We start from the raw sequence: 115,343 nt of genomic DNA, 5'->3' as shown, positions 1-115,343 counted from the left end.
CTTGAGGCCCACTATTCTCCGCGCCCCGGCGTGCGCTGGGACAAGACCTCGGCGATCCAGGCCCATGATGCCCAGGTTGTCACGTCAGGCATCACCACGGTCTTCGATTGCCTGCGCATGGGATCGGATGAAGACGGCGGTTTCGACAAGGGCGAGATGCGCGACATGGCGGACGCCATCCAGGCCGCCGAAAAGGATGACCGCCTGCGCGCCGATCACCTGATCCACCTGCGCTGCGAGGTCGCCTCGAACAATGTGCTGGACCACTTCGCCGATTTCGAAACCGACCCGCATGTCCGCCTCGTCTCGCTGATGGACCATTCTCCAGGCCAGCGGCAGTTCCAGACGATGGACCAGTACACGCTCTACTATAAGACCAAGCGTGGCCTCTCCGACGTGGACTTTACCCGCTTCGTCGAAAACCGGCTGGCGCTGTCGGAGCAGTATTCCAGCATCCACCGAGACACTCTGGCTCGGATCTGTGCCGAGCGCGGCATCACGGTTGCCAGCCACGACGATGCGACGCTTGCCCATGTCGAGGAGGCCAAGGGTCATGGGGTGAAACTCGCCGAATTCCCGACCAGCCTGGAGGCTGCAGAAGCCTCCCACAAGGCCGGCATGAGCGTGCTGATGGGGGCACCGAACGTGGTGCGCGGCAAGTCGCACTCCGGCAATATCGCGGCACGTGATCTCGCCAAGCTCGGCGTGCTCGACGTGCTGTCTTCCGATTATGTTCCGCTCAGCCTGCTGCATGCGGCCTTCGTGCTCGCCGACGATATCGACGGCATCGACCTGCCGGTAGCACTCGCCATGGTTACCGCGACGCCGGCCCGCACCGTCGGCCTTGAAGATCGCGGCCGGATTGCTCCCGGCCTGCGCGCCGATCTCGTCCATGTTCGCCGCTCCGAGGGTGTGCCGGTGGTCAAGGCCGTCTGGCGCCAGGGACGACGGGTGGCGTGATGACGGCCTTGCCGGAAACCCCTGCCCCATCCCGATCGGGTATCCTCGTCGCCGTCGTTGGCCCGAGCGGTGTAGGCAAGGATAGCCTGATCGCTGGGGCAAGGTCCGCGCTTGCCGACGCGCCCGATGTACGTTTTGCCCGACGCATGATCACCCGGCCTGCGGATGAGGCCGGTGAAAACCACATGCCGGTTTCAGCGGGGGACTTTGGCCAGCTGGAGAAAGCCGGCGCCTTTGCCGTGAGCTGGGAAGCCCATGGGTTGAAATACGGCGTGCCGGCGTCCGTGCTGGATGATCTCGATGCTGGCCGCATCGTCGTCGTCAACGGCTCGCGCTCGGCGCTCGATCGCTTCCAGGCCGTCTTTCCGCGCCTTGTCGTCGTCAATGTGACGGCGCGCCCCGACGTTCTGGCCGTGCGTCTTGCTGCCCGTGGTCGGGAAAGCGCGCAGGAGATCGAGGCGAGACTGGCCCGGGCGGTCGAGCCGCTGCCGGACAGCTTCGAAACCGTCACCATCGACAACAGCGGGGCACTGGAGACGGCGACCCGGCAGCTGGTATCTCTTCTTGAGGATCTGCAGCGAAAATAGGCGCTGTCTGCAGAGCAAACGCTGTCATCCGAGCAGGTAGATAATCCGCCAGCTCAGAGTGCTCAAAATCAGTCCAGCTAAAGCGCCAAGCGGAACGAACATCAACACCCCAATTGGGCCGGCAAGATCATAGCCAAACCAGCCGCCAAGGATCAATCCTATGGTGCTGACAATGACTGTGACTGTCCTGTGCAAGGTCTCCATGCCACATAATCTAGTTTTCAGTTGCCTCAAATTCAACGGTAGAATGGCAGAACAATTCTTCCCCGTCCGAATACGGAACGGAAATCTCCGCCTCCGCCAAGGTCAGCTTGCCGGGCCGAGAGGCAAATAACCAACCCCTGCCGCCTCGGCCGCTTCCACAGCCGCGTCATATCCTGCATCGGCATATCGGATAATACCAAGCGACGTGTCATTCGTCAGTGCATGCGACAGCCGTTCGGCCCCCGCATCCGTTCCGTCGGCTACGATGGTGACGCCGGCACTGGTCATGTAGCCTGCATACCCCCCACCGCCTGAGTGTATAACGACGAGATCGGCCATGGAGGCGCACAGGGTCATGGCATTGATCAGCGGCCAGTCGGCGATCGCGTCCGAACCATCCTTCATGTTCTCCGTCATGATGTTCGGGTGGGCCATGGCGCCGGCATCGAGATGATCACGCGAAAAGGCGATCGGGCCTTTGAGTTCGCCAGACGCAACCAGTTCGTTGACCGCAACGGCAAGTCGGGAGCGTTCGCCGTGTCCAAGCCAGGCGATGCGGGCCGGAAGGCCTTCGAACGGCACATATTGCCGCGCCAGCGCAATCCAGTTGGTAACGATGAAATTGTCGGGAAAGAGTTCGAGCACGAGGTCGTCGATCCGGGCGATATCGCTTTCCTCGCCCGACAGCGCCATCCAGCGGAACGGGCCGATCGCCTTGCAGAACAGCGGGCGCAAATAGGCCTCGGTGAAGATCGGAATGTCGAAGGCGTTTGTCACGCCGCCTTCCCTCGCCTGGGTGCGGATCAGATTGCCGTTGTCGAAAACTTCGGAACCCTTTTTCTGGAAGGCGAGCATGGCGCGGACATGGTCGACGATCGAGGCACGGCTCGCCGCCATCAGCTGGGCAGGCCCCTCCTCGCGCAGACGACGAACTTCGTCGAGGCTCATGCCCTTGGGGACATAACCGTAGACGAGATCATGCGCGGAGGTCTGGTCGGTGACGATGTCGGGGACCACGCCCCGCGCCTCGATCTTCGGATAGATGTCGGCGGCATTCCCGACCAAACCGACGGAGACGGCACGCTTTTCCGCAACCGCCTCATCGATCAGGCGCAGCGCCGTATCGAGATCCGGCGCGATCACGTCGAGGAAGCCGATCGCCCGGCGCTTTTCGGCCCGTTCCGGATCGATGTCGACCACGAGGATGGCGGCTCCCGCCATACGGCCAGCCAGCGGCTGCGCCCCGCCCATGCCGCCGAGACCCGCCGTCAGGATGAAACGACCGGCAAGCGAGCCGTCGAAGCGCCGCTCGGCAATGCGCATGAATATCTCGTAGGTCCCCTGGATGACGCCCTGCGAGCCGATATATTGCCAGGCACCGGCCGTCAGTCCGCCCCAGCAGATCAGTCCCTTCCTCTCAAGGTCATAGAAGACCTCGGCCTTCGCCCATTGGCCGACGATATTGCAATTGGCCATGATGACCAGCGGTGCCTTGGCATGGGTCTTCAACAAGCCGACCGGCTTGCCGGACTGGATGATCAGCGTCTGGTCCTCGTCCATCGACAGCAGCGTCTCGACGATCTTGGCATGGGCGGGCCAGTTGCGCGCCGCCTTGCCGAGAGCGGCATAGACGATCAGACGATCCGGATCTTCTCCGACCGAGAGTACGTTTTCCAGCAGTCGCAGAAGCGCCTCCTGGCGCCAGCCTTTTGCGCGCAGTTCAGGACCGCCGGGAATGGGAAAACCGGGATGGCGCGGATTGGGTTTCGGCATGGCACGTCTCCTTCAGCGTTCGGTCAGTCTGCCAGGGCGTAATCGGCGATACGGATGCCGAGCGCCCTTTCGACCGGCGGGTAGACGGCGGGATCCTTCACGCCTGCAGACAGGGGGATCACCGTTTTCGGGACATGCAGGATGAAGATCGGCATGCCCTCATGCAGCTGTCCGACGCTGAGCGGTTCGCCCTCGGTCGATAGCGTGGTGATGACATCCGGGAAGGTGGCGAGACGTTTGCCCCCTGCGTCATCGACGGCCATGTATTCGTTCATGATGTGCAGCGTCATGGCCGTATCATCAGAGCCGACCGTGACCGTGCCGACATCGAAGGCCTCGTTGGTGTAGACGACGGCTTTCTTCGTCACGATGCCTTCCTTCAGTATTGTACCCGAGGTTGCCTTGACGATGGCGTCGATGACGGCACTCGCCCCCTTCGCTTCAGCTGCAATGATCGCCTCGCCGAGCGCCAGCGCCAGCGAGATTCCGCCAAGGGCTGCATTGCGCCTGACGTAGGACGCCCGCAAGGGATTGCGGCAGGATGCGATGAAGCCGCCGGACTGATCGGCGGCCGTGCGCAGGATCGGCGAGATCTTGGCCGTGGCGCCGCGGACCACCAGTTCGATGTAGCGGTTTTCCGACCGGTTGCCGCCGACAGCCGTCTGGATCATCTGTTCCGGCGAGCCCGCCATTCCGATCGCGCCCATGTCGCCGGTCGGATGGGCGCGGATATCGCCGACCGCATCAACGACCTTTGTGCCGAGAATGGCGGAGGGCAACCAGCCGTTTAGCGTGGAGGATTTGCCGTTCTGGCCGATGATCAGGCCTGACAGTTTCTCGCCGAGCGCCTCCTGCAGAAGCTGTACGGCCTTCACATAATCCACGCCCTGCATTTCCCAGGGGGTCGTCGAAGCGGGTGCGCCGATGGCCGCAGCCGTCGCCACCCAGTCGTTATCCGCCAGTTCCTCGATCGAGACCAGTTCCGGCTTGCCGATGCTGACGGCCGCGTAGCCGAGCATGCGGCCATGATCGGCCCAGCCACCGCCGCCAGCGGCATAGACCGAGCCGCCCTTGACGGCCGCCTCGACATCCTTCTCAGTCAGTATGCGTCCCATCTTCGGTCTCCTTCAATTCGTCGTCCAGTCTCAGAATTGCATCGAGCAGAACGGCCGCCCCGAGCGTGATATCGGCGTTGTCAGCCCATTCTTTCGGTGCATGGCTGCGCCCTCCCGCGCAGGGGATGAAGACCATGCCGGCCGGGCAGATCCGCGCCATGAAGGCGGCATCATGCCCGGCCCCGGAGGCCATCCGGCGATGGCTGGCGCCCGTCGCATGGCAGGCCGCCTCCAGGGCGTTGATCGCCAGAGAATGCATCGGGGTCGCGGGATTGTCGGAGAGCACCTTGGGGGCAGCGATCGCCGCGCCGGTCTCTCGCTTGACCTCTTCGATGGCCTTCGCCAGAAGCGCGTGGAAACAATCGAGGTCTTCTCTCAGTTCCGCCCTGACATCGAGCAGCATCCTCACCCGCGAGGGTACGACATTGGCGGCATTCGGCTCGATCTCGAACTCACCGACGGTCGCTGCGAAATGCCCTGGGGTTGCTGCGAGCTCCTTCCCGAGCCGCTCGATCGCCAGCACCAGCCGGGCAGCGGCCGACAGTGCATCGAGGCGCCCCGTCATCGGCGTTGTCCCGGCATGATCGGCCCGGCCTGAGACGATCACCTCGATCCGGGTGATACCGGCAATAGCCGTGACCACGCCGATATCGAGACGGGCCTCCTCCAGCACCGGTCCCTGCTCGATATGGAGTTCCAGGAAAGCGCGTATATCCGTCCTAGCGGCAGACACGGACGGGTCGCCGCCGACCATGACAAGCCCTTCCTCAAGGCTGAGGTCGCCGGCTTGGCGGCCCAGCCACTCAGGCGGCATGACGCCGGCCATGCCACGACTGCCGATGCAGGAGACGCCGAAGATCGAGACTTCCTCGGCGAGGAAATCGACGATCTCCAGGTCATGACTGAGGGTGATGCCGCGATCGGCGATGGTGCGCGCGACCTCAAGTGCGGCCACCACGCCGGCAATGCCGTCGAAGCGCCCGCCTTCAGGAACCGTGTCCGAATGGGAGCCGAGCATGAGGGTGCCGCGACCCGGCTCGGTTCCGGCTCGCCGGCCAATCAGATTGCCGCTCCCATCGATCCGGGTTTCAAGGCCTGCGCTTCGAAAGCGATCCTCCAGATAGCGGCGCCCTTCAAGAAAGAGCGGCGTAAAAGCCCGGCGCGTATAGGGGCGATCCGGTTCGGTGATGGCGGCCAGCGCATCGATATCGGCGGCGGTCCTGCTCGCATCCACCAGCAGATTGCGCTTCATGACCTGAGCCCCCGAAGGGCAAGGCTTGCCGGCGGTCGCACGAAGCTGCCGGTTCCGGGCTCCGCTAACATGCGGCTACCATCGAAAGCGAGCTTGCCACGCAGATAGGTCGCCGCCACGCGATATGGCAGCCTGATGCCATTATACGGCGACCAACTGACGACGTTATGGCCGCTTGCCGATGCATCATAGACATGGTTGCTCGGTGTCATCACGGCGATGTCGGCATCTTTGCCGACCTCCAGCGCCCCCTTCACGTGATCGATGCGGAAATGCCGTGCCGGGTTCTCAGCCATCAGCCGTGCGGCCCAGGTGAGCGGAATGCCGCGCTCAAGCGCACCCTTCACGAAGAGCGGAAGCATGACCTCGAGCCCCGGCACGCCGGAGGAATTGGCGAGCATGTCGGGGTTGCTCTTGCGCTGCTCCGACCAGCTGACATGGTCGGTCGAGACAAGCGTGACATTACCGGCCGCGACATGACGCCAGAGCTTCTCGACCTCGGCGCGCGGGCGGATCGGCGGGTTGATCTTGGCCTTGCCACCGAGCCGTCGGACATCGTTTTCCTCGTCGAGCACGAGATAATGGATGCAGGCTTCGATGGTGGCGACATGTCCCTGGGCGCGGTAACCGCCAGCGATCTCGTAACCACGTCCAAGCGAACAATGCACGACATGGGCGGGGCAGCCGGTCGCGGCACCTGTCTCGTAGATCTGGTGCATGGCGAGCAGTTCAGTGAGCGGCGGGCGCGACAGGCCATGGGCGCGGTAGTCGGTGATGCCGGCCGCCTTCACCGCCTCGATCGCCGCGCGGACAAATTCGTCATCCTCGTTGTGCACGCCAGCCGCCAGACCTGTCGGTGCGATGGCCTGAAAGCACGATTGCAGAAGAGCGGCCGGAATGCGGGGAAAACGTTTCGGATCGGTGCCGAAGGTGGAGAACTTGAAGGCGGCGACCCCGGCCTCGACCTGCTCAGGGATCCGGGCTGGCCCCTCCTCCGGGTCGATCGTGCCGTAAAGCGCAAAATCGACGCGCGCCTGGGAGGACGCATGCGCCACCTTGCGTTTGACGGCAGCGCCCGAGCAGATCAGGTCACCCTCGTCATAGGGCATGTCAACGATCGTGGTCACACCGCCGGCTGCCGCCGAGCGGGTCGACCAGATGAAATCCTCCTGGCCCTTCTGGCTCAGCGAATGCACCTGTGCATCAATGGCGCCAGGAAGGATCAGCGCCTCGCCCAGATCGTGGCGCGCGCGGGCAGAGGGCGCAGCGCCCTGTCCGATTGTGGCGATCAGGCCGTCACGAACAGCAACATAGCCGGAGGGTATGATCCCGTCCGGCAACACCAGAGTTCCCTTGAGTACCAGATCGAAGTCCGTCATGACCTTCTCCCTCTGCGGCGCCGAAACTTACGGTCGTGCCGTGGAGTGTATTGCTTTATTCCCGACCTGGGATATCCCATATGTTGAACAGGGGATGCGTCCTCCCAAGCCATCCCGCGCTCAGAGGCCCCATGGATACGTTCACGCTGATTGCCGCTCATACGGTCCTCACATGCGGAGGGCTGCGGCAGGCAGCGCGCGCCTTGGCCCGCCCCGCTGCAAGCGTCTCCGCCGCACTGATCCGGCTGGAAAAGGCGCTGGCGACACCCCTCATGATCAAGACAAGGGCGACGATTGCGCCGACCCTGGAGGCCCAGCGTTTGCGGCCGGATCTCGAAACGGCGGCCGACATTTCCCAGCAGCTGCACAGCCTCCTCGGTTCAGCCGGACAGGGAAATCCTCCCGTTCGGACGGTAAGCCTTCTGGCGCTGCAGCGTTATTGTGACGTTGTGCGCGCCGGCAGCATCCGACGTGCCGCAAGAGACCTCCAAATGGGCCAACCGCAACTCTCTCGGCAGATTGCCGGGCTCGAAACACTGGCTGGGCAGCCACTTCTGGAGCGAACCGTCGGCGGCGCGCTGCCCACCGCAATCGGCCGCGAACTTCTGGCGCATGCCGAAGCGCTCGATGCCGTCTGGCAGGGCATGACGCGGCAGGCGGACCGCGATTTTCGCCGGACCATATCGACCTTCCGGCTCGGCACCATCATCCCACTGGGGCATGAGAGCGAAACCGCGCGTCAATTGGCAGCGCTGGCCGCCCGCTGGTTGTCGGAGCGACCGAAGACCCCCCTGTTCATCTCCAGCACGACGGCTGAGGATCTTCTGAGCGGATTGCAGTCTGGCCAATTCGATCTGGCGTTGCTGGACACGGATCTCGTGCCAGCACATCTGGAACGCAAGGTTGTGGCGAACCTGAGCCTTGCGATTGTCGGGCGTCCGCCATCGTTGTCAGACGGAGCCCCGGATCTACCGAGCCTGATCTGCAGCCGGCCGATCGCCGTGCCAAGCAAGCGAAGCGGCTTGCGTCAAATGTTCACGGCCTATCTGGCCTCCCATTTGACCGAGGCCGAACGGGACGGCCTCACGCTGCTCGAAATCGATTCTTTGCCGATCCTGGTCAATCTTGTGCTGGAACATGGATTCCTCGCCGTCTTGCCGGAGGCTTCGTTTGCCAAGATGGACGGGCCGCTCGATGCCGTCAGGCTCGAACCGGATTATGACCTGAAACTCACCCTCGCCTGGCCCCCGAGCTTCGCCGCGCGGCGACTTGCCGATCTGGTGCTGAAGTCGCTTTGGGTGCAACCGACCACCCTGGGATGAATGGAGTGGCCAATCACACTGCCGCACCGGGCGAGCCTCAAATGATGCCCCATGCCCGAAATCGCCCCCTGCCGGTCATCTCTCTCAAGCCCAGCTCCAAGACAATCCGCCGTGCCGCCTGCGGCGTCACGCCGAGGGTCTTGGCGACCATGCCGGCCGAGACAAGCGGCCTCGCAAGGACCAGGTCCACGAGTTCCGGTAGTTTTGACGAGGTCCGCCGCCCCTCCAGCTTCCGCTCCATCATTTTTCGCGCCAGCGCCAGCCGATCGTGCTCCTTCAGCCCGAGCTCAGCAGCCGCGATCAGCCCTTCGGCAATGGCGACCAGCCGGGTCTCGCGATGGCGATGCCGGCGCCGGTCGATGGAAATTGTTTTCAGTCCGATGTTGATGGCCGCGAGATGGGTGCCGGTCGTCACGCCTGCTTGGCGCAGGATCGAGGCGACCAACAGTCGTCCAAGCCAGGGCGCATGCTGGAGCACCGCCAGCTCATCCCACGCATCCAGGGCAACGATCCCCCGCAGCACCGCCGGCAGATCCTCCACCTGCCGCAAGACCTCGTTCCATTCCGCCAACCGTTGGTCCTCGTCCCAGTCGAGATCATAGACCAGCGGATCCCTTTCCGGCGTGCTCGCGCTTTCGACGGGGCGCTTTGCCTGTTCGATGGCGGCATCCGATCGGGCGAGCAGAGCGTCGATGGCGGCGAATTCGGCATCGAGCAGGCCGGAGCCGTCATCGCTTTCTTCCGCCTCCCATCCTTCCACGACATCGCCAGTGAGAGGCCCGCTCTCCGCGCTTGCCGCAACGCGGTCCGGCACCGGTGCCGCCATCTGTCCTCGCAAGCTTCGCAGGCCTTCGGCCGATAGCGCCCAGCCGGGCAATTGCGACGCAATGCGCCGTCGGGTTTTCAACACGTCCCGGGCGATGGTAAGTTCGTGAGTGGGGGCGCGAATGTCTCTAAGGGCGTCGTGGAGCACTAGGTCTTCAATATGGACGAGCTCGCCGTCGAGCCACAAGGATGCGCATGCATCGGAAAATTGCATGCGTTCGATCCAGCCGGCGCCGACCGGCGAGCGGGCAACGCGCTCATCCAGCCGGGCAAGCGCAACGCCTGCGTCGAAAGCGGGGCGCACCACGTCCGTAAAGCTCAACTTGGTGGGATCATAAGCCATTGAAATCGTGGTAAACGATTTCCGAACCGAACTCTATATCCGCCTTAATATTCAACTTGGGAAACGGTTGTCGATGGATCATCTGACTTTCGGTGAGCGCAATTCCTGACAGCCGGTAGTTTAACGCAGGCCATAATGCCCGTATCACCGGGATTTCGGGCTAACTAACGACACCGCGCGTCACCGCGACCTGCGCTGGCTTCACGCCACGGCTGGAATGCATCCAGCGCAGACAGTTTAAAGAAAAAGCGGAGTTCCCGCTTATGTTTCGACATAGCCGCTGCACCGACTTTAGGTCCTGCCTAAAGGGCATCCAAAGCGGCACAGCCGTCTTGCAATCTGAAGACCTAGTTTAACCGGTGATGAAGCCGTCCGATTCAAGGCGCATGCAGACGGCGCGGGGCTCGGTGTAAGCATGCACGACTTCCGTTCCGAATTCCCGTCCAAGGCCCGACAGTTTCACCCCGCCAAAGGGCATGGATGTATCTAGGACGTTGTGCGTGTTGATCCAGACCGTACCAGCGTCGATCTCGGCAGCCAGAAGATGCGCTTTGTTCAAATCACGGGTCCAGATGCTGGCGCCGAGCCCGAATTCGGTATCGTTTGCAAGAGACTTGATCTGCCGAAGGTCATTGATCGGCATCGCAATGACGACCGGCCCAAACACTTCTTCCCGCGCAATCCGCATACCAGCACGTCCACCGGTCAGCACGGTCGGCTGATAGAAATAGCCCTTTTGGCCGTTACGTGCCGCGCCGCAAAGAGGTACGGCGCCCTCATCGAGGCCGCTGGCGACAAGTGCAGAAACCCGCTCTATCTGGCGCGCGGAAATCAGCGGCCCAAGCTGGGTATCCGGATCAAAGCCGCTGCCCAGTCGAAGCTCGCTGGCGATCCGGGCGACACCCGCACTCACCTCGTCGAAAACCGAGGCTTCAATAAAAAGCCGGGAGCCTGCGGTACAGACCTGCCCGGAGTTGGGGAAAATGGCATTCGCCGCACCGGGGATCGCCTTGTCGAGGTCTGCATCGGCAAGGATGATGGTCGGGGATTTGCCGCCAAGCTCGAGCGTTACGCGCTTCATATGGCGTGCTGAAGCTTGGAGAATGCGCTGGCCCGTCGCCGTGGATCCGGTGAATGCAATCTTACGCACTTTGGGATGATCAACGAGCGCCTGCCCTGCTTCCTGGCCGTAGCCAGTGACGATATTGACTGCGCCGTCCGGTAATCCTGCTTCAAGGATAAGCTCGCCAAGACGAAGCGTGGTAAGCGAAGCCTCTTCCGATGGTTTGAGGACAATCGTGCAGCCGAAGGCGATTGCAGGCGCGATCTTCTGGATCGCTTGTCCAAGCGGGAAATTCCAGGGCGTTATCCCACCGACAACACCGACAGGCCTGCGGTCGGTATAGGCGCGATAAGTGCCGCCATCATCGAAGAGCGGCGAAAGCGTGATGTACTCCCCGTTGACCTTTGATGCCCAACCGCCGTAGTAGCGCAAAGCGTCGATCGCGAACTGCATATCGACATTCCTGGAGACGAAATAGGGCTTGCCGTTGTCCAGAGTCTCCAGGCGTGCGAGTTCATCGGCGTCGCGCTCGATGAGGATGGCCAGCTTCTCAAGCAACCGGCCGCGGTCAATCGGACGCATCTTCTGCCACAAGGTGCTTTCGAAGCAGCGCTGTGCCGCATCAACTGCCCGGCCGATGTCATCCGCAGATCCGGCGGCAATCTCGGCGATCTTGTCTTCCGTCGCTGGGTCGTAGACGGTGATAGTTCGACCATCGGCAGCCTCACACCATTTGCCGTCGATCAACATACGCCCCGCCGGAATCCGCACTGGCGCGCCCCCGGCCCTCTCGATCATCGCTAGCATTTAAAGACACTCCAACTTAATGCGGATCATGGTGCTGCCGAGCGATCAGCTGGGTCTCGAAGATCGGCTGGTCGCGTGGCGCCTCTCAGCATTCAATGGCGTGAAAATGACAACCTTGCGTCGCCAAGGTCCAATAGTATTGGAGAACTGGATCAATCGCGATCTGTTATCGCTGAAGCCTTCTGACGCATCTTTTTGCTCTTGATCAGGCGCTTAGGAAGGTCAGGAACCGCTGCAGCGCCGGTAAGGCATGTTGGGCGCGATGAACGAGTGCGAGATTGAGCCCGACATCCAGGCCGTTTACCAAAACAAGTTCAACCCCGTTGGGCTTGCGCCATTTCTGGCATTCGTTGACCAGGGCATTACCCAGTCCCGTTGTGACCAGCGCCAGCATCTCAGCTTCGTTCTCGGCTTCATGCACAACGCTGACTGCGACGCCTGACTGAAACAGGGCACGGTGCAGTTCATCATGAAAGGCAGGACTTGCGCGTCGATGAAACTGGATCATCGGCAGACCGGCAAGCTCCGAAATATCAAGGGATTTCCGCCGTGCAAAAGGGGACGCCGACGGTACGGCGAGCATCACGTGATGGCGAGCAATGTGATGGACGGCCAAAAGCGGATCCTGGGGCGGGTTATAGAGAAATCCCGCATCGATCCGGCCGTCATAAATGCCCTCAACCTGATCTAAACTTCTCATGGAGTTGAGGACCAGCGTCACATTCGGGTTATCCCTCCGAAATGCCATGATGGTCTCGGGGATGACACCGTTCCAGGCTGCCACTTCGATAAAGCCCAGCTTCAGCATTCCAGACTCACCACGCGATACCGCCTGCGTTTCGCTAACCGCATGGCTCAGATCAACGAGGATCTTTCTGCAGTGATCACGAAACGTCACTCCAGCTGCAGACAGTTTTACGCCACGTGGGAGACGCTCGAAAAGAGTGACCCCGAGTTCTCCCTCCAGAAGTTGAATCTGCCTGCTGAGCGCTGGTTGAGCGATGTGGATGCGCTCGGAGGCACGGCCGAAATGCTCGTCCTCGGCAACGGCGATGAAATATCGAATTTGTCTCAGATCCATACAGACTGATAGCAATTCGCTATGATCGATGACAAGCGATAATATTGGACCGATCCCGCCGCAGCCGCCTATCCATTCGGAAGACAAAGATCCGGTTTCTGTCATGGATAGAAACAGGACGCATGAGGGATCGGGTATGAACACTCCATTTACCGCGTTCGAGGCTCAGGCCAATGATCACCCGCAAGCACCAATGCTCATCATACCGGCGAGCGCCGGCCTGAGCTATGCGCCGAACGGGCTTCGCAAGTCCTATAGTGAGGTTCAGAGTGAAGTGCGTGCCATCGCAAGCCGCTTTGCCGAAGCTGGTTATGGCGCGGGATCCCGGGTCGCGCTGCTTCTGGAGAACCGGCCCGAATTCTTTACCGTCTGGCTTGCACTGAACGGACTGGGCGTCTCGATCCTGCCAATCAATCCGGATCTTCGCGCCACCGAACTCGATTACCAGCTTGCTGTCGCCGATGTTGATCTACTGGTAACCTATTCAAAGCAGGCGCCCACCCTGTTGCATCTGCAAGAAGGGCCGGTCCGGGTGATCGAAACGTCTGATCCGATCCCGCCGGCAGGGACCAGGGCCGCGCGCCAGACAGGGGCTGCGGAAGACGAATGCGCGTTGCTTTTCACCTCGGGGAGCACCGGCAAGCCAAAGGGATGCATGCTTTCCAACGCGTACTTCATGAACCTCGCCGACTGGTACATAAACCAGGGCGGGATCGCGGCGATCGAACGCGGCCAGGAGGTGGCGCTGACACCCTTGCCGATGTTCCATATGAATGCTCTCGGCTGCACGGCGCTTGGCATGATCATTTGCGGTGGGGCGATCGTCCCGCTGGACCGGTTCCATGCCAGCCGCTGGTGGCAATCGATCAGCGAGTCCGGCGCGACCATCATCCATTGCCTTGGTGTCATCCCGGCGATCCTGCTGCGGTTGCCGTCATCGCGCTTCGATCGTGATCACCGCGTGAAATTTGCCTTTGGTCCAGGTGTCGATGCGCAGCACAAGATTGAGTTCGAAGCGCGCTACGGGATCCCTCTCGTCGAGGCCTGGGCGATGACGGAAACGGGCGGTCGCGCAACAACGACCACCGCCTGCGATGACTACGCCCCAGGACTGCGCTGTGTCGGTCGTCCCCGCCAGGGCATGGACTACCGCATCATAGACGATTTCGGCAACGACGTTGCGCTTGGCACACCAGGTGAACTGATCGTGCGTGCAGCAGGTTGCGATCCGCGCAGCGGCTTCTTCAGCGGGTATCTCAAGGATGAAGAGGCCACCGAAGCTGCATGGGCCGGCGGCTGGTTCCACACTGGCGATGTTCTCTACGAGGACGATAAGGGCCTGCTTTATTTCTTTGATCGGAAAAAAAGCATCGTGCGCCGCAGCGGCGAGAACATTGCGGTCCTTGAAGTCGAAACGGCCCTGCAAGGCAACACGATGATCAAGGCCGTTGCGGTGACGCCCGTACCGGACGAGCTGCGTGGTGAGGAAGTTTTCGCATTTTTCGTTGATGGCACTCATCAGAACCATGGCACCAGAAGGCAGCTGGCAGAGGACGTCGTGCGAGCCGGCGCCCAGCACCTCGCGTATCACAAGCTTCCCGGCTATGTCGCCTTCATCGATGCCCTGCCGCTGAGCTCAACACAAAAACTGCAGCGCGGCGAGATCAAGACCATGGCTGCCGAGTTGGTAAAAGGAGGCCAGGTTATCGACCTGCGTGATCTCAAGGCAAGCCTGCGCCGGAAAGCGGAGCAGGCTTGATGGCGGCTGGGACAGCGCGAAAGTCTTACGATGGAATTGTCGCCGCGGTGCCGGTCACCGTGCCTTACGAACGCTTTTCGATCCATCCCGCGCAATGGTGGCTCGGGCGGGCATTGAGGGCGTTGGTTGATGCTTCTGGTATCAGTCACCGAGATTTCGACGGGTTTGCAATGGCGAGTTTCTCGACCGCTCCCGATACAGCCATCGGGCTTACCCAACATTTCGGCTTGTCGCCGCGCTGGCTCGATCACGTCCCCATGGGCGGTGTCGCGGGCGTCATCTCCCTCCGCCGAGCGGCCAGAGCAGTGCAGGCTGGCGATGCCGATATCGTCGCCTGCGTGGGCGGAGACACCAATCATGTGGATAGTTTCCGGAAAACCCAGGCCAATTTTTCTCGCTTTGCCCAGGACGCGTCCTATCCTTACGGAGCCGGCGGCGCCAATGCGAGCTTTGCGCTGATCGCTCGAAACTACATGAACTGCTTCGGAGCCAGGCGCGAGGATTTCGGCAAGCTTTGCGTTGCCCAACGTGAGAATGCGCTAAAAAACCCCAATGCGCTGATGAAGAAGCCGCTCACGCTCGACCAGTACATGACCGCCCGTGCCATCGCCGACCCGATCCATCTCTTCGACTGCGTCATGCCCTGCGCCGGCGCCGAAGCGTTTCTGGTTATGCGGGAAGAGACGGCGAAATCACTGGGACTGGCATATGCACATATCCTGTCGACGATAGAGCGTCATCATGCGTTTGCCGACGACGACGTGCAATATCGGGGCGGCTGGGTCCGCGATATCGAGGAACTCTATGCCATGGCGGGAGTCACGCCGGACATGATCGACGTGTTGCAGACCTATGACGACTACCCGGTCATTTCGATGATGCAGTTCGAAGACCTTGGCTTCTGCAAGAAGGGTGAGGGACCGGACTTTGTGCGCAGCCACACGTTCGAGATCGAGGGCAGTTTCCCTCACAACACGAGTGGCGGGCAGCTTTCCGTCGGGCAGGCCGGTGCCGCTGGCGGCCATCTCGGTATCGTTGAGGCACTGCGCCAGGTCATGGGTACCGCTGGCCCGACCCAGGTTATCGGCGCGCATATGGGCCTGGCATCCGGCTTCGGAATGATCAACTACGACCGCGGCCTGGCATCCGGCGCCGTCATTCTTGCGGGATCCAAGACGTGACAGACCCGATCGCACCCCCGAAGCGCAAGAACCCACTGATGAGAACGCGGCGGGCCCTGCTGCCGCCATCTGCCCGCAGTCGCACCGCTCAGGGTTTGACATGGGCAGCGGCTGAGGGCCGGTTTGCGCTACAGACCTGCCAGGAATGCCATCGCTTTGCGTATCCGCCGCGTGACGTCTGTCCGGATTGCCTGTCGAGCCACCTGACCTTTGTCGATGCCCCGGCAGGCGGGATGCTGGTCACGGCAACGACGATCCGCATGACAAGCGATCCCTACTTCCGTGAACGCATGCCGTGGCGTCAGGGCATCGTGACGTCCGATTGCGGTCCCAGGATCATCGCCAATCTGCATCGCGGCTGTTTGGATGGCGAACGGGTGCGGCTGACACTTCAACTCGACAAATCAGGCAATGCGGCAGTTTTTGCGTGGCCCGACAAGGACGAACCTCACATGGATGACGATCCTGCACTCCGCGAAATGACCGCTAATCCGAAATTTCGACGGGCATTGGTTACCGACGGAAGAAACCCGGTCGGCCAAGCCATGGCAAAAGCCCTTTCGAGGGCTGGCGCCACGCAAATCTTTGTCGGGATCGCACAACCGTGGAAGCCTCTTGCCGAAGAGGAAGCCTTGCTCGCGATCAACGGCGTGGAACTGGTTACGCTGGATCTGAACAATGAGAAGTCGGTGGTGGAGCTCGCAGCAGATATCGGCGCCAAAGTCGATATTCTGATCAACACAGCCGATCATACCCGGCCGGTTCATCTCTTCGAGGAAGGCGGCTCCCGTAAGCTCTTCGACGCCATAAATGCCACCGTGCTGGGCTCGATGCGCCTAGCGCATGCCTTCGGACCAGTGATGGTCAGCCGTGGTGCCGATGGGGTCAACTCCGCTGCGGCGTGGGTCAACGTGCTCTCAGCCTACGCTCTGGCCAACCTGCCGGAGTACGGGGTGCTTTCGGTGTCACATGCGGCCAGCCTGTCGCTGTCACATTGGCTGCGATCGGAATTGCGCAATGGCGGCGTCAAGCTGATGAATGCCTTTGTTGGGCCTCTGGACACCGAATGGTTCCAGACCGTCCCGCCGCCAAAAGTTGCGCCGGCGCAACTGGCAGAGGCGGTTGTCGATGGCCTGCGTCTGGGACTTGAAGAAATCTATGTCGGCGACGTGGCCAAAGACATCCGCGCACGCCTCGCAGCAAATCCGAAAGCACTGGAGCGGGAGATCGGCAAATGAACTTGGACGCAGTGACACCTCAATCGACACTTGCCTCGCTCGCCTTAGAGATCGCCACAGGCGCCATCGACGTGATCGACCTGACGCAGACGCTCTCCTCGGATTTCCCGACGATCGTCCTGCCACCAGAGTTCGGCCAGACCGCACCTTTCCGCATGGAGCGCATTTCCTGCTACGACAGCAGGGGGCCGGGTTGGTACTGGAACAACATCTCGTTCGGCGAGCACACTGGCACCCATTTCGACGCGCCGATCCACTGGTATACTGGGAAGGATCTACCCCTTAACACCGTCGATACCCTGCCGATGCCCGACATGGTGGCTCCTGCAGTTGTCATCGACTGCTCGGCTCAGGCGGACGCAGACGCGGACTATCTTCTGGGAAAAGCGGATGTCCTGGCTTGGGAAGAGCGGTTTGGGCACATTCCCGCGCGCAGCTGGGTTCTCATGCGGACCGACTGGTCGAAGAAGTCTGGCCGCGAATATGCCAATCTGAAGGAAGATGGTGCCCATACGCCGGGGCCGGACGCGGAGGTCATCCGCTGGCTGGTCGAAGAGCGAAATATTCTCGGATTTGGAACGGAAACAATTGGTACGGATGCCGGGCAAGCCGGACATCTTTCGCCGCCGCACCCCGCTCACCACTATCTTCACGGAGCGGGGCGATACGGGCTGCAATGCCTGGCCAATCTCGACCGTCTACCGCCGACCGGTGCCGTAATAATTACAACGCCGCTGAAGATCCAGAATGGGTCGGGCAGCCCGCTTCGCGTGGTTGCACTCGTGGCTGTCTGAGCCAGGCCCACAAGAGGGAAGTCTCCAAGCCCAATTGCCGTCTCCGTTTCGCCGTTGAGGGCGCGGCCCGGGACGGCAAGCAGGGTCCGCGTCGTATCGCGTGGTCGACGTCGGTCGACGTCCACCGATTCAATCCTGATAAATATTCTAGACGTTACGCCGCAGCCGCGCACATGAAAATAGTTTTGGCTGCGCGAGACCGGGGGCGTCGGCACGCATAGTGCAGCAGCCACACCCAAAGTTCCGGAAGAGTTTGCGTCATATGCCCGGCATGGCGCTAGGCTTGGGGATTGCCTTTCGCGGCGACCACCAGTTCTTTGGTGTATGGGTGCTGCGGGTTGTCGAAGACCTCGTCTACCGGACCCTGTTCGACAATCTCGCCCTTGCACATGACGAGCGCGCGGTCGCAGATGTGGCGGACGACCGCAAGGTCGTGCGAAATCAACAGCAGCGAGAACGAGGCATCGTCGCGAAGGCCACGTAGCAGTTCGAGGATTTGCGCCTGCACCGAAACATCCAGGCCCGAGACGATCTCGTCGGCGATCAGGAGGCGCGGATTCGAACAGAGTGCTCGTGCAATGTTGACGCGCTGCTTCTGCCCGCCCGAGAGCTGATCAGGAAAGCGTCCGATCGCATCGGGTGGCAGCATGACCTTTGCTAACAGGTCGCGGGCCAGATTGTTTCGCTCCTCGGAAGAAGGCGCGTTGTGGCGACATTCCAGGCCTTGGGTCACAAGGCTGCCGATGCGCCGACGGGGGTTGAGCGCGGATTGCGGATCCTGAAAAACAAGCTGAACCTGATCAAAAAACCTGTCGCGGGGCGTCGTACTGCGATCCAGTCCGACGACCTCGAGCGCACCGTCGGTAACATCCTCCAAGCCGACAATCAGCTTCGTCAATGTGCTCTTGCCCGAACCGCTTTCGCCGACGATGCCGACAAATTCGCGTTCGCGCACCTCGAAGTTCAGCCCGCGCAGGGCCTCGACCTGTTGCACCCGTCCGAGCCAATCTCGTTGCCGGTATGTCTTGCCAAGTGCGCTAGCCCGGAGCACGAATTTATCACCGAGCTCCGCGGCAGCCCGACCTGTCATCAACGGCGGGGGGGCAATGAGTGCGGTCTGTTCTGGCCGATGGCAGGCGGACCAATGGCCGGGTGAGACGGTATGCGGCAAAGGACTGATGGTTATGCAAACCTCATCTGCAATGGGGCAGCGCGGCGCAAATTCACAGCCCTTCATCACCGTCCTCTCGATGGCGCTGGGCATCGATTTCGGGAGAGTGCGCAGCCGCGTCATCGGTCCGGAGAGGTTCGGCATCGCCAGATTGAGGCAGCGGGAATAGGGGTGCTTGGGCTCTTTTATGATCTCCCGCGCGTCGCCTCGTTCGACTACTCGGCCGGCATAGAGAACTGCCACGTCATCGCAGATATCGGCTGCCAACTGGAGGTCGTGGGTAATGAAGAGCATGGAGGTGTTGTGAGCCCCCCGCATCCTTGCAATCAGCTCAACGACTTTCCGTTGGCTCGTGACGTCAAGCGCGGTCGTCGGCTCGTCCGCAATGACAAGACGGGGATTGGAAGCAAAGGCCATCGCGATCAGGACCCGCTGCAACATGCCTCCCGACAGCTGATGCGGATAGCTCTTCAGCAGGTCCAACGGCCGGTCCAAACCCACTTCCGTGAAGAGCTCGATCGCACGCTCCTGGCGCTTTCGCGCCGTGCCGAAACCCACTCTCGCCAGATGACGGCCGATCTGCTGGCCAATGGTCAATGTCGGGTTGAGTGCCGTCATCGGCTCCTGCGGGATGAAGCCGATATCCCGACCGAGGAGGTCTCTGCGGGTCTTCCGGTTCATGTCTGTGAGCGTCAGACCGTCAAAATCGATCGAACCGCCTGATATCCGCAGCCCGTTTGGCAACGTATCAGCAATCGCGCTGCCGATCATCGACTTGCCGGCGCCAGATTCCCCGATAATGCCAAGAATTTCTCCCGGACGCACCGCAAGATCGACATTGTGCAGGATTTGCTCGCCCGTTCTCAGGCAAATCTCAAGATTCTTGATGTGTAGGATATGGTGTTCCATCATGGCTCAACCGTTCCGCTGTGCGATTTCACGAGGGTCGAGAACCCGGCGGAGCCCATCTCCCAACACGTTGAAACTCAGCACGGTTACAAAGATCGCCAGGATCGGCAGTGCCAAGCCCCACGGTGCGTCAAACATGTCGATGCGCGCGTCCGCAATCATCTGGCCCCAAGCCGGAACATCGGACGGTACTCCCATAGCGACGAAGGAAAGGATGGCCTCAACCACGACCGAAATTCCCATTTGCAGGCTTAGCAGCGTGATGAGCATGGGAAGCGTGGCGGGAAAGATCTCCCGAAGGATGACGCGCGGATGAGAAAAGCCGACAAGGCGGGCGAAGGATACGTAGTCCTTCCCGCTGACAACCTGCACTTCGCTGCGCAGTACGCGGCAAAACCGGGTCCAGTCGACAAGGATGATCGCCAGGATGACCTTGTCCGTTCCAACGCCGAGGCTGATGATAAGCAGCATGGAAAGGACGACCGGCGGGAACGAGAGCCAGATCTCGACGACGCGGCTGATCAGCCAATCGACCCATCCCCCGAAATAGCCGGCCAGATGGGCGAAAACGGCACCAAGGATCATCGCCCCGAAGGATGCTGCCGTGGCAACGACCATCGCAGTGCGCGCGCCGTAGATAAGTCGCGAGAGCGTGTCACGGCCGAGGCTATCGGTTCCCAGCAGATGGTCAGCGGCACCGTCCGGCATCCAGAAGGGCGGGGCCAGGACATAGAGAAGGTCCTGGTCATTCGGATGGTAAGGTGCCAGCCACGGCGCGAAAATTCCGCAGAAGAGCACCAACAGAGCAATAGAGCCGCCCACTAGGATGTTAAGGTCGTACAGCCAGGGAGACTTGCCCATTACTTGCTCCTCAGCTTCGGATTCAGGAGATATGCCGCCGCATCCGCAAGAGAATTGAAAAGGAGCGTGGTGGCGCAATAGATCAGTGCAATCGCCATGATGACCGAAAGGTCCGCCGTCTGCATTGCCTTAACCATGAGATTTCCAAGACCAGGAAACGAGAAGATCATCTCGACCAGCAATGTGCCACCGAACAGACCACCGAACTGTGTTCCGACCAGGATCACCACCGGGAGGATCGCATTCTTCAAAGCCTGCCCGAACAGAATCTCGCGGTCGCTCAGGCCCCGCAGGCGGGCCTGCCGGATGTAGCTTTCCTGGTAGGTATTGAGAAGGCTGGAATGCAGCACCCTGATAATCGTCGGTGAAAAGGCAAGTCCCAGCGCGATGACTGGCAGCGCGAAATGATGCAGGACGCTTGCAAAGATGGAAAGATCGCCGGTGAGGAGTGAATCGATGAGCAGAAAGCCCGTATGCGTCGGCACCTGCATGCCGGGATCGAGTCGACCGTTGACCGGGAAAATCGGTATGAGCATGCCAAAAATGAGGATGAACAGAAGGGCGAGTAGAAAATCCGGCAGAGCCATAATGACCGACGTGATGACCATTCCGGCGGATTCAAAGATCGTGCCTCGGACCGAGAAGATCACGATGCCGCCGGCAACCCCGACGATGATCGCGAACATCAGCGCCGACAACGCAAGCTCGATCGTTGCGGGCAGGCGTTCAAGCACAATGGAGGAGGTCGGCATTCGGTATTGCGCCGAATCTCCAAGGTCGCCCACAATGGTACGCTGAAACCACAACGAGTATTGCTGCCATATGGGCTTGTTCAGCCCCATCTCTTCACGCTTTGCTTCCACCTGCGCGATCGTCGCTGAAGGGGGCAGCGACATCTGCGCGGGATCCACGGGCAGAATACGCAAAGTCACGAAAACCAGAATCGTAACGATCATGAAGACAGGGACGACTGAAATTAACCGCCGGCCCAGCACCCGAAAGATTGACTTGATCAAAACCACACCTCCAAGCCGTCAGCACCTCGGAACCCACACCATTTGTCAATTCCGAGGTTGGACTTTTACCCGACTATGCCGATGTGATACCGGCCGGTCGGATAAGTCCATTGGCTGAGGGCGTCAGCTTGATGTTCTTTGTGTAGCCAATGGTCTGGATGGCCTGTAGTAACGGAATAATCGCTCCCTCGTTGACGAGAAACTTGTTGAGCGCTTCATACCCCTGGATGCGCTTTTCATAGTTTGGCTCCTTGAGGAGCGACTTGACCATGGCTGTGATTTCCTTGGTTCTGTAGGTCGAAAAGGGCAGATCTTCATCAAACATGTTTCCGGCGAACAGTTCCGGATCACCGGTACCGTTCTCCCAGACGAAGAGGGATGCGTCCGGCAGTTTCCCCGCAGCGTTCAGATCATACCATTGCGCTTCCGTGATCACGGTCAAATTGGTCTTGATTCCGACTTTTTCCCACATCGTCACAATTGCGCGGGAAATGTCATAGTCGCCTGGAAACTGGCCATTCGTGGTGGCAAAGTTCAGGGTCAGTGGCCTGTTTTCGCCATAGCCCGATTCCGCCAGGAGCGCCTTGGCCTTTTCCGGATCGTAAGCGAAGTGGAAGTCAGGCGGAAAGCTCGGCATGCCCGGAATGGTCGGCACGTCGATCGTAACGGCATCGCCACCGAAGAACGCCTTGGACAACAGCTTCTTGTCAATCGCATGATGGGCCGCCAGGCGGACATTGCGATCGGCGAAGGTCCCGTCGGCACGCACGGTCACGTAGATGATACGGGCAATGGGGTTGGCAATTGCATTCAGGTTCTCGCTCTTCTGCAACCGCTTGACGTCGCGCACCGAAAGTTCCATGGCGATATCGACCGTTCCAGATTCCAGGGCGGCCAGGCGAGCGGTCGGATCAGGAATGATCTCGAACGTCAACTGCTTGATCGAGGGACGCTCACCCCAGTAGTCGTCGCGTCTGGCCAGAACAATACGGCTGTCGCGCTTGTACTCGACTAGCTTGTAAGGCCCGGACCCCATGGGGGAAGTCTGCAGGCCCTGCGCTCCCACTCTTTCAGCATAAGCCTTCGAGATGATGTAGCTGGCACTGAAGCCGAGCCATTGCGGCGCAGTGGGAAATGGCTTGGAGAAGCGCATGATGGCTTCCGTGGGAGAGATCACTTCAATGTCGGAGACCGCGCCGAAGCCGACAATCAAGTCGATCTTGTCACCATTTACAAAACGCTCGTGGAAGGTGTAGCGGAAGTCCGCCGCCGTCAGCGGGGTTCCGTCGGAGAACTTCACGTCGTCGCGCAGCTTCACCCGAAGGCTCATGGCATCATCAGCGAGAACCCATTCGGTGAACACACTAGGCACGAGCTTCAGTTCAGGTGTGTAGTCGATCGGCTGGTCAAAGACCGCCTTGAGGATCGACTGTGGGTCCGGCGCCTGCCGCTGATTGGGGTCCCATGTGACAGGATCGGTCATCCATGCGATCGAGATATTGTCGATTTCGCCCGCGAAGGCAAAGTCTGGACGAGCAAGCAATGCACAGCCGGCTGCACCGGCAAGTTTCATGAACAGGCGTCTGTCGAGATCATTCATGCGGAACCCCTTATTTGTTTATTCTGGTTCTTGGTGGCCGCCCGGACTGCGGCTTGATGATGCCTGAAGATCGGTTCGTTCGCGATGGCGCTCGCCGCTGCAGAAAACCTCTCGTTGGGCCTCGCTATTTTATCTGTTGCTGAGACACTACGTTGCGGCTACCGTAGCGTCTATATCATTTCGGGCCGATATTTTTGCATTTCAGGCCATATTGAGACTTTGACTGGCCTCTAATGACGATTTGCGAAACAATAATTCCGCATTATTTTATATATAAAATAATTCTGCGCGCTGGAGGAGCAAATGACTAATATCAAGGCACGCGTTACCACCGTCTCCGCTCCACGCGGCAAGGCGACGGCAAGCGATGAGGCGACCGTGAGGCGTTTCTTCCTCGATCTGATCGTCAACGAGATGCCACCTGACAACCCGGAATGTCGTCGCGTCCTTGCCAAGTTCAAGGTCACCGCCGGCAAGGCGGTCAGCCCCTATTCGACTTACCCCCTGAAGTCCTTTGTCGCCTTTGCCGAAGAGGTTGCTCAAATCCTTGGCCGCCCCTATCTCGGGCTGGAACTCGGGCAAGGCTTTCGCATATGGGAAATTGGGCCTGTCTATCCGCTTTTAGCAACAGCCCCCACCTTGCGCGATGCACTCGATGTATTTTCGCGCTTTCAGGCCAGCTGGCAAAGTCACACCACGCTGGCAGTCACTCGGGAATTTGACGAAACCAGATACGGATATCTGATCGACAACCTGGAAATCTGGCCCCGCATTCAGGATTCGGAAAATGCCATCAGTGGGTTGTGCGCGCTAATCCGGCAAATGCTGTCGGATCGCTGGAGCCCGGCAGAGGTCACTTTCGAGCATGACGTGTCGCAAAGAAGTGAAGTTCTCTCGCGGTTTTTTCGTTGCCCTATCAGAGGCAACGCGAGCTCGAACATGATTGTGGTCCGGGACGCTGACCTAGACAAGCCTCTGCATGCCTGGATCAACTCCAACGCGCCTGCAAGAGCGATCGTCGAGCGGCATTTGTTCGATTTGCTTCGCCCGCCGGAAGATCCCTTTCGTCCCCTCCCCGAAAGACTGGCACAGTTGATCGACCAGCGCCTCGGTCGGGAGGGCGTTGATCTGGAGTCTCTTGCCGAGAAATTGGGACTGGCCCCACGGACTCTTCGCCGTCAGCTCAGCACATTCGGAACGAGCTTCAGCGAGGTCCTCAACCAGGAGCGCCGAAAAAAGGGAGAGATGTTGCTCAGTACAGGAACAATCAAGCTTAGCCAGCTTGCGACCCACCTCGGCTATGCAAACCAGTCAGCGTTCTCGAGAGCCTTTCGTGACTGGGCGGGTGAGCCGCCGAGTGCCGCATTGCGACGTGCGCGTCGTCCCGAGGTTGCGTCCGAGCCGGCGGACAATGAAACCGAGGAGTAGAGCGAAGAGCATGCGAAGCGGCGGCAGCATAGCCGCTTCGCATGCAAGATACTCTAGCCGGCGAATCGACCTGACAGCAAAGCGCCGAAGCCCGGAATGCGAGGCTCGAGGCCGAGTTTGGTCAGCATCTGATAGGTCGTTGCCACGGAGGCAGACAGAACCGGAATACCGCATTCATCCTCGACCCTCTGGATCGCCGACAAGGACGGCATCTGGACACAGGCAGAGAGGACGAGCGCATCAATGTTCTGCAGGTCAAGCCGTTTGTAGATCTCCAGCAGATTTGCCGGGTCCTGCGCGGCCACCTCGAGATTGTCAGGGATTTCGAGGGCCACGAAGTCTGCAACCTCGACGCCTTCCTCCTCGATATAATCCGCAACCAATTTGGTCAGCGGCTTCATATAGGGCGCCACAATCGAGATCCGTTTTGCGCCCATGACATGGAGACTGTCGACGAGAGCACCGGCGGAGCTGACAACGGGAGCGGGATGGCCATTGTCAACCGTTACTCTGTGCAGACGCTCCTGGCTTTCCCGATGGTAGCCTTTGCCCATTGCCATGATGGCGACAAGGCAGGCATAGCCCATGACGTCTACATCCGCGTCGGAAAGCTCAAGCGCGCAACGATCACTGTCGCGGTCCATGGTCTTCAGCTCCTCAGGGGTAACTTTCTTCATGCGCATCCGCGAGGAATGGAAGGAGAAGGTCTCCGGCAAATGCACTTCACGAGTGCGTAGCATTGCCGGAATTTCCCGTTCCATCGTGAGGTTCGACGAGGGAACGATCTGGCCGATCTTGTAGGATTTGCTCATAGTCATTCTCCGATCTTCACGACTGGATTGCGCAGCACGCCGATCCCATCGACGCCGCATTCGATCACATCACCCGGCCACATCCATTCTTGCGGATCACGCCCCGCGCCAACGCCAGCAGGCGTGCCGGTGGCGATGATGTCGCCCGGCTCCAGCGAAATGCCAGACGAGATATCGGCAATGAGCGTCGGGATGTTGAAGAGCAGGTGCTTTGTGTTGGAGCGCTGCTTTTCCTCGCCGTTTTTCTTGAGCCAGAGGGTGAGATTATGCGGATCCGGTATCTCGTCGGCCGTGACGATGGCCGGGCCGAAGGGGCAATAGCTGTCTTGTCCCTTGGAGAAGATCCACTGACCCGCGCGGCGGTTGTCGCGGGCCGACACGTCGTTGATGACCGAATAGCCGAAGACGTGGCTCATTGCGTCTTCCACACGAATGCGTGTTGCCCGCTTGCCGATGATGACGGCAAGTTCGACTTCCCAGTCGAGCTGCTGCGTCATCGCCGCATTGTGCTGGATCGGCTCGCCATCCGCGATGATTGAAGTCGTCGGCTTTGAAAAGACCACCGGCTTCGTCGGCAGGTCCTTGGACGTGTCGAGCGTGCGGGCGGATTCCGCGACATGCTCGACATAATTCAGCCCGATACCGAAGATGTTCTTGCGCGGACGCGGGATGGGCGCCAGCATCCGGGCGTTTTCGACAGGCACGGCAATTCCCGGCGCGCGTTTGCCGTCGGTTTCCTTCAGCGCCCGGTCAAGGGCCGCCAACGCGTCCGGCCCCTGGTCGATGAGGTCGAGCATGGTTGCGGGAAAGCGCGTGCCGGTCGTCGCGCCGAGCTTTTCGACATCAATGACAAGGCCGCCATGTACGATGCCGAGGCGTCCTTCGGATGCCGCCGTCAGACGATATGTGACAAGTCTCATGAGTATTATCTCGATCAGTTGGACGAAAGAATCTGGTGACCGTCGTTGTCGACCAAGGCCTGCTCGGCATAGAAGCCAAGCTTGCGCATGGTCGGCAGGTCGTTGAAAGAAAACAGGCATGCGTCGTCGCCGACCTGCGTGTTGCAGTGCTCGTGCCACATCCAGGTCGGGACGCAGAAGATGTCCTTTTCCTTCCAGTCAAAGCGCTGGCCGTTGATGATGGAATAGCCTTCGCCCTTCGCGACCTGGTAGATGATGTTGCCGGTATGCCGGTGAGCCTGCGTGTGCTCGTTCGGCCGCAGCAACTGCATGTTGGCGCCCATCGTCAGCATCGGGTCATCGCCGGTGACAGGGTTCACGTAGCGCATGATCACGCCGTCATAGGGTGAGCCGTCGGTGACCTTGGAATACTTGACGAGCGCTTCGTAGGTCGGCTGCCAAGCGAACTTGAGAAGCGGCGAATAAGGCTTGTCCCACTTGTCGAGTTCCGGCCGCAGGCCGGGGCTGCCATAGGTCAGCGGGCTGTCGTTCAGCGGCAGCGTCACGGTCTGGTAGTCGTCCGGATGCACGGCGTAGAAATTGGCCTCCAGCGCATTGGTAAGCGGAATGTCGAGACCGTCCTGCCACATGCAGATCTCGCCGTCTTGGGCGATGCCGTGCTCGTGCCAGGTGCCGTTCGGCGTGATGACGAAGTCGCGGCCCTCCAGTTCGACCTTGTGGCCGTCGACGATCGTGTAGGCGCCCTTGCCTTCCATGATGAAGCGAAGGGCGGAGGCCGCATGCTTGTGCGCACCGGCGCGTTCGCCAGGCTTCATGACCTGGATGCCGGAAAAGAGCCAACCGCAGGCGGCGCTCACGTCGCGCCGCTTGGGATTGCGCAGATAAACGACCCGGCGTCCTGCATCTTCCGGACGGACGAGATCGATGGCACGCAATACCTGGCTGCGGAGATCTGCATTCTTCCAGAGGATCGGGGCAGAACTCGGCGTCGGCTGCCATGGCTCGATCGAGTTTGCCACCGTCCAAAGGGCGCCGGTGTCCAGTTCGGCTAGGTCATCGTAATAGGCCTCAAGCTCGGCATTGTCACGGACGCGGGCACGGCCGAGAATGTCATCATTTTGTGCTGTATTGGGCATGGTCACTTCCTTTCGTGGATTAGAGGTGCAGCGTTTCGGATGCAGGCTGTTGTTGAGGCGGCTCGGAGCCTTCCGCAGCCTCGCCCCGGGAGCACAATGCGACGGGCGGCAGAGGGGTCTGGTTCACATGAAGCTGGAACACGTCGAAGCGATTGTAGTGACCGACGATGTCGTGCATCTGCTTGGGTTGGATGCATCGCCTCAGGTCGATTTCGGCATAGACGATGCCCTCGTCGTCGATCAGGGGATCTCCCAACACCCGCCCGTCCGGGCCGATGATGCCGGAGAAGGCACTGGACTTGCGCTCCAGCAGAGCCCGTGCATCCGGCCTGACCTTCTCCATCTCCCTGATGATCTGCTCGGAAATCGTAGACGTTGAGACAATGGTGAAGACCTTGCCCTCGAAGCTGTGAGATTGCCCGCGCAGCTTGATCGCTTCAGCCATATCGTAGTCGGGAGGCGCCACAGGAAGCGAAATGTAGCTCGCGGCGTGTATCAATTCTCCTTGCGCCAGAAGCGTGAAGCGTGCCAGCGTGTTGGTGTTCTCACCGCATGCAAGGCCGCCAAGAGGACCGATCTCTGTGTCGTAAACCTTGAGACTGGAGCCGTCGCCGCCGGCCCAGGTCAGCTTCTCGGCCCAGGTGGGCACGAGCTTGCGATGCTTGCCGATGATTTTTCCGTTGGGGCCGATGAAGACCAGTGTGTTGTAGAGCGTGCCAAGAGAGACCGCGCTCCGCTCGTTGACGCCGATCACGACATACGCGTTGGTGGCTGCGGCCGCAGCGCAGACGATCTCTATCTCGGGACCGGGCAGAAAGACGGAGGCGCGAACAAGTCGCTCGAACCAAGTGCTTCCTGTCAGCGGATCGGTAATCCAGCTCCAGTAGGGATAGGCCGGAATGAAGACTTCCGGAAAGACGACGAGTCGCGCTCCGTTCCCGGCAGCCTCGGCGACGAGGCTGGCCGCCTTTTGTGCCGTCCTTTCCGCATCCAGGAAAACTGGGCTGGCTTGCACCGCGGCTGCCGTGAAAATCGGAAAATCCTTGTCGGGTAGCATTAGGCCTCCAGTCCACGCGTTTTGATGTGGCTTGCGCTGAATGGGAGGCGACGCTCCACATCCGCCACAAACCCCGGCGTCGGCGCTTAAAACCACCAGAGCCGTCCACCTCCGTTCGCCGGCCGATCGAAGCTTTTTATTCTGCCGCGTTGTCCGACTTGAATTAGTTTACATATAAAGTTATGCAATGCCATATATTTTTTTGGAGGCGATCATGGCTGAACGTTCTTTTGCCAAGGAAGTGGAACATTTACGGCTCGGCGACGGCGATATCTTTCGTGGGGAGGGCATTCTTGCCATCACGAAGGCATTGTTGCAGTCGGGTGTATCCTATGTCGGCGGCTATCAGGGCTCGCCCATCTCGCATCTCATGGACGTCCTCGCGGACGCGAATGACATTCTCGATGAGTTGGGGGTGAACTTTCAGAGTTCTGCCAACGAAGCGACGGCTGCGGCAATGCTCTCGGCCTCAGTCATGTATCCGCTGCGGGGGGCTGTCGCCTGGAAATCAACAGTCGGTACCAATGTGGCATCGGATGCGCTCGCAAACCTTGCATCAGGCGGCGTCACAGGCGGAACGATGGTGATCATCGGCGAAGATTACGGCGAAGGCTCGTCCATCATGCAGGAGCGAACGCATGCCTTCGCAATGAAATCTCAGATGTGGCTCCTTGATCCACGTCCGGAACATGCCTGTATCGTCAATCTGATCGAGAAGGGATTTGAACTATCGGAAGTTTCGAACACGCCCGTGATGCTGCAGGTGCGTGTTCGCTCGTGCCACATGACGGGCAGTTTCGTTGCAAAGGACAACAAGCGGCCCGAATTCACCATCGCCGATGCGCTCAACAACCCAAAGCGTGACCTGAGCCGGATTGTGCTGCCGCCTGCCGCCTATGAGCACGAGCAGGAAAAGATCAGGCATCGCATGCCCTCAGCGATCGAATTCATTCGCGCCAACAAACTGAACGAGTTCTTCGGTGAACGGACGGGCAAGACCGGGATCATCACGCAAGGCGGCATGTATAACAGCCTCATCCGGGCGCTCCAGTTCCTCGGCCTCAGCGACGCCTATGGCAAGACACGGATTCCGATCTACGTGATGAATGTCGGCTATCCGACTATCACAACGGAAGTGGAGGAATTCTGTGATGGGCTGGATGCGGTTCTCGTGGTTGAGGAAGGCCAGCCGAATTATATCGAGCAGTCGATCACGACCGTCCTGGCGCGCAGTTCCGCCGCCGCAAAGGTCCGTGGCAAGGACTATCTTCCGATCGGTGGCGACTATACCGCCGCAGTCCTGACGGCCGGTGTCGAGAACTTCCTCAGTGATTTCGACCCGCAACAGTTGGGCAACCGGCCACCAAAGCCCGTCGCGGAACCCCTTCTTATCCAGCCCGCGATTGCAAGGCTGAAGGACGTCGTTCCCGCACGTCCGCCGGGACTTTGCACAGGCTGTCCCGAACGGCCGATCTTTGCGGCCATGAAGCTGGTCGATGAGGAACTGGGCACACATCATGTGTCGGCCGATATCGGTTGCCACCTGTTTTCGATCCTGCCGCCTTTCAACATCGGCGCCACCACGATGGGCTTCGGTCTGGGAGCGGCCTCGGCCTCGGCCTTTAACGTCAAGGGCGCAAAGCGGTCCATCGCGATCATGGGCGACGGCGGCTTCTGGCACAACGGATTGACCAGCGGCATCGGCAACGCGGTTTTCAACAAGCACGATGGTGTTTTCCTGATCGTCGACAATTTCTATTCGTCGGCGACAGGCGGGCAGGACATTCTGTCCTCCCGCGCTTTCAACAAGCGTCGGAAGACGAAGAATTCCATTGTCGATGCCGTGCGCGGCATTGGTGCAACCTGGGTGCGTCAGATCGACCGAACATATGATGTTCCGAAGATGAAGGCACTTTTGAAGGAAGCCCTGACGACAACCGAAGAGGGGCCGAAGATCATTGTCGCCTCCTCGGAATGCATGCTGAACAAGCAGCGCCGGGAAAAGCCGAAAGTGACCAAGGCCATCAAGGGCGGCGCGCGCACTGTGACGGCGCGTTTCGGCGTAGATGAAGAGGTCTGCACCGGCGACCATGCCTGCATACGGCTTTCCGGCTGTCCGTCGCTGTCCATCAAGCAGCTGGACGATCCCCTGCGCGACGATCCAGTCGCTTCGATCGACAATACCTGCGTGGCCTGTGGAAATTGCGGAGAGGTGGCCGATGCGGCTGTTCTCTGCCCTTCATTCTATCAGGCCGATGTCATCCACAATCCAACGCGCTGGGACAGGCTGAAAGAGAGACTGACCGCGCCCGTTATCCGTTTCCTGCAAAGGCGGCAGGACCGCTTGGCCATCAGTTTCGAGGTTTGAGATGTTGAAAGATGATACCGTCAAGCTCGACCTGAAGCCCGTGGGTCCGGCGACCGAGCGGCCGATATCGATTGCAATCGTCGCGATGGGCGGCCAGGGCGGCGGCGTCCTGACCGACTGGGTGGTCGCACTTGGCGAAGAGCATGGTTGGGTCGCGCAATCGACCTCCGTGCCCGGGGTCGCCCAGCGCACGGGCGCGACCATCTATTATGTCGAGATGATGCAGATGGGAGAGGATGGTCGCTATCCGATCCTGGCCCAGATGCCGACACCCGGCGATGTCGATGTGGTCATCGCGTCAGAATATATGGAAGCGGGCCGCTCCATTCTTCGCGGCATCGTCACCCCGGATCGAACCACGCTGATCGCCTCTAACCACCGCGCCCTTGCGATCACCGAGAAAATGGCGCCGGGAGAAAGTGTCGCCGACAGCGGCGCCGTGACGGATGCTGTCCATGTCGCCGCCCACCACGAAATCATCTTCGACATGAATGCGGTCGCGGTGGAAAATGGGAGCGTGATTTCTGCCGCGCTCTTCGGCGCGCTCGCCGCCTCCGGCGCCCTGCCCTTCGCACGTGAGACCTACCGCAAGGTCATTCGCTTCGGCGGGAAAGGCGTTGAGGCAAGTATCGCCACATTCGACGCCGCGTTCGATCGGGCGCTGCATCCTGAACTCAAGCCGGCGACAACGGCGACAGATTCGGCAACCGATATAGTCTTGCCCGAGCATTTGCAGAATCCGCGCGCCAATGCGCTCCTGCAGCAGATCCGAACCTCGCTCGCGCCACCGGCACACGCAATGACATTTCTGGGCCTGAAGAAGGTCGTGGATTTCCAGGACATCAGGTACGGCAGCGAATATATCGACCTTCTGATCGATCTCCACCAGCGGGATATCGTCGCCGGAGGAGAAGGACAAAATTTTGCTTTCACGGTCCAGGCCGCCAAGTATCTGGCCAACGCTATGGTCTATGACGACATGATCCGCGTCGCTCGCTCGAAGATCCGCTCGGCACGCCGCGAGAGGATCAGGAAAGAACTCGGTGTAGATGCCGAAAAGATAATCCAAACGACCGAATACATGCATCCGCGCATGGAGGAGTTCGTCTCTGCGCTGCCGGTTGGTCTGGCACGGTGGATTTCGCGCCACCATAAGCTTTACGCATGGGCAGACCGGCGCATCAACAAGGGACGAAAGGTGAAAACCTATTCGCTGCGGTGGTTTTCAATACTCTACCTGCTCGGCAGCCTGCGGTTCACCCGCCGAATGTCGCTACGCTATCAGGCGGAGATGCGCCATCGCGATGATTGGCTCGCGGCGGCCTCGCGCACTCTCACATCAAACTATGCGCTGGCCGTGGAGATCCTCAAGTTCCGGCGGCTAATCAAAGGCTACTCCGACACGCACGAAAGAAGCCTATCCAAATTTGACAAAGTTATGCGATCGACATTGCAGATTGCGGATCGCGAAGATGCGGCAATGTGGGCAGGGCTCCTTCTCACCAGCGCAGTCAAGGATTCATCTCATGAATCGCTGGACGGCGTCGTCAAGACCATTGAAACGATCCGCTGAAGAGTTTGAAAGCCATGAACATCATCACAACCAGCACGGCGGCACAAAAGCCCGAGCCGATTACACGGGCAGACGTTCCCCCGCATCTGTGGTCCGCGAAATTTGTCTTTCGGCATGGACAATGCGACCCGGCCGGCATCGTCTACACGCCGAAATTCTTCGATGTTTTCAACCAGGCCATCGAAGCATGGTTCTGCGAGTGCCTCGGCATCGACTATTACGATATCCTTGGCCCCCGTAGGACTGGGCTCGGTTATGGCATGGCTGCATCGACCTTCTTCTCCCCTTGCATGATGGGCGATGAAATCGAGGTTTTCGTCACAGTGAAGCGGATTGGAGCCAAGTCCTATACGCTCGTCCTTCATGCGCTCAAGGGCGATAAGGAGGCCTTGAGAGGAGAGTTCGTCACCGTCGTGACATCGCTTGCCACACACCAGTCCATCGAGATCCCGGACGACATTCGCGAGGCGCTCATTGTTTACTCGCACACCGCCAGAGAGTAGATGTGACCTTCAGCGAAAGCCAGACACAGAGAACAATCGGTGCGGACTGACAACAAAATCAACGGACAGCTGAACGATGCCGGCAGTGAAGGCAAAGTGCAGAGACATGTTGTTGAGACCAGGCTCTGGCTTCAGATTCTGAATGTTCACAGGGTTATCTATACCGACCTCAACACAGCCTTGGCGGATCAATTTGGCCTTTCAGTGCCAAAATTCGATGTGCTTTCGCACCTTTATCGGTATCCGGAAGGCCTTGCGCTGGGCGAGCTGTCGAGAAAGCTGAGGGTCAGCAACGGGAATGTCTCGGGCCTCATTGCCCGCCTCGGCAAGGATGGTCTTCTTGGAAAGGAAAATGCGCAAACCGATAGGCGGTCGTTTCGCGCTTACCTGACCGAGCACGGTCGCGCGACCTTCGAGGCAGCGCTTGCAGTGCATAGAGAGGTCGTCTCCCGCGCCATGGCTTCTCAAAGTTCGGCTCAGATCGACATGTTGACTGAAGGGCTAAGGTCGCTTTCCACAGGGAGCGGCCGGGACAAGCAATCTGGTGATATAGCCGATGACATCAAAGACTGATCAGTCGGAGAAACCGTCTCCGATTTTCCCTTTCAATGACAGGGATCAGATGGAGAATTATCTCCCGTATCAGCTGAACCGGCTGGCGCGGGAATGGTCCACCATTCAAGGTCAGGTCTTGCAGGCGCATGGCTGGACGGAACCCATGCTGAGGATCATGTCATCGCTGCATGCTCACGGGCAAATGACGGTCAATGAAGTGGCAGCCCTGTCCTTGATAGAGCAGTCCGGCGCAAGCCGAGTGATCGAAACACTGGTCAATGCCGGTCACGTCGTTCGAAAAATCTCTGACAAGGACCAGCGGGTTCGCACTGTCGCCCTGACGAGCCGCGGCAGGAAGAAGCTTCAGGAGATCGCCCCCGCGATCAACGGCATCTATTCGCAATTTGTCTCTCAGCTGCAGCCGGATGAGTTGCGGGCATGTGTCTGCGGCCTCCAAAAGCTTCACACCCGGATTGCGTCGAACGAAGCGGCGGGGGAGGACCGCGTTGCCTGATCCGGCGGAGACTGGTCCTTAAGCACCTCGCCTCGTGTCAGCCGGTGAAACGATCAAGACTATAGGGAGACGGATCGAGGATCGGCGTGCTGGCGGTCACAAGATCTGCCGCGAGCTGGCCGGCCGCCGGCGACGTGCCGAATCCGTGCCCAGAAAATCCTGAAGCGAGGGTCAATCCAGGGATCTTCGTCACCGGCGAAATCACCGGCATGGAATCGGGAGTCACGTCGATCATGCCGGCCCAGCTCTGCCGGACGACGGCCCCCTTGAAGACAGGCCATGCGGCTTCGAGATTGTGCTGTGCTTCGGCATTGAGTGCCGGAATGACGGGAGGATCCATGATGCGCGTGTTCTCGAAAGGAGAACGGTCGGATGCGGTCCAGCGGCGGCCCAGCGACAGGTCCCGGACAAGATCTCTGCCGACGGAAATTCGTACATTTTTCCACTGTGCGATCAGGGTCGGCAGATATTTATGGCCTATCAGCAGATGGTCCAGCGTCAGCGGCGCAAACAGCGCCCCTCTCTGGGTGATCGTGTAGCCGCCGTCGAGCCGCTTGCGGAAGGAGAAATCGGGACCGCCCACCGCGATATCTGTTGGGCCGTCCATGGGCGAGGTTCGGAAAACGGAGGCGACCAGGGGCAGCGTCGGCAGCGCAACACCCAGATTGCCGAGAAAGCGGCGCGACCACAGACCGCCAGCCAACAATACCTGTTCGCAGCGAATTTCGCCGCGTTCCGTGACGACGCCAGCAATCCGGCCGGCTGCCATCGAGAGCGTCCGAACGGCGCATTGCTCGACAATGACGGCGCCTCTTGCAATGGCGGCGGACGCGATGGCGCTGGAGACGAGTGTCGGTTCGGCCCTGCCGTCGGATGCGGTATAGATGCCACCCACCCATGTCCCTCTGCCACCGGGAGCCAGCCGGGCGATCTCGGCGGGGCTCAAAAGCCTAGAATCCAGCGACAGCCCCTCCACTGACTTGATCCATCGCTCATGCCCGGCCATTTCGTCATCTGTGCGCGCAACATACATGATGCCAGCCTGGCGATAACCGACATCGGTGCCTGTTCGCTTTGGCATCTCCGCCCAAAGCGCGTCGGATGCCAGCGCCAGCGGAACATCGACCTTGTCGCGCGACGTCTTTCTGATCCAGCCAAGATTGCGCGACGACTGTTCTGCGGCGATGCGGCCCTTCTCAAGCACGACAACGGGAACCCCTCGTTCGGCGAGTGTAAGGGCTGCTGTGAGGCCAACTATGCCGCCACCGATCACGACAACCGTCGTCTTTTCGGGAAAATCCGGAGAGGTTTGAACGGGAACTATGACGGGGGCCAAGGCAGTCTTCCTCAATCACGATGGGATTTGGCGTAAGACCTCAGTCTGGCGACCAAGGCCGTGCTCGCGCGGTCTCAACCGGCCAGGGAGATCACCATTTCCGTAACCTTGGCCTTCGACGCACCGCGATAGGCGGTGACTTCGATCTCCACCTTGTATTCGGTGGACCCAAGGGGTGGGCAGGTCATCGTCAGTGTCGGGTTGATGCCATGCATCCTCTCGGCATAAGCCGCCATGATCGTCTCGATATGTTCCGGAAACTGGACGAAAACCCGCGCGGCAACCACGTCCTCAAGGCTTGCCCCAACCGCCGCTAAGGCGCCTTCAATGTTCGAAAGAGCCTGAAGCGTCTGTTCTGCAAGATCATCGGATATCAACTTCGTGTGGGGATTACGGCCTGCGGTGTTGGACACGAAGATGAGATTGTCGACAGCAACGAGGCGAGAATAGCTGCCGCGTTCCTCAAAACTTGAGCCGGTTTTGACTTTGATGACATCGGTCATTGTTTCTGGTGTGCTTTCTGCAACAGTTTGATGGGATGGACGAAGCGCGCACTTTGCGCCGGAACTTCCTCAGCGGAGGGTTGGTGTATCCCAAAGGTTCAGCTTGACGCCGATCCCCTTCTCGAGAGCATTTCGATAGACGACCGTGCCCCAGGCGACGTCCTCCACCGGCATGCCTCCCACCGACATGATGATGATTTCTTCATGGTTATTGCGGCCGGGGGCCTCGCCGGCAACGATCTTGCCCAGGTCTTCGAGCTGATCCGGAGACATCTTTCCTTCGGAGATGAGATCCATGAACTTGATACCGACAGCAGGAATCGAGTTGTGCACCGGCTTGGGATTTTCCTCATACCAGGCCTCGTAGAGTCCCGTATTGTCGAGAACCTTGCGGATCTCAGGCGCGTGCATGCCCTCGTCGACATTGCAGAGTGCCGGCATGGCAAGGAAGGTACCCGGATTGATCCATTCCCTGACAATCAAGGGATAGGTCGACGGGTCGCCGGTGGCGCCGGAACTGCAAAAGGTTACGATGTCGGAATTGCGCACCACCTCTTCGACACTGTCGACGACCGAAACATTGGTGATCTGGGGGAATGTATCGCCAAGCCATTTAAGGAATGCATTGAGGTTCTTCTGGCCGCGACCCTTAACCTTCACTGTGTCGATCTGCGGGCAGACTGCCATGAAGGCGGAAAGGGAGGTTTTCGCCATGACACCTGGCCCGAGAATGCCGACGACACGGGAATCCTTGCGAGCCAAGTGTCGAGCGCCAACGCCTGGGACCGCGCCGGTCCGATAGGCCGAAAGCAGGTTGGCTGACATGAAGGCCAGTGGCGCGCCAGTATCGGCGTCATTGAGCACGAACATCAGGATGGAGCGCGGCAGCCCCTTGTCGCGGTTCGCGATATTCGAGCCGTACCACTTCATGCCTGCTGTCCGGAAGCTGCCGCCCAGATAGGCCGGCATTGCCATGAACCGACGGTCCGGCGTGGCTTTGGGCATGTCTGGAAAGGGTGAATTTTCAGGGAAAATGATCACCGAGCCATGCGAATTGTTGTTGGCGCCCGCCATGCGATAGTCGCCCTGATGAAGCAGGCCGAACATCTCTTCCATGGTATCGACACATGCCGCCATATCGGCAACTCCGGCTCGGATCATGTCCGGTTCGGAAAGATAGATGAAGTCGATCTGCGTCGAGATCTTGGGCCCGTCCGTTGGGCGGTCGCAGTTGTCCTGAAGCATGGAAGTTACTCTGCTGATTTCCGATGCCTGGAAGCTGTCATGGATGGAGAAAGCAAGGAATGTCGGAAGTGGCCGATAATTTTGCATATCAGGCCACGCTTCGGGTTCCGACAGGCGTGTTCCGTGGTCGCCAGCCCGTCGGGTTGATGGCCTCAATCCACCAGTCCCGCCGATCAGGTTGCGCTGACGGCGCATATCGTCGGGCAGCAGGCTTCCATGCTTCGTGCCAGATGATTATGGTGCTCAGCCTTTTCCAATGGTCAAACCGCGAGCGGCCTGCCCCAGCACCAGCAGTTAACATATCGTCTCAAAAATGATGCCGGCGCCGTGACCACGCCACGCGCCGGCTACCAGCATAGACTCTCGAATGGTCTAGCCGGGAGGGCCAAATACCGGTGCTCGGCATCGACGCCGATGAGTTCAAGCCTGCGGGCGGCGGCGTAGCCTCAGTGGCTCTCGACGAATTCGGCCATGCGCCTGACGAGGAAAAATCCAACGGTTGCGCCGGCATCCTGCAATCCCACAGTCTTTTCCTGGAACGCCGCAGCCTTGCCGTGCTGGGCCACCATCGACTTTGTCGCCTCCAGTGCTTCTTCTGCAGCCTTGGCAGCCAAAGAAAGCGCGACAGGAACACTGTCACCCGTTTCCGCCGCAGCTTCGAGCGCCCTGGTGAGCGGATCAAGCACATCAAGCAGCGTCTTGTCTCCGACCTTGGCCTTGCCTCGTTCGGCAATCCCATCGGTATAGGCCCGCCAGAACAGAGCAAGAGCAGCTGTATCCAGAACATCCAGTCCTTCGACTGCCTTGCTCGCCCTCAGGAAACCTGTCGCCGTGAGCGTTCCCATCGTCGAGGGCGCAGTCCGCGCCATCGTGGCACCGGCGGTACGCAAAAGTTTAGACAGCCCGACGTCCCGGCCTTCAGCGGCAACCGCTTCGGCAGCTGCGGCAAAAGATTTGGCCATCGTGATCCCGAGATCGCTATCACCGACCTTACCGTCAAGAGCGATCAGAAATTCGCGTTGCTCGGCAAAGAGTTGCTGCCAGCTTTGAAACAGGGCGATCAGGTGGCCCGCATCCAGTTTTGCAAGGCTCATGGCATTATCCCGTAATATGCTTGAAGAATGGCGTGTTGGCTGGAGCGGCCATCAGGCGGTCGAGTTCTGCATCCAGATGCAGGATCGAGACAGAGGCGCCCGCCATTTCCATCGAGGTGGCGAACTCGCCGATCCAGACATGCTTGGCCGTGACGCCGCGCGAGTCGAGGAGCTGGCGGACCCGACGAAACAGGATATAGAGTTCCTCAAGCGGTGTACCACCGAGCCCGTTCACGAGGACGGCGACGTCGTCACCCGGTTTATAGTCGGTTTCATTGAAGATACGGTCCATCATCTCATCGACGACCGCGTCTGCCGGAGCGAGTTTCTTGCGGCTGATACCGGGTTCGCCATGGATACCCATACCGATTTCCATTTCGTCCTCGCCGATGGAAAAGGTGGCGTGACCGATTTCCGGCACGACGCAACTTGAAAGTGCGACCCCCATGGTCCGGCTCTTCAGTCGTGCCTTGTCGGCAATCCTCGATACCTCGTCGAGCGATAGGCCTTCCGCCGCCGCTGCACCTGCCGCCTTGTAGATGAAAAAGATACCTGCAACGCCACGGCGCTTGTGTTCCTCTCCGACGACTGAGGAGGCGACGTCGTCATTTCCAACGACCTGCTTAACGGCGATGCCATCAAGATCTGCAAGTTCGGCGGCCATGTCGAAGTTGATGATGTCACCAGAATAGTTGCCGTAGATGTAGAGGACCCCTGCGCCCTGATCGACGGCCTTCGTCACCTGGTACATCTGCTCTGCACTGGGGGACTGGAAGACACCACCAACGGCTGCTCCGTCGAGCATGCCGTCGCCTACAAAACCGAGGAACGTCGGCAGATGGCCCGAGCCTCCACCGGTGGTCAGTCCGACCTTGCCCGCCTTCGGTTTTGCCGTGACGAGGCAGCGCAGGTCGCCATTCGCGTAAGTGACCATAGGATGTGCCGCGTAAATGCCCTCGAGCATTTCGTCGACGAAATCGACCGGATCGTTGAGAAATTTCTTCACTTTATCCTCCACTGTTACTTTTTGCGCTGTCGCGTGACGAAGAAGGCAGCTGCGAGCAGGATGAAACTGCCGACGACCAGTCGCTGCCAGGTGCTCGGGATCCCGACCAGCACCAGAACGCTGTTGATGACGACGATCAGCAAGACGCCGAGAATCGTGCCGAGAACCGTGCCGGTTCCACCTGTGATCCGGGCTCCACCGAGAACGACGGCCGCAATCACGTTGATTTCCGTTCCAACAAGATCAAATGGATTCGCCTGACGGTTGGCGCAGACATGAATGACACCTGCAAGGCCTGCCAATGCTCCCGCATAACCGAAAAGGAACAGGTGCACCGTGCGCAGGCTGTAGCCCAGACGCTCGGCGATGCTGGCATTGCCACCCACGGCAAAGATAGCCCGCCCCATCAGGGTCCGGTTCAGGATCCACCAGGTGAGAATGGCGGCTGCGGGAAGCACGAGGAAGTAGAAAGGCAAGGTAATCAAAGCGCCATTGGCGGATTCGAACTGCAGCAGCGGCATCCGCCCGAACGCCCCCATTTGTGGTGGCAACGACATGATCCACACGGTGCCGATGAAGGAGAGCAAAAAACCCCGAAACAGATACTGAGTGCCGATCGTCACGATCAGCGAGGGCACCCGCAGATGGTGAACAAGGAGCCCGTTGATGATGCCGAGAAAAACACCGCCTGCCATCGCGATCAGGATGATCACCAAGATCGGCAACCCGGGCAGATGGGTTTGCACCAAAAGGGTCACCGAATACATCGTGAAGGCGGCAATGGCAGTGAACGAGACATCGATGCCTCCCGCCGCCAGAATGACGAAGACGCCGAGTGCAAAAAGTCCCATCACGACGCTTGAGCGACCGATATCGATCAGAGTCGAAGGCTGCAGAAAGGCCGGATTGGCGATCGAGACCGCAACACAGATGGTCACGAGCAGAGCGAAGGTAATCGTCTCGGGGCGCCGGCGTATCAGAGAACCCAATCCATAAGTTCTTTCGGGCGTCGAAGAAGGGGCCGCCTCGGCTTTAATTGCATTCATTATTCGGCCCCCTTTGCACTGCCCAACATTGCCCGGTAGAGGTCGTCCTCAGACGCTTTCTCCGCATCGAATTCCGAGACGATCTGGCCACCGTTCATGACGATGATCCTGTCGGCGTTCTGCAGGAGTTCCGGCAGATCATCACTGACGATAATCAACCCCATGCCCGAGGCGGAAAGAGATTGGATGACCCGATAAATGGTATCCTTCGAACCGACATCGACTCCAACCGTCGGGCCGTGCAGGATCAAAAGCCTGGGGCGGATGCTGAGCCAGCGTCCAATCAGAACGCGTTGCTGGTTCCCGCCAGAGAGCGAGCCGACAGGAAGGTCAATATTCTTTGTATTGAGGCGCATTTGAGCAGACAGGTCGTCGGCGAGGGCCCTCGCCCGATCGCGGTCAATGACACCGATGGCATTGGTCAGATCCCGGACGGTCAGGGCGATCTCGTTGTCGAGAATGGACTTGTCTAGAAACAGTCCCTCGGCGAGGCGATCCTCCGGGACATATCCGATACCGTACTGGATGGCGTCAGAGGGTGAGTTCAGCCTGATCTCTTTCCCGTCGATCAGCATCTTGCCCCGCCCGGTCGGCATGACACCTGCAAGTGCCATGGCAAGCTCGTTGCGACCGGAATCCGCAAGACCGGTGATACCGAGAATTTCGCCGCTTCGCACGGCGAGTGAAACATCTTCGACATTGTCGGTCTGCAAATGGTCGATTTCGAAGAAGACTTGACCGCCCGGACGTGTCTCGCGATACCGAGTTGCAGTAATCTGCCTTCCGGTCATCAATTCTGCCAGATCGCCCTTGGTAAAGTCGGCGATCGGGCCTTGGGCCACACACTGCCCATCACGGAAAACGATGGCGTTTCCACCGATCCGGTAGCACTCTTCGAGCTTATGGGTGACGAAAAGCACGGTCACACCTTCGGCACGCAGGCGCTCGACCACTGCAATCAGATTGTCGACTTCACGTCTCGTCAGGGACGTCGTAGGCTCGTCCATGATCACGAGCTTTGCCCGCGTTGCGATGGCTCGAGCGATCGCCACCAGTTGGCGGGTTGCAAGCGGCAGGTCAGAAACGATCTCCTGCAGGAAGCCTCGGTCGGTGGGCAGGCCGACGGCAGCAAGCGCACGTGCCGCCGTTTCATGCATCTGGCTACGCCTGAAGATACGCGCAAGCCGCCCGCCCGCAGACACGAGCTGCTCGGTCAGCGCGACATTTTCGGCGACCGTCATATTGGGCAGGAGCGAAAGATCCTGGTAGACTGTCTCGATACCAGCCGAAAGCGACTGAATGGGGGTAAGCGCTGGAAAGCTCTTGCCTTCCAAAATGATCTCACCCGCAGACGGTGGATGGGCACCTGACATGATCTTGATAACAGTGCTTTTGCCGCAACCGTTTTCACCCAGAAGGTGATAGACCTGACCGCGAGCAAGCGTCAGGTTGATGCCCCGAAGCGCGTGCACACCGCCAAACCACTTCTGGATATTGTTCAATCGCAGCAGCTCTGCCGGCTGCTCAATATTGGTCTGCATTGCTATCACGGGCACACGATCCTCATTTTTTCCGCAGACGTGTTCATGCTGCGGTGGCGTGACCGGAAGATCTTCCCTCCGGTCACGGGGCTGATCGGGAGGATCAGAACAGGAAGTCCTTGTAGGTAGCCTTGTCGGCGAGAACCATGCCGTTACCGACCACCAGCAAGCCCTTGCCGGCGCCCTGCTTCACGGTCACCTTTTCATAGCCGGGCACACCGAGATCCATGCCATCGGTGAGCTCCTTCTTTTCGAGCAGGAGCTTGGCGATCGTGTTCATTGCCATGCCAGCTTTCTGGGGATCCCAGAAGCCGATTGCGGTGATTGCGCCGGATTCAAGAAGATCGGCCGAAGGGTTCGGAAGACCCGTGCCAACCAGGCAGACTTTGCCGCTCAGACCTGCTTCATCGATGGCCCGGCCAACGCCGAGGACGTCATTGCCGGCGGAAGTCTGGAAACCCTTGATGTCAGGATGCTTGCGCAGGATTTCCTTGGCCTTTTCATAGGTCCCATTTGCATCGTCGAAGGACTCGTTGTTCGCATCGACAAGCTCCATGCCGGGATACTTCTTGGCATTTTCTTCGCCGGCCCCGACCCACTGCATGTGCGTACGGCTGCCGAGCGACCCGACAAATGTCGTCCACTTACCTTCCTTGCCCATGCATTCCGCAAGGCGCTCGTTCAACGCGGCACCATAATCAGCGTTATCGAATGCTTCGACATTGGCGTTTGTATTGATCTGGTTGTCGGCCTCGTGGGTGACAACGATGATGCCACGTTCCATGGCCCGCTGCAGCGTGCCTTCGAGCACGGCCGGATCCATCGGAACGACCGCGAGAGCATTCACGCCCTTGGCCACCAGATCGTTGACGATCTGCAGCTGCTGGGCAGAGTCGGCAGTCGCCGGACCGCTCTGGCTTGCGACTACATCCGGATTGGCTTCCTGGAAGGCAACCACACCGGTGTTCATGCGGTCGAACCACGGGATACCGCTGATCTTGACCACTGTCGCGATCACAGGCTTGTCCTGCGCGACCAGCACTCCGACCGAGCCTCCAAGCGCGACGGCTGCAAGTGCGGTGCCGAGCATCATTTTCCTGGCAAACGAGTTCATGCTTTCCTCCACAAGTTTTCCCTCGATTTGTTACTTCGGCGATTGAGGGACAGACGCCGAAGGATCTTCAGGGCGACGCATCGGAGCAAAAAAGCCGATCACGTCGTAGCGTCCAACCGCCAGAAAGGTGAGCAACAGTGCTCCCCAGGCGAAATCCCGGACAAAATTGGAAAGACCGCCAAAGTTGAGCAGGCTCGACATCAGCTGAAGCGCGACCGCACTTAAAACCACGCAGACGACACGGCCGTAGCCACCTTCAGGGCGAACACCTGCCATGACCGCGATCAAGATGGCGATCAGCAGATAGGAGCTGCCATAGTCGAACTTCACATTGACGTTGCGGGCCGCGATTATGATACCAGCCAGACCCGACAGCGTTCCGGACAAGGCATAGGTCGTTAGGACGACACCATTCTTCGGAAATCCGGCGAAAGTCGCAGCCTTAGGGTTCGTCCCCATCAACATCAGCCATAGGCCGAAAGGCGTGAACTTCAACACGGCGCCAATAAGCGTAGCAACGACCACGAAGATGACGAAACTGATCGGTATGCCAAACAGCATATCGTTGCCGAGGCTCCAGAGTATCGCCGGACTGCCGACGGTGACGGCGCGGCCTTGAGAGACAACGATCGCAAGGCCCATGAATGCCATCTGCGTGCCAAGCGTGCAAAGGATCGGCGTGATGGAATAGCGGGCAATCAAGATCCCGTTGAAGAGACCACCAACCAGCCCGACCAGCAGGCAGCCAACCATGAAACCGATGCTGAACGTGGCTGGATCGGAGGCCGGCCCCAACAAAGACACCATCAGCACCGCAGAGACCACGCCCGACAGATTGGCAAGCGCAATCCCCGACAGATCAATGCCGCCATTGCCGGCACACATCGCAAGCATCACCCCTATGGCCAATAACCCGATTTCAGGCACCTGACCCGCCATCGATTGCAGATTGAACAGCGACAGGAAGGAGCCGCCGGAGATCAGCACTCCAGCAACAAGCAGCAGGGCGCTCATGACGACAAGCATCACGAATTGGCCGCCGGTTCCCCGCATGGTCTCCTCCAATGTTTAGTGAACAGTTTACGACTTCACTAAACGGTAACAAAGCAGAAACCCGCTGGCAAGGCCTATTTTGAACGCAATTCTCGTTGCGAACGCATCCTATTTGCCTTAAACATGCTGATTGACCGCCAAATTGTTTAGTAAATTATCTCGCAGATGCAGCATTCGGAACAGTGATGAAGAACGGCAAAAATCTCACGATAAGAGACATTGCGGAGGCCGCCGGCGTATCTGCTGCAACCGTGTCTCTGGTACTGAATGGGAAGGGTGACATCTCGGGCGTGACGCGGGCCAAGGTGCTGGAAGCGGTGGCAAGCCTCAATTACGTTCCGCGGACAAACAAGTCCTCCGCCGAACCTGGCGAGACGCTGCGCTTCCTGAAAATCGCAAAGCATGGCCATACGGTGAACCGCGACCATAGCGTGTTCATTTCGGACTACATCGATGGAATGTCAGCCGAGGCGACCAGACGGAACTACACCCTCGAGGTGGTCAGCTTTGAAGGCCAGCCGATCAGTTCCGTTGCGGAATCGCTTGCTGGCGCTCCCATCTCGGGTGTCGTTGCACTTGGTACAGAATTGACTGAAGCTGACATCAGGTTGATCCAGGGACTTGGATACCCGACAGTGTTCATCGATACGTTCTTCGATGTCGTCGACGCCAATTTTGTCAATATGAACAACGAGGATGCTGTCTTCAAGGTACTGTCCCGCTTTCATCAACAAGGCTTCAGGCGGATCGGCTTTGTTGCCTCGCATGTGGAAACCACGAATTTCAAACTTCGGCGGGATGCCTTTTTCAAGAACATGGGACGGCTAGGCCTGACGGTGGATGAGGCCGATATCCTCTCGGTGGAATCGACATATGACGGCGCTTACAGCGACACCCGGCAATTGCTGGCAGATGGACTTGATCTGGCTGAATGTTATTTCTGCACCAATGACATCATTGCCTACGGTTTCATCCGTGCATTGCGAGAGCACGGGCCGAAAATCCCCGAAGATGTCTCAATTATCGGCTTTGACAACCTGCCTCAGAGTGCCACGATGGATCCCGGCCTGACGACGATCGAGGTGTCAAAACGAAAGATTGGCTATCTTGCCGTCACCATTCTCGATGACCTCATCCATTCGACCGAGTCCCAGCCAGCCGTAAAGATCCTGGTCGGAGCAGATCTGGTTCTACGCGGAAGCCACGAAAAACTCGTGCAGCGCAGCAGAAATCGTGTGCCGAAGATCGAACTGCCCGCAGAATGACAGCTTCCAGGCCGATGACCCCGGTCCGCAAGCTGACCTTCATCCACACCGTCTCGGCATTGGAGCCCATGTTCGCATCGCTGGCCTCGGAAAGACTTGCCGGCTGGGAAATCGCATCCACCATAGATGAGAATCTGCTGGCACAAACCATCGCGAACGGTCGGGTGGACCAGAAGGTTTTCAGCGACCTTGAACGCCATGTTCAGGCGGCGACAAACGTTGGGAGCAGTGCGATCATTGTCACGTGCTCGACACTTGGCGAGGCCGTAGATCAACTGGCCGCAAGAACCGCGACGCCGCTTTATCGGATTGACAGGGGCATGGCGGAAAGGGCGGTTGTGCAGGCTTCAACGATCGGCATCCTTGCAACTTTACCCACCACGCTCGATCCAACCGCTCGACTGCTCCAAAGCACGGCGGAACGAATGCGCCGCCATTGCAAATTCATATCGCGGCTCTCTGCCGGTGCATTTTCCTGCCTGCGCGAAGGCAATCGTGAAGGCCATGACGAGCGCGTCCGCAAGGATTACGAGGCGCTGTCCGGCGAAGTCGAACTTGTGGTTCTTGCCCAGGCATCCATGGCGCGCGCGCTTCACGAAGGGCCACTGCATCGGCCCTACCTGACGAGTCCCGAACTCGGCATGGACTATATCGCTCAAGTGCTGCGCCTATCGCGCATGTCGGTTGACTGATTTCGAGGAGGAGAGAATGGAATACAGATTTCTGGGACGTTCGGGTCTCAAGGTATCGGCGATATCCATGGGCACGTTTTCGTTCGGAGGGGTCGGGGGATTTGCCAAGGTTGCCAACCAGGGAGTCGTGGAAGCGCAGCGCCTGATCGACAGTTGCATCGAACTCGGCGTCAATCTCTTCGATACGGCAAATATGTATTCGCTCGGACGATCGGAGGAAATACTCGGCGAAGCGCTGGGAACGAAGCGCAATGATGTGCTGATTTCATCCAAGGCGCGCATGAAGATCGGCGACGGTCCCAACGACGAAGGCGCCTCTCGCTTTCACATCATTCGCGAATGCGAGCGATCACTTAAACGGTTGAAGCGTGACTATATCGACATCTACTTCATGCATGAATGGGATGGCCTGACACCTCTCGATGAAACCCTGGAGGCACTGGATACGCTGCGCCAACAAGGCAAAATCCGCTACATCGGCTGCTCGAACTATTCCGGCTGGCACGTCATGAAGGCTCTCCACACCTCGGACGCCAAGGGATTGCCGCGGTTTGTCACACAGCAGATCCATTACACACTTGAGGCACGAGAGGCGGAATACGAACTGCTCCCGCTTTCGGTCGACCAGGGCCTGGGCGTAATGGTCTGGAGCCCCTTGGCCGCAGGGCTTCTCTCCGGCGCATTCGGGCGCAACAAGGCTCCGGAGCAGTCGCGACAGGCGCAAGGTTGGAGTGAACCGCCGATCCGCGATCAAGAGCGCCTTTGGACCATTGTTGATGTGCTCGAAGAAATTGCGACGGAACGAGGCGTGTCGGTCGCGCAGGTGAACCTCGCCTGGACACTGTCCCGCCCTGCGATTTCAACACTTGTGGTTGGCGGCCTCGACGAGAAACAGTTTCGCGACAATATCGCAGCCGCCAGTCTCAAGCTTTCTCAAGAAGAGCTATCTCGGCTCAACCTGACAAGCCGCCCGCCATACATCTACCCATACTGGCATCAGCACAACTTCGCAGCCGAGCGGCTGTCGTCGGCAGACCAGGCGCTGCATGCCTCCTTCGCTGATCTCGGCATGGTTTGAGCTCAGGGGCCGGATTGCACAGAGACTTGTAAGAAACTCGCTTCGGCGAAACACCACAGGTAACCGTACAGGAGTGGACTGACCTGAGACAGCGGTAGCAACCTCACACACGATGGCATCTCCCTGCGTCCGACATTCGCATGCGCGCACCTCGCAAGGGGTATTCCAACAGCGGTTTTAAAGCCGCCTTCATGCACTTGATGATCGGTCCGCTTTTGAAGCCGATCGAAAATGAGTGGGGGCCGCAGCATGTAAGGCGGCGATGCCTTGGCGTCACAACTATCTCCGCGCAGTTACAACCTAGATGTTGCTAAAGCCGCTGTAACCAAGAAGGGGCACATCACAGCGGGTATCGAGCCTGCCTGGTGCTGCGCTCCGAGTACAGCCCGTTCGGGTCTCCAACGTCTGACTTTATGACGGGGCCCGCATCGACGCTTGTTGGGCTGTCTGACTGCATCCGGACAGCAGGGTTATCCATGCCAGAGATCGACCTGACTACGGCCATGGCCGTTGAGGCTTTCGCGCCCACAACGGTGAATTTCCGAAGTCGGCGCGATTTTGCCACTTGGCCCGGCTTGGTGCCGAAACGGAATTCGAGCGGTGAGAAGCCGGTTCTTGCCTAATCGCGACGCGAAATTCGAACGCGCTTGGCGACCTGCTTTTCCTCGACGTCCAGCCATTGTGGCGTGTCGAATGCAGCCGGATCTTTCAGCAGACCTTCAATATCAAGCCCATGACGCAGCAATTCTTCGCGCGCTTTGCGAGGCAGGAGACCGGCCAGAAACTGCACTGGCCCCGCAGGAACCTGCAGTTCTTCGACGCAGATTCCGTCGACGAATTTTTCGATGATGATTGTGCTCATGGCGTCGTCTTTCCTGATTGAATTGTTTCGGGTCGTTTGGGTTTCAAGGTTGGCCTGCTCCAGCACTCGGATGAGACGGCCTGTCTCTGGCAAAGAAGTCGTCAATGGCAGCTGAGCGCCCCTCAACACATCGCCAAATCAGCGCCATTGCCAGAAGCGTGAGGAGCCAGCCAAGCATCACGTCGGAGAGGAAATGCGCGCCGAACAGCACCCGATTGAATGCGATGAAGACAAGGCATGGCGCTGTGATTGCAGCGACGACGGCACGATAAGGTGATGCGACGAGAACCACGAGCGACAGGGCAGCGGCGGCTCCAGCCGCCTCTCCGGACGGGAAGGAGCAGTTGCGCGTGCAGGCCGCCGCGAATTGCCAAACGGGAGTGAAATCCGCATGGCCACCGAACTCGAGCAAATCCCGGGGGCGGGCTCGCCCAATTAGCGCTTTCAGTGCCTCAACGATCGCGACCGGGCCAACCATGAAGCTGAGGAGAACAAAGAGCGGCTTGTGTGGTCGGCAGAACCAGCGGCGTCTCGGGAGTACAAAGTGGAGACAAATGAGAACCACCATCGCAATGATGATGCAGTACAAGCTCTGCCGGCTGAGGTCCCTAACCGCCTTGAGGAAGGGATGATCAGATAGGAAGAAGGTTCCGCCTTTCACAAACCAGCGCGCTACTGTCTGATCGATCATCGGAAAGACCATGAAGGCGAAGCTTGTGCCGACAGTGGTGGCCGCAAGCCAAAACACCACCTTGTCGACCAACGGCTGCGAAGCGCTACGCCACGTCGCGGATGGGGTCTGAACGGGGGCCTCCAAAGCGATTTTCTGCATGCCGTTCTCCCCAAAGCACTCCCACCGTGGCGCACGACAAGCGAAAGCCTCCGCAGGCACGATGCGTTTCGGTCAGAAAAATAGAGCAGCCCGGATGTCGAATTGACCTCAGGGCCTGTGAATGCGGAAAACTTGAAATCGGATTGTCAAGAAACGACGAAGAACTGGTGAAGGTCGTGTCCGCCTTTCCCTCACGGCACCTTTTCCAAGCCGTTTGGAATTGCGCAAGTCTTTGTTTTCGCTCATAGTCCAGGCGCGGTTTCGGCCGCGTTCGACGCGAGTGGCGACCAGGAGACAAAGTGGAAAACAATCTCGTTCTGATCGTTGAAGATGAACCGGCGATCGCTCGGATTCTCGACGGATACCTGAGGCGTGACAGGTTTCGCACAGTTCAGGCATCTGATGGAGAAATCGCGCTTCAACATCACGCGCAACTGAAGCCGGATATCGTTCTCCTGGATGCAGGCATTCCAAAGGTGGATGGCTTCGCCGTGCTCGCCCGCCTTCGACAGAGCAGCACGACGCCCGTGATCATGGTCACGGCGCTTGCCGACGACCTCGACCGGTTGAGCGGCCTGCATCTCGGCGCAGACGACTATATCGTCAAGCCTTTCAACCCGCAGGAAGTCGTGGCACGCGTCAAGGCAGTTCTGCGGCGCACGCTCGGCGAACACAAAGAGGCAGTGCGGCGCTTCCGCGACATCGAAGTGGATTTCGGCAACTATTCGGTGCTGGTCCACAAGGGCGGCAAGCGCATCCCGCTGACTTTAACGCTGAGCGAGTTCCGGATTCTCGCCCACATGATCCGCCACCCCACACAAGCCTTCGGACGTGCCGATATTCTGGATGCTTGCCTCCCGGAAAGCGACGCACTTGTGCGCACCGTGGATACCCATATATCCAATCTGCGGCGCAAGATGGAAGAACTGGGGCAAACCGGTTTTTTCCCCGCCGTACGGGGCATCGGTTACCGTCTCAGTGATCCGCAATGAGCCGGCCAAATCGACTGAGCCCGTCGCTGGCCACAGTGACTGCCATCGTCATCGCCACCATGCTTCTGCTAAGCGTCGGCCTCGCTTACGTCGGCGTCACCTGGTACTCGTCCTATCTCGACGAAAGCATGACCACCAGCATGCCACCGCAGGCAGCCTTGGCCTACAGGTCACTGAAAGAAGGACAGTCTTCAGACGGCGCCTCCGTTAGAGCACTCATTGACTACATGAATGAGCAGGACGCGCAGGCAGATGTGAGGATCAGGCTTTCTGCCCTCGTCTGCGGTCTGATCTCGGCAACCGCCTGCGCTATCATCGGCATCTATCTCGCCAGACGCATCGCCTCCCCTCTCGAAGATCTGACGGCAGCGGCGAAAACGCTGCAGTCCGGTGACTTCTCCGCCCGTGTAGTGGCGCCGACTGGCAGCACACGGGAAGTGGCGAGCCTCGTGCAAACCTTCAATGCTCTTGCCGTCAGCCTCGACACGATGGAAAAGCGGCTGCGTTTCAACAATATGGCGATCGCGCACGAGTTGCGCACGCCACTGACAATCCTGCAGGGTGGTTTGCAGGGCATGATCGACGGCGTGTTCGCCCTGGAGCCGAGACACGTTTCCGATCTTCTCCTGCAGGTCGAGGGGCTGGGCCGCATTGTTGAAGACCTGCGGACCCTGTCGCTGGCGATCGGCCATCAGCTGGTGATGCAACGGCAAATGCTGGACATGGCAGAAGTCGTCGCTGCCGTGGTTGCTGCCGCTCGGCCTATGCTGGAGGAAAGCGGTCTTGCAGTCGAAACCGCACTCGCTCCAGCGGTAATCGCCGCGGACCCACAACGCGTGCGGCAGGCCGTGTTGGCACTTCTGGAAAATGTCAGGCGCTATGCCGCAGGCGGCGGCCGGCTGCGCTGCGAAACAGAACGTCTTGACGATGGCAGCGTGGTGATCCGCATCCTTGATCGCGGCCCCGGCTTTCCGGAAGACATGGACGCAGTGGCCGTCAACCCCTTCTGGCGTGGCGACTCTTCCAGATCGCGTGCCACCGGCGGAACCGGGCTCGGGCTCTCCGTGGTGAAGGCCATCGCGCTGGCCCACAACGGGCAACTCACGTTCTCCAACCGACCCGAAGGAGGCGCGATGGTTGCGATCCGTCTTTGCCCTGCGTAAATGCCGGGAACACTATCGCTGCGGGCGATCTGCGGGCTTCTACAGGGCTTGGCCTGCTGCGGGTTTTCGCACACCGAGTTGGGCTAATCCCACCGTGTTTTCAAACTCCATAGGAATGACATAGCCCAGTGTCGAATGGCGACATTTTGGATTGTAAAAGCGCCCGATGTAATCAAACACGTCCGTCCATGCTCTTCAGAAATCCCAGTCCTCGTCCTCGGTCGCCACCGCCTTGCCGATGACATAGGAGGAACCGGAGCCGGAGAAGAAGTCGTGGTTTTCGTCGGCATTGGGCGAAAGCGCGGAGAGGATCGCCGGATTGACCTTGCAGGCCTCCGGCGGGAAGAGCGCCTCGTAGCCGAGGTTCATCAGCGCCTTGTTGGCGTTGTAATGCAGGAATTTCTTCACATCCTCGGTGAGGCCGACGCCGTCATAGAGGTCTTCCGTGTAGCGCGCCTCGTTGTCGTAGAGTTCGAGGATCAGGTCGAAGGCGAAGTCCTTGATCTCCTGTTTGCGCGCCTCCGGCTCGCGGTCGAGCGCGCGTTGGAACTTGTAACCGATATAATAGCCATGCACGGCCTCGTCGCGGATGATGAGCCGGATCAGGTCGGCGGTGTTGGTGAGCTTGGCCCGGCTCGACCAGTACATCGGCAGATAGAAGCCGGAATAGAAGAGGAAGCTTTCGAGGAAGACCGAGGCGATCTTCTTCTTCAGCGGATCGCCGCCGTCATACTGTTCCATGATCAGCGCGGATTTGCGCTGCAGGAACTCGTTTTCCTCCGACCAGCGATAGGCGTCGTCCACGTCCGGCGTCAGGCAGAGCGTGGAGAAGATCGAGGAATAGGAGCGCGCATGCACCGCCTCCATGAAGGAAATGTTGGAGAGCACGGCCTCTTCATGCGCGGTCTGCACATCGGCCATGAGCCTGATGGCGCCGACCCCGTTCTGGATCGTGTCGAGCAGCGTCAGTCCGGTGAAGACGCGGATGGTGAGCGTCTGTTCCTCGGGTCGCAAGGTCGCCCAGGAGGGAATGTCGTTCGACAGCGGCACCTTTTCCGGCAGCCAGAAATTCGAGGTCAGGCGGTTCCAGACCTCAAGGTCCTTGTCGTCCTCGATCCGGTTCCAGTTGATGGCGCGGATGCCGCCGAGCGGCCGGGCGGGCCGGGGTTTCGTCTGAATGTTCATGGGATCGGTCCTTGCGGTCACAATGCGCAGGAAACGCAGCCCTGCACTTCCGTGCCGGTCAGCGCCATCTGGCGAAGGCGGATGTAATAGATGGTCTTGATGCCTCGTCTCCAGGCGTGGATCTGCGCCCGGTTGATGTCGCGGGTCGTGGCCGTATCGCGGAAGAACAGCGTCAGCGACAGACCCTGATCGACATGCTGGGTGGCCGCCGCATAGGTGTCGATGATCTTTTCCGGGCCGATCTCATAGGCGTCCTGATAGTAGTCGAGATTGTCGTTGGTCAGATAGGCCGCCGGGTAATAGACGCGGCCGATCTTGCCTTCCTTGCGGATCTCGATCTTCGAGACGATCGGATGGATCGAGGAGGTCGAGTGGTTGATATAGGAGATCGACCCCGTCGGCGGCACGGCCTGGAGGTTCTGGTTATAGAGCCCGCCGGCCATGACGGCCGCCTTCAGCTCCAGCCAGTCTTCCTGCGTCGGAATATGAATGCCCGCCTTGTCAAACAGGTCCGCAACCTTTTCGGTCGCCGGCGCCCAGGCGCGTTCGGTATATTTGTCGAAATACGCTCCGGTCGCATATTTCGAATGTTCGAAGCCCTTGAAGCTCCCGCCCTTCTCCACCGCCAGCCGGTTCGACGCCTTCAGCGCGTGATAGGTCACGGTGTAGAAGTAGATATTGGTGAAATCGATGCCTTCTTCCGAACCGTAGAAGATGCGCTCGCGGGCGAGATAGCCGTGCAGGTTCATCTGGCCGAGACCGATGGCGTGGCTGTCGTCATTGCCCCTGGCGACGGAGGGCACGGAGGCGATGTTGCTCATTTCGGAGACGGCGGTCAGCGCCCGGATCGAAATCTCGATGGTCTTGCCGAAATCGGCTGAATCCATCGCGGCGGCGATGTTCAGGGAGCCGAGATTGCAGGATATATCCTTGCCCATTTCAGCATAGGACAGATCCTCGTTGAACTGGCTGGGCTCGCTCACCTGCAGGATTTCGGAGCAGAGATTGCTCATCGAGATGCGGCCGGCAATCGGGTTCGCGCGGTTCACCGTGTCCTCGAACATGATGTAGGGATAGCCGCTCTCGAACTGGATTTCGGCAATCACCTGGAAGAAATCGCGCGCCTTGATCTTCTTCTTGGCGATGCGGGCATCGGCGACCATCTCGCGATATTTCTCCGTCACCGAAATCTCGGTGAAGGCCACGCCATAGACGCGCTCCACGTCATGCGGCGAGAAGAGATACATGTCCTCGTTGTTCTTCGCGAGTTCGAACGTGATGTCGGGAATGACCACGCCGAGCGACAGCGTCTTGATGCGGACCTTCTCGTCCGCATTCTCGCGCTTGGTGTCGAGGAAACGCATGATGTCCGGGTGATGGGCGTGCAGATAGACCGCGCCCGCGCCTTGGCGCGCGCCGAGCTGGTTGGCATAGGAGAACGCGTCTTCCAGAAGCTTCATCACCGGAATGACGCCGGAGGACTGGTTCTCGATCTGCTTGATCGGCGCGCCCATCTCGCGCAGATTGGTCAGCGACAGCGCCACGCCGCCGCCGCGCTTGGAAAGCTGCAGCGCCGAATTGATCGAGCGGCCGATGCTTTCCATATTGTCCTCGATGCGCAGCAGGAAGCAGGACACGAGTTCGCCGCGCTGCTTCTTGCCCGCATTGAGGAAGGTCGGGGTCGCTGGCTGGAAGCGGCCGGAAATGATCTCGTCGACGAGATCGCGGGCGAGCGCCTCGTTGCCGCGCGCCAGCGTCAGCGCCACCATGCAGACGCGATCCTCGTAGCGCTCCAGATAGCGCTTTCCGTCGAAGGTCTTCAGCGTATAGGACGTGTAATATTTGAACGCGCCGAGAAAGGTCGGGAAACGGAACTTCCTTGCATAGGCCGCGTCGAAGAGATCACGAACGAAATTGAACGCATACTGGTCCAGAACCTCGCGCTCGTAATAGCCTTCCGTCACCAGATAATCGAGCTTCTCCCGCAGGTTATGGAAGAAGACCGTGTTCTGATTGACATGCTGGAGAAAGTATTGCTTGGCCGCCTGCCGGTCCTTGTCGAACTGGATATGGCCGTCCTCGTCATAGAGGTTCAGCATGGCGTTGAGCGCGTGGTAATCCAGCTGAGGTGCTGCAGCCTTGGCCGGTCTTTCGAGTTCTAGCGTTTCCAAAATCGTTCCAGTCCTGCTGTGACACGGGCGACGTCCTCATCCGTGCCGAGAAGCTCGAACCGGTAGAGAAGCGGCACGCCGCATTTGTCGGCGATGATCTTGCCGGCGCGCCCGAAAGCCGCGCCGAAATTGGTGTTGCCTGCGGCGATCACGCCGCAGATCAGGCTTCGATTGCCCGGATCGTTGAGAAAGCGGATGACCGGCTTCGGCACCGCGCCCTTGTCCTCGCCGCCGCCATAGGTGGGCGTGACCAGGACATAGGGCTCAGCGACCGGCGGCGGCGCGTCGCCCGGCGCAATCGGCAGGCGCAGGGCCTCGATCCCGAGCTTCTCGACGAAGCGGCGGGTATTTTCCGATGTGCTGGAGAAATAGACGAGGCCGCCCACGGCGCCGGACCTTCAGGCAAGCGCGCTGATCATGTCCGGACGGAAGCCCGCCCAATGCCGCTCGCCGGCCACCACGACAGGCACCTGACGGTAGCCGAGATCCCGCACCAGCGCGAAGGCCTGCGCATCCTCGGAGACATCGATGACGGTGTAGTCGATCCCCTGCCGGTCGAGGGCACGGGTGGTGGCGTTGCACTGGACGCAGGCGGGTTTGGAATAGACGGTAATGGACATGGGTTCCTCGTGACGTATGGGCGCAGAAAGTCGTTCCGGATCGAGCTCGGTCCGGAGCAGAGATTGAAATTGAACGGGACAGGAAAATTACCGCAGTCGAAACGACTACGGACCGGAGACGATCTTGAATGACATGTTCATGGCCTTCACCCCGAAGCTGACGATATGACGGGGAGCGAGAACGGCGCACGCCCGGCTTAACCAGGACGCAATCAACCGCACCCTGCCGGACACCCCGCCGGCGGACGTATCGATCAAGGCAGGTCTCCTGGCTCACGGGTCGTCACACCTTCTCCGCCTTCCCGGGGAAACCCCAGTGGCATGAGGGAGCAGGCACTCGCCGTTCACAGTTGCGGGGGCAGCCTCGGCTTCACGAACATCATGTCCGCTACCGAATTCCCGTCTTAGCCCATGATCCGAATCGAATCGAAGGGAACCTCGAACACTACATATAGTAGCCGAGGTTAAATCCTCGTCAACGGCTATGATGAGCCTGCGTCAAATCCATCGGGGATAACTGGTGATGGCCGCTGATCCTCGTCGATGGCCACCATGACGAAGCGCCCCTGCTCGGTCTGGCAGCGCTCTCCGTCCAGCAGTGTTTCCGTCCAGAGCTCAACCTCGACTGTCATAGAGGTTCGCCCCATACACCCAGACCTCGACTGTCTGCGAGCGGCGACCAGCCCAGATCGGCGTCGCTGGGAATGAGACCAGCCATTACTGGCTTCGCCGTCGCATAGTCATGCCCGGGCAGAGCCTCGACAAATTCCAGCCGACAGAAGACGTCACCTGCCGAAAGATCGGTTCGGAATGTTACACTTGCTGCTTGGCATCGGCCTTGCGAGCGCGGCAGAGAGCCCGGCCAATTGAGGTCGATCCATACCGTCGACCGGCTGGATGTTGAGTGCTTCCTCCTTCGGCCACCAGTCGCCGCCCGCCCAGTAGGCCCAGCCGATCATCACATCCCGGTTGGCGTCAACCGCCTCCGTCATGGCGGCGGCGGCGGCAATGCAGGATCGATCTCCTGTAACACCAAACTCACCGAGAAAGCCCTTGGCTCGGTTGGCTCGCAACCAGTTGGCAATCTTGCCGATCGAGGCAACAGCCTCTTCAGACCGTAGGCAACTGTCTTTCTTCCCGGAGAAATCCTCATCGAAATACTGATGAAACTCGTAGGCAAAATAGTTGGCCGGATCTCGCACACCCGCCATCACCGAGGCGTTCGAGCCTTCATACCAATCGGCAGACCAACTGTGCGCGCCGGTCCATGCCGTACCCGGAACCATCACCAGATTGCGGGTCGAGACCGTGCGTATGCCGGCGATCGCGTCGTTCGCAATGCCCAGCCAACTCACCGCTGAAATATCGTGGGGCTCGTTCATCAGCGCAAAGATGACGCCAGGATCCTGTCCGAATTCCTGCGCGAGCCGCTGCCAGAGATCGACGAATGCCCCGGACGGAACATCCGGCGAACCAATCAGTTGACCTTGATAGCGCGCATAATTGTGCGGGTCGAGTATCACCGAGATACCCTTGTTGCGCATATAGAGAACAGTCTCGTGCAGCCGTTTCACCTCATCGGGTGCGAAGTCCCCGAACAGCGACGGCTGAAGACGTTCCCAGAGGAAGGGAAGCCGGACGGTGTTGAAACCCTTTGACGCAAAATAGTCGACCGTTTCGACAGAGGGGTAGATGTAGTCTTTGCCAAACGTGCCCGGAAGCGGACCGAATTCAGCTCCGGCAAGGTTGACACCACGAAGGCATGTTCCCTCGGCGGCGGAAACGCTATCAACCAACTGCCCCGCCATGAACAGCGCCAATAAAGCCGTTCGCCAAACATAATTCATGTAACCACGACCCTCCTGCCGCCCGCCTCCACATGGGTGCATTGCGCAGTTGACCCTAAGACGCATCGGAAAAGGCTTCAAGCAACCGGCAATCGACATGATTTTGGAATTCGGAACGGTGGAATGGCGTTCATTCCTCGCAAGGAGACCGCTTCCAACAGCGGCGGCAACGTCCTGTCCACCGATACCATTCCTGCCATCCAGTGCCGATTTCCCAATTTTTGGGGCTATGTGGCGTTTTGGGACAGCGATCGCAACTGGCGCGTCTGAAGAACGATGCAACAGACACATCGCACAGCGAGGCGTGGTCTGTTTGGATACCCAGTGACCCTGAATGGTACGGGTTTACGCTCCATGGGACTAAACTTCACGATATGGTAACCATCTTCATTAGATCAGGCTTAGGAAGCGGGTCGTTTACATATGCGGAATATGTGAAGTTTCCAGATTGAAAATCCCTTTCATCACAAACACTTAAGAAAAACCGACAATCACATGCGATTGGTTTGAGGCGCCTGAACCCACGCCATCTCTTAGCAATTTGCTAATAAATCACCCCTAATTTCCGGCCATTCCTTTTGGGGGGTCACCGCAGATGAACCTGCGGGTGAATGAAAGATGGGGTTCTGCACATGAGGTGTGCTGCGTTGCCTGCAATCATTGCGGGCCTTTTTGGTGTGTTTCTGCTGTGGCTGCCGATCAGCCTCCAGGCGCAACTGGTGCTCAGCCTGGCCGTTCTGGCTCTGATGCTCCTGTTCATGATGCGTCCGCAGAACAAGACATTCCGCCTGATGACTTTCGTATTCTCTGCCGTGCTCGCCCTGCGCTACGCGTTCTGGCGTACGACAGAGACACTTCCCGACATCAACGAGCCCTGGAACTTCATCCCGGGCATCATCCTCTATGCTGCGGAAATGTATTGCCTGATCATGCTGGCAATCAATTTCTTCATCGTCGCGGATCCGTTGCAGCGCAAGCCGGCGCCGCAGCTTGCCGACGACGACAAGCCGACCGTCGATGTCTTCGTCCCGTCCTACAACGAGTCGGCTGACCTCCTGGCGCTGACGCTGGCCGCTGCCAAGTCGATGAACTATCCGGCCGACAAGCTGACCGTCTATCTGCTTGATGACGGCGGCACGGATGCCAAGTGCAGCCAGTCGGATCCACGCGCCGCGATCGCTGCCCGTCGTCGCCGCGAGGAATTGCAGGCGCTATCGGCATCACTTGGCGTCCGCTATCACGCCCGCGCCGAAAACAGCCATGCCAAGGCCGGCAATCTGAACGCAGGCCTTGCGATTTCGAAGAGCGAGCTTGTGGTCGTCTTCGATGCAGACCATGCGCCTGTGCGCGAATTCCTCAACGAGACGGTGGGCCACTTCAAAAACGACGAGAAGCTCTTCCTCGTCCAGACGCCGCACTACTTCCTCAATCCGGATCCGCTGGAAAAGAACCTGCAGACCTTCGGCAAGATGCCGTCGGAAAACGAGATGTTTTACTCCGTTGTCCAGCGTGGCCTGGACAAATGGAATGCCTCCTTCTTCTGCGGCTCGGCGGCCGTTCTGCGCCGCAAGGCTCTCAAGGAAACCGACGGCTTCTCGGGCCAGTCGATCACCGAGGACTGCGAAAGCGCGCTGGCCCTTCACTGCCGCGGCTGGCACAGCCTCTATGTCGACAAGCCGCTGATCGCAGGACTGCAGCCTGAAACGCTCGTGTCGTTCATCGGCCAGCGTGTTCGCTGGGCCCAGGGCATGCTGCAGATCCTGACGCTGAACCGCCCCTTCCTCCAGCCTGGCCTCTCGGCGGCGCAGCGTATCTGCTACGCGGGCACGAACCTCTTCTGGCTCTTCCCGCTGACTCGGCTGACCTTCATGTTCTCGCCGCTCCTCTACATTTTCTTTTCGCTGCAGATCTTCGAAGCCAACATCACCGAATTCATCTGCTACTCGGTGACTTATCTCATCTCGTCCTTCGCCATGCAGAGCTACCTCTTCGGGCGCGTGCGTTGGCCCTGGGTCTCCGAGCTCTATGAATATGTGCAGTCGGTGATGCTCTTCGGCGCGATCCTGAGCGTCGTCAAGAACCCGCGCAAGCCGACTTTCAATGTCACGTCGAAGGGCCAGACACTCGATGAAAGCAAGCTCTCGCCGCTGGCGCGGCCCTACTTCCTGATCTTCTTCCTGCTCTTTGCCGCCACCTGCTATGCGATCTGGCGATATACGACGGAAGCGATGCCCTCCGAACTGCTGCTGATCGTGGCCGGCTGGAACATAATCAATATGGGTATTGCGGGTGCCGCCCTCGGATCCGTCTCGGAACGGCGCGAGCGTCGGCGCAACCAGCGTCTCAGCGTTCGCCGTCATGCGATTCTGCATGCCGGAGGCACAAGCCACGCCGTCATCATTGCGGACGTGTCGAGTGGTGGTCTTTCGCTGCAGTTCATCGACGGCGAACCTGTTAACGGGCTGGAGAAAGGCGAAGAGGCCGTCATCGAGATCCGGCGCCACGGCCGCGGCATGCGAGTCCCGCTGGTCAGCCGCAGCATGCTTCACCGGCAGGACGAGACGAGCTTTGGCTTTGCCTTCGCAGAGCGCACACCCGAAACCTTCGTTGCGATTGCCGAAATGATGTATTGCGAACAGCAGCCGCTCCAGGATCGTTGGAACCGTGTGCAGAAGCACAGGGGCTTCTTCACCGGCACCTTCCGCTTTGCCCTCTGGACGATCACCGAGACACTGCGTGGTTTCACCTATGCTTTGCGTCTGGTCCGCGAAACGACGGAAATCTCGCATCCCGACGCACCGTTGATCGTCAGGCCTGCAGGCAGCGCCTCAGACCCAGGACCGATTTATCCGGCAGCTGTCAGAGGATCGGCCTATGCGTAGTCGAGACATGTTGCGCCGGCTGTCTGGGGCCGCGTTCCTCATTTGCCTGTCGGCAAGCGCCTCGCGTGGTGGCGACTTCGTCCCGGCAGATCTTGGGACCACGAGTGTGGAAACCACCATTCAGGCCGGTCCGGATCTCGCCCGCCAGCTGGTCGCTTTCAACCAAACAGCAACTGCCATGCGTCTCGAAGGCGAAGATGCGTCAAGAGAACTCACCTTCTACCTCTCGGCGGATCAGGTGACGACAGCTGGCCTGCTCAGACTGAGCTATACCAACGCTGTTTCGGTAATGCCCGATGACGCCGTCCTGGACGTCGAACTGAACGGCAAGCCTCTCGCTGCCTTCCCGATCCGCTCGCCGAATGGACCGGCCACCCACGACATTCCAGTTGCCGCCAAGGATCTGACCGTTGGTTGGAACCAGGTCCGTCTGCGAGCAAGACAACACCACCGCATCGATTGCAGCGTGCAGGCGACTTACGAATTGTGGACGCAGGTCGATCCACTGGTCAGCGGTTTCCTGACCAGCGCACGCCCGAAAGACGGCGACCTTGCAAGCCTTCTGTCGGTTGGCCGAAATGGTGACGGCGCCACGGAAATCCGCGTCGTTGCAGGAAGTGATGCGAGCCAGACGCCCCTTCGCGACAGCCTGCCACTGGTGCAGACCCTGGCGCTGGTGCTCGGTCGTGAAGACCTGAACGTCAGCATCGGCGACGTCGGTGGCAGCGGACCGGGCATCGATCTCTATCTCGGCGACCCCTCGGACGTGAAACTTCCGCAACCCGCCCGCGATGCTCTTGCCACCGCTCCGCGTGGCCTCTTTGTCCGACAGGGCGAAAACGGCCGCTACATCGTCACCATGCGTGGTTCGAACAAGAGCGAACTTCAGTTACTCCTGCTTGCTGCCGTCAACGGTCCCCTGCTTCCGCTGATCCGCTCGAACAAGCGCGCGATGACAGAGACGCGGATCGATGGCGATATCTCCGGAACACACACGCTGTCGAGCATAGGCTATCAAACAATGCCTTTCGCCGGCCGTCTTTTTCAGACGAGCTTCGATGTCTTGATGCCCTCCGATTTCTATCCGGGCGACTATGCGACGGTCGATCTCAATCTGGACGCTGCCACTGCGCCTGGCCTCGCATCGGGAACGCAGTTGCTGGTCCGGGTCAACGAACGTGCCGTGGCCAGCCTGGTGCTTTACGATCCCGAGGGCACGACGCTCAAGGACAAGCCGCTGAAGCTACCCCTGCGCGCGTTCCATCCCGGCGTGAACCATGTTCGGGTTCTGGCCGAGTTGCCGCTTGCCTCCGATCTCGCCTGCGATCCGACTGCGCGCGACGAAGCACGGTCCCGTTTCCTGCTGCTGGAAGAAACCACGGTGACGATACCGCCTTTGGCCCGCGCCGGGCGTCTTCCCGACCTTGCAGCCTTTGCCGGCACCTCCTTCCCCTTCAAGGGCTCTGCGGCCTTTGATCTCTACGTCGATACGGCGACCCCCGCACAACTGGGCTCTGCACTGACCCTTTTGACGCGCCTTGCCATGTCGGCGGGTCACCCCCTGTCGGCAGAACTCAAGATCGGCCGGCCGGATCCGCGCCAGCCGACCAACGCCCTGATCATCGGCGCCGGCGGCGAGCCACTCGAGCTCGCATCCCTTCCCGGCCATAAGGGGGATCGCCTGCCGTCTTCGTCGACCGATCCCCTGACCACGGCCTCAGTAACGGCGGGCAACGGCGTGTCGGACTCACAGGCGCTTCTTGATGCTTTCCAGATCGAAACGCGGCTTGAACAGAACCAGCTGTCACTGAAGAGCCGTGTCTTGGACTGGGCTGCGCGGGCGTCAACGACCGTCAACCGCTGGCTGGACTACAAGGATATCGGCCGTGAAGACGTCACGATCGATCCGCGCGACCGCCTGATCAGTCTAAGACAGGTGGCCTCCGCCGAAAGCCCCGCCGTCTGGACCTTTGTCAACGCAGCCGATGAAACCATGCTTCAGCAGGGCGTCGCTGCGCTGACGAAGCCGGCAATCTGGACGGCCATTGAAGGGGGGGAAGCCGTGATAAGACGTTCGGACCTCGAACTCGTGAACCGTTATCCCGAAAGCTACAGCTTCTTTCCGATCACCGATACGAGTCCCGCCAATCTCAGACGCCTCGCCGCCGCCTGGCTCTCCGACAACTTCATCATCTATGTCGGCCTTGTGCTCGCACTGATGGGCGGCTTCGGCTGGTGGGTTGGTTATGCTGTACCGCGCAAGGGCGTGAGGACAGTCGAATGACGAAGACAATCAACACAAGGCTGTTGGCCGGCACCATCGTCGCCATTCTGTTCGTCGCTTTGCCGGCTGGCGCGACGTCGCCAGGGGTGCCGCAGGCGAACTTGGCCATAGCGCAGCCTTCGGGCGACGCAAAAACCGGCCAAGCAGACACCCAGACGACGCCGGCGCCCGACACAGTCGATCTCGCAGCACTCTACTACTATGCCCGCAATGGCGAGGCAGAACGCGTCGAAGCCGAGACCCGTCGTCTGGAGCGGAAGTTCCCGGGCTTCGCGCCACCGGCCGACCTCTATGCGCCCGACGCCGGCGACCACGTCGATGAGACCACTCTGTGGCAGCTCTACGAGCGCGATGACTATGCCGGAATCGAGCAGGAGATCAGCCGGATCGCCGCAAGCCATCCGGGCTGGGAGCCGTCGGAGGATTTCCGCAGCAAGCTCGAGCGGCGCAAGCTGAGATTTGCCATGACGCGGGCAAACGAGGCAAAGGACTTTGTGACCGTCATTCGCCTCGGCGCAAAACTCGATCCTGGCCAGGAAACCGAGATCGACCTGCTCTGGATGATGCTCGACGCCTATAGGGCAAACGACATGCAGGAGGGGCTGACGGCGGTCTATCGCGGCATCCTCTTCCGGGTGCCTGATAAGGCTTTTTCCGATGAGCTGGTGCTCACCACCCTGCAAAAGGCGATGGAAGACATTCCGGCAGCCGATCTGCGCGAGGCGATCCGTGTGCTCTCCGCAGATCCCGAATTGGCCCTCTCGATGCGGTCGCTGAGCCTTGATCTCATGCGCCGCGAACTGGGCGACTTCGCCTCCGGTGTTGCGGGCGCGCCGCAACCAGGCCCCGAGGTGATTGCCGCCGTGAGGACGGCCGCCGAGACCGCACAGGCACCGGAAGACCTCGCTCTCATGGGCTGGTACATGTTGAAAATCGAGCAGCCGGACCAGGCGGCAAACTTCTTCCAGCGCCTGCTTCAGAAGAAGGTAGCGCCGGAAGCCGTTAGAGGCATGGCTCTCAGTTTATCCCACCAGTCGAAGGACGAGGAAGCCTACGCATTTGTGACCGCACATCTCGATGTGCTTGCCGGTGAGGATACCTTCCTCCTCGATCAGCTCTCCTTCCCCTTCAAGGGCGAGGGCAAGACCGACATCGATGAGCGTGTCGTAACCCGCTATTCGGAAGCGATCCAGAAAACGGAATCCTCAGACCATGCCCGCCTCATCGGCTGGTATGCCTATAACTCGCGCCAGTTCGAGCCGGCGCGCGCCTGGTTCGCAAAGGCCTTCCAGTGGACGGCAGAGGCAGACAGCCTGAAGGGGCTGGCCCTGACGCTGACGCGACTGGGCGAGAAGAAAGCCCTAGCCGAACTGCGTGAAAAATATGGCGAAGCCTATCAGACGGTTTTCGCCGAGTTGAAATCCGCAGCCGAACCGCGGGAACGGAGCGGAAAATCGGTCTCGGCCCCCGCAGGCGTGCAGGCCGGTTATCTCTCGCGGCTGCAGAAGAAGGACTATGGTGGCTGTGTCGCCGAGCTGCGGCGGCTTGAATCCAAGACAGCCTTGCGCCCTGATGCCCAGGTGGCCAAGGGCTGGTGTCTTCTCGGTCTCAATCATCTGGCCGAAGCGCGTCAGGCCTTCACGACTGGCCTTGCAGGCGGTGGCGGCAAGGCGGATGACGCCGCCTACGGTCTCGGCCTCACCCTGCTCCGCGCCAATCTGACCGACGACGCCGAAGCCTTGCTGATGCAGCATAGCCTGACGCCGCTGCGCGACCGCGAACTGCGCGCCGAGGTCCTCTGGCAGCGGGCACGTGCCGCCTTTGATCAGAAGCAGTACCGCGTCACGCTCGAAGCGCTAAACGCTCGCCTTCAGATCATGCCGGAGGCCGTCGGGATCAGCCAGATGCGCGCCTGGAGCCACTACCACCTCGGCAATCTCGCACAGTCCCGCGCAATCTTCGCCCAGCTCAATCAGGTCATGGCCGACCCGGCAAACACCAGGGGCATTGCAGCCATCAATGAACGCATGGGGGTCAGCCAGTGAAGCGAAGCATCGTTGTGATCCTGGCACTGCTTGGCCTGCACGGCTGCAATACCGTCGAGGATCCCTTCCTCAATGGCATGACGAGTAGCGTGCCCGCCGCGACCGGTAACCGAGAGCTTCCGATTCATCTCGCATCCGCTTCACTGACCGGAGTAAGCGAGATGCCGATCGGCCTGCGCCAAACGTCCGCAGAGGGCGTCACACGGCAAATTCTGGTCTGGGCAAACACGACTACGCTTGTCGGCGAGAACACTCTGACGATATCGACCTCAGCGGCCCCGAGATCTGCGCCCAGGAAAGGGCCGGACCGATCCGAGATCACCGAAGCTTTGCGACGCGAGTTCCCGGGCGTCGCAATGAGCATCGATCAGGTCATCCGCCAAAATGCCTATGGCTCGTACGGCGCAGCGACCGGAAAGCTGGGTGACAAGGGTGGCTGTGTCTATGCGTGGCAGATCGTCGACCGTGACGCCAAGCTCGGGCGGAACAAACCGGCAGACGTTCGCCTGCGCTACTGCCATCAGGCGCTTGGACCGGAAGTACTTGCAAATCTCCTGACCGGCTTGTCGCTGCGAGGCCCAGGGATAGCAGCCCCGGCCTACGCCATAACCTATGGCCATCCTGGCCCCGTGGTAGCCACGGGTTCCGTCATCCAACCGGATTCCAACAGCAGGGAGACCGCAGAGGCATTGCCGAAGGCGCATATATCTGCGGCCAAGAGCAGCGAGCAAGACATCACCACGACAACGCGCGTCAGGATACCCAAACCTTCCATCGGACCAGCCACATCGCGTAAGCCACCCCAGTAACTACGACCGGGCACGTGGCGCTCCCGTGGGTGTCTCGTAGAACCTTGTCTTTGGCACGATGTCGATCAGCGGCCCTGATCCCCTCAACGGGAGTGGACGTGGAGATTTGGCCAATTGGTCAGAGCGCACGTCAAAATCGACTGTTTGAAAGGGCCAAGGGCAATCGCTGCCGCATTCACCTTGTTTCCAAGCCGGGTTTCAAAGCGCAAGCGGATACATCGCCGTTACCGACCAACCGCAGCACCTACATCGATTTTCTTCGGCGGAGCAATGTCGTCCCGACCGATCAGGAAGGCGGCGAAAGCCAGCGCGGCGACACCGCCGTGAACCCAATAGGCGAGGCCATATCCACCTATGTCGGTTAGCGAGCCTGCGACGATATTGCTGAACGATGCCCCCACCCCCTGCACGGTCATGACAGCAGCGAGGCCGACATTGAAACGCCCTGTACCGGAGAGTATTCGCTCGACCGCGACGGGCGTAGCGATACCGATAAGGCCAGCGCCGATCCCGTCGAAGATTTGAACCGGGAAAATCGCTGCGAAATCCGTAAATGAACCGGCAATCGCACCGCGGATTGGAAGAGCCAACAATCCGATCGCGAAAATGCTCGCCAACCCAAAGCGGCGAATGAGAGATGGCGCTGCAAGCGCGACCGCGATTATCGCCAGTTGCGAGATTCCCGTGATCAACGCCGTGGTGCGAAACGGCGTGCCTAGCTGTAGGGAAAAATCCTGAGCGATGAGGCGGCTGATCGGCGCATTGCCGAAGTGAAAAATCATCAGCGTAACGGCCAGCATGATGAGACCTTTGCTGCCAAGAAGAACGGAGTAGCCGGACGGTCCTGGCAATCCACGATCATGCGCCAGACCGCGCGCCACGTCGTGGTTGATCCTCTTCGGGTCGATTGCGAGCGCCGCCAGAACGGCAGCGATTGCGGTGAAGACCATGAGCCCAATCACGCCTTTCATGCCGAATGCAACGGTGGCCGCATAAATGGCAGCGAGCGAAGCGACGTTGCCAAGATGGTTCCAGAACTCGTTTCGGGCCACCTGCTGCGAGAACCGCTTCTCTCCGACGAGGCCCAGCGTCAGACCCATCAGCGCCGGGCCGACAACGGCACCCACAACCGCGGTGGCTGACTGGCCACCGAAGACCGATGCATTGCCAGGACTGGCAAGCGTCCACAAGGCCGCGCCGGTGACCACGATGACCGGGAGGATGATCAGCATTCGTTTGCGATGGGATGCATCGACCCACGCACCGAAGAGCGGCGTTGCGATCATTCCGAGCACGCCGCCGAGTGTAGCGATGATCCCGAGCGTCATCGGGGACCAACCATTGGTCGCTAGAAAGCCGTCGAGAAACGGGCCGAGGCCATCGCGTGCATCGGCAAGGAAGAAGTTCAGACACGCAAGCGCTACCAGCGATCGGTCGGTTAAGCCTTTCGTTGTGCCCTGCATGCCCGTCTCGCTTGCTCATGTTGGTGTGGAAATGATGGCCGCCGGGAACGGGCAACGGATGACAAAGTTCCAGGCGGCCGGTTTTTGCTATCGGACCGATAGATGCGCTATGGTTTGCCGTGGCCGGGCAAATCGTCCAGCGGACCGTGGCGCGGCGGTCCTCCGGCCGGTCCGAGTGCCTCGACGCTGCCGTCCTGGCGAACAATGAAGCTCGCACGCAGGACGCCGCGCTCGAAGCGACCCTGGACGCTGATGGCCTCATTGACACCGACAAGCTTGCTGCCTTCGCCGGCAGGCCCGGTCTCGACCAGAGCGCGCCCACTGTCGTCCTGGACGATGAACTTGTTGCCGAAGACTTCTGCTACCTTGCCTTTGACGGTCACCAAGCTCCAATCCGGCATGGCCGAAATCGCGACCGGCGTCATGGGGGCGAGCTCCATGCTGGGGCGCGTCAGTTTCATTGCGCCAGCACCGGCGGCAGCTCCGAGCGCAAGAATTGCAAAAGCGGCAATACCGAATGCCGCAAGACGACGCGACCGATGCCCATGCGGAGGCTTGGGGTGCGGGGTCTTGCCGGCCTCGGCCTCGTGATGATTGTCGGGTACGTTTTGGTCGAGGGTTGACATGAACATCTCCTGTTCTGGTTTGACGGGAGAGTTCTATCAGTGTGGTACCACCACGGACCTGAACCTTGCGGTTCAGGTTGAGTTAAGCCTTGCTGACTTAAGAATGGGCGATCTCCAGACAGAAACGGACCCCAGATGCGCGTGCTTCTTGTCGAAGACGATACCGACCTATCCAAGCGAATTGCCGCAACCCTGCGGGCGGAGAGCTTTGTGGTCGATATCGCCCAGAATGGCGAGGATGCACAGCATGCCGGCCTGACCGAAATCTATGATGTTGCAGTTCTCGATCTGGGATTACCCAAAATCGATGGCGTTTCGGTTCTCAAAGCGTGGCGTGCGGCTGACCGAACCTTTCCGGTGCTGATCCTGACGGCGCGTGACGGTTGGCCTGACAAGGTCGAGAGTTTCAAGGCCGGGGCGGACGACTTTCTCACCAAGCCTTTCAAGGTCGAAGAACTGGTGCTGCGGCTTCGCGCACTCGTCCGGCGCTCGGCCGGCCACGCCAGTTCGAAGATCACGTGCGGGCCCGTGGCATTCGATGCTCAGCTCGGCACGTTCGAACTGAGCGGCTTGCCTTTGAAGCTCACGGCCCTCGAATGGCGGGTTCTGTCCTGCCTGATGCTGCGAAAGGACGTTGTCGTTGATCGGCGCGAGTTGATCGAGAGGGTCTATGAGGGCGATGCCGACGTTGATTCAAACTCGATCGAGGTCATTGTTGCCAGGCTGCGTCGCAAGATTGGGGCTGAGTTGATCGAGACGGTTCGCGGACGCGGTTACATGCTGACGGCCGCGTCATGAATAGTCTCGGCTTGTTCAAGAGACCGTCGATATCGAAGCGGCTGGTCGTATTTTCGCTCGTTTTCGTCACGGCGACCGTCATCTTTGCTTCGGTCATTCTCTATCTGATCGCCGCAGGCGTCGTTCGTGAGCAGATCGATCAGCGACTCGATACCCAGATCGAGGGTTTGCGAGGGAACCTTTTCGTAGACGCGGACGGAAAATTGGCTCTTAGAACCTCGTTAGACGGTCCGCCGTTCGACCGCACGGGCGCGGGGTGGTATTGGCAGGTCTCGAACGGCCAGATGCGGATCGCGTCAAGGTCACTTGCTGGTCAAACCATCGATAGCCCTCCTCGTCCGCTGGATTGGCGGCATATCTTGAGTGGGGCACCCCAGCCGACCGATCAGATGCGATTCCAGGGAGAAGAACTCTACCTGCGTGTTGCCTCGGCCGACATCGACGGTAAAACAGTTGAGATCTCAGTGACAGCGCCACGATCGGCACTGACTGCGCCCGCCAGGCGCGCGCTTTTGTGGTTGATCCCCGTGATGACGCTGCTGGGCACCGTCTTGGTGGCTGGAACCCTGCTACAGGTCCGCTTTGGTATACGCCCACTTCGACAGCTGACCTCCAGCATCTCGGATATCACGGCCGGTAATCTGCAGCGCCTACCAGAGATCGACGTCGAAGAGTTGAAGCCAGTGACGCAGGAAATCAACCGGCTGGTCGATCAGAACCTGAAACGGCTCGCCGACACGCGATTGCACTTTGCCAATCTTGCTCATGGCCTGAAGACGCCCGTCACAAGTCTTTCGCTCGCGCTTCATCCCGGAAACGACCCTGACGGCGAAATGCGCAACCTGGTCGACCGGATCGATCGCCGCATTCGCCATCATCTTGCCCGCGCCCGAAAAACCGCTGCAGGAGGAACGGGTCTGAGAACGGCGATCAAACCTCGGATCGACGATCTCCTGCTTGTCATGACGCGGATCTATTCCGATCGAGGCATTGCTGTTCATTGCGACATGGATCCAGAAATCTCCGTTTCATGCGCCGAAGAGGACGTTGATGAGATCCTTGGCAATCTGATCGACAATGCGTTCAAGTGGGCGACCGGTTTGATCACAATCTCGGCTAGAACGGAAGGCAGCACACTCGCGATCGTCGTCGAAGACGACGGTCCGGGCATCGCGCCGGCAACGATCTCAGACGCCTTCCTCCCGGGAAAGCGCCTGGACGAGACCGTTCCGGGTGACGGATTCGGATTGGCAATCGCCGGTGAGCTCACGCAGCTTTATGGCGGATCGATTCACCTTTCGAAAGCGGCGTCTGGCGGGCTTCGCTGCCTGGTTTCCTTGCCACGCGCGCTTCCGCCATCGATATGATCTACGCCCGTCCGCATCCGGATTTCTGGTGTCAGGATGGGCATGGCAAGCAAAATGAGCATCATGATCGCGGCAATAGGAGCCGGGTCGGCATGGTTGGAGTCTTCCAAGTGCTCCGACATGCAATCTGTTGATGCGGACAATCGCGGCTACGCAGATCATCGCTGAAAGCTCGGGTCATACCACCTTCGACCACATCACAAGTCGGAACGACCGACGTGCTCCGATTCTCAAATCCAGCCAAGCGATGGCGAGTACCAAAGCTTACTCTTCTCCACGCAATCTCCACATCGCCTCCGCTGAGCCGCAACATCCGACTGCAACCAGTCCATGGGAGACTAGCCAGACGAAACGTGGAGCCCACATGACAGAACAAATTCGGACGCCCCAGGGTGAAAAATATCCCGCTTTACTCCGTATCTTGCACTGGTTGAGGGCAGTTCTGATCCTGGGTTTGATCGCGTGCGGCTGGTATATGACCGGCCGTGCCGAGCACGACCCTGTCGCGGGCTTTCTGTACCCCGGCCACAAGCAGTTCGGCCTATTGGCCTGGCTTCTGGCGCTCGTACACTTGGTGCTCCGCTGGCGTCATCAAGCGACGTTACCGACCACGCCCGCAGCGCTTAAGCCCTTGGAAAAATTGCTTTCCCATGGGATTCATCGGCTGATCATCGCCCTGACGCTGCTGACCCCGATGCTGGGCTACGCCATGTCGAGCAGTCTCACCGATGGCGATGGCGTTCCGTTCTTCTTTCTCTCACACGTACCGGAGATCCTGCCAAAGAACGATGAGGCATTTGCCGCTTTCCAGATGCTACACCGATATTCCGCCTATATCCTGCTGTTGTGCATTGCCCTTCATATTGCGGGAACCGTGAAGCATCGATTGCAGGATAGGAACGGCGAGACCGACGTTCTTCCACGGATGCTTTGAACGCCCAGCGGGATGCTGGATGCGGCAGCGCGGTGGCGAACAAGGCCTTCAGGCTTGCAGCGACCAGGCCGGCGATAAAATTCCAGTCGTCGGCCACATCGTGGGGCATGTCGAATGCCCACACCCCATGACGGCCCGCCAGCACTTTCGCCGCCGCAGTGTTGTCAATCCAGTCCGGGCGCTGTGCGAAAGTTGCTGGTCAGGTGGCTTTTGAGGCAATGGGCTTCCTTGCCATCAGCGATAAACACGTTTGCGCAGCAAGCGCATGCTCCTCGGCACCGAGCGCCATGTCCGGCTGATCGGTACAATCGAAGCCCCGCCCGCGCAGGACGAGAGCTTTTCCATGGCCGTTGCTGCCGGGGCGGTCGTCGCTGCGCGGACGTACCGAAAGCGCCCGGTTGTTGTGCGAGAAGGCCGTTGCTCGCTCGGCAGCGTTTGGGGACAGTCGGCCGTGGCATAGCTTGTCTCTGGCCGACCGGTTTTCCGTTTTTCGCCTGCCGGTAATTATGCCATCGTAATGGCGGCACTCTCCAAAAATGCAGACAGGAATTCTATGCAGCGGTTTCAATTGGGCTCGATCGACCTCAACCTACTCAAAGTCATTTATGCTCTGGTCGTCAAAGGCAACATGACGGCCGCCGGTCAATACATCGGCCTTTCCCAGCCAGCGATGAGCCATGCCTTGAAACGCGTCCGCGCCATAACCGGCGACGACCTGTTCAAGAAGACATCCGGCGGCTTCGTGATGACCCGCTATTGCACCGAAATATTTCCGGCGGTGAGGCGCATCATCGAGGATGTGGAATCGGTGATGCTGTCGAGGCAAAGCTTCGAGCCCGCGACCTCCCACCGTACATTCAGGATCGGCATGAACGACTACTTCTCCGTCGTACTCATGCCGCGCCTCGTCGAGCGGGTTCGCTCTGCCGCTGAACACTGTGTTCTGGAAGTCATTCACATGCCGCGGACGGGCATTGCCAACAATCGGTCGTTCCTGACCGTCGTGCAGGAACAGCTCGATGAGGGTACGATTGATGTTGCCGTCATGACAGCCGACAATTTTCCCGCGCGCTATCGTTGCACGTCGCTGTTTACCGAGCGGAGAGTGTGCATTATGTCCGCCCAGAACCCTGCGGCAGCGCAGCCGCTGACGCTGGACGCACTGCTTGCTTTGGGCCATGTGAAGGTGACCTCGGCCCCCAGCCGTCGTGGATGGATCGATGAGCGCCTCGACACGATGGGGCTTGCGCGCCGGGTTGTGGCTGTGGTGCCCCATTTCTCCGCAGCGGTCGCAATCGTCGCGCGCAGCGATCTTATCGCGATCATGCCGGAGAGCGTGGCGAAGCTCTTCGAACATTCTCACGAACTCTTGCTGCTGGATTCGCCCTTCGCCGAGCAAAAGCAATCCACCAGCATGATCTGGCTTGCCGAAAACGAGCGCGATCCGGCAAGCCTGTGGCTGCGCGAGCAGATTTCCGCCTGCTTCACACAAGATCTGCCCCAGTAGACCGGTCCGTGACCCGCCAGCGCTAGCGCTTGCCGAGTTTCGCCGCGATAAACTCATCGGCGACGCTCAAGAACGCTTCCATAGTCACTGCGGGAAGCTCTTCCTTGAAACTTCCGTCATTGCGAGCAATTGCCAGATCGTCAGGAATGGCGCGTCTGTTGACGAACACCATGTCCAGGGCGGGCATGCCCAGAATGAACTGGCCGAAATGGCCCGCAGCGACAAAAGCGCCTTCCCATTCCGGCGTCTTTTCGGTCACCACAGGGATCCACCAGAGGTAGCTGTAGCCGGCAACACGGGATTTTTCGCTCTCGTTCATCCGGTCCGCCGGAACATGGATGCGTGTACTTTCCGCCACCCAGTCGGCCGGCACGATCTGATTGTCGCGCCAGCGACCGTTGCGCACCATTGCAAGGCCCAGCCGCGCCATGTCCCTGCCGGAGAGAAAAAAGTGGTAGGCGAGATAGCGCGAGGCGCCCTCATAGCCCATCATCCTCTGGCGCGAGGGGTCGAAATCCTGCAGGCCCATCGGACCCGCGAAGTCCTCTTCAAACGCCTTGAAGACGCTCCGACCCGTCAGCTGCTCGAATGCGGCGCCGAGAACATTGAAATCCCAGTTGTTGTAATGGAAATAGCTACCGGGCTTCTTCGAGCCGCGCTCGGGAATGTTCTTCGTGTTGCTGCCCGGGCTGCCCGGCTGATGATAGACACCTGAACTGCTGACAAGGAGATCACGCAGCGTCGCGGTCTTTTCGATCGGAAGAAGGCCGTGGTCCTCATCGATCTTCAAATCCGCCATCGTCAGATCGAGATCGATCTTGCCTTCGGCAACTGCCTTACCAAAAAGCATAGAGAGAATGCTTTTGCGCGTGGAGGCGAGATAGCTTACCTCGGAGACGTCGCCGTAGGTATAAAGAGCCCGCCCACCCGCGACCGCCATGAATGATGTGGTCGGCATGCCCTCAAGCATGGTGTCCACCTTTGCGCGGACATCGGCCGAAAAATCATGCTCCTCAGGAGCATCGACACGCACCCACTCCTTGGCGGGGAAGTCGTCACGGTTCAATCGGAGCTGGCGTTCCAGAGGTGCCGAAACAGGCATGATGTATCCTTCAACTTAGAGGTAGTCGATTGAGAGAGGGTCAATCGTTGAGATGGCATGCGCTTTTGTGCCCGGAGCCGACGGCCCGCAGTTCAGGTCTTTCGACACGGCAGCGCGCCATCGCCATCGGGCAGCGGGGATGAAAATGACATCCCGGCGGCGGCGAAATCGGACTTGGAATTTCACCTTCGATCGCGGAAAACTGTCGCTGAACGGGGTCGAGACTGGGCCGTTCGTCAAGGAGCGCGCGCGTATAAGGGTGGTTCGGATGCGAAAACAGTTCCGCGACCGATGCCTCCTCCACCACGCGGCCCAGATACATGACGACCACGCGGTCCGAAATATGCTCCACGACGGAGAGGTCGTGGCTGATGAAGAGATAGGTGAGATCGAGCTGCTCCCTGAGGTCGAGAAACAGGTTCAGGATCTGTGCCTGTATGGAGACGTCGAGCGCTGCAACGGACTCGTCACAGATCAGCATGTCGGGCTGAACGGCCAATGCGCGTGCGATCCCGATCCGCTGGCGCTGTCCGCCGCTAAACTGATGCGGAAAACGACTGGCAAGGATCGGGTCGAGCCCCGCGCGCGCCATCTGCCGGCTGACATAGTCATCCAGTTCGCGCCCGGTGGTCATGCCGTGATGAAGAGGAGCGGCGCCGATAATCTCGCGCACCCGCTGACGCGGGTTAAGCGACGACGACGGATCCTGAAAGATCATCTGGACCTTCAGCCGCGCCTCCTCAGCTTCTTCACCCGACATTTCTGCCAGCTGCTTGCCCCGAAACAGCACCGAGCCTTCGGACGCCTGCAGAAGACCCGCCACCACACGGCCGAGGGTCGACTTTCCACACCCCGATTCACCGACAATTCCGACGACTTCGCCTTGCGCCACGGTAATGCTGACATCATCCAGCGCGCGAACGACCGGGTTGGGGGATTTCAGTCCCATCATCTCCGCACCGCGCTCCAGCACACCGGCCTTGCGGGTGAAGCGCTTGCTCACATTGCGCACTTCCAATCGATTGCTCATGATGGCGCTCCTGTCGTGACAGGGTGAAAACAGCGAAGCAGACGCCCATCCAAAGGCTCAAGCGGCGGAGGGTTGAGGCAGATTTCCGTGGCTGACAAACAACGCGGGTGGAAGGCGCAGCCTTTCGGCATGTTTGCAACAGAAGGTGTGGTGCCGGATATCTGCTTCAGCCTCACGCCGCGCTGGTTGTTCGCAGGAAGGCTGGCGATCAGGCCGTTCGTATAGGGATGAAGGGGCCGCTTCAGCACATCCGCTGTCGTGCCCTGCTCCACAATGCGTCCCGCATACATGACCGATAGCTTTTCGGCCAAGCCGGCAACCACCGAAAGATCGTGTGTCACCCAGATCAGGGCCGTACCCTTTTCTCGCGCAAGCCTTTGAACAACGGAGAGAATTTGTGCCTGGATAGTGACGTCAAGCGCGGTCGTCGGCTCGTCGGCAATGATGAGATCAGGCGACATGAGAAGCGCGATGGCGATTGCCACTCTCTGCCGCATGCCCCCTGAGAACTGGTGCGGATAGGCGCTGAGGCGTTCTTCGGGGCTGGGAATGCCGACCATGCCCAAGGCATCGCGTGAGCGCTCCCATGCAATCTTCTTGCTGACGGACTCGTGTGCGTGCACGGCCTCCATCATCTGCGTATCCACCCGCAACACCGGGTTGAGCGTCGACATCGGATCCTGGAAGATCATTGCGATACGGTTGCCGCGAATGGCGCGCAGGTCCTTTTGCGAGCATGTGCGCAGATCCTGCCCTTTGAACAGGATCTGCCCACCGGTGACCTGCACCGGCTTATCGAGCAGGCCCATGATGGAGAGACCGGTTACCGATTTGCCGGAACCGGATTCGCCAACGAGACCCATGACCTCGCCTGCCGCCAGGTTCAGATTGATGTCTTCGACGAGCGTGACGTTGCCGTGCTCGGTCACCACCTCGGTTTTCAAGCCTTTGATTTCAAGCATGGGTGTCATCTCTGGGCTGCCTTTGGGTCCAGCAATTGGCGCAGGCGATCACCAACGAGGTTGATGGCAAAGATCGTCACCAGGAGCGCGATACCCGGGAAAAGCGCGATCCAGTACGTGCCCGACAACATGAACTCGTAGCCGCTGGCGATCAGAAGCCCGAGCGATGGCTCCGTCACCGGAACGCCAAGGCCGAGAAAGCTCAGCGTCGCCTCGAGCGTGATCGCGCGCGCGACCTGCATCGTCAGCAGCACGACCAGCGGCGACAGACAGTTCGGCAGCAACTGGCGAAACAGGATGTTGCGATGCGGGAGGCGAAGGGAGCGTGCTGCTTCGATGTATTCCCTGCGAAGTTCGGTCAAGGCGGCACCACGGGCCGTGCGCGCATAGGTCGCCCATTCGACCAGAACGATTGCAAAGACGACATTGCCGACGCTCTTGCCGAGAAGCGCAAGGATCAACAGCGCTGACAGGATCGTCGGAAAGGACAACTGGAGATCGACGAGCCGCATCATCGCGTTCTCGATGCGCCCACCCAGATATGCCGCCGTGAGGCCGAATGCGGTCCCAAGGACGAATGCAAGCGCAGCAGACCCCAGCCCGACGATCAAACTGATACGCAGCCCGTAGAGGATGGCCGACAGCATGTCTCTTCCCTGGTCGTCTGACCCGAACAGGAAGGTAAAGCCCGTCGCCGATTCCGTGCCCGGCGCCATCCGCCCATCCATGATGTCCAACTGCATCAGATCATAAGGGTTCTGCGGCGATAGATACGGCGCGAACACGGCCAGTAGGACAATGAGGGTGATCAGGACCAGCCCGAGAACAGCAAGGGGCGAGCGTGAAAACTGCCGCGTAAATTGCAGGCCGGTCCGAAATTTCGAATAAGTTACAGCGGCTTGCACGTCATTCTCCCTGAAGCCGGATGCGCGGATCGAGCAGCCTGTACGTAACATCCACGACAAGGTTTATAATGACGAACATGATCACCACGAGCATCAGGTAGGCGACGATCACGGGACGATCGAGCGCGGCAATACTGTCGATGATGATTTTGCCGACACCCGGCCATGCGAAGATGGTTTCCGTCACCACGGAAAACGCGATCGTCTGACCAATATCCAGGCCGACCACGGTGACGACCGGGATCATCACATTCTTCAGCACATGGACGCCGAGAATACGCTGCGGCGACAGACCCTTTGCGCGGGCAAATCGCACGTATTCGCTCGACATGGCCTCGCGAACACCGGCTTCGGTGAGACGGGTCACCATTGAAATGTTGAAGAGGGAAAGACTGATCGCCGGCAAAAGCATGTGGCGAAGCCCATCCAGCGTCACGAAAGACCAGGGTATCCCGAACAGGGTTTCCGTTGCGCCACGCCCGGAGCTTGGGAGCCAGCCAAGCTGGACACTGAACATCATGATGAGCAGGATCGCGATCCAGAAAATCGGAAGACTGAAGCCTAAGATCGAGCCGATCATGACGACGCGCGCAAAGACGCTCTGGGGTTGCCATCCTGCCGCCAGTCCCAGCGGCACCCCGATGACCAGCGAGAGCAAAACGGCAGCGATAGCCAGTTCCAGCGTGGCCGGCAGCCGGGACAGGATCAGTGCAACCGCCGGCTCTTTGTAGACATAGCTGACGCCGAGATTGCCTTGCAGCAGCCCCTTCAGAAACATCAGGAACTGTTCGTAGACCGGCCGGTCAAGACCCAGATCCGCGATCAGTCTCAGGCGGTCGTCATGGGTTGCTTCAGGCGGCAGCAGCGTTTCGATGGGACTGCCGATCAAATGAAGACCGACGAATACAATCAGGGCCATTGCCAAAGCGATGACGATCGCTTGCAACAGACGCTGGACGATCCATAGGGTCATGGTACTCTCTTGTGGTGGGTAGAATGCTTACCAGCCGGCTTCACGCATGGCCACGCAAGGTCCGCCAGACGAAGCTCAGTGGGATAGCGCCATTGCCCAGACGCGCGCGACAAGAGCAACTGGACGATCCGCCAGTTGCTCCTCCTGCGTTTACTCCGCGATGTCCTTGGCGAGTGTACGCTCGTCGATGCGCGGCGCGTAAGTAAGGCCCTTGCGCATGACCCAGGCATTGCTCTGCTGGTAGAGGGGAATGATGGCTCCATCGGCCACAGCCACCTTCACGGCCTCGACGAGGGCTCCCTCCCGGGCCTTCTCGTCATAAATCATCATCGCCTTCGACACGAGATCATCCAGCGCCGGATTGGAATAGCCGCTGTCATTGGACGCGCCCAGTCCGCGCTTGGGATCGACGGTTCCCAGCACGTTGACCAGCATGGAACTGGCGTCGTAGGTCGCGTTGCCGAGGCCCAGCAGCTTCATGGCAAATTCCGACTTGCGGGACGAAAAGGTCGTCCACGGAAGAGCCTCGACATCTGTCTTCACGCCAATTCGCGTCCACATCTGCGCGACGGCCTGCACTACGGCGGGGGCATTCGGATACCGGTCGCTCGGCACGTGAATTGTCAGTTGGAAACCGCTCGGAAAGCCGGCATCGGCCAGCAACTTCTTTGCGGCAGCAGGATCGGCCTTCGGCACCTGAATGTCGGGCGTATAGGAGAACGCGCCTTCCGGCAGCCATTGGCCGGACGCCGTAGCGGTACCGCCCATGATCTTATCGACGATGCCCTCCCGGTTGATCGCCTTCGAAAGGGCGTTGCGCACGCGCGGATCGGCGAGCGGGTTGGTCTCCAGCGATTCGCCATTCGGCCCCTTCACGTTCGCCTTCCACGCATCGCCGGATGTCGCTGGCGCCAGATAGATGACCCGCAGGCCCGGAGTGCTGACGAAGGAGAGATTGGCCGTGGTCTTGAAGCGCGTGATGTCAGTCGCCGCAGGCGCGTCGATGACGTCGACATCTCCCGCCAAAGCGGCGGTCGTCCGGGCACTGGCGCTCGAGATCATACGGTAGGTCGCACGATCCCAAGCAACTTTCTTGCCCCACCAATCGGCGTTGCGCTCCAGCCCGACTTCAATGCCCTGCTTGAATGTGGAGAAGCGGAACGCGCCGGTGCCGATCGCCGCCTTGCCGGAATTGTAGTCGGCGGTATCGGCGCCCTCGCCCGCATGACGGGATACGATGGCAATGTTTGCGAGTTCGCCGGGAAGCGTCGGAGCAGGCGCCTTGGTGTTGATGACGACGGCATTGTCGCCATCTGCCTCGACGGTTTCGATATTGCGCATGAAGCCGCCGAAGCCGCCTGGGCTATTCGGTACGTTCCCCGCCCGGCTCAACGTGAAGACGACGTCGTCTGATGTGAACGGCTTGCCATCGTGCCAGCGCACACCTTCGCGCAGGGTGAAGCGCCACTTCGTTTCCGTCACCGACTCCCACTTCGTCGCGAGCCCTTCTACCAACTGGCCGTCGGCGGTGCGCTCGGTCAGCCTGTCGAAGATCTGCATCGCGATCGAATTGTTCGGCGACGCATTGTAGAAATGCGGATCGATGGAGGTGACTGTGCCAGCAAGGCCAATCGTCAGGTCCTTGGCAAGGACGGGGTAGGCGACAAGGTTGGCGAGGCCGGCCGCAATGATCACGCGCTTCATCATGTGTCTTCAGTTCCCTGTTTCTATGATGACGAAAAACGTCATCTCGCTTGTTTTCCGCGATTATCAACCGCCCCCAGAATTTAGCAAATGAATGTTTTTAGCGTGAGTTATTCACCAGACGAATGAAGCCATAACAGGAGGGACGTGCCGGATCTGCGGGACAAGCCAATCATGCGTGTCATGGCAAAGCGCGAAGGGCGATTGGTCCCCGTAGAGTGTTTCACCGAAGTTTCGCGCCTCGGTTCTGATCGTCTCAAGCAGCCTTACCCTTGATCGAACGCCGGTCAACGAAACGGGGAAACATCTGGCTCAACGTATTGGCCTCGTCGTTCAGCACGGTCGAAGACAACTGATAGCCTCGTCCCACCCCGAAAGGTCGCTGGTTTCCAAGGCTCGGGACAGCATATCCCGTACGGTGCGAACTCCCCACCGGAATTGGCACCGGTCGCTATGCTCCGCTCGTACTTCTCTCCATCGAAGCTGTTGCCCTCTTCCAAAAGCCATGAGCCGAAGACCCGTTGACGAGCAGCGAGCCACTGGAATAAAGTTAAATTTACCGTGAAGATGATGACAATTTGGGCCTTGGGCCAAAAATGGAGAGGTTTCCTTGAGCGCCAAGAGTGCGACACCACACGCGAAAAGAACCTGGCCATTTTACTGGATCAGTCGCGTCGATCAGCGTTATGTGCAGGTGCTCGAAAAGCGGTTGAAGCCGATGGGTATGGATGCCCCGCGCTGGCGTGTCCTGATGTCGCTGCACGAGGACACCTACCTGTCGATCTCCGAAATTGCAGAATTTTCCGCAATGCGGCTCAATACGACCACGAAAGTGGTACAGCGTCTGATAGCGGACGGGTTCGTCACGACCCGCGTGCGACCGACGGATGCGCGGGCCACGGAAGTGAGCCTGACGGCCGAGGGCGAACGCATGGGTGCTCTGGCGCTCGCCGAAGTTCGCGACATCTTCGAACTCGCATTCCGCTCGGTCAGCAACGAAGAAATGGACGTGCTGAACACCATTCTGGAAAAAGTGTTCAGCCAGTTGAAACGCATGTAGCCCAAACACTTCAGCGGGCCACGTGTGCCTCCAGGTGGTGGAAGTGACGACCGAACCAGATCAGGCCCTGTGGCTGATCCGAGTGCAGCTTTACAGCGTCCACTTCACAGGTGAGCACCGAATGGGACCCGACTGAGCGCACATCGACAATGCGGCAGTCGAAGACGACCTCGGCATCGTCGAGCACCGGGGCCCCGGTCGCAAGCGTGACCCAGTCAGCGCCTTCAAAGCGATCCCCGATATCCTTGCTGGCGAAGCGGCGCGACAGATCCTGATGCCGGCCGCCGAGCACGTTGACGGCCAGGACAGCGTTTTCCACGAAGAGATCGTGACAGCGAATGCCCCGATTGACACAGACGATCAGCGTCGGAGGGCTGTCGGTCACGGACACGACGGCGGAGGCCGTCATGCCCTGGCGGCCAGCCGGGCCGTCCGATGTCAGAAGGGTTACCGCGGCTCCGAGGCGGCTCATGCCTTCGCGGAAGGTCAAGGCGGCTTCAGTCGGCTGAGCTATTGTCATTCTCTCCTCCTTGGCGCGTCGGCGCCTCAAATATCCAGGACCAGTTTCGAGCTGCAGGACCGCGAACAGCAGGCGCAGATCATTGTGCCCTCCTCCCGTTCGTCGTCGGTCAGGAACTTGTCGCGATGGTCGGGCGTCCCCTCCAGGACGTCGGTCACGCAGGTGCCGCAGACCCCCTCCTCGCACTTGACCTCAACCTTGACACCGGCCCGGGCGAGGGCCTTGGCAATGGTATCAGCGGGGCCGATCGTCACCGTGATGCCGGAGCGGCGCGCCTCCACTTCGAAGCTCTGGCCGGTTGTGTCGACATCGGCGCTGAAATACTCGCGGTGAATATTTGCAGACGCATGCCCGGCCGCCTCTGCACCGGAAATGACCCAGTCCATGAAACCTTGCGGCCCGCAGACATAAAGGTGCGTATCGGCCGCCGGAGCGGGTAGATCACGGGTCAGATCCAGCTTTTGCTCGACGGCCTGATCGTCAAAGTGGAAGACGACCTTATCCTTCCAGGGCGCGTGCGCGATGATCTGGCAAAACGCCGTGACGGCATGGGAACGCGTGCAGTAGTGCAGCACGAAATCCCGACCGAGCGCATGCAGCCGACGCGCCATGGCAAGCATCGGCGTTATCCCAATTCCCCCACCGAACAGGACGGTCTTTTGCGCGGTCTCGGCGAGCGGAAAATGGTTCCGCGGACCGTCGACCTCGAAAGTCACGCCCGGCAGAGCAAGCTTGTGAACGGCAGCAGAGCCGCCGCGTGTCTTCGGATCGAGCAACACGCCGATCTCGTAGAACCCCGTATCCGCCGGATCCGAACACAGTGAATACTGGCGCCACAGGTCGACTTTGCCGTCATTGAGCCGCAGGTCGAGATGCGCACCCGCCTCGAATTTCGGCAGAGGTGCACCGTCCGGGCGCGCAAGCCGCAAGCGCAGGATATTGCCGGGCTCTTCCAGCCGTTCGGCAATTTTCAGGGTCAAGCCTTTCGAAGTCATGTCTCACCTCACCGCATGTAAATGCCGCCATTGACGTCCCAGCAGGCGCCATTGACGAAGTCGGCCGTCGGGCCGGCCAGAAGAGCAACGAGTTCGGCCACGAAGACGGGATCTCCGAGCCTGCCGACCGGAATATTGGCGAGCGCGCCCGCCATCTTTTCAGGTGTGATCACCGAGCGGACCATGGGTGTATCCATCGGCCCCGGAGCAATCGCATTGCAGGTCACGCCGAACGGCGCGAGATCGCGGGCGAAAATCTTGGTCAGCGTCAGGATGGCGCCCTTGGAGGCGGCGTAATGCGCACCGGTTGCCGTGCCGCCATTCTGTCCCGCAAGCGAGGCCAGATTGACGATGCGACCAAAGCCGCGATCCTTGAAATGGCGACCGAAGATCTGACTGCCGGCGAAAGTGCCGCCGGCATTCGTGGCCAGCACCGCGTTGAAGTCTGCCGGATCGATGTCGAGCAGCGGCTTGACCGCCGTGCGGGCAGCATTGTTGACCAGCACCTCGACCGAGCCCCAGCGCTCGACACACCGATCGAGCACCGCCTGGAAGTCCTCGGGCTTCGACACATCGAGCGTCGCGGTCACGGCCGTTTCGCCGGCGAGGTCGAGTTCGGAGGCAAGGCTTGCCCCCGCCTCCGCGTCCATATCGGTAATGACGACGCGAAAGCCTGCGCGGTGCAGCGCACGGGCAATCTCGGCACCGAGACCGCGAGCGGCACCCGTGACGACCGCTGTCTGGATCTTTTCAGGAAGCGGCGCCGCCATCAGAACAAATAGCTGAACGAGTTCAGCATCCCATCCGAGTTGAGTAGACGCACCACCTTGTTGCGGATCTTGAAACCTTCGCCAGAGGCGACCAGCACATGGCGAACATTGGCGGCCCAGATGCGCTGACGGCCGAACTTGTCTTCGACCACCTGCTCGGCGCTTGATACCGTGACCGTGTCGCCCTCGACGGCGTCGATGACGAAACGCGACACGGTACGGACGGTGCGTGCCGGCGGCGCCGACGAAATCGAGAAGCCCTGCTGGAAGCGCTGGATACGGTCCCGTCGCATCCGGTCGTTGTCATGGCAAAGGTTCAACTGATTGTCGAAATCATCACCCTCGCCGATCGGCAGCGTGTAGAAGCCTTCCGGAATCCAGAGCGCGAGCCAGGCGTCATAGTCCTTGCCATCCAGCAGCGCCGCCTCGGCCCAAAGGAAGGCACTGACCTTTTGCAGCAGCGCCAGATCCGTGGTTTTGACCATCATGTTCATACCGACATCATCCTCTTCCACATGTGATAGGCGGCACGCATACCCGTTTCGGCACTGATGTGGCCGCGCGGGCCGCGCTCGCCGGGTTGCTCATCGACAAGGCCGCGGTTCACGAGAATGGGCAAATCTTCGCCCCCCTTCGTGCCGCGCTGAACGCGCTCCCAAACTTCCGCATCGTCGGGCGAGCCAAAGCCCATGGGGCCCTGGAAGTGCTCGTGCAGGCGAAGTCTGGCGCGATTGGCTGCCGCCGGGCCGCCATCCATGCCGAGCGCGATATGACGGATGTCGGTACGCTCGACGTTTATGGGCGTCAGTACACGGAAGAATGCCAGCGACAGGGAGACATTTGGGAACAGATTGAGATTGAAGCCCGCGCCGCCGACAGCCCGCACGATCTTCAACACCTGGTCTTCCGGGTATCCATATTCGCGCAGTTCATGCACGAGCGGCATGAAACGCTCCTCGATCGGATCGTCAAGATGCTCATCGAGGTCGATGCGCTCGGGGATCATCACCATCACGGAATGGCCGTTGCCAAGATCCTCGACATAGCCCTTGCCGGTGTCGAGAAACTTGAAGGCTTCCTCCGCATCGCCGTCGAGCGACTGCATGAAGCTCTTGTGCACGACCGGGAAATGATAGGCGTCGGTGGTGTTCTCGAGCTGGATCTTCCAGTTCATCGGCACCGTGAACTGGTGTTCGCCAAGCACCTTGACCGGGAAACCGCCGCCCTGCTTCATGAACAGATCGATGTAGCGACACACGCCCGGACCGAGGAAGTCGACCAGAGGCTCGATCTCGTCGTTGAAGGTGGCGAAGATCATGCCGTTGTAGCTTTCGGTGCGCAGCGTCTTCAGGCCATGGGCGCCCTTGTCGAAATCCGCACCATACTGCTCGGGATAAGGCAGACCGCGCAGCGACCCGTCCAGGCCGTAACCCCAGCCGTGATAGGGGCACTGGAAGGACGAGGTCTTGCCCTTCTTCACCTCGCAGACAGTCGCGGCACGATGGCGGCACCGGTTGACGAGGACATTGACCTCGCCCTTGCGGTCACGCACCACGATGACCGGCTCCAGCCCGACATTTGACAGTTTGAACGACCCCTTGTCGGCGAGTTCGCTGTCATGGGCGACCCAGACCCAGGTGCGCTTGAAGATGCGCTCCATTTCTTCCTTGAAGAGGTCGGTATCCTCGTACATCGCGGTCGCGACTTTCGCCTCGGGTGAGTAAAGGGCGTCGAGATCGCTCAATTTTTCTGCTGCGTCCAACATGACAGCTCCTGTCCGTTCTCAGAGTTCGGGGATGGTGAGTGCGCGGCCCATGCGGGCTTCGACGCGCATGTATTTCCAGAGCCGATGATCCTCCTCATCGACCACGATCGTGCGCAGAAGGTTGCAAGCGGCAATCACTGACTGCCGGTCGGGGAAATCGCAGAGCATGTACCAGGTCCAGGGAAAGGCCGGCGAGGTGCCGACCTGGGTCTGGTCGTCATCGAGTGTGCCGAGCACCGACACGCCGTCGAGTTTGGCAACGCCGGACATGAAGGCCTGGGTGGCCTTCCAGACGCCGCCGATCTGGCCGAAGGGCAGATCAAAAAAGGCAGGCTGAACGGCGAGGCACAGAAGAGTTCGGATGGGTGTTGGTTCAGACATCGGATGTTCCTTTGTAAAATCCTGCATTCAAGGATAGCCGGGGGGCGTCTGCTGCTCGAAGAGCGCAGCACCTGCCGCCTGCCAGCTGCCGGCATTGATGAAGGCGTGCTGCGCGACACAGGCCGCATCGATCATGGCGCGTCCCAGCGGATGGCCTGTCGTCATGGCATCCGAACCGCCGAGCACGAAGGCGATACGTGCGGCTTCGGCGCCATCCTGGGCGGCCTTGGAGGCGGTATGGCGCAGGCGGATATGAGACAGCCGGTCGATCTCGCCGTGAGCCTCCATCTGCCGCCAACCGGTTTCGATGGCGTCGTAGAAGGCCGACCGGGCTCCGGAAAGCAGGCCCTCGGCGCGGGCAAAATCAATCTGCACATAGGCGCGGGCCGCAGGGCTCGGTGCCCCAGTGATTGAAGTTCGGGCGAGCGCGTCACCGCGCACCCAGTCGAGCGCCGACCGAGCGACACCAAGCGCCACCACCGCCAGCACCTGCGCGGCCAGGGCCATGGCCGGATACCGGAAGACAAGATCATCCATCTGTGGCTTGCCGCCGCGGATGAAGGTCCAGTCCTCGGGCACGATCACGCGGTCAGCCACGATGTCATGGCTTCCTGTGGCTCTAAGACCAATCGTGTTCCAGGTTTCGTCGATCGTCACCTTGTCGCGCGGCATGATGGCGGTGCGTGGCAGCGGGCTTGCCTCCCCTTCGATCTTGATGCCGGCACCGACGATCGAGGCACCCATCACGCCGGACCCCCATGGCCAGCGACCGCTGACCTCGAAGCCGTCACCGACGCGTTTGGCCGCTTGCGGCGGGAACATGGCGCCGGCAAAGACCGTGTTCGGATCCGTGCCGTAGATCTTGGCGTAAGTCTCCGGCGGCAGGGATGCCAGATAGGTGGCCGACACGCCGAAGCTGGCGACCCAGCCGGCAGAGGCATCCGCTGTGGCAATCTCCTCGACCAGCCGACAGAAGGCCTGCGGGGTCAGTCCATCTCCACCGAAACGCTTCGGCACGAAGGCGCGGTACACACCCACATCCTGAAACTTGCGGACGATATCGACAGGGATATGACGCAGGTCCTGAAACTCCTGTCGCCTGAGACCGATCTCAGCCTTTAGGGCCTCCAGCGCGTTCGTTGGCGCAATGCTGCTATGGGAATTCATGATTCTCCCCTCAAGTCTGAGAACATCGGATGGTGATCGCAAAGCCAGCGGGCGACGGCGCAGAGCCGTGCATCCGCACCCTTGCGAGCGATGAGCTGGATGCCGGACGGCAGACCGGTCGAGGTGACGACCGGCAGGACGATGGCTGGGTGACCGGACAGGTTGAACGGCCGCAGATAACGGGTCAGTGGCAGGACCTTCGCAGGGTCTGCGGCCTCCGACAGAAGTGGCGGCGCCTGTGGCAGAGCCGGCGTGACGATGACGTCGAACTCTGACAGACAGTCGTCGACGGACTGCGTAAACGCGACACGAATGTCTTCGGCTGCCGCAAGAACAGCGTCGCTGATGGCGCGTGCACCTTCCAACCGAAGCCGAATGTCCATCCCGAACGGCGCCCCCGCCTCGAGACGGGACCGGTTCGCATCCAGTGTTTCGCGAGCGATGATCGCCATGCCGGCGCGGAAGGCAGCATCCAAATCCGCCAAATGAACCCGGCGCGCCACCATCCCGGCCAGCGAGAGGGCCTCATGCGCTTCGAGCATCTCGGGATCATCGGTCTCGTCGGTGACCAGCAACGCCATGCGCGGGGTGCTCGTCAGCATTTCGACCCGATAATCAGGGGCGATGATCTCCATGGCGCGCTCGATCATGTCCATGCTGCGCGCCAGAGGACCGATGCAATCAAGAGAACTTGCCGCCGGCATCGCCCCACGACGATCGACACGACCGAAGGTGGGCTTGAACCCGATCACGCCACAACAGATGGCCGGCTGGCGCACGGAGCCGCCTGTATCCGTACCGATGGCGAAATCGACAGAGCCCGCAGCCACGGCAACTGCCGAACCTGACGACGAACCGCCGGGAATGCGATCAGGCCAGCGCGGATTGACGGGCGTGCCCTCGAAGGCATTCACGCCGGTCATGCCATAGGCGATTTCATGCAAGCGTGTCTTGCCAACGATGCGGCAGCCCGCATCGAGCAGCCGATCGACAACGGCGGAATTGCTCAGAGCCGGAGCGGCATCGGCGTAGGCGGCAGATCCGCAGCGGGTCGTATGGCCCGCCACATCCAGACAGTCCTTGATCGCGACTGTCAGACCGTGATCGGCGCCGAGTGCCAGCATGCTGGCAAAAGCCGTTTCGGCCGCACTCCCGTTCTGTCCATCCAGATTGATCATTGTCACGTTCCCTTTTACGTGAAAATTACTGCAAATGATCGTCTTGTCAATCCGATATTCAATCGGTTTCGAATTTTTATTGTTTTAGATCAATTACTTGAGACGCGCGCAAAGCTTCGCCCCCGGCATGAAGCCGACCCACTATTACGATTTGGGTGCCTGGACAGCGCCTCCTCAGCGCGCCAGGACTTCTCTTTACCACGACGAGAACGCGATCAGTGTTGCGGCGGCTGCAATACTGTTTTTAAGGAAGGGCTTCCGCAATGAAATCAGAGACTTAAAAGCTATCAGTCTTAAATTAATTATTACGTGAATATTACCGCTTGACGCAAGCATCGCCCCCGATACCATTCCCAAGCGTGCGGGAGAGGAAACCAAAGGCTTCGCCATCCTGATCGCACGCGCCTTCCCGCAGAAGGCTTATCGCTTGCGAAGGGGACATCCATGACTGCCGATATCGATCTCACAGCCCTGCTGCGCCGCGTCGAGGTGCTCGAGGCGGAAGCTGACATCCGCCGCATCCAGGCGCGCTACATGTTTCTCTGCGATACGCCCAATCCGGAATTCGGCGTGGCCGACGACATGGAGCGCATCGACCGGATCATGCAGCTCTATACCGAAGATGCCGTCTGGGAAGGTGTCGGCGAATACTACGACAACCAGTTCGGACGTGCCGTGGGCGCAGCCGCCATCCGCAAACATTTCGAAGGCTTCTGGGGCGGCAAGACGGACCCGGCGCTGATCCTCAACTGCCACTATCTAACGTCGGAACAGATCCACGTGCATGACGGCGGAACGACGGCCGATGGCCAATGGGTCCACATGCAGCCCTGGCTCTTTTCCGACGGCAAGGCGCTGCTGCGGTCGTCGCGGCTGAACAACACCTTCCGCAAGGAGCCGGACGGCACCTGGAAGATCACCCGCACGCGGACCGAAAACGTCTTCGTTGCACCGCTGTCAGCCACCTGGGCATCGGACTATCCGTCGAAGTCCGTGCTGATGAAACCGTAAGGCCTTGCCGGCATAAAGCGCGGCACCGGCAATCGGACAAAATGAAAACGCTCCCGGCATTAAACCGGGAGCGTTTTCGTTTGGCGGCGCAAAGGCATATCCAGGAAGTCAGCGGACGCACTCGATTTCTCGGACGCGTCCGCATGAGTTTGTCTCAGCGGTAAGCGACGCAGACCGACTTGGTCTCAAGGTAGTTGTCGAGCGCGCCGCGTCCGTGTTCACGACCAATCCCCGACTGTTTCATGCCGCCGAAGGGCATATTCTGATCCGGGATGTTGTGGCTGTTGACCCAGACCGTGCCGGCCTCGATCTTCGGAACATAACGCATCATCTTGTTGATATCCGTCGTCCAGATCGAGGCACCCAAACCATAGCGCGTGTCATTGGCCATGGCGATCGCCGCATCGGCATCGTCGAACGGCGTCATGGTGATAACAGGTCCGAAGACCTCGTCCTGCATCAGGGCCATGTCCTGCCGTACATCGGTGAAGAGTTCCGGCGCCACGAAGAAGCCCTGCGACGGAGCTGTGGCACCGATGACCGGCTTCGCGCCATCTTCAATGCCGCGCGCGATGCAGGCCTTCACATGCGCCTGATGGCGGGCGGAAACGACGGGGTTGATCTGGTTGCGCGGGTCGAGCCCCGAGCCGATGGCGAGACTGCGGGTGACATTGGCGATCACCTCAAGTGCCTTCTCGTAGATGCCCTTCTGGGCATAGATGCGCACGCCCGCACAGCAGGTCTGCCCGGTATTGAAGAAGCTGCCGATGCCGGCAGCGAGTCCAAGCAGGTCGAGATCCATATCGTCAAACATGATCATCGGCGCCTTGCCGCCGAGCTCCAGCGTGACACGCTTCATGTCCTTCATCGCCTGCACGCCGATCAGCTTGCCGGTTTCCGTCGAGCCGGTGAAGGTGATCTTGGCGACCTGGGGATGCGCCACGAGCGGCGCTCCGGTCTCCTCGCCGAAGCCGGTAACGACATTGACGACACCCTCGGGAACGCCGGCTTCCAGGCAGATTTCGGCCAGACGGATCGAAGTGAGCGGCGTTTCCTCCGCCGGCTTCAAAACCACCGTGCAACCGGCCGCAAGCGCCGGCGCGATCTTCCAGACAGCCATATTGAGCGGAAAATTCCAGGGCGTGATCGCGGCAACGACCCCGACGGCTTCCTTGCGGGTATAGGCCTGGTAGCGCATGCCGGGTGGGATCGGGATGGAGACATCAAGCGTCGATCCCTCGATTTTGGTCGCCCAGCCCGCCATGTAGCGGAAATACTCGGCAGAGGACTGAACCTCGATCAGGCGCGAGAGCATGATCGACTTGCCCTGGTTCAGCGTCTCGAGCTGGGCAAGCTCTTCGCCATGGGCTTCAATCAGATCGGCAATCTTGAGGAGAATGCCTTGGCGCTGAGCCGGCAGCATCTGTGACCAAGGCCCCTCGAAGGCGCGACGCGCCGCCTTCACGGCCAGATCGACATCCTCGGCCCCACAGGCAGGCACCTCGGCCAGCACCGAGCCATCGGCCGGGTTGTAGACGGAATAGGTCTTGCCAGACAGCGCCGCATGCGGCTTGCCGTCGATCAGACATTTCGGTGCAGACAGAAAAGAGGTGACCTGCGCAGAAATGCTGGTCACGGCGCTGTCAGGTTGGGCGATTTTCATAATGTTTCCCTCCGGTTTGGTTTTGTTCGTTCAACAGCCGCGTTCCCGGCGTGGCTCCCCGTTCAGGCTTAGGCTCTGCTCGCTGTGGCAGGAGCGAGGACAAAATCGAAATGCGCCCGCCAGCGCTCGCTCGGGCTCACGACCGGCTTGAAATCGACGATCAGCGTTTCCTTCACACCGAAGACCGCGTCGGAGGTGAGATAGGCGTCGCCGGCAACGAAAATGTGGGTAATCAGGCGCTCGCAACCCGGCGCGGTGACCAGGAAATGCATGTGCGCAGGACGCCAGGGATGGCGGCCGAGCGCGGCCAGCATCCTGCCCACCGGCCCGTCATCAGGGATCGGATAGGCGACCGGCTTGATGCCCCGAAACGCATAGCGGCCATCCTTGTCGGTCCGGAAAATGCCGCGATTGTTGAAAGGCGGCTGCACGCCCGGCTGCTGCACGTCGTAGAAGCCGTCCTCATTGTCCGACCAGACGTCGACGAGTGCATTTTCAATCGGCCGTCCGTCGACATCGAGCACCCGGCCTTCGAAGAGACAGGTCTCGCCCTTGCCATCCAGGCTGATATTGGCGCCCATCTCGCGCTCCGGCGCTCCATCGACGTGGAAGGGGCCGAAAACCGTGGTCTCCGTGGCCTGGCCTGGAGTGCGGTGATTAATGGCATCGACCAGCATGGATACACCGAGCACGTCCGACAGAAGGATGAATTCCTGACGCGCATCCGAGCAGATCTGCCCGGTGCGGGTGAGAAAATCGATGGCCACGCCCCATTCCGACTCGGTCAGTTCCACATCCTTCACGAAGGCATGCAGATGGGTGACGAGCGAGGACATGATGCGCGAAAGTCGCGGTGAGACCGACGGCCCCATGCGTTCGTTGACGACCTCAGCGGATGCCTCTTCAGTGAAATAACGCATATGTCCTCCTCCTCAGTCGATGACGGGCCGCTCACCGGAATAGGCACGGGCGATCAGCGCGGTGATCGCCTCCTTTTCCAGCGGACGCGGGTTCCAGTAGGGATTGGCAAAGGCACTCTCCACCGCCTTGTCGATGCCATCTTCAGGCATGCCGATCTGCGAGAGCGCAACGGGCGCCCCGATGGCGCGAGCGAGATCAAAGAGTGCGCCGCTCGGATCGCTACCGAGAACGTCTGTGAGCTTCTTCATGACGTCGGGGATCGCCGGCGCATTGTAGGCAAGCGCATGCGGCAGCATGATCGTATGGGTTTCGGCATGCGGCAGGTCGAAGCCGCCCCCGAGCGTGTGACAGAGCTTGTGATGCAGCGCCATGCCGACCGACCCCAGGCATATGCCACAGAGCCACGCACCGTAGAGCGCATCGGCACGCGCATCACGATCGCCGGGTGCCTTGGCGATAACCGGAAGCGCGCGGGCCAGCGACCGGATCGCCTCGATGGCGAGCGCCGAGATGATCGGATTTGTCTCGCGTGCGTAGAGTGCCTCGATGGCATGCGCCATCGCGTTCATGCCGCTGGTCCCGGACATGCCGACCGGTAGTCCGAGCGTCTGCTCGACATCATAGATGACGACTTCCGGAAGCACCTTGAGCGTGGTCTGCGTCCGCTTCACGCCATTCTCGGTCTGGCCGATGATCGGCGTCATTTCGGAACCGGCATAGGTGGTCGGCAAGACGACCTGGGGCAGATCGGTGCGCAGGGCGATCGCCTTGGAGAGCCCGATGGTCGAACCGCCGCCGACGGCGACGAGGACATCCGCCGAAAGCGCGTCTGCCTGTTTCGTGGCAAGCTCGCTGACATCGACGGGCGTGTGCATGACGGCACCGGCAAAGACGCCGGCACCCGCCGGTCCGAGCAGCGCAAGCAGGGTCTCGGCTTCCGCCTTCTGGGCGGGGGTTGCAAGGACCAGTGCCCGTTGTTTGCCGAGACGTGCAAGCTCCTCCGGCAGGCGCACCGTGGTGCCGAAGCCGAAGATGACGCGGGCGGGGTGGCCGGTGTAGATGAACTCTCGCTCGACCATCATGCCGCATCCATCGAGCGGAGGCAGTAGTCCACCTGATACCGGGCGACCCTCACCCCTTGCAGTTGGTCTCGGACGGCCAAGTGCAGAGGATGCGTCGCATAGGCCTGAAGGCTAGCCTCACTATCGAAGTCGGTAACCAGGACCATGTCGCACGCATAGTCGATGCGGCTGTGGTCGATTCCGATCTCGAGGCTTATCAGACCTGGGATGCGGCCCCGCAGAGCCTCGAAGGCATTGCGGACGATCTCGATCGCGGTCGCACGCTCTTCTGCTGTGTCTCCGGCCACATTCCACATGACGATGTGGCGGACAGGGCTGGACTTGTGGCCGGCATCGGACATGTACGATCTCCAGAAAATGATGGCACAAACGGGTCCTAGAGACCGCTGCGACGTCGGCGCATCCTGCCCTTCAAATGAAACGTGATAAATCACGTAAATCGGAAAACATTCTTGCAGATCTCGCAACACCGAGAAGGCGCGTTCAGCCCACTTGATAAAATGCATATTTGGGTGAATATTACCGTTATAAAAAACGGGAACTTCAACAATTGGGTGGACAGGATGGATCGCTTCGTCGAACTGGAAGTTTTCACGCGCATCGCCGATGAGGCAAACCTGACGCGCGCTGCGCAAGAAATGGGTCTGTCGGTCTCCGGCGTCAGCCGGCATCTGACAAACCTGGAAAACCGCCTCGGCGTGCGGCTTGTGCAGCGGACAACGCGGGCTCTGTCGTTGACCTCCGAAGGACAGCGTTTCGCCCGCAGCGCGCGCGACATTCTCTCGACGCTGCAGGAAGCCGAAGAAAGTGTCAGCCACGTTTCGGCAGAGCCAACCGGCGTGCTGCGTCTTGGCGCGTCCTTGTCCTTTGCGATGCTGCACCTGATCCCGGTGATCAATGCCTTCAAGGCACGCTACCCGCAAGTGCGCATCGACCTCCAGGCCTCCAACCGCTACTGCGACATCATCGAAAACGGACTTGACCTCGCAATCCGGACGCGACGAGCCGAGGTGGACAGCAGCGTCACGATCCGCAAACTGGCCGAGATGCCACGCATGATGGTCGGTGCTCCAGACTATCTTGCGCGACAGGGGGTGCCGCAGGCGCCCGACGACCTGGAACGCCACGATCTGCTTCTCTACACCCTCTCGGAAAACTGGGACCAGCTGACCTTCACACGCGGCAATGAAGAGCGCCGCTTCTCGACCCTGGCCGAGATGGCAAGCAATGACGGCCAACTGCTGCGCCAGGCCGCCCTGTCCGGCATGGGGCTGCTGGTGCAACCGGCCTATGTCGTTCATGAGGATATCGAGGCAGGGCGGCTGGTACCGGTCCTCACCGACTGGACCCTGCCGAGCCTGACGATGAACATCGTCTTTCCTTCGCGAACCCATCTTCCGGCACGCACGCGCCTCTTCATCGACGCCCTGGTCCGGCATTTTCGCGAACACGATCTCGAACGAACCTGGCAGCAGGTGGCATCCCGCCCCCTGCAGTAAATAAAAGCCTATACGCCGATTGAACGGCAAGGACGGCTTGCAGCATAAAGAGAAGGATTTCCCATGCCTGAAATAAAGACTGCGACGGCGGCCTATCTCGACCACGTCGCCTTCACCGTCCGCGACATCACCACGCATCTGTCCTTCTTCCGCGATGTGCTCGGGATGACCGTGACCAAACGGGACGGGACGGACGAAAAGCCAAGCCAGGTCTGGCTGCTCGGCGGCCTTCAGATTGTCGAGGATGCTGGGTTCACCGGCCCGGAAGGCCGTTTCGCGCATCTGGGCCTCATCTGTGCCGACGTGCCGGCGGCAATCCAGGGCGCGCTGGCTCATGGCGGCAAGTCGTTGGACAAGGGCGCCCATTGGGTCGAAATGCCAGACGGGTTGCTGCTCGAATTCCTGCCCGACACGCGCAACGCGGTCGAGACCGTCCGCGGCCTCGATCCCCGCCGGGTCTGAGGAAGGGCAGTGGCGGACACGCGAGGCCCGCCATTCTGCCTGCTGCTGACAATCGATCGGCAGCCGCGATAGAACTCAGGAAAATCGTTCGAGACGATAGGGTGTCGGATCGAGCAGCGGCGTAGAGGACGCCGTGACCAGGTCTGCGGCAAGCTGGCCGGCAGCCGGTCCCGTCCCGAAGCCGTGGCCCGAAAAACCGGTCGCAAGCGTAAGTCCCGGAATACCGGCAACCGGACCGATCACCGGCAGGGAATCCGGCGTGATATCCATCATGCCTGCCCAGACCTCCTCAATCACCGCATCGGCAAAGAGCGGCCAGGCGGCGGTCAGGTTGCGCATGGCCTCAGCATTGATATCGGGATTTGCCGGCGGATCCATCACGCGCACGCGCTCGAATGGGGACCGGGATTTCGCACCCCAACGACGCGGCAGGGAGATGTCTTTCATGAAATCGGACCCGAGGCTGATGCGCAGCAACTGCCGCTGGCCGCGCAACATGTGCAGGTAACGCAGGCCGATCAGGAGGTGGTCGAGCATCAGCGGTGCGCCGAGCGCGCCGCGCTGGGTGATGGTGTAACCACCATCAAGGCGTTTGCGGAAGGAGAAGTCGGGGCCACCGACAGCGATCTCCGTCGGCCCCTCCATCGGGGCGGTGCGGATGACCGAACAAACGAGTGGCAAAGTCGGCAGGGAGACGCCGAGATTGGCCAGGAACTTGCGCGACCAGAGCGCGCCGGCAAGGAGAACCTGATCACAGCGGATTTCGCCCCGTTCGGTGACAACACCCGTGACGCGGCCTGCCGAACGGACAAGCGTGCGAACGGCGCAGTTCTCGACGATCACGGCCCCTTTCGCAATCGCGGCCCGCGCAATCGCGCTTGGCGCCAGCGTCGGCTCTGCGCGACCATCAGAGGCGGTGTAGATACCACCGGCCCAGGTCCCCTTCCCACCCGGCACCCGGTCATCGATCTCCCGGGCGCTCAGCATCTGGGAATCGAGCTGCAGGCCTTCGACCGTCTTCATCCACTGGCGGTGCATCTCCATCTCGGCTTCGGTTCGGGCGAGATACATGATGCCTGCCTGGCGATATCCGACATCCATTCCGACACGCTCGGGCATCTGCGCCCAGAGACGGTCTGCCGCCTGCGCCATCGGCACATCCGGCGCCGAGCGGCCCATCTTGCGGATCCAGCCGAGATTGCGCGAGGACTGCTCCCCCGCCACGCGCCCTTTCTCCAAAAGCACAACCGGCACGCCACGCTCGGCAAGAACGAGGGCGGCCGTCAGCCCGACGATCCCGCCGCCAATGACGACAACAGTCGTTTGTGCAGGAAAGGAAGAAGCTGTCTGAACGGGGAGGATGGTGGGTGCCATGGCTGCGAACCTGAAGTTTCTGGAAAGGACGGAGGGATGGATCACAAACCTCCCGGACGCTGGATCAGAGGGAGATGACCCGCTCTTCGGTCTCTGCCTTTCCCGCGCCACGATAGGCGGTCACTTCGATCTCGACCTTGTAGACCGTCGATCCGAGCGGCGGGCATGTGACGGTGCTGGCGGGATTGATGCCGCGGAACTTCTCCCCGACAACCGTCATCACGGCCATGGTATCGCCAGGATCCTGGATGAACACCCGCGAAGCCACGACGTCGGCAAGGCCGGAATCGACGGCTGCCAGCGCAGCTTCGATGTTGGCAAAGACCTGGAGGGTCTGCTCAGTGATATCCTCCGGAATTTCCTTGGTCACCGGGTTGCGCCCGGCCGTATTGGAGACGAAAATCCAGTTGTCGACCGCGACGATACGCGAATAGCTGCCGTGATCCTCGAACTTGGATCCGGTCTTGATCTTGACGACCTTGGTCATGGTGCACTCGTTGCTGAATTGAAAAGAAAGGCCGGGCGGGCTGGAACACCGCGATCCACCCGGCAAGTTGGCGCCGGGGATATCAGCGCAAGACGGGAACGTCCCAGAGGTTGAGCTTGACGCCGATGCCGCGGCTGATGGCGTTTCGGTAGACGATCGTGCCCCAGGCAACATCCTCGACCGGCATGCCGCCGACGGACATGATGATAATCTCTTCATCGTTCTGACGTCCCGGCGCATCGCCGGCGACGATCTTGCCGATGTCTTCGAGGTCGGCGCGATCCATGCGGCCCTCGGCGATCATGTCCATGAACTTCACACCGACGATCGGTACATGCACATGGGCCGGCTTCGGCAGTTCATGGAACCAGGCGTCGTAAAGGCCCGTGTTGTCGACCACCTTGCGAACATCCCGGGCCTCCATGGCTTCGTCGATGTTGCAGAGGGCCGGCATCGCGAGGAAGGCGCCGGGCTTCACCCATTCGCGCTTGACCATCGGATAGGTCGAGGGATCGCCGACCGCACCCGAGTTGCAATAGCTGACCAGATCGCTGTCGCGTACGACGGCCTCAATGCTGTCGACCACAGCGACGGACGTGATCTGGGGATAGGTCTCGGCAACCCAGGCAAGGAAGCTCTTCAGGCTCTTTTCACCGCGACCCTTGACCTTCAGCGTATCGATGTTGGGGCAAGCGGCCATGAAGGCTGCAAGCGTGGTCTTCGCCATGACGCCTGGTCCGAGAATTCCGACGACACGGCTGTCCTTGCGCGCCAGATGGCGTGCGCCAACGCCCGGAATAGCACCGGTGCGATAGGCGGAAAGCAGGTTCGCCGACATGAAGGCGAGCGGGGCACCGGTGTCCGCATCATTGAGGCAGAACATCAGGATCGAACGCGGCAGGCCCTTGTCCCGGTTTTCGATGTTGGATCCGTACCACTTCATGCCTGCCGTGCGGAAACGGCCACCGAGATAGGCGGGCATCGCCATGAAACGGCGGTCGGCGGTCGGCTTCGGCATGTCCGGAAACGGAGAGTTTTCCGGGAAGGAAATGGCCGCACCATGGCTGTCGCTGTTCGGACCAGCCATCCGGTAGTCACCGTGATAGAGCAGGCCGAACATTTCTTCCATGGCATCGACGCAGGCCGGCATATCGGTCACGCCGGCTTTGATCATGTCTTCTTCCGACAGATAGATGAAATCGATCTTCGTGCTTTGGATGGCGGTCATGTCGTTCATGGCTGATGCTTTCATTTGGCCGCAGCACATCGCATCCGGTCTTGAGGACAGGAAGGAGGCCGCTTTGGAAAAAGACGGGACGGTTCGACGCCGTCCCGCGGTGATGGGTTGGGCGTTACGCCTCGAACACCTTGCCGAGGGCTGCATATCGGACGGGATCGGCGCCCTTGATCCGCATGGCGAAGATCACGCCGCCGAGGCCAACAAGCGCCACGATCAGCGGGAAGCTATCGACGACGATGTTCGACGCACCTGCCAGCAGTTCGAGGTTCGAGATGACCAGACCGAGCGCACCGACAAGGCCGACAAAGGAGAGCGCAGGCGCGACGAGTGTCTGCCAGGGGCCATGTCCATGGCTGTTCTTGCGGAAATAGAGGATCACCGCGATGCATACCACCGCCTGCACGGTGAGGATGCCGATGACGGTCAGGGCGGACATATACGAGAAGACGACGGCGAACGGGTCCTGTCCGGCAAGCGCAAACGCGATGATCACGGTGGCGGCCAAGGCGGACTGCAGCATGCCGGCAACATGGGGCGAACCATGAACCGCATGAACCTTGCCCAGCACACGAGCCGCGAGCCCTTCGCGTCCAAGCGCAAAGAAGTAGCGATTGAGCGTGTTGTGGAAGGAAAGCACGCAGGCAAACAGGCTGGTGATCAGGAGCAGGTTCATGGCGGTTGCCGACCATGCGCCAAGCACATCGGTCGCTGCGCCGAAATAGAAGGCGTCGAGCGACGCAGCCGCAGTTTCCTGCACCTTCGACGGACCGTAATGCAGTCCGATCGTCCAGGTGGAAAAGGCGTAGAAGACGGCGATCAGAAGAACGGAGATATAGGTCGCGCGGGGAATCGTTTTTTCCGGACGGTCGACCTCTTCGGCGAAGATCGCCGTCGCCTCGAAGCCGATGAAGGACCCGACAACGAAGACGAGTGTCACGCCCAGCCCCGCGCTGAACACCGTGGAGGGCTCGAAGGAAATCAGGTTGATGCCCTCAGGCCCGCCGCCTGCGAGCAGTATCGCAATATTCAGCAGGAGCAGGATGACGATTTCCGCCACCATGCAGATCCCCAGAATCGCACCCGAGAAGGCGATGTTGCGCTGGCCTGCCAGATGCACGAGCACCAGGAAGCCGAGTGACCAGACATACCAGGGCAGATCGGCACCGACCTCAACCATCATGTTGTGGGTGAAAAGGCCGAGCAAGCCATAGACCGCGATCTGGACGGAGCTATAGGTCAAAAGCGCAATGAAGGCACCGCCCACACCGGCAGGCTTGCCGATGCCCTGTGTGATGTAGGTATAAAACGCGCCTGCCCCGCCAACATGCCGGCTCATGGTGGTGAAGCCGACCGAGAAGAGCAGGTAAAGCAGACCGGCAAGCACGAAGGCGCCGGGAACCCCGGCGCCATTGCCGAAAGCAAATGCAGGCGGCGTTGCACCAACGACAGCGGTCAGCGGCGCGGCAGCGGCAACGACGAAGAAGATGATATGGGCGATGCCCACGGAATTCCGGGCCAGACGTCCTGTGGACGCTGGCGCATTCTTGGCGACAGTCATGTGAACCCCTCACGGTTTCTTTGTTTATTGTTAAGAAAGATGAGAGAGCGCTGGCCGCTTGGATATTGCTATATATGACATTTATTTGATAGTTTATGCCAAACAGTGGAGAAATTGGCCATGTCCAAGGGCGCCGTGCAGATTGGCGGGCGACAATCCGTCACTTATATCCGCGTCGCGGCACTGACCCCGTTCATCGAGCATCTCCAGAATGCGGGCGTTTCGCCCGCCACCTTGCTCAATCGACAGGCCATCCCGTCGAGCCAACTTGGCGATCCCTATGCATTGATCCCTCTCCACCACTTCGTCGCCTTTCTCGAAGATGCTGCGGCAGCAACAGGTGATGATGCGTTTGGTGCAAAGCTCGGCGCCCATCTCAAACCTGCCGATATCGGCCCCATGGGCATCCTGTTCTCCGTTTCTCCGTCCATTCACATCGCCCTTCAACGGATTGCGCGCCTCGCCAATTCCCTGCAGGGCGCGACCAGTTCCGGCGTCGTGGAAGAAGACGGCACGCTGACCTGGAGCTACGCCTTGACCGATCGCACCATCTGGCCACGCAGGCAGGATGCGGAATACTCCATGGCGGCGACCTGCGAACTGGTGCGATCCTGCTTTCGCGCCAACCTCAACCCGCTCGAAGTGCATTTCGAGCATGAGCGTCCGGCAAAGATCGAGCCTTTGAAGCGCATATTCCGGGCACCGATCCTGTTTTCGCAGTCCAGCAATCGGCTGATCTATGATGTCGAGGAGACCGACCGCGTCTATCGTACCGAAGACAAATTCCTCATTGCCACGCTGGAGCGGCACCTTGCCGACCTGATCAGCGAGATGAAGCCAGAAGACGGGGTTTCGGAAAAGGTGAACTTCCTCATACAGCTCTATCTCGGGCGGCGCCCCGTCACGACGACCTTCCTCGCCCAGGAACTGGGCATGAGCTTGCGCACACTGCAACGGCGCTTGGATGACGAGGGCACCTCGGTGCGGGCCTTGATGCGCAAGCACCGGTCGGAACTGGCGGCCAACCTTCTGGAGCGTCCGGATACCCGCGCAGCCAACGTCGCGCTGGCACTCGGCTATGCCGACGGCGCCGCCTTCTCGCGCGCGTTCAAGGATTGGACCGGACAATCGCCTCGCGAAGCAAGACCGCACCGATCGCGAAAACTGCAACTGCCGGAAGACTGACGATATTTCGCCAAGGTCGGCATCGGCACACAATCTCGGTTCTGGACAAGCACGCAAGAGGCAGCTAGGAGCCGAGCGCTCAGTCAGCGCACCCCAGCTGGAACCAGCGACGCAAAGGTATGAAACTCATGGCGACCAGGCCTATATGGCAGGTGGCAGGCGTCAGCCCGGCCATTCTCTTCCTCGCGTTGCAACTCTTTATCGCTTCTGCAGCGGCGCTCGGACTTGCCAAGATGTTTGGCCTTGCCAATCCGTTCTGGGCCGCCATGCCCGTCTGGGTGGTACACCAGGCGTTCAGGGAAGATCTTCTGACGCGTGCGGCGTTGCGCATTGTCGGAACGTTGATCGGCGCGGCAGTTTCCCTAGGTCTGCTTTTCCTCGATCCACCTCAATCGGTGCTCATTCTCTGCCTGTCCGGGTTCATCGGCGCTTGTGCGGCTCTCGCATTCCGCATCGGCACGACGCGAAGCTACGGCGCTTTCATGGCCGCGATCACAATGCTCGTTGTCGTGCTGCCGTTTCTATCCCGCCTGCCACACGACGCAGTTGCGACCCCGGTCGCGCTCGCCGTCGATCGCATCCTTTGCACAATTCTCGGTGTTGTTTGCGTAGCGGCGGTCACCGTCGTCTTTACTCCTGCGCGCGGCGCTCCTCCTGCGCGTCAGCCGCATGGCCGCACCCGAACGGCCGGTATCAAGCGCTTTCTGATCTGTGCCGGAGCGACGATGGCTGCGGGAATCACAACCGCAGGCTTTGCAAGTTTCCAGGTCCTTGCTTTCGGCATGACCCTGGTCGTCTACACGCTGATCATGTCGAGTGCACCCGATCCAAGACCAATACACCGCAACCTTCTGCCGGGGGTCGCAATCGGTGTCATCAGCGGCATCGTGTACCACACAGCAAGCTATACGCTGCTCGCCGATACGCCTGTGCTACTCGTTGTGTTGACGGCCCTCTTCCTGGCTGCAGGGGCAATGCTCAGAGCGCACCCCGCGACGCAGGGCATGGGCCTCGACGCCAACATGTGCTTCCTGCTGGTGGCCGAGGTTGGCACCTGGCGACATGGAATGTCCGATGTGGCGCTTGCAGGCATGGCGATGCTGGCAGCAGCAGCCGTGGCTTGGTTGCTGATCAAGCTCGAACTTCTCCGCGACTTTCCAACGGAACCGATTTGAGACCGCCACGAACCTGCAGAAGATGGCCGGCACCCTCCCTAAGAGGGAACGTCACTCCACAGATCCAACGATGAAGCATCGTCCATTTGCATCTCAAGAGCGAGCCTCCTGACCAATGTAACGTGGGCAGAATTGTCGCTGACGCGCTGACTGAGGACGACAGGGGAAGTGGACCGTTCACCAGCGAGGAGGCGATAATGGACATCCGAGCGCAGTTTGCGGGCTGACGCAGGAACGACGCAGACGCCAGCCTCTGCCGCCACCAGGCCAAGCGCTGTCTGAATTTCGGTTACCTCCTGAATTTCAGCGGGGCGGACGTCTTTCTCAAGCAGCACATTCAGGACATGATCTGCAAAGCTCGGGCGCGGTGTGCGCGGATAAAGGATCAGTTTTTCCCCGACCAGGGCTTCAGGCAGAATGGGATCAACGGTAAAAGCGAGCCGCGTATCACGAGCAATCGCAACGGCAAGCGGCTCTTCCCGGAGAATTGTAGTGACAATCTGCGGATCGGTGTGTCGCAACCGTCCAAAGCCGATGTCGATCCGGCCCTCCTTCAAGGCAGAGACTTGGTGCACCGACATCATCTCGAGAAGCTGGATATCGACATCTGGCGCCTGCTGTCTCAGTTTGCGTACGAGTGCGGGTAGGCCGCCATAAAGTGTGGATGCCACGAATCCGATCGACAGCACGCTGTTCTGGTTGAGACCCACACGGCGGGTTGCCTCTTTCATCTGCTCGACGCGCCCGAGAATCTGCAGGGCCTGTTCGTTAAAGACACGACCAGCTTCCGTCAGGCGGACGGGCCGGCTGGAGCGGATGATGAGGTCTACGCCGAGTTCCTCCTCCAGCAACTGGATTTGCCGGCTTAAGGGTGGTTGCGCCATGTGCAGCAGATCGGCGGCGCGCGTGAAGTTGCGCTCCTTCGCCACGGCGACAAAGTATCTAAGCTGCCTGAGATCCATCTGCGCACCCGCCCCTCACTATCATAGTTTCAACAGGGTGCGCCAAATCACATCAGAAAACCAGCGGGCAAAACAGGCATCATACCTGGAAGGTATCATGCGACACTGAAATGGTCTTGGACGGGACCCACGTTCTTTTCCATGATCATCCGCATGAACGCGACCATTCACCCACACCTTGAGGCGCTTGCCGCCACCCCGACCATCGAACGCATCGAAACGATGCTCGTCGACCTGCCGACGATCCGACCACACAAGCTTTCGGTCGCGACGATGACGGGCCAGACGCTGATGCTGGTCCGGATCCATGCCAGCGACGGGATCGTCGGCATCGGCGAAGGCACGACCATTGGTGGACTGGCCTATGGCGGCGAAAGCCCTGAAAGCATGAAGCTTTCCATCGATCAATATTTCGCACCGGTGCTTCTTGGCCAGGATGCCACGCGCGTCCAGTCCCTGATGGCGCGGCTCGGCAAGAGGGTGAAGGACAACCGCTTCGCAAAGAGCGCGGTGGAAACGGCCCTCCTCGACGCGCAGGGCAAGCGCGTCGGATTGCCCATCAGCGAAATCCTCGGCGGTCGCCGCCGAGATCGGTTACCTGTGGCCTGGACGCTTGCATCGGGAGACACCGCCCGCGACATCGACGAGGCCGAGCAGATGCTTGCGCTCCACCGCCATTCGATCTTCAAGCTGAAGATCGGCCTGCGATCGGTTCGCGAGGATGTCGCCCATGTTGCCGCCATCAAGCGCGCACTCGGGGACCGCGCGGCTGTCCGCGTCGATGTCAACATGGCCTGGACCGAAACCGAAGCCAATCTCGGCATTGCAGCCCTTGCCGATGCCGGCTGCGAACTCGTCGAGCAGCCGGTCAAATCCACCGCAGCACTCGGTCGCCTCGTCCGTCGCTTCCCGATCGCGGTCATGGCGGACGAATCCCTGAACGGACCGGAGAGCGCCTTCGAGATCGCACGCACCAACGGCGCCGATGTCTTTGCCGTCAAGGTGGAGCAGAGTGGCGGGCCCTTCAATGCGCAGCGCGTCGCCACCGTTGCCGATTCGGCCGGCATCGAACTCTACGGCGGCACCATGCTTGAGGGCGCAATCGGGACTATCGTTTCGGCCCATGTCTTCTCGACCTTTGCGGAACTGCAATGGGGAACCGAGTTGTTCGGCCCGCTGCTTCTCACCGAAGAAATCCTTGAGGCGCCGCTCGACTACGGCAATTTCTCGCTGGCTGTCCCCACTGGTCCCGGTCTCGGCATCTCGCTCGACGAAGAAAAGCTCAAGCGCTTCACCCGCGAGGGATCGCGCCACATGACCGCAGCGCAGGATTGAGGAGGGGACGATGCTGTTTCACGTCAAGATGACCGTCAACCTGCCGCATGATCTGCCTGCGGACCAAACGGCCGAAATCCTCCAGCGGGAGAAAGCCTATTCGCAGTCGCTGCAGTCACAAGGCAAATGGCGCCATATCTGGCGGATCGCCGGACACTACGCAAACATCAGCATCTTCGACGTGGCTGATAATGACGAGTTGCATGCGCTGCTGTCAGGCCTGCCCCTTTTCAAATTCATGGACATCGAGGTGATGCCGCTGCTTCGCCACCCCTCGGCTGTTCGCGACGACGACCGTTGACGACTATGCCGGAGACATCTGGCTCAATTCACCCCATGTGAGGAGGACATGACATGAGCGTAAAGATCTTCAACCGCCCCGACATCCAGGACTTTCTCAAGGTCTTGAGCGGCTTTGACCAGAAAGACGGTAATCTGCGCGTCAAGCAGATCGTCCATCGGGTCGTCTCGGATCTCTTCAAGACGATCGACGACCTCGACGTGACGCCAGACGAGTACTGGACGGCGATTGCCTGGGTCAATGAGATCGGCGCGTCCGGTCAGGCCGGCCTGATTTCGCCCGGCCTTGGCCTGGACCACTTCCTCGACGAGCGTCTGGATGCCATCGACGATGCGCTCGGCATCAAGAACGAGACGCCGCGGACGATCGAGGGGCCGCTCTATGTGGCTGGCGCTCCGGAATGTCAGGGCTTCGCCCGTCTCGATGACGGCACGGATACGGACGGTCATACGCTGATCATGCATGGCACCGTTTACGGTGCCGACGGCAAGCCGAGCGCCGGGGCGAAGGTCGAGGTCTGGCATTGCGACACGCGTGGCTTCTATTCGCACTTCGATCCGACCGGCAAGCAGGCGCCCTTCAACATGCGCCGCACCATCATCACGGACGAGAAGGGTCGCTACAAGTTCCGCAGCATCGTGCCGCACGGCTATGGCGTTCCGCCGGGCAGCCCGACCGAAAAGCTGCTGTCGGCGCTCGGTCGCCACGGCCAGCGTCCGGCCCATATCCACTTCTTCGTCAGTGCAGATGGGCATCGCAAGCTGACCACGCAGATCAACATCGCCGGCGACCCGCTGATCAACGATGACTTTGCCTATGCCACGCGTGACGGCCTGGTGCCCGATGTCATCGAGCGCACCGACGAGACCAACATCAAGGCGAATGGCTTGAATGGTCCCTTTGCCGAGATCGTCTTCGACATCAAGCTGACAGCCCTCCTCGACGGTGTCGACAACCAGGTGAACGCCCTGCGCCCGCGCGCTGTTGCCTGATGAATATGGGTTGACAGCCGCTCCTCCGGGGCGGCTGTCAACAAACGCCGTTCTCGGTCATCTGCACTGGTTCGTAACCCTCATGCCTTACCTGATCCTGCCAAGCCATCGCCTGCACTATCAGGTCGAAAACACGGCCACCGATCGTCCCTGGCTGGTATTCTGCAACTCGCTGGGAACAGACCTTTCAATGTGGGAGCCGCAGGTGGCAAGCCTCGCCCGGCATTTCAGAATCCTGCGCTACGATCGTCGCGGCCATGGCTTGTCGACTGCTCCGAGCACAGGTTGCACCCTCGATGAACTTGGCAATGATCTCCTGCAGTTGCTGGATGCATTGGGGATCGAGCGGACGCATTTCTGCGGCTTGTCGATCGGCGGACTGATCGGCCAATGGCTGGGGATAAATGCAGCCAAGCGGATCGACAAGATCGTGGTCGCAGCAACGGCACCGAAGATCGGCACCGCGGAGGCTTGGAGCGGACGCGTCGATCTTGTTCGTTCACAAGGCTTGAAAGCACTCCTTCCAGGTACTCGGGAGCGCTGGTTTTCGCCTGAGTTTGCAGCCACGGCACCCGTCACCGTCAATCATTTCCTGAAAGTGTTCGAGGCGACCTCCGTCGATGCCTATGTCGGATGTTGCATCGCGCTCTCAAATGCAGATCTGGGCGACCAGATCGGGCAGATACCAAATCAACTCCTGGCGATCGCTGGCACCAGCGATAGCGTCTGCCCACCTGAGGACGTCAACCAATTATCGCTGAAGGTCCCGGCGGGTCAATATTGCTCCTTGCCGGGCCGCCATCTTGTCAGCACCGAATCGGCTCAGGCGTTCAACAAGCTCCTGGTCGATTTTTTTGGTGCCGACTGCGCCTGAGAATAGATATTCGGCTAAGGAATGCGCTCCAGAGTTGGCGCGGCGTGTGGTCGGTCGAGAGGTAATTCGGACGGATCTCGGGCTGCAGGGCCGGATCTGTCGAGGTGATGTGGTATGTGCTGGCGCTGGTCGGGCGCAACTGACAGACAGAGACGGTGATTGCCGGAAACGGATGGAGCGGATCGCCGAGCTTGTCGGTGGACAGCGGCTGGATGTGATATTCGATGTTGGGCCGGTCTTCGTCCGGATTGGACCGCGTGAACATGCCGAACTGGCTGGGTGCCCTCGACATGGGGCCAGAGCGGAAAGGGCATATTAGGGCGCCAGGAATTGGCCAGCTGGTTCAGCGTCACCGTGTTCTGCACCTTGAAGTCGGCGCGCGGTTCGATGCCGACTTTGCGGGCACCCTGCTGGACCGCTTCGAGGATATCCCATTTCAGGCGCTGGCGGCTGACCTTCCAGGGGCCACCCTTTGCATGCATGTCTCCTGAAGGCCCGTGATAGTCCTCGGACTTCCGGAAATAGGGCAGCACATCCGACCAGCCCCAGCCTGGTTTGCCGAGATCGCGCCAGCCGTCGTAGTCGGCGGCCTGACCCCGCATATAGATCATGCCATTGACCGAGGTGCAGCCGCCGAGCACCTTGCCGCGCGGATAGGCGAGGCTCCGTCCGCTGAGACCGGGTTCGGATGCGGTGCGCATCATCCAGCCGGTGCGCGGATTGCCGATGCAGTAGAGATAGCCGACGGGGATCTGCACCCAATGATAGCGGTCCGATCCGCCGGCCTCCAGGAGCAGCACGCAGGTCTTCGGATCCTCCGTCAGGCGGGCGGCGAGTACGCAGCCCGCCGTCCCTGCCCCGACGATGACATAGGCATAGGCATAGGCATAGGCATAGGCATAGGCATAGGCATAGTCGCCATCGAGCCGTGTCATGTCCAGCATGATCTGTCCTTTCGTTGACGATGAAGGTCGCCGATGTCCGTCTGTGATCTTCGCCCGGCGCCGCTGCAGCCAAGCGATCCAGCAAGAGTGTCGAGGAGATTGCCGCCAAATCCGCAACCGGAATACCTGCTGACCGCTAAGGGCGTCCGGAAGAATTCACCGCTGTCGCCGTTTTCGTGACGTCCGAGCGAGCCTCGTACGCAACCGGAAGCAACATCCGTGTCGATGGCGGCGCTATCAGATCCGTGTAACACCGGATGGTCTACGCACCCGGAACTCCGCAGGTTCCGTTTTCGTCGGGCATGTCTGGCATTCCAAAGGTGTTTTGCATGGCGCACCACAAGGTATGGTAAGCACATTTAAAACAGTTTCGCGGACCGCGCGTTACAATATTCAAGGTGGCATGCCGACATTGTAAGGATGGGAAAAGTATCGTAGTGCGAAGAACATCGTGCAACCTCTTCTTCGCGTTGGAATCCCATGGCCAAGGCCTTTGTCACGTCCGTCGACGTCGCTCAAAGAGCAGGCGTGTCGCGTTCTGCTGTGTCCCGGACATTTACGGAAGGTGCCAGCGTCTCCCCTGACGTGCGCCGCAAGGTGCTTCAGGCCGCCCAAGAATTGGGATACCGCGTCAACAGGCTCGCGCAGGGGCTCAACAACTCCTCGTCCAATCTCGTTGGGGTCGTTGGGGCGAACCTTTCCCTACCGTTCATGGCAAAGCAATTGGACATGCTCAGCATCGGATTGCTGCGACGCGGCCAACAATGCCTGCTATTGAATGCTGCGGATGCACGCAGCGACATTGCGCCCCTCATCGAGCTGATTTTCGAATTTCGAGCCCGCGCCATTGTCGTGCTTTCCGGCGAACCGCCGATGTCTATCGTCGATGAGTGTCTTGCAAACGGTGTTAAGCTCATCGTCATCAACAGGCAGCTTGCTCGGTCAGATACCGACATGATTCTGAGTGATGACGTTGCCGGGGCCACGCTTGCGGCCGAGCGACTGAAGCTGGCGGGATGTCGCAAGGTTGCCGTCGTCACCAGCGGAACGGAGACACCGACGCAATTGCGCCGTTGCGAGGCATTTTCAGTTGCTATGGGCGCAGCCGGCGTCAACCTTGTCGTCTGGCACGACGGCCCAACCACCTATGAGACGGGCCTCAAGGCTGCGCGGGAGCTTCTCTCCGACCCCGAAATCGACGGTGCATTTTGCGTCACCGATATCATGGCGATCGGGTTTCTCGACGGCGCCCGCAACGACATGGGGCGCCACGTGCCCGATGATCTGTCGATCATCGGTTTCGATGATATTCCGCAGGCCTCTTGGCGGAGCTACGAGCTGACGACCATATCGCAATCGTTCGAGATCCTGACGGAGGCCGTTCTGGCAGCACTGGATCATGAACTTGGCCAGTCGGTGATAACCACAGTTCCGGTCACCCTCATTGAGCGCAAAACGGTCCGCTCCTGAGAAATTTCCTGCCTTGAAAGCATTTCCCGAGTGATCGGTCGATCCGGGCTTGCACGCATTGAACACGTGTGCAATATTGCACACGTGTTCAATGGAGAAGAATGCGGATGCCGGCAGCAATGACCTATACAAACGACCTGGATTGCCGAGCCAAACTGTGTCGGGACGTCATTCTGTCCGCAGGAGCCCTGGCTCTGGAAGGCTTTCAAAATGCCAAGGCCGCAGGCTTTTCAATGAAAGGACCACAGGACTACCTCACCGAAACCGATGCGGCCTCTGAGGCGCACATTCGCCAGAAGATCGCGGCCGCATTCCCGGACGACAGTTTCTTTGGTGAAGAAGGCGGTGGAAACATTCGTGAACGGGTTTGGGTCGTCGATCCGATCGATGGTACCGCCAATTTTGCCCGCGGCATTCCACATTTCTGCATTTCCATCGGCTATGTCGAAGACAATGTTGCAAAGCTTGGGGCCATCTACAATCCGGCTCTGGACGAGCTCTATTTTTGCCGCGCTGGTGAGGGCGCGACCCGCAATGGCCAGCCGATCTCGGCGGCCCGCACCGACCGTTTCGACAGGGCAACGGTTGAGCTTGGCTGGTCAACCCGCATCCCCAACGCCCGATACCTGGACGCCATGACCCGACTTCTGGAGAAGGGTGCCAATGTGCGGCGCGCAGGTTCCGGCGCCATGGCGCTGGCCTATGTCGCGGATGGCCGCTCGGACGGTTATGTCGAGTTGCACATGAATTCCTGGGACTGCGTGCCAGGTCTTCTGCTGGTGGCGGAAGCGGGCGGGCGCGTCTGCCCGTTCTTTGAAATTGGCTCACTGCAGAACGGCGGGGCCGTTCTCGCAAGCGCACCGGCAATTGCCGAGGGCATCAGCGACGCGGTCGGCATCGCGCTAGCGGCCCCGCGGGACAAGCGTGCGAGGGAACACGCTGCTTGAACAGGAGGTATCGCGGGCAGCCGCGATCTGCGGATTGCACGGCTTGGAGCGCCGTCTGGGAGGAAAAACAGAGTGACCCTATTTTCGGAAGCAGGCGGACGGGAAGGCCGGCGTTGGGCACGGCGCATCACCCATTTCTTCTCATCGCCAGAGCGCTTGATCGCCCTTGGGCTTGCGGTCCTACTGGGACTGCTTGTCATCGTGCCGCTGTTCCAACTTGTGCGCGAAACGGTCACCGTTCAACCCTACGATTCTGCCTATTTGCCGGGGCGGCAGCCAGGCGAGCTTACGTTTTTCCACTATGAGCGGGTTTTCGGCGGCCGGCTTTCGTGGGCATTGTTCTACAAACCCTTCATGAATTCTCTCGTGACGGCATTCGGTGCAACGGTGATCTGCCTGGCGCTGGGATCCCTGCTTGCCTGGATTGTCGTGCGCACCAATGTGCCGTTTCGCGAGTTCGTCAACACGGCCGTCGTGCTACCCTATATGCTGCCATCCTGGGTGATGGCATTGGCATGGGTCACCTTTTTCAAGAATGACCGTGTGGGGGGCACGTCCGGCGTCTTTGCCTATCTCTTCGGGGTTCAGCCACCTGATTGGATCGCTTTTGGCGGCCTGCCCATCGTCATCTGCCTGTCACTGCATTACTATGTCTACGGCTTTCTGATTATCTCCGGCTCGCTTGCCACCGTAGACAGCCAGCTCGAAGAGGCGGGCGCGATCGCCGGCATGTCTCGGCTGCGGCAGTTCGTGTCGATCACCGCGCCGCTGGTCCTTCCAGCCGTCGGTTCTGCGGTTGTCATGACCTTCATCCGAGTGATTGGTTCCTTTGGAACGCCGGCGGTCCTGGGCATGCCGATCCGCTATTTCGTACTGCCCACGCAGATTTACGCCGCAATCGGATCACGCAATGTGGGAGACGGCTATCTGTTGGCGCTCGTTCTGGTCCTGATGGCAGTTCTCTTCATCTGGATCAACCAGCGGATGATCGGCGTGCGCAAGAGCTTTGTGACCATGTCGGGCAAGGGATTTCGCCGGCGCGAAATTGATCTTGGCGGCGCACGATGGCTGGTTTTCGCCTTCGTCGTTGGCCTGATGTGCCTGACGGTCATTCTGCCGCTCGGACTGCTAGTACTCCAGTCGCTGTCGCGTACCGCCGGGAACTATGATCTTTCCAATCTGACCTTGCACTACTGGATTGGTGCGCGCGGCGAGGTCAATGCGCTTTATGCGGGTGTCTTCCAGAACCCGCAGATCCTGCACGCCGCCTGGAACAGCCTTCGCCTGGCATTCTTTACCGCCGTAGCCACTGGCATTCTCGGCTTCCTTATCGGCTACGTGGTGGTGAAAACACGCGGAAGCCTCTCTTCGCGGGCGCTGGAGCTTGCTGCCTTCCTGCCCTACATTTTTCCTGCTGTGGCATTTGGCGCCATCTATATCGGCATGTTCTCGCGACCGGTCGGGCCGATCCCGGCACTTTATGGCACGTTTGCGCTTCTGGTTCTGATCGCCGCAGTGAAAAACCTGCCCTATACTTCGCGCACCGGCATCGCAGCCATGTTGCAGATCGACAAGTCTCTTGAAGAGTCAGCACGCGTGCAGGGCATTGGCTGGGTCAGCCGCGTCCGTCACATTGTCGCCCCTCTGGCCGCGTCCGGTCTGGTATCCGGCATGCTGCTGAGCTTCATCGGCACGATGCGCGAACTGTCATTGATCATCCTGCTTGTCACGCCGTCCACGGCGGTCCTTGCAAGCGTGATCTACACCTATCAGACGGATGATGTTCCCCAGTTGATTGGAGCTGCAACGCTTCTGCTCGTCGCACTGGTCGTGGGCTGCAACATCCTGTTCCGGCTGGTTTTCCGAAATACGAAGATGGGGTTTGCTTGAGGAGGCGACCTTTGCAACAGGGAGGAAGAATTCAAATGGGACTGTTCAAGAAACGCGTGGCGATTGCCACATTTGCATGCCTCATCGGCACTGCAGCCTATGCTCAGGACGCAGCATTCGATGCCTGGCTGAAGGCGGCAGAGCTTGGTTCGCACCAGCCGAAGGAAGAAAACTGGGATGACATCGTAAAGAAGGCCAAGGCCGAGGGGGAAGTCACCATCTATTCCTCCTCGTCGAGCGTTAATGCGCTGGCCGAGGACTTCATGAAGCTTTACCCGGAAATCAAGGTGAATGCCTATGATCTCGGCTCGGAAAAGACCATCGAAAAGGTGGTGCGTGAGCAGCAGGCCGGCATTTTTGCCGTAGATGTGGTCAACACTGCCGGCACTGCCCAGATGTTCTACGACCTCCTGCCTAATCACCGCATCGTCAATTATGTGCCGCGTTACCTGGAGGACAAGATCCCTGTCGAGCTTCGTGAGCCACTGCTGACGCAGGTGATCGAAGCCACGGTGCTGATGTATAATGCGGATACCTACAAGGACGCACCGCCGGTCACCAATGTCTGGCAGTTGACCGAACCGGCCTGGAACAAGCGTTTCGCGATGAAAAGCCCGCTTGGCTCGCTGACGTCACTTTCGCTTTTGACCTCCATCGTCGAGCACGCCGATGACTTTGCAAAATCCTACGAAAAATATGCCGGAAAACCGCTTGTCTTGTCCGACGGCATCGAAAATGCCGGTTACGAATTCCTGCATCGACTGCTGAAGAATGACCTGGTCATCTACGATTCCGGTTCCAAGCTGGCGACAGCCTCCGGCCTCAAGGGACAGGCAAAACCGCCTGTCACCTTCTCCAGCATGCATTACATCAACAAGAACGGCAGTGACGATTATGCCAATGCCATTCTGTACGACATCGATCCGGCCGGGGTCTTTGCCTATTCGACCTATGTGGCGATTGCCGGTCAGTCGCCGCATCCCAATGCAGCCAAACTGTTCATCGCCTTCCAGATGGGATCAAAGGACTTAACCCCCGATACCAAGCTTGAAAAGCCCTATCGCGACGGCGACAGCCTGAAGAAGCTGCAGGGTATGGCCGCCTATTTCAAAGTTGGCACGTTTTCACCGCGCACTGATGTGCCGCTACCCAAGGGCGGAGAGAACTGGCCGAAAGTGCGCAAGATTTTCGGCTCGGCTGAATATCAGCGCGACCATGTCGCTGAAGTCAACGATTTCTGGGTGGTAGAGACCAGCAACTGAGGAAAACCAGAGCACCGGGTTGCCGTAACGCAACCCGGAAAGCTTGGGGAGGAAACCCGATGAACGAAGTGTCCTTGAAAGGCATCACCAAATATTATGGCTCTCACTTGGCCATTCCGCCGCTTGATCTCGAAATCCCGAAGGGCAAATTCGTGACGTTGCTTGGACCATCGGGTTGCGGCAAGACGACGACACTGCGCATCATTGCCGGGCTGGAACAGCCGTCCGGCGGCGAGCTGACGCTTGCAGGCAAAACAGTTTACTCCGGACGTGACAGCAGCTTCGTGCCTCCGGAAAAGCGCGGTCTCGGCTTCATCTTCCAGAGTTATGCGCTCTGGCCGAACATGAAGGTCGACAAGAACATTACGCTGGCCCTGCATCAAGCAAAGCGTCCCAAGGACGAAATTGACGCACGGCTCGCCGAAGCGCTGAAAAAGGTGCAGCTGGAACAGTATGGGTCGCGTTTTCCATCGGAACTGTCCGGCGGCCAGCAACAGCGTGTGGCCGTTGCAAGGTTGATTGCCGCACGCAACTCAATATTGCTGATGGACGAGCCGCTCTCCAATCTCGACGCAGTTCTCAGAACGGAAATGCGCACTGAGCTCAAGCGCCTTTCGCGCGATCTGGGCGCGACGACAGTTTATGTAACACATGATCAGGTCGAGGCGCTGACAATGTCGGATATCATCGTGGTGATGAAGGATGGTGTTATCCAGCAGATCGGTAGCCCCTATGAAATCTATCATGAACCGGCCAACCTCTTTGTGGCTGAGTTCATCGGCGACCCCCGCATCAATGTCTTCGACGGCATTCTTGAGCAAAGAGGCGATAGAAGCATACTGAAACTTCACGGTATTGAGGTCGTGCTTGAGCAGGTTATCGCGCGTGAAGGCGGACCTGTGATCTGCGCGATCAGGCCGGAGCATTTCAACCTGCATGAGGCGGCCATGACCAATGGCCTGGCGGCAGAGGTCGATGTCATACAGCCAACCGGATCGCAGACAATTCTCTCGCTATCCACCAAAGAGACGCCGATTACCGCGCTCATTCCGCGCTTTGTTGAAACCTGGCCGAACCGCAAGGTTTGGTTGGAGTTTGTCGCGCGCAACATGATGGTCTTCGATCCGAAGACGGGCAAATTGATAACCGCGACGGCGACGGCCGGGACGCGTTCGAACGCTGCCTGAAATTAAAACGACCAGCGAAAATTCTGCGGGCGTGAAGAGAACCGATCCGCTGGACGGGTAATATCCCGTGAGGGCTACTGGTACTTGTAGAAGGAACGAACAGCATGGATGCACCGGTATATTCGCGACCGGCGATCAGTCTGATTACGGAAGGGCTATCACCGCATAATTCCGCGCTCTATATCGGTGGGCTTGAAGGCGCACGAGATCTTGATCTGCTGAAAAGACACGGCATTACAATTGTCGTGAACTGCGCAATCAATCTCGACATCAACTTTGTCCGCAGTCCGAGCCTTGCCGAAGATGGTGCGCGCTGTGCAAGCGGCTACTCCGACATACGTTATTACAAGCTCGGCATGATCGATGGCAGTGGCAGCCCCGATACGATGATGCTGGGTGGCTACTACATCCTGCAGGGCGCATTGAACCAGACGCTTCCCAAGCGTGAAACCTATCCGTTCAAGGACGGTGGCAATGTACTGGTCAATTGCCGCAGCGGGCGCAGCCGTTCCGTTTCGCTGGTGGGGCTATTTCTCCACAAGCAGCAGCCGCACCTGTTTCCAACTCTGGACGCGGCAATAGCGCATATCCGTGACAAGCGGGAACTGCGTCAAGACGAGTGGTTCGAAACCCCTAAGCCCATGCTCTATGAAGCGGCAAGGCGGGCATCTGACTGGATCGATCTTGTCGAGGCAAGAAAGGCGGCCGATGCGGCATCGTGATCTGCCAGCGATCGCCATCATTGCCGATGCCCACTATCATGATCTTGAAGGCGATTATGGTTTCGAAGGCGTAGATGTGAATGGAAAGCGCCTCGCTGTGCGCAGCTGGGCCGAAACGCGCGCTTCAACGCGTGTATTCAACGAAAGCTTTCGTGCACTTCCCGCAGCGCTCGACGAGATCGTAGACCGCGGCATTCGTCATGTCGTCCTTCTCGGAGATTATACCGACGATGGCCAAAGACAGACGACGGATGCGGTTTGGCGTCTGCTGGAAGAGTACCGCCGGGCTCATCGGCTGTCATTTTATGTGATCCCTGGGAATCATGATGTCTTCGGTCCACATGGCCGCCATCAATCCAAGGGGTTCCTGAGTGGATCTGGCAGTGCCGTAACGGTCACCAGCGATGAGCAGGTGGCGGACTCGCGCCCGAATGCCCGCCTCAGTAAACGGATGTACTGTGAAGGTTACCCGGTTGGACTGTTGCCAATGCGCGCCTTCGGCCTTTTCGCGCAGCCTGTATATCACCATTGGGAAAGCCCGTTTGGCCTCTCCGACAGCATCCAGGATCGGCAATATCTGGTTTCTTCAGCCGATGGCCGTTCAACTTTCAGCCTGATGGACGCGTCATACCTCGTCGAACCTGAAGAGGGGCTTTGGCTTTTGATGATTGATGCCAATGTTTTCGAGCCGCGCAATGGACACCATGATCCCTTTCGCGAGGAAACGTTCATCGACAGCACGGCTGCTGGGTGGAACGCGCTTCTGCGTCTGAAACCCTTCCTGATCGACTGGATAAAGAATGTTCATGAACGGGCCAAGATACTTGGCAAGACGGTCCTTTCATTTTCACATTACCCCGTGATCGACCCCTTCGACGACACCAACGGATCGGAGGCGGCGCTGTTCGGCAACACCAATATGGCCAAGCGCACGCCATCAAAAGTGGTTGCTGACACTTTGCTGGACACCGGTATGACGGTTCACTTCAGCGGGCATCTCCATGTGGAAGGCACGACGCGCCGGTCCCAGGAGGGGCGCGAACTGGTCAATATCGCCGTTCCCTCGCTGGTGGCGTTTCCACCGGCTTTCAAGATCGTGCAACCCGGAAAAAACCTGCCGGACGTGAAGACTGTGGGGTTGTCACCCCTCCCGCTCGACCCTGCACTGATCAAGCTTTACCGCCTGGAATGTGCATCCAACGGTGAGATGCCGGATCCTGCCTTTGACACGCAATCCTATGGTGCCTTCCTTTTTGCCCATACGAGAGCGCTGGTCACGCATCGATATTTTCCACGGGAATGGCCACCGAAAATCGTCGAGGGTGTTGCCAAGGTCAATCTCGCCGAGATCGGCCTCGTGATGCTGGCTGCGGGGAGCACAGATGAGGTCACCACCCCCCATTCGGCCATCCCGTGTCGCAAAATGGCCCTGCTCGAACAGGAATGCACGCGTTTTTGCCTGAGCATTGAGGCGTTGAGCTCAAACTCGATGATAGATCTGGTGACGGACTGGTACTGTTTGCGTCAGGCGGGTGCGCTGGCACTTCCGTTTATCTCCGTAGAGCGGTTGGCAATCTACCGCCTCCTGACTGGCCGTCTCCTAGACCAAAGCCCACCTGCCCCACCGCAGACAGCAGGCGCGTTCCTGCAGGTCTTTCTGCATTGTCTTCGACGCTGGCTAAAAAGGGCTGGTGTCGAGCCGCATGAGGGGGCCCTCCTACCGAGCGCATCGTTGTAACCTGGACGGGAGAGACACCGATGGCATCCATAATCATCATGATTAACCTGTTCGGCGCGGTTGCCCTGCTTCTGTTCGGCCTTGCGCAGGTCAAGGATGGCGTGTCCCGGGCCTTCGGAGCTCAGCTGCGAACTGGCCTTGCCAACGGCACGCGCGGCAGCCTGCGCTCGTTTGCCTCGGGCTTCGTGGCAACGGTGGCGCTGCAGAGTTCCACTGCGACCGCGCTCATGGTGGCCTCATTTGTCGAGCGCGAATTGGTACTGCCGCGCATGGCCCAGATCGTTTTGCTCGGGGCCAATGTCGGAACGGCCGTGACGGCATGGATTGTTGCGGCAGGCACCGAATGGCTATCACCGCTGTTCATTGCAACTGGCCTTTTGCTCTATCGCGGTGGCTCGACGGGGCGAAAGGGCGGAGGGTTGGCGCTGGTCGGCATCGGGCTGATGCTTCTGTCGCTGCACCTGCTCAGCAGCGCCACGGAACCAATGCGAACATCTGCAGCGCTGGCCGCCTTTATTGGGTTGCTGGATAATGCCTGGCCGGTAGCAATGATCTTCTCGGCGGTCATTGCCTTTGCTTCATCCTCTAGCCTGGCTGCGATCGTCTTGATCCTATCGCTTTCATCGGCAGGAATCCTTTCGCCCGGATTGATCATAGCCCTTGTTCTCGGGGCAAACCTTGGCGGTGCCATTCCGCCGGTCGTGGCTTCGTTACGCGGCTCGGCGGCGGCCAAGCGTGTGACGATTGGAAATCTGATCGTGCGGGCGCTCGGCTGCTTCACGGCCTTACCGTTGGCCGGCCTTGGCGCCGATCTCATGATGGAACTGCCGTTTGGACCGGCAAATCTGCCGGTTGATGCGCATTTGGCATTCAACATCATGCTTGCAGCCGTCGCCTGGCCGTTCTCGCGCCTGCTCGCCCGGCTGATGCGGCTACTGGTTCCGGACGACGCACAGGAAGATACCGGCCCGAAATATCTCGATATACAAGAACTGTCGACGCCAACCGTGGCCCTGGCCAGCGCCACCCGCGAGGTTCTAGGCATCGGCGATCTGATCGAGCGCATGCTGATGCGCACATCCGA

Annotated in this window: 104 protein-coding genes, 1 pseudogene and 1 riboswitch (2 of these 106 only partly in view); of the genes and pseudogenes, 46 read left to right on the top strand and 59 right to left on the bottom strand. The window is 59.8% G+C overall.

Annotated features, from left to right (window positions below; translation table 11 throughout):
* Together DMY87_RS16895 and phnN are read left to right on the top strand one after the other, a co-directional pair.
* Positions 1 to 960 carry the 3' portion of an alpha-D-ribose 1-methylphosphonate 5-triphosphate diphosphatase gene (locus DMY87_RS16895; protein ID WP_205908184.1) on the top strand. Its footprint begins 177 nt before the window's first position, so only the last 960 of its 1,137 coding nucleotides appear in the window; its start codon lies beyond the left edge, outside the window; it ends in the stop codon at positions 958 to 960.
* On the top strand, positions 960 to 1,547 hold the full coding sequence (gene phnN / locus DMY87_RS16890) for a phosphonate metabolism protein/1,5-bisphosphokinase (PRPP-forming) PhnN (RefSeq protein ID WP_110792812.1): 588 nt from the start codon (positions 960 to 962) through the stop codon (positions 1,545 to 1,547). The genes DMY87_RS16895 and phnN overlap by 1 nt, the downstream gene beginning before the upstream one ends.
* Positions 1,548 to 1,853: 306 nt before the next feature.
* Here the strand turns inward: phnN and DMY87_RS16880 are convergent, their stop codons facing one another.
* From DMY87_RS16880 to DMY87_RS16865, 4 genes are read right to left on the bottom strand one after another with little or no spacing between them, the layout of a single operon-like run.
* Positions 1,854 to 3,524 (bottom strand): thiourocanate hydratase, encoded by a 1,671-nt coding sequence (locus DMY87_RS16880; RefSeq protein ID WP_110792810.1) that lies wholly within the window; start codon positions 3,522 to 3,524, stop codon positions 1,854 to 1,856.
* 23 nt (positions 3,525 to 3,547) lie between these two features.
* On the bottom strand, positions 3,548 to 4,639 hold the full coding sequence (locus DMY87_RS16875; RefSeq protein ID WP_110792809.1) for a thiohydantoin desulfurase: 1,092 nt from the start codon (positions 4,637 to 4,639) through the stop codon (positions 3,548 to 3,550).
* Positions 4,620 to 5,891: a Zn-dependent hydrolase gene (locus tag DMY87_RS16870; protein WP_110792808.1), complete on the bottom strand. Its 1,272-nt coding sequence runs from the start codon at positions 5,889 to 5,891 to the stop codon at positions 4,620 to 4,622. Before DMY87_RS16870 ends, DMY87_RS16875 begins: the two co-directional genes overlap by 20 nt.
* Positions 5,888 to 7,270 (bottom strand): dihydroorotase, encoded by a 1,383-nt coding sequence (locus DMY87_RS16865; protein ID WP_110792807.1) that lies wholly within the window; start codon positions 7,268 to 7,270, stop codon positions 5,888 to 5,890. The genes DMY87_RS16870 and DMY87_RS16865 overlap by 4 nt, the downstream gene beginning before the upstream one ends.
* Positions 7,271 to 7,401: 131 nt before the next feature.
* Here DMY87_RS16865 and DMY87_RS16860 point away from each other — a divergent pair, with 131 nt between their 5' ends.
* Entirely contained in the window at positions 7,402 to 8,592 is a 1,191-nt protein-coding gene (locus tag DMY87_RS16860; protein ID WP_165826292.1) for a LysR family transcriptional regulator, read from the top strand.
* 37 nt (positions 8,593 to 8,629) lie between these two features.
* Here the strand turns inward: DMY87_RS16860 and DMY87_RS16855 are convergent, their stop codons facing one another.
* The 3 genes from DMY87_RS16855 to DMY87_RS24065 all read right to left on the bottom strand — a co-directional run bounded on the left by DMY87_RS16855 (position 8,630) and on the right by DMY87_RS24065 (position 12,816).
* Entirely contained in the window at positions 8,630 to 9,760 is a 1,131-nt protein-coding gene (locus DMY87_RS16855; RefSeq protein WP_110792805.1) for an RHE_PE00001 family protein, read from the bottom strand.
* A 352-nt stretch (positions 9,761 to 10,112) separates the two neighbouring features.
* Positions 10,113 to 11,630, bottom strand: a complete 1,518-nt coding sequence (locus DMY87_RS16850; RefSeq protein ID WP_110792804.1) for an aldehyde dehydrogenase family protein — start codon at positions 11,628 to 11,630, stop codon at positions 10,113 to 10,115.
* Positions 11,631 to 11,835: 205 nt separating this feature from the next.
* A complete protein-coding gene (locus tag DMY87_RS24065) occupies positions 11,836 to 12,816 on the bottom strand; it encodes a LysR family transcriptional regulator (protein WP_133253029.1) in 981 nt (326 codons plus the stop codon).
* Positions 12,817 to 12,847: 31 nt separating this feature from the next.
* On the opposite strand from DMY87_RS24065, the gene DMY87_RS16835 reads away from it, so the two are divergent.
* From DMY87_RS16835 to DMY87_RS16820, 4 genes are read left to right on the top strand one after another with little or no spacing between them, the layout of a single operon-like run.
* Positions 12,848 to 14,470: an AMP-binding protein gene (locus tag DMY87_RS16835; protein ID WP_165826290.1), complete on the top strand. Its 1,623-nt coding sequence runs from the start codon at positions 12,848 to 12,850 to the stop codon at positions 14,468 to 14,470.
* On the top strand, positions 14,470 to 15,651 hold the full coding sequence (locus tag DMY87_RS16830) for a thiolase family protein (RefSeq protein ID WP_110792802.1): 1,182 nt from the start codon (positions 14,470 to 14,472) through the stop codon (positions 15,649 to 15,651). Before DMY87_RS16835 ends, DMY87_RS16830 begins: the two co-directional genes overlap by 1 nt.
* A 38-nt stretch (positions 15,652 to 15,689) precedes the next feature.
* On the top strand, positions 15,690 to 16,889 hold the full coding sequence (locus tag DMY87_RS16825; RefSeq protein WP_205908190.1) for an SDR family NAD(P)-dependent oxidoreductase: 1,200 nt from the start codon (positions 15,690 to 15,692) through the stop codon (positions 16,887 to 16,889).
* Positions 16,886 to 17,683 carry a cyclase family protein gene (locus DMY87_RS16820; RefSeq protein WP_110792800.1) on the top strand — a complete coding sequence of 266 codons (798 nt, stop codon included), beginning with the start codon at positions 16,886 to 16,888 and terminating at the stop codon, positions 17,681 to 17,683. The genes DMY87_RS16825 and DMY87_RS16820 overlap by 4 nt, the downstream gene beginning before the upstream one ends.
* A gap of 277 nt (positions 17,684 to 17,960) precedes the next feature.
* Here DMY87_RS16820 and DMY87_RS16815 read toward each other — a convergent pair whose 3' ends face one another.
* The 4 genes from DMY87_RS16815 to DMY87_RS16800 all read right to left on the bottom strand — a co-directional run bounded on the left by DMY87_RS16815 (position 17,961) and on the right by DMY87_RS16800 (position 23,240).
* The gene (locus tag DMY87_RS16815) at positions 17,961 to 19,766 is read right to left on the bottom strand and encodes an ABC transporter ATP-binding protein (RefSeq protein WP_110792799.1); all 1,806 of its coding nucleotides are present in this window, start codon (positions 19,764 to 19,766) and stop codon (positions 17,961 to 17,963) included.
* Positions 19,767 to 19,769: 3 nt separating this feature from the next.
* Positions 19,770 to 20,624: an ABC transporter permease gene (locus tag DMY87_RS16810; RefSeq protein ID WP_110792798.1), complete on the bottom strand. Its 855-nt coding sequence runs from the start codon at positions 20,622 to 20,624 to the stop codon at positions 19,770 to 19,772.
* On the bottom strand, positions 20,624 to 21,640 hold the full coding sequence (locus DMY87_RS16805) for an ABC transporter permease (protein ID WP_110792797.1): 1,017 nt from the start codon (positions 21,638 to 21,640) through the stop codon (positions 20,624 to 20,626). Before DMY87_RS16805 ends, DMY87_RS16810 begins: the two co-directional genes overlap by 1 nt.
* A 73-nt stretch (positions 21,641 to 21,713) precedes the next feature.
* Complete coding sequence (locus DMY87_RS16800; protein WP_110792796.1) at positions 21,714 to 23,240, bottom strand: ABC transporter substrate-binding protein; 1,527 nt, start codon at positions 23,238 to 23,240, stop codon at positions 21,714 to 21,716.
* Positions 23,241 to 23,543: 303 nt separating this feature from the next.
* On the opposite strand from DMY87_RS16800, the gene DMY87_RS16795 reads away from it, so the two are divergent.
* Entirely contained in the window at positions 23,544 to 24,668 is a 1,125-nt protein-coding gene (locus DMY87_RS16795; protein WP_110792795.1) for an AraC family transcriptional regulator, read from the top strand.
* 53 nt (positions 24,669 to 24,721) lie between these two features.
* Here DMY87_RS16795 and DMY87_RS16790 read toward each other — a convergent pair whose 3' ends face one another.
* The 4 genes from DMY87_RS16790 to DMY87_RS16775 are packed head-to-tail and all read right to left on the bottom strand — an operon-like array spanning position 24,722 to position 28,689.
* The gene (locus tag DMY87_RS16790; RefSeq protein WP_110792794.1) at positions 24,722 to 25,480 is read right to left on the bottom strand and encodes a maleate cis-trans isomerase family protein; all 759 of its coding nucleotides are present in this window, start codon (positions 25,478 to 25,480) and stop codon (positions 24,722 to 24,724) included.
* A 2-nt stretch (positions 25,481 to 25,482) separates the two neighbouring features.
* Complete coding sequence (locus DMY87_RS16785; RefSeq protein ID WP_110792793.1) at positions 25,483 to 26,400, bottom strand: fumarylacetoacetate hydrolase family protein; 918 nt, start codon at positions 26,398 to 26,400, stop codon at positions 25,483 to 25,485.
* A gap of 14 nt (positions 26,401 to 26,414) precedes the next feature.
* Positions 26,415 to 27,536, bottom strand: coding sequence for a cupin domain-containing protein (locus DMY87_RS16780; protein ID WP_110792792.1), 1,122 nt, complete (start codon positions 27,534 to 27,536; stop codon positions 26,415 to 26,417).
* Positions 27,537 to 27,555: 19 nt separating this feature from the next.
* A complete protein-coding gene (locus tag DMY87_RS16775; RefSeq protein WP_245408951.1) occupies positions 27,556 to 28,689 on the bottom strand; it encodes a carbon-nitrogen hydrolase family protein in 1,134 nt (377 codons plus the stop codon).
* A 118-nt stretch (positions 28,690 to 28,807) separates the two neighbouring features.
* Here DMY87_RS16775 and DMY87_RS16770 point away from each other — a divergent pair, with 118 nt between their 5' ends.
* From DMY87_RS16770 to DMY87_RS16750, 5 genes are read left to right on the top strand one after another with little or no spacing between them, the layout of a single operon-like run.
* Positions 28,808 to 30,961: a thiamine pyrophosphate-dependent enzyme gene (locus DMY87_RS16770; RefSeq protein ID WP_110792790.1), complete on the top strand. Its 2,154-nt coding sequence runs from the start codon at positions 28,808 to 28,810 to the stop codon at positions 30,959 to 30,961.
* 1 nt (position 30,962) lies between these two features.
* On the top strand, positions 30,963 to 32,534 hold the full coding sequence (locus DMY87_RS16765) for an indolepyruvate oxidoreductase subunit beta family protein (RefSeq protein ID WP_205908183.1): 1,572 nt from the start codon (positions 30,963 to 30,965) through the stop codon (positions 32,532 to 32,534).
* Positions 32,535 to 32,548: 14 nt separating this feature from the next.
* Positions 32,549 to 33,037 carry an acyl-CoA thioesterase gene (locus DMY87_RS16760; protein ID WP_110792789.1) on the top strand — a complete coding sequence of 163 codons (489 nt, stop codon included), beginning with the start codon at positions 32,549 to 32,551 and terminating at the stop codon, positions 33,035 to 33,037.
* Between the two features lie 39 nt (positions 33,038 to 33,076).
* Positions 33,077 to 33,610: a MarR family winged helix-turn-helix transcriptional regulator gene (locus DMY87_RS16755; RefSeq protein WP_110792788.1), complete on the top strand. Its 534-nt coding sequence runs from the start codon at positions 33,077 to 33,079 to the stop codon at positions 33,608 to 33,610.
* Between the two features lie 49 nt (positions 33,611 to 33,659).
* A complete protein-coding gene (locus DMY87_RS16750) occupies positions 33,660 to 34,106 on the top strand; it encodes a MarR family winged helix-turn-helix transcriptional regulator (protein WP_165826288.1) in 447 nt (148 codons plus the stop codon).
* A gap of 37 nt (positions 34,107 to 34,143) precedes the next feature.
* On the opposite strand, the gene DMY87_RS16745 is transcribed toward DMY87_RS16750, so the two are convergent.
* From DMY87_RS16745 to DMY87_RS16705, 9 genes are all read right to left on the bottom strand, one after another.
* The gene (locus tag DMY87_RS16745) at positions 34,144 to 35,442 is read right to left on the bottom strand and encodes an NAD(P)/FAD-dependent oxidoreductase (RefSeq protein WP_110792786.1); all 1,299 of its coding nucleotides are present in this window, start codon (positions 35,440 to 35,442) and stop codon (positions 34,144 to 34,146) included.
* 74 nt (positions 35,443 to 35,516) lie between these two features.
* Positions 35,517 to 35,945, bottom strand: a complete 429-nt coding sequence (locus DMY87_RS16740) for a Rid family hydrolase (protein ID WP_110792785.1) — start codon at positions 35,943 to 35,945, stop codon at positions 35,517 to 35,519.
* Positions 35,946 to 36,014: 69 nt separating this feature from the next.
* A complete protein-coding gene (locus DMY87_RS16735; RefSeq protein ID WP_110792784.1) occupies positions 36,015 to 37,190 on the bottom strand; it encodes an ornithine cyclodeaminase family protein in 1,176 nt (391 codons plus the stop codon).
* Positions 37,191 to 37,636: 446 nt separating this feature from the next.
* The gene (locus DMY87_RS16730) at positions 37,637 to 38,284 is read right to left on the bottom strand and encodes a dihydroxyacetone kinase family protein (protein ID WP_110792783.1); all 648 of its coding nucleotides are present in this window, start codon (positions 38,282 to 38,284) and stop codon (positions 37,637 to 37,639) included.
* Between the two features lie 4 nt (positions 38,285 to 38,288).
* Positions 38,289 to 39,290, bottom strand: a complete 1,002-nt coding sequence (locus DMY87_RS16725) for a dihydroxyacetone kinase subunit DhaK (RefSeq protein ID WP_110792782.1) — start codon at positions 39,288 to 39,290, stop codon at positions 38,289 to 38,291.
* Positions 39,291 to 39,304: 14 nt separating this feature from the next.
* The gene (locus DMY87_RS16720) at positions 39,305 to 40,336 is read right to left on the bottom strand and encodes an ABC transporter permease (RefSeq protein ID WP_110792781.1); all 1,032 of its coding nucleotides are present in this window, start codon (positions 40,334 to 40,336) and stop codon (positions 39,305 to 39,307) included.
* Complete coding sequence (locus tag DMY87_RS16715) at positions 40,336 to 41,877, bottom strand: sugar ABC transporter ATP-binding protein (RefSeq protein WP_110792780.1); 1,542 nt, start codon at positions 41,875 to 41,877, stop codon at positions 40,336 to 40,338. Before DMY87_RS16715 ends, DMY87_RS16720 begins: the two co-directional genes overlap by 1 nt.
* A gap of 103 nt (positions 41,878 to 41,980) precedes the next feature.
* The gene (locus DMY87_RS16710; protein WP_110792779.1) at positions 41,981 to 42,991 is read right to left on the bottom strand and encodes a substrate-binding domain-containing protein; all 1,011 of its coding nucleotides are present in this window, start codon (positions 42,989 to 42,991) and stop codon (positions 41,981 to 41,983) included.
* 30 nt (positions 42,992 to 43,021) lie between these two features.
* Positions 43,022 to 44,044 (bottom strand): ABC transporter permease, encoded by a 1,023-nt coding sequence (locus DMY87_RS16705; protein WP_110792778.1) that lies wholly within the window; start codon positions 44,042 to 44,044, stop codon positions 43,022 to 43,024.
* A gap of 185 nt (positions 44,045 to 44,229) precedes the next feature.
* Here DMY87_RS16705 and DMY87_RS16700 point away from each other — a divergent pair, with 185 nt between their 5' ends.
* The 4 genes from DMY87_RS16700 (at position 44,230) to DMY87_RS24220 (ending at position 47,702) form a co-directional block, all read left to right on the top strand.
* On the top strand, positions 44,230 to 45,309 hold the full coding sequence (locus tag DMY87_RS16700) for a LacI family DNA-binding transcriptional regulator (protein WP_110792777.1): 1,080 nt from the start codon (positions 44,230 to 44,232) through the stop codon (positions 45,307 to 45,309).
* Positions 45,310 to 45,323: 14 nt separating this feature from the next.
* On the top strand, positions 45,324 to 46,001 hold the full coding sequence (locus tag DMY87_RS16695) for an aspartate/glutamate racemase family protein (RefSeq protein ID WP_110792776.1): 678 nt from the start codon (positions 45,324 to 45,326) through the stop codon (positions 45,999 to 46,001).
* 16 nt (positions 46,002 to 46,017) lie between these two features.
* Entirely contained in the window at positions 46,018 to 47,079 is a 1,062-nt protein-coding gene (locus DMY87_RS16690) for an aldo/keto reductase (protein WP_110792775.1), read from the top strand.
* Positions 47,080 to 47,492: 413 nt separating this feature from the next.
* Positions 47,493 to 47,702, top strand: a complete 210-nt coding sequence (locus tag DMY87_RS24220; RefSeq protein ID WP_342588662.1) for a transposase — start codon at positions 47,493 to 47,495, stop codon at positions 47,700 to 47,702.
* Here DMY87_RS24220 and DMY87_RS16680 read toward each other — a convergent pair.
* Positions 47,699 to 47,941 (bottom strand): hypothetical protein, encoded by a 243-nt coding sequence (locus tag DMY87_RS16680; RefSeq protein WP_110792773.1) that lies wholly within the window; start codon positions 47,939 to 47,941, stop codon positions 47,699 to 47,701. The genes DMY87_RS24220 and DMY87_RS16680 overlap by 4 nt on opposite strands.
* Before the next feature lie 43 nt (positions 47,942 to 47,984).
* Positions 47,985 to 48,773 (bottom strand): phosphatase PAP2 family protein, encoded by a 789-nt coding sequence (locus DMY87_RS16675; protein WP_205908182.1) that lies wholly within the window; start codon positions 48,771 to 48,773, stop codon positions 47,985 to 47,987.
* A 299-nt stretch (positions 48,774 to 49,072) separates the two neighbouring features.
* On the opposite strand from DMY87_RS16675, the gene DMY87_RS16670 reads away from it, so the two are divergent.
* Positions 49,073 to 49,765, top strand: coding sequence for a response regulator (locus DMY87_RS16670; protein WP_110792772.1), 693 nt, complete (start codon positions 49,073 to 49,075; stop codon positions 49,763 to 49,765).
* Positions 49,762 to 50,928, top strand: a complete 1,167-nt coding sequence (locus DMY87_RS16665) for an ATP-binding protein (RefSeq protein WP_110792771.1) — start codon at positions 49,762 to 49,764, stop codon at positions 50,926 to 50,928. The genes DMY87_RS16670 and DMY87_RS16665 overlap by 4 nt, the downstream gene beginning before the upstream one ends.
* A 195-nt stretch (positions 50,929 to 51,123) precedes the next feature.
* On the opposite strand, the gene nrdF is transcribed toward DMY87_RS16665, so the two are convergent.
* From nrdF to DMY87_RS16640, 7 genes are all read right to left on the bottom strand, one after another.
* A complete protein-coding gene (nrdF, locus tag DMY87_RS16660; RefSeq protein WP_110792770.1) occupies positions 51,124 to 52,113 on the bottom strand; it encodes a class 1b ribonucleoside-diphosphate reductase subunit beta in 990 nt (329 codons plus the stop codon).
* Between the two features lie 17 nt (positions 52,114 to 52,130).
* A complete protein-coding gene (gene nrdE / locus DMY87_RS16655; protein ID WP_110792769.1) occupies positions 52,131 to 54,284 on the bottom strand; it encodes a class 1b ribonucleoside-diphosphate reductase subunit alpha in 2,154 nt (717 codons plus the stop codon).
* Positions 54,272 to 54,670 carry a class Ib ribonucleoside-diphosphate reductase assembly flavoprotein NrdI gene (nrdI, locus tag DMY87_RS16650; RefSeq protein ID WP_110792768.1) on the bottom strand — a complete coding sequence of 133 codons (399 nt, stop codon included), beginning with the start codon at positions 54,668 to 54,670 and terminating at the stop codon, positions 54,272 to 54,274. The genes nrdE and nrdI overlap by 13 nt, the downstream gene beginning before the upstream one ends.
* 12 nt (positions 54,671 to 54,682) lie before the next feature.
* Positions 54,683 to 54,904 carry a glutaredoxin-like protein NrdH gene (nrdH, locus tag DMY87_RS16645; protein ID WP_110792767.1) on the bottom strand — a complete coding sequence of 74 codons (222 nt, stop codon included), beginning with the start codon at positions 54,902 to 54,904 and terminating at the stop codon, positions 54,683 to 54,685.
* 105 nt (positions 54,905 to 55,009) lie between these two features.
* A complete protein-coding gene (locus DMY87_RS24215; RefSeq protein WP_165826285.1) occupies positions 55,010 to 55,162 on the bottom strand; it encodes a hypothetical protein in 153 nt (50 codons plus the stop codon).
* Positions 55,146 to 55,360: riboswitch (cobalamin riboswitch) on the bottom strand. Its footprint overlaps the gene before it by 17 nt.
* 26 nt (positions 55,361 to 55,386) lie before the next feature.
* Positions 55,387 to 55,536, bottom strand: coding sequence for a hypothetical protein (locus DMY87_RS24210; protein WP_165826283.1), 150 nt, complete (start codon positions 55,534 to 55,536; stop codon positions 55,387 to 55,389).
* Between the two features lie 153 nt (positions 55,537 to 55,689).
* Positions 55,690 to 56,724: a glycoside hydrolase family 5 protein gene (locus tag DMY87_RS16640; protein WP_165826281.1), complete on the bottom strand. Its 1,035-nt coding sequence runs from the start codon at positions 56,722 to 56,724 to the stop codon at positions 55,690 to 55,692.
* A 150-nt stretch (positions 56,725 to 56,874) separates the two neighbouring features.
* Between DMY87_RS16640 and DMY87_RS24205 the strand changes: the two genes are divergently transcribed.
* The 5 genes from DMY87_RS24205 to bcsN all read left to right on the top strand — a co-directional run bounded on the left by DMY87_RS24205 (position 56,875) and on the right by bcsN (position 64,771).
* Entirely contained in the window at positions 56,875 to 57,021 is a 147-nt protein-coding gene (locus DMY87_RS24205; protein ID WP_165826280.1) for a hypothetical protein, read from the top strand.
* Positions 57,022 to 57,398: 377 nt separating this feature from the next.
* A complete protein-coding gene (gene bcsA / locus DMY87_RS16635) occupies positions 57,399 to 59,633 on the top strand; it encodes a UDP-forming cellulose synthase catalytic subunit (RefSeq protein ID WP_245408950.1) in 2,235 nt (744 codons plus the stop codon).
* Positions 59,626 to 61,917 carry a cellulose biosynthesis cyclic di-GMP-binding regulatory protein BcsB gene (locus DMY87_RS16630; protein WP_110792764.1) on the top strand — a complete coding sequence of 764 codons (2,292 nt, stop codon included), beginning with the start codon at positions 59,626 to 59,628 and terminating at the stop codon, positions 61,915 to 61,917. Before bcsA ends, DMY87_RS16630 begins: the two co-directional genes overlap by 8 nt.
* Entirely contained in the window at positions 61,914 to 63,962 is a 2,049-nt protein-coding gene (locus DMY87_RS16625) for a tetratricopeptide repeat protein (RefSeq protein WP_110792763.1), read from the top strand. Before DMY87_RS16630 ends, DMY87_RS16625 begins: the two co-directional genes overlap by 4 nt.
* The gene (bcsN, locus tag DMY87_RS16620) at positions 63,959 to 64,771 is read left to right on the top strand and encodes a cellulose biosynthesis protein BcsN (RefSeq protein WP_110792762.1); all 813 of its coding nucleotides are present in this window, start codon (positions 63,959 to 63,961) and stop codon (positions 64,769 to 64,771) included. The genes DMY87_RS16625 and bcsN overlap by 4 nt, the downstream gene beginning before the upstream one ends.
* A 224-nt stretch (positions 64,772 to 64,995) precedes the next feature.
* Here the strand turns inward: bcsN and DMY87_RS16615 are convergent, their stop codons facing one another.
* Both DMY87_RS16615 and DMY87_RS16610 read right to left on the bottom strand, forming a co-directional pair.
* Positions 64,996 to 66,234: an MFS transporter gene (locus tag DMY87_RS16615; protein WP_110792761.1), complete on the bottom strand. Its 1,239-nt coding sequence runs from the start codon at positions 66,232 to 66,234 to the stop codon at positions 64,996 to 64,998.
* 107 nt (positions 66,235 to 66,341) lie between these two features.
* On the bottom strand, positions 66,342 to 66,860 hold the full coding sequence (locus tag DMY87_RS16610; protein ID WP_110792760.1) for a hypothetical protein: 519 nt from the start codon (positions 66,858 to 66,860) through the stop codon (positions 66,342 to 66,344).
* A 135-nt stretch (positions 66,861 to 66,995) separates the two neighbouring features.
* Here DMY87_RS16610 and DMY87_RS16605 point away from each other — a divergent pair, with 135 nt between their 5' ends.
* From DMY87_RS16605 to DMY87_RS16585, 4 genes are all read left to right on the top strand, one after another.
* A complete protein-coding gene (locus DMY87_RS16605; protein ID WP_110792759.1) occupies positions 66,996 to 67,658 on the top strand; it encodes a response regulator transcription factor in 663 nt (220 codons plus the stop codon).
* Positions 67,655 to 69,025 (top strand): sensor histidine kinase, encoded by a 1,371-nt coding sequence (locus DMY87_RS16600; protein WP_110792758.1) that lies wholly within the window; start codon positions 67,655 to 67,657, stop codon positions 69,023 to 69,025. The genes DMY87_RS16605 and DMY87_RS16600 overlap by 4 nt, the downstream gene beginning before the upstream one ends.
* A 364-nt stretch (positions 69,026 to 69,389) precedes the next feature.
* Positions 69,390 to 69,959, top strand: coding sequence for a cytochrome b (locus DMY87_RS16595; protein ID WP_110792757.1), 570 nt, complete (start codon positions 69,390 to 69,392; stop codon positions 69,957 to 69,959).
* Between the two features lie 517 nt (positions 69,960 to 70,476).
* Positions 70,477 to 71,466, top strand: a complete 990-nt coding sequence (locus DMY87_RS16585) for a LysR family transcriptional regulator (RefSeq protein ID WP_245408949.1) — start codon at positions 70,477 to 70,479, stop codon at positions 71,464 to 71,466.
* A 22-nt stretch (positions 71,467 to 71,488) separates the two neighbouring features.
* On the opposite strand, the gene DMY87_RS16580 is transcribed toward DMY87_RS16585, so the two are convergent.
* The 6 genes from DMY87_RS16580 to DMY87_RS16555 all read right to left on the bottom strand — a co-directional run bounded on the left by DMY87_RS16580 (position 71,489) and on the right by DMY87_RS16555 (position 78,142).
* Positions 71,489 to 72,568 (bottom strand): serine hydrolase domain-containing protein, encoded by a 1,080-nt coding sequence (locus DMY87_RS16580; protein WP_110792754.1) that lies wholly within the window; start codon positions 72,566 to 72,568, stop codon positions 71,489 to 71,491.
* A gap of 40 nt (positions 72,569 to 72,608) precedes the next feature.
* The gene (locus tag DMY87_RS16575) at positions 72,609 to 73,598 is read right to left on the bottom strand and encodes an ABC transporter ATP-binding protein (RefSeq protein WP_110792753.1); all 990 of its coding nucleotides are present in this window, start codon (positions 73,596 to 73,598) and stop codon (positions 72,609 to 72,611) included.
* On the bottom strand, positions 73,595 to 74,569 hold the full coding sequence (locus DMY87_RS16570) for an ABC transporter ATP-binding protein (RefSeq protein ID WP_110792752.1): 975 nt from the start codon (positions 74,567 to 74,569) through the stop codon (positions 73,595 to 73,597). The genes DMY87_RS16575 and DMY87_RS16570 overlap by 4 nt, the downstream gene beginning before the upstream one ends.
* Positions 74,566 to 75,465, bottom strand: coding sequence for an ABC transporter permease (locus DMY87_RS16565; RefSeq protein WP_110792751.1), 900 nt, complete (start codon positions 75,463 to 75,465; stop codon positions 74,566 to 74,568). The genes DMY87_RS16570 and DMY87_RS16565 overlap by 4 nt, the downstream gene beginning before the upstream one ends.
* A 1-nt stretch (position 75,466) precedes the next feature.
* Positions 75,467 to 76,438 carry an ABC transporter permease gene (locus DMY87_RS16560; protein WP_165826278.1) on the bottom strand — a complete coding sequence of 324 codons (972 nt, stop codon included), beginning with the start codon at positions 76,436 to 76,438 and terminating at the stop codon, positions 75,467 to 75,469.
* Between the two features lie 150 nt (positions 76,439 to 76,588).
* Positions 76,589 to 78,142, bottom strand: coding sequence for an ABC transporter substrate-binding protein (locus DMY87_RS16555; protein WP_245408948.1), 1,554 nt, complete (start codon positions 78,140 to 78,142; stop codon positions 76,589 to 76,591).
* A gap of 610 nt (positions 78,143 to 78,752) precedes the next feature.
* Between DMY87_RS16555 and DMY87_RS16550 the strand changes: the two genes are divergently transcribed.
* Positions 78,753 to 79,202 (top strand): MarR family winged helix-turn-helix transcriptional regulator, encoded by a 450-nt coding sequence (locus DMY87_RS16550; RefSeq protein WP_205908181.1) that lies wholly within the window; start codon positions 78,753 to 78,755, stop codon positions 79,200 to 79,202.
* A 10-nt stretch (positions 79,203 to 79,212) separates the two neighbouring features.
* Here DMY87_RS16550 and DMY87_RS16545 read toward each other — a convergent pair whose 3' ends face one another.
* The 8 genes from DMY87_RS16545 to DMY87_RS16510 are packed head-to-tail and all read right to left on the bottom strand — an operon-like array spanning position 79,213 to position 85,978.
* Positions 79,213 to 79,722: a flavin reductase family protein gene (locus DMY87_RS16545; protein WP_205908180.1), complete on the bottom strand. Its 510-nt coding sequence runs from the start codon at positions 79,720 to 79,722 to the stop codon at positions 79,213 to 79,215.
* Positions 79,723 to 79,748: 26 nt separating this feature from the next.
* The gene (locus tag DMY87_RS16540; RefSeq protein WP_110792749.1) at positions 79,749 to 80,717 is read right to left on the bottom strand and encodes a PDR/VanB family oxidoreductase; all 969 of its coding nucleotides are present in this window, start codon (positions 80,715 to 80,717) and stop codon (positions 79,749 to 79,751) included.
* 8 nt (positions 80,718 to 80,725) lie between these two features.
* The gene (locus tag DMY87_RS16535; RefSeq protein WP_110792748.1) at positions 80,726 to 81,487 is read right to left on the bottom strand and encodes an SDR family NAD(P)-dependent oxidoreductase; all 762 of its coding nucleotides are present in this window, start codon (positions 81,485 to 81,487) and stop codon (positions 80,726 to 80,728) included.
* Positions 81,487 to 81,981 carry an aromatic-ring-hydroxylating dioxygenase subunit beta gene (locus tag DMY87_RS16530; RefSeq protein ID WP_110792747.1) on the bottom strand — a complete coding sequence of 165 codons (495 nt, stop codon included), beginning with the start codon at positions 81,979 to 81,981 and terminating at the stop codon, positions 81,487 to 81,489. The genes DMY87_RS16535 and DMY87_RS16530 overlap by 1 nt, the downstream gene beginning before the upstream one ends.
* A complete protein-coding gene (locus tag DMY87_RS16525) occupies positions 81,978 to 83,252 on the bottom strand; it encodes an aromatic ring-hydroxylating oxygenase subunit alpha (protein WP_110792746.1) in 1,275 nt (424 codons plus the stop codon). Before DMY87_RS16525 ends, DMY87_RS16530 begins: the two co-directional genes overlap by 4 nt.
* 18 nt (positions 83,253 to 83,270) lie before the next feature.
* The gene (locus DMY87_RS16520; protein WP_110792936.1) at positions 83,271 to 83,633 is read right to left on the bottom strand and encodes a hypothetical protein; all 363 of its coding nucleotides are present in this window, start codon (positions 83,631 to 83,633) and stop codon (positions 83,271 to 83,273) included.
* A gap of 27 nt (positions 83,634 to 83,660) precedes the next feature.
* Positions 83,661 to 84,800, bottom strand: coding sequence for an acyl-CoA dehydrogenase family protein (locus DMY87_RS16515; RefSeq protein WP_110792745.1), 1,140 nt, complete (start codon positions 84,798 to 84,800; stop codon positions 83,661 to 83,663).
* A complete protein-coding gene (locus DMY87_RS16510) occupies positions 84,797 to 85,978 on the bottom strand; it encodes an amidase (RefSeq protein WP_110792744.1) in 1,182 nt (393 codons plus the stop codon). Before DMY87_RS16510 ends, DMY87_RS16515 begins: the two co-directional genes overlap by 4 nt.
* A gap of 444 nt (positions 85,979 to 86,422) precedes the next feature.
* On the opposite strand from DMY87_RS16510, the gene DMY87_RS16500 reads away from it, so the two are divergent.
* Positions 86,423 to 86,989, top strand: coding sequence for a nuclear transport factor 2 family protein (locus DMY87_RS16500; RefSeq protein ID WP_110792742.1), 567 nt, complete (start codon positions 86,423 to 86,425; stop codon positions 86,987 to 86,989).
* 154 nt (positions 86,990 to 87,143) lie between these two features.
* On the opposite strand, the gene DMY87_RS16495 is transcribed toward DMY87_RS16500, so the two are convergent.
* The 4 genes from DMY87_RS16495 to DMY87_RS16480 all read right to left on the bottom strand — a co-directional run bounded on the left by DMY87_RS16495 (position 87,144) and on the right by DMY87_RS16480 (position 90,996).
* Positions 87,144 to 88,652, bottom strand: a complete 1,509-nt coding sequence (locus DMY87_RS16495; RefSeq protein ID WP_110792741.1) for an aldehyde dehydrogenase family protein — start codon at positions 88,650 to 88,652, stop codon at positions 87,144 to 87,146.
* 68 nt (positions 88,653 to 88,720) lie between these two features.
* Positions 88,721 to 89,572, bottom strand: a complete 852-nt coding sequence (locus tag DMY87_RS16490; protein ID WP_110792740.1) for an intradiol ring-cleavage dioxygenase — start codon at positions 89,570 to 89,572, stop codon at positions 88,721 to 88,723.
* 12 nt (positions 89,573 to 89,584) lie between these two features.
* Positions 89,585 to 90,655 (bottom strand): maleylacetate reductase, encoded by a 1,071-nt coding sequence (locus DMY87_RS16485; protein ID WP_245408947.1) that lies wholly within the window; start codon positions 90,653 to 90,655, stop codon positions 89,585 to 89,587.
* Positions 90,652 to 90,996 carry a Dabb family protein gene (locus DMY87_RS16480; protein ID WP_110792738.1) on the bottom strand — a complete coding sequence of 115 codons (345 nt, stop codon included), beginning with the start codon at positions 90,994 to 90,996 and terminating at the stop codon, positions 90,652 to 90,654. The genes DMY87_RS16485 and DMY87_RS16480 overlap by 4 nt, the downstream gene beginning before the upstream one ends.
* 222 nt (positions 90,997 to 91,218) lie before the next feature.
* Here DMY87_RS16480 and DMY87_RS16475 point away from each other — a divergent pair, with 222 nt between their 5' ends.
* Together DMY87_RS16475 and DMY87_RS16470 are read left to right on the top strand one after the other, a co-directional pair.
* Positions 91,219 to 92,154: a LysR family transcriptional regulator gene (locus DMY87_RS16475; protein WP_110792737.1), complete on the top strand. Its 936-nt coding sequence runs from the start codon at positions 91,219 to 91,221 to the stop codon at positions 92,152 to 92,154.
* A 63-nt stretch (positions 92,155 to 92,217) separates the two neighbouring features.
* Positions 92,218 to 92,616, top strand: coding sequence for a VOC family protein (locus DMY87_RS16470; RefSeq protein ID WP_110792736.1), 399 nt, complete (start codon positions 92,218 to 92,220; stop codon positions 92,614 to 92,616).
* 75 nt (positions 92,617 to 92,691) lie between these two features.
* On the opposite strand, the gene DMY87_RS16465 is transcribed toward DMY87_RS16470, so the two are convergent.
* The 4 genes from DMY87_RS16465 to DMY87_RS16450 all read right to left on the bottom strand — a co-directional run bounded on the left by DMY87_RS16465 (position 92,692) and on the right by DMY87_RS16450 (position 97,275).
* Entirely contained in the window at positions 92,692 to 93,990 is a 1,299-nt protein-coding gene (locus tag DMY87_RS16465) for an NAD(P)/FAD-dependent oxidoreductase (protein WP_110792735.1), read from the bottom strand.
* A gap of 64 nt (positions 93,991 to 94,054) precedes the next feature.
* Positions 94,055 to 94,477, bottom strand: coding sequence for a RidA family protein (locus DMY87_RS16460; RefSeq protein ID WP_110792734.1), 423 nt, complete (start codon positions 94,475 to 94,477; stop codon positions 94,055 to 94,057).
* An 82-nt stretch (positions 94,478 to 94,559) separates the two neighbouring features.
* The gene (locus DMY87_RS16455; protein WP_110792733.1) at positions 94,560 to 95,714 is read right to left on the bottom strand and encodes an ornithine cyclodeaminase family protein; all 1,155 of its coding nucleotides are present in this window, start codon (positions 95,712 to 95,714) and stop codon (positions 94,560 to 94,562) included.
* Between the two features lie 115 nt (positions 95,715 to 95,829).
* Entirely contained in the window at positions 95,830 to 97,275 is a 1,446-nt protein-coding gene (locus tag DMY87_RS16450) for an APC family permease (RefSeq protein WP_110792732.1), read from the bottom strand.
* 120 nt (positions 97,276 to 97,395) lie between these two features.
* Here DMY87_RS16450 and DMY87_RS16445 point away from each other — a divergent pair, with 120 nt between their 5' ends.
* Both DMY87_RS16445 and DMY87_RS16440 read left to right on the top strand, forming a co-directional pair.
* Complete coding sequence (locus DMY87_RS16445) at positions 97,396 to 98,460, top strand: AraC family transcriptional regulator (protein ID WP_110792731.1); 1,065 nt, start codon at positions 97,396 to 97,398, stop codon at positions 98,458 to 98,460.
* Between the two features lie 128 nt (positions 98,461 to 98,588).
* Complete coding sequence (locus tag DMY87_RS16440; protein WP_165826277.1) at positions 98,589 to 99,635, top strand: FUSC family protein; 1,047 nt, start codon at positions 98,589 to 98,591, stop codon at positions 99,633 to 99,635.
* 38 nt (positions 99,636 to 99,673) lie between these two features.
* Here DMY87_RS16440 and DMY87_RS16435 read toward each other — a convergent pair whose 3' ends face one another.
* Complete coding sequence (locus tag DMY87_RS16435; RefSeq protein ID WP_110792729.1) at positions 99,674 to 100,597, bottom strand: LysR family transcriptional regulator; 924 nt, start codon at positions 100,595 to 100,597, stop codon at positions 99,674 to 99,676.
* A 153-nt stretch (positions 100,598 to 100,750) separates the two neighbouring features.
* Between DMY87_RS16435 and DMY87_RS16430 the strand changes: the two genes are divergently transcribed.
* The 4 genes from DMY87_RS16430 to pcaD all read left to right on the top strand — a co-directional run bounded on the left by DMY87_RS16430 (position 100,751) and on the right by pcaD (position 104,099).
* A complete protein-coding gene (locus DMY87_RS16430; protein ID WP_110792935.1) occupies positions 100,751 to 101,932 on the top strand; it encodes a muconate/chloromuconate family cycloisomerase in 1,182 nt (393 codons plus the stop codon).
* Positions 101,933 to 101,942: 10 nt separating this feature from the next.
* A complete protein-coding gene (gene catC / locus DMY87_RS16425) occupies positions 101,943 to 102,233 on the top strand; it encodes a muconolactone Delta-isomerase (protein ID WP_110792728.1) in 291 nt (96 codons plus the stop codon).
* Positions 102,234 to 102,286: 53 nt separating this feature from the next.
* Positions 102,287 to 103,225, top strand: coding sequence for a catechol 1,2-dioxygenase (gene catA, locus DMY87_RS16420; protein WP_110792727.1), 939 nt, complete (start codon positions 102,287 to 102,289; stop codon positions 103,223 to 103,225).
* Positions 103,226 to 103,307: 82 nt separating this feature from the next.
* Positions 103,308 to 104,099 carry a 3-oxoadipate enol-lactonase gene (gene pcaD, locus DMY87_RS16415; protein ID WP_110792934.1) on the top strand — a complete coding sequence of 264 codons (792 nt, stop codon included), beginning with the start codon at positions 103,308 to 103,310 and terminating at the stop codon, positions 104,097 to 104,099.
* 49 nt (positions 104,100 to 104,148) lie between these two features.
* Here the strand turns inward: pcaD and DMY87_RS16410 are convergent.
* Positions 104,149 to 105,034 (bottom strand): annotated as a pseudogene (locus tag DMY87_RS16410) (GMC family oxidoreductase); the annotation flags it as partial.
* A gap of 489 nt (positions 105,035 to 105,523) precedes the next feature.
* Here DMY87_RS16410 and DMY87_RS16400 point away from each other — a divergent pair.
* The 8 genes from DMY87_RS16400 to DMY87_RS16365 all read left to right on the top strand — a co-directional run.
* On the top strand, positions 105,524 to 106,513 hold the full coding sequence (locus DMY87_RS16400; RefSeq protein WP_110792726.1) for a LacI family DNA-binding transcriptional regulator: 990 nt from the start codon (positions 105,524 to 105,526) through the stop codon (positions 106,511 to 106,513).
* A gap of 119 nt (positions 106,514 to 106,632) precedes the next feature.
* Complete coding sequence (locus DMY87_RS16395; protein ID WP_110792933.1) at positions 106,633 to 107,460, top strand: inositol monophosphatase family protein; 828 nt, start codon at positions 106,633 to 106,635, stop codon at positions 107,458 to 107,460.
* A 72-nt stretch (positions 107,461 to 107,532) separates the two neighbouring features.
* Complete coding sequence (locus DMY87_RS16390) at positions 107,533 to 109,350, top strand: ABC transporter permease (protein ID WP_245408946.1); 1,818 nt, start codon at positions 107,533 to 107,535, stop codon at positions 109,348 to 109,350.
* 35 nt (positions 109,351 to 109,385) lie between these two features.
* Positions 109,386 to 110,612: an ABC transporter substrate-binding protein gene (locus tag DMY87_RS16385; protein ID WP_110792725.1), complete on the top strand. Its 1,227-nt coding sequence runs from the start codon at positions 109,386 to 109,388 to the stop codon at positions 110,610 to 110,612.
* 68 nt (positions 110,613 to 110,680) lie between these two features.
* Complete coding sequence (locus DMY87_RS16380) at positions 110,681 to 111,799, top strand: ABC transporter ATP-binding protein (RefSeq protein WP_245408960.1); 1,119 nt, start codon at positions 110,681 to 110,683, stop codon at positions 111,797 to 111,799.
* A gap of 104 nt (positions 111,800 to 111,903) precedes the next feature.
* Positions 111,904 to 112,521: a dual specificity protein phosphatase family protein gene (locus tag DMY87_RS16375; RefSeq protein WP_110792723.1), complete on the top strand. Its 618-nt coding sequence runs from the start codon at positions 111,904 to 111,906 to the stop codon at positions 112,519 to 112,521.
* Positions 112,508 to 114,259 (top strand): metallophosphoesterase family protein, encoded by a 1,752-nt coding sequence (locus DMY87_RS16370; protein WP_110792722.1) that lies wholly within the window; start codon positions 112,508 to 112,510, stop codon positions 114,257 to 114,259. The genes DMY87_RS16375 and DMY87_RS16370 overlap by 14 nt, the downstream gene beginning before the upstream one ends.
* Positions 114,260 to 114,279: 20 nt before the next feature.
* Positions 114,280 to 115,343, top strand: the 5' portion of a protein-coding gene (locus DMY87_RS16365) for a Na/Pi cotransporter family protein (protein ID WP_110792721.1). 622 nt of this gene lie beyond the right edge of the window; only the first 1,064 of its 1,686 coding nucleotides appear in the window; its start codon is at positions 114,280 to 114,282; its stop codon lies off the right edge, out of view.

The organism is Peteryoungia wuzhouensis (genome assembly GCF_003205195.1).
GTDB classification, from domain to species: Bacteria; Pseudomonadota; Alphaproteobacteria; order Rhizobiales; family Rhizobiaceae; genus Allorhizobium; species Allorhizobium wuzhouense.
This window is presented reverse-complemented; position numbering and strand designations above follow the sequence as displayed.

Coding starts and splice junctions, on each gene's coding strand:
- phnN (WP_110792812.1), top strand. CDS start 960: ATGACGGCCTTGCCGGAAACCCCTGCCCCATCCCGATCGGGTATCCTC.
- DMY87_RS16880 (WP_110792810.1), bottom strand. CDS start 3,524: ATGCCGAAACCCAATCCGCGCCATCCCGGTTTTCCCATTCCCGGCGGT.
- DMY87_RS16875 (WP_110792809.1), bottom strand. CDS start 4,639: ATGGGACGCATACTGACTGAGAAGGATGTCGAGGCGGCCGTCAAGGGC.
- DMY87_RS16870 (WP_110792808.1), bottom strand. CDS start 5,891: ATGAAGCGCAATCTGCTGGTGGATGCGAGCAGGACCGCCGCCGATATC.
- DMY87_RS16865 (WP_110792807.1), bottom strand. CDS start 7,270: ATGACGGACTTCGATCTGGTACTCAAGGGAACTCTGGTGTTGCCGGAC.
- DMY87_RS16860 (WP_165826292.1), top strand. CDS start 7,402: ATGGATACGTTCACGCTGATTGCCGCTCATACGGTCCTCACATGCGGA.
- DMY87_RS16855 (WP_110792805.1), bottom strand. CDS start 9,760: ATGGCTTATGATCCCACCAAGTTGAGCTTTACGGACGTGGTGCGCCCC.
- DMY87_RS16850 (WP_110792804.1), bottom strand. CDS start 11,630: ATGCTAGCGATGATCGAGAGGGCCGGGGGCGCGCCAGTGCGGATTCCG.
- DMY87_RS24065 (WP_133253029.1), bottom strand. CDS start 12,816: ATGACAGAAACCGGATCTTTGTCTTCCGAATGGATAGGCGGCTGCGGC.
- DMY87_RS16835 (WP_165826290.1), top strand. CDS start 12,848: ATGAACACTCCATTTACCGCGTTCGAGGCTCAGGCCAATGATCACCCG.
- DMY87_RS16830 (WP_110792802.1), top strand. CDS start 14,470: ATGGCGGCTGGGACAGCGCGAAAGTCTTACGATGGAATTGTCGCCGCG.
- DMY87_RS16825 (WP_205908190.1), top strand. CDS start 15,690: ATGAGAACGCGGCGGGCCCTGCTGCCGCCATCTGCCCGCAGTCGCACC.
- DMY87_RS16820 (WP_110792800.1), top strand. CDS start 16,886: ATGAACTTGGACGCAGTGACACCTCAATCGACACTTGCCTCGCTCGCC.
- DMY87_RS16815 (WP_110792799.1), bottom strand. CDS start 19,766: ATGATGGAACACCATATCCTACACATCAAGAATCTTGAGATTTGCCTG.
- DMY87_RS16810 (WP_110792798.1), bottom strand. CDS start 20,624: ATGGGCAAGTCTCCCTGGCTGTACGACCTTAACATCCTAGTGGGCGGC.
- DMY87_RS16800 (WP_110792796.1), bottom strand. CDS start 23,240: ATGAATGATCTCGACAGACGCCTGTTCATGAAACTTGCCGGTGCAGCC.
- DMY87_RS16795 (WP_110792795.1), top strand. CDS start 23,544: ATGACTAATATCAAGGCACGCGTTACCACCGTCTCCGCTCCACGCGGC.
- DMY87_RS16790 (WP_110792794.1), bottom strand. CDS start 25,480: ATGAGCAAATCCTACAAGATCGGCCAGATCGTTCCCTCGTCGAACCTC.
- DMY87_RS16785 (WP_110792793.1), bottom strand. CDS start 26,400: ATGAGACTTGTCACATATCGTCTGACGGCGGCATCCGAAGGACGCCTC.
- DMY87_RS16780 (WP_110792792.1), bottom strand. CDS start 27,536: ATGCCCAATACAGCACAAAATGATGACATTCTCGGCCGTGCCCGCGTC.
- DMY87_RS16770 (WP_110792790.1), top strand. CDS start 28,808: ATGGCTGAACGTTCTTTTGCCAAGGAAGTGGAACATTTACGGCTCGGC.
- DMY87_RS16765 (WP_205908183.1), top strand. CDS start 30,963: ATGTTGAAAGATGATACCGTCAAGCTCGACCTGAAGCCCGTGGGTCCG.
- DMY87_RS16760 (WP_110792789.1), top strand. CDS start 32,549: ATGAACATCATCACAACCAGCACGGCGGCACAAAAGCCCGAGCCGATT.
- DMY87_RS16750 (WP_165826288.1), top strand. CDS start 33,660: ATGGAGAATTATCTCCCGTATCAGCTGAACCGGCTGGCGCGGGAATGG.
- DMY87_RS16740 (WP_110792785.1), bottom strand. CDS start 35,945: ATGACCGATGTCATCAAAGTCAAAACCGGCTCAAGTTTTGAGGAACGC.
- DMY87_RS16735 (WP_110792784.1), bottom strand. CDS start 37,190: ATGCTTCAGGACAACTGCGACCGCCCAACGGACGGGCCCAAGATCTCG.
- DMY87_RS16730 (WP_110792783.1), bottom strand. CDS start 38,284: ATGAGCCTTGCAAAACTGGATGCGGGCCACCTGATCGCCCTGTTTCAA.
- DMY87_RS16720 (WP_110792781.1), bottom strand. CDS start 40,336: ATGAATGCAATTAAAGCCGAGGCGGCCCCTTCTTCGACGCCCGAAAGA.
- DMY87_RS16715 (WP_110792780.1), bottom strand. CDS start 41,877: ATGCAGACCAATATTGAGCAGCCGGCAGAGCTGCTGCGATTGAACAAT.
- DMY87_RS16710 (WP_110792779.1), bottom strand. CDS start 42,991: ATGAACTCGTTTGCCAGGAAAATGATGCTCGGCACCGCACTTGCAGCC.
- DMY87_RS16705 (WP_110792778.1), bottom strand. CDS start 44,044: ATGCGGGGAACCGGCGGCCAATTCGTGATGCTTGTCGTCATGAGCGCC.
- DMY87_RS16700 (WP_110792777.1), top strand. CDS start 44,230: ATGAAGAACGGCAAAAATCTCACGATAAGAGACATTGCGGAGGCCGCC.
- DMY87_RS16695 (WP_110792776.1), top strand. CDS start 45,324: ATGACCCCGGTCCGCAAGCTGACCTTCATCCACACCGTCTCGGCATTG.
- DMY87_RS16690 (WP_110792775.1), top strand. CDS start 46,018: ATGGAATACAGATTTCTGGGACGTTCGGGTCTCAAGGTATCGGCGATA.
- DMY87_RS24220 (WP_342588662.1), top strand. CDS start 47,493: ATGACGGGGCCCGCATCGACGCTTGTTGGGCTGTCTGACTGCATCCGG.
- DMY87_RS16680 (WP_110792773.1), bottom strand. CDS start 47,941: ATGAGCACAATCATCATCGAAAAATTCGTCGACGGAATCTGCGTCGAA.
- DMY87_RS16675 (WP_205908182.1), bottom strand. CDS start 48,773: ATGCAGAAAATCGCTTTGGAGGCCCCCGTTCAGACCCCATCCGCGACG.
- DMY87_RS16665 (WP_110792771.1), top strand. CDS start 49,762: ATGAGCCGGCCAAATCGACTGAGCCCGTCGCTGGCCACAGTGACTGCC.
- nrdF (WP_110792770.1), bottom strand. CDS start 52,113: ATGAACATTCAGACGAAACCCCGGCCCGCCCGGCCGCTCGGCGGCATC.
- nrdH (WP_110792767.1), bottom strand. CDS start 54,904: ATGTCCATTACCGTCTATTCCAAACCCGCCTGCGTCCAGTGCAACGCC.
- DMY87_RS24210 (WP_165826283.1), bottom strand. CDS start 55,536: ATGACAGTCGAGGTTGAGCTCTGGACGGAAACACTGCTGGACGGAGAG.
- DMY87_RS24205 (WP_165826280.1), top strand. CDS start 56,875: ATGGCGTTCATTCCTCGCAAGGAGACCGCTTCCAACAGCGGCGGCAAC.
- DMY87_RS16630 (WP_110792764.1), top strand. CDS start 59,626: ATGCGTAGTCGAGACATGTTGCGCCGGCTGTCTGGGGCCGCGTTCCTC.
- DMY87_RS16625 (WP_110792763.1), top strand. CDS start 61,914: ATGACGAAGACAATCAACACAAGGCTGTTGGCCGGCACCATCGTCGCC.
- DMY87_RS16615 (WP_110792761.1), bottom strand. CDS start 66,234: ATGCAGGGCACAACGAAAGGCTTAACCGACCGATCGCTGGTAGCGCTT.
- DMY87_RS16610 (WP_110792760.1), bottom strand. CDS start 66,860: ATGTCAACCCTCGACCAAAACGTACCCGACAATCATCACGAGGCCGAG.
- DMY87_RS16605 (WP_110792759.1), top strand. CDS start 66,996: ATGCGCGTGCTTCTTGTCGAAGACGATACCGACCTATCCAAGCGAATT.
- DMY87_RS16600 (WP_110792758.1), top strand. CDS start 67,655: ATGAATAGTCTCGGCTTGTTCAAGAGACCGTCGATATCGAAGCGGCTG.
- DMY87_RS16595 (WP_110792757.1), top strand. CDS start 69,390: ATGACAGAACAAATTCGGACGCCCCAGGGTGAAAAATATCCCGCTTTA.
- DMY87_RS16585 (WP_245408949.1), top strand. CDS start 70,477: ATGGCGGCACTCTCCAAAAATGCAGACAGGAATTCTATGCAGCGGTTT.
- DMY87_RS16580 (WP_110792754.1), bottom strand. CDS start 72,568: ATGCCTGTTTCGGCACCTCTGGAACGCCAGCTCCGATTGAACCGTGAC.
- DMY87_RS16575 (WP_110792753.1), bottom strand. CDS start 73,598: ATGAGCAATCGATTGGAAGTGCGCAATGTGAGCAAGCGCTTCACCCGC.
- DMY87_RS16570 (WP_110792752.1), bottom strand. CDS start 74,569: ATGACACCCATGCTTGAAATCAAAGGCTTGAAAACCGAGGTGGTGACC.
- DMY87_RS16560 (WP_165826278.1), bottom strand. CDS start 76,438: ATGACCCTATGGATCGTCCAGCGTCTGTTGCAAGCGATCGTCATCGCT.
- DMY87_RS16555 (WP_245408948.1), bottom strand. CDS start 78,142: ATGAAGCGCGTGATCATTGCGGCCGGCCTCGCCAACCTTGTCGCCTAC.
- DMY87_RS16545 (WP_205908180.1), bottom strand. CDS start 79,722: ATGACAATAGCTCAGCCGACTGAAGCCGCCTTGACCTTCCGCGAAGGC.
- DMY87_RS16540 (WP_110792749.1), bottom strand. CDS start 80,717: ATGACTTCGAAAGGCTTGACCCTGAAAATTGCCGAACGGCTGGAAGAG.
- DMY87_RS16535 (WP_110792748.1), bottom strand. CDS start 81,487: ATGGCGGCGCCGCTTCCTGAAAAGATCCAGACAGCGGTCGTCACGGGT.
- DMY87_RS16530 (WP_110792747.1), bottom strand. CDS start 81,981: ATGAACATGATGGTCAAAACCACGGATCTGGCGCTGCTGCAAAAGGTC.
- DMY87_RS16525 (WP_110792746.1), bottom strand. CDS start 83,252: ATGTTGGACGCAGCAGAAAAATTGAGCGATCTCGACGCCCTTTACTCA.
- DMY87_RS16520 (WP_110792936.1), bottom strand. CDS start 83,633: ATGTCTGAACCAACACCCATCCGAACTCTTCTGTGCCTCGCCGTTCAG.
- DMY87_RS16515 (WP_110792745.1), bottom strand. CDS start 84,800: ATGAATTCCCATAGCAGCATTGCGCCAACGAACGCGCTGGAGGCCCTA.
- DMY87_RS16510 (WP_110792744.1), bottom strand. CDS start 85,978: ATGATCAATCTGGATGGACAGAACGGGAGTGCGGCCGAAACGGCTTTT.
- DMY87_RS16500 (WP_110792742.1), top strand. CDS start 86,423: ATGACTGCCGATATCGATCTCACAGCCCTGCTGCGCCGCGTCGAGGTG.
- DMY87_RS16495 (WP_110792741.1), bottom strand. CDS start 88,652: ATGAAAATCGCCCAACCTGACAGCGCCGTGACCAGCATTTCTGCGCAG.
- DMY87_RS16490 (WP_110792740.1), bottom strand. CDS start 89,572: ATGCGTTATTTCACTGAAGAGGCATCCGCTGAGGTCGTCAACGAACGC.
- DMY87_RS16485 (WP_245408947.1), bottom strand. CDS start 90,655: ATGATGGTCGAGCGAGAGTTCATCTACACCGGCCACCCCGCCCGCGTC.
- DMY87_RS16480 (WP_110792738.1), bottom strand. CDS start 90,996: ATGTCCGATGCCGGCCACAAGTCCAGCCCTGTCCGCCACATCGTCATG.
- DMY87_RS16475 (WP_110792737.1), top strand. CDS start 91,219: ATGGATCGCTTCGTCGAACTGGAAGTTTTCACGCGCATCGCCGATGAG.
- DMY87_RS16470 (WP_110792736.1), top strand. CDS start 92,218: ATGCCTGAAATAAAGACTGCGACGGCGGCCTATCTCGACCACGTCGCC.
- DMY87_RS16465 (WP_110792735.1), bottom strand. CDS start 93,990: ATGGCACCCACCATCCTCCCCGTTCAGACAGCTTCTTCCTTTCCTGCA.
- DMY87_RS16460 (WP_110792734.1), bottom strand. CDS start 94,477: ATGACCAAGGTCGTCAAGATCAAGACCGGATCCAAGTTCGAGGATCAC.
- DMY87_RS16455 (WP_110792733.1), bottom strand. CDS start 95,714: ATGAACGACATGACCGCCATCCAAAGCACGAAGATCGATTTCATCTAT.
- DMY87_RS16450 (WP_110792732.1), bottom strand. CDS start 97,275: ATGACTGTCGCCAAGAATGCGCCAGCGTCCACAGGACGTCTGGCCCGG.
- DMY87_RS16445 (WP_110792731.1), top strand. CDS start 97,396: ATGTCCAAGGGCGCCGTGCAGATTGGCGGGCGACAATCCGTCACTTAT.
- DMY87_RS16440 (WP_165826277.1), top strand. CDS start 98,589: ATGGCGACCAGGCCTATATGGCAGGTGGCAGGCGTCAGCCCGGCCATT.
- DMY87_RS16435 (WP_110792729.1), bottom strand. CDS start 100,597: ATGGATCTCAGGCAGCTTAGATACTTTGTCGCCGTGGCGAAGGAGCGC.
- DMY87_RS16430 (WP_110792935.1), top strand. CDS start 100,751: ATGAACGCGACCATTCACCCACACCTTGAGGCGCTTGCCGCCACCCCG.
- catC (WP_110792728.1), top strand. CDS start 101,943: ATGCTGTTTCACGTCAAGATGACCGTCAACCTGCCGCATGATCTGCCT.
- catA (WP_110792727.1), top strand. CDS start 102,287: ATGAGCGTAAAGATCTTCAACCGCCCCGACATCCAGGACTTTCTCAAG.
- pcaD (WP_110792934.1), top strand. CDS start 103,308: ATGCCTTACCTGATCCTGCCAAGCCATCGCCTGCACTATCAGGTCGAA.
- DMY87_RS16400 (WP_110792726.1), top strand. CDS start 105,524: ATGGCCAAGGCCTTTGTCACGTCCGTCGACGTCGCTCAAAGAGCAGGC.
- DMY87_RS16395 (WP_110792933.1), top strand. CDS start 106,633: ATGACCTATACAAACGACCTGGATTGCCGAGCCAAACTGTGTCGGGAC.
- DMY87_RS16385 (WP_110792725.1), top strand. CDS start 109,386: ATGGGACTGTTCAAGAAACGCGTGGCGATTGCCACATTTGCATGCCTC.
- DMY87_RS16375 (WP_110792723.1), top strand. CDS start 111,904: ATGGATGCACCGGTATATTCGCGACCGGCGATCAGTCTGATTACGGAA.
- DMY87_RS16370 (WP_110792722.1), top strand. CDS start 112,508: ATGCGGCATCGTGATCTGCCAGCGATCGCCATCATTGCCGATGCCCAC.